Origin of the sequence: Cytobacillus sp. FSL K6-0265 (genome assembly GCF_038003465.1) — a bacterium.
Taxonomy (GTDB): Bacteria; Bacillota; Bacilli; order Bacillales; family Cytobacillaceae; genus Cytobacillus; species Cytobacillus stercorigallinarum.
Window position 1 is genome coordinate 115344 of record NZ_JBBOPE010000001.1, and the last position, 115343, is coordinate 230686.

Here is a 115343-nt window from a genome sequence, read left to right on the forward strand (position 1 = left end):
AGTTTGAACAACTGAAAGCTGAAAGGAGCCACTCATAATGGCGATTCAATTATATAATACGTTAACAAGAAAAAAAGAGCCGTTTATCCCGTTAGAAGAGGGTAAAGTAAAGATGTATGTTTGCGGACCTACTGTTTACAATTATATTCATATAGGAAATGCCCGCCCCGCAATTGTATTCGATACAGTGAGAAGATATTTGGAGTATCGCGGATATGATGTGAATTTTGTGTCAAATTTCACAGATGTCGATGATAAATTAATTCGCACGGCAAAAGAACTAGGTGAAGAGGTGCCAGAAATTGCGGAGAGATTTATCGAAGCGTATTTTGAAGATGTATCGGCATTAGGTTGCAAAAAAGCGGACACTCATCCGAGAGTAACGGAAAATATGGATACGATTATTGAGTTTATCGAAGCGTTGATTGATAAAGGTTTTGCCTATGAATCAGAAGGTGATGTGTACTACCATACACGAAAGTTTGAAGAGTATGGCAAGCTTTCTCATCAATCGATTGATGAGTTAAAGCTAGGCAACCGTATTGCGGTTGGTGAGAAGAAGAAAGACGCACTTGATTTCGTCCTTTGGAAAGCGGCGAAGGAAGGTGAGATTAAATGGGATAGTCCTTGGGGAGCGGGTCGCCCAGGGTGGCATATTGAATGCTCCGCGATGGCTCGTAAGTATCTAGGTGATACGATTGATATTCATGCTGGAGGACAAGATTTATCCTTCCCTCACCATGAGAATGAAATTGCACAGTCAGAGGCAGTGACAGGGAAAACTTTTGCTCGTTACTGGATGCATAATGGCTATATTAATATTGATAACGAGAAAATGTCTAAATCACTCGGCAACTTTGTCTTGGTACACGATATTATTAAGAAGCACAATCCGCAAGTGTTAAGGTTTTTCATGTTAGCAGTGCATTACCGTAATCAAATTAACTATAATGAAGAATTGTTGGAAAATACAAAAGCCGGTTATGAGCGTATTAAAGCTTCGTATGAGAATTTAAAACATCGTAAAGAAGCAAGTAGCGAGTTAACAGATAATAACCAAGAATGGTTAGAGAAAATTGGTGATTTACAAAAGCAATTCATCACAGATATGGATGATGATTTTAACACAGCGAATGCCATCTCTGTTGTATTTGAATTATCAAAACAAGCGAATTATTATTTGATGGAAAAGAATACTTCTACTGCTGTAATCGATGCATTTATGACGCAATTCGAAGATTTCTTCGGTGTGCTTGGGCTATCGTTAGAGGATGAGCCAGAACTGCTAGATGAGGAAGTGGATCAATTGATAGCTGACCGGATCCAAGCAAGAAAAGATCGCAATTTCCAATTAGCTGATCAAATTCGTGATCAATTAAAAGAAATGAATATTATTCTTGAGGATACAGCTCAAGGAACAAGATGGAAAAGAGGATAAGAGTGATGCTTTCATACGGTGAAAATCTTAATCCTAAACAATTAAACAGCCTCGCCCTTGCTTATATGGGCGATGCTGTTTACGAACAATATGTACGCCAGGACCTATTGCAAAAAGGTAACATTAGACCACATCAGTTGCATAAGGCAGCAACGAAGTACGTGTCAGCTAAAGCACAATCAAGAGTGATTCATGCATTTTTGGACGAGGGTGTTTTATCAGAAGAAGAAGAGGCGGTAGTTAGACGGGGTAGAAATGCTAAATCAGGCACCATTCCGAAAAACACCGATGTACAAACTTATCGTTATAGTACTGCATTCGAAGCATTGATAGGCTTTTTATATTTATCTAATAGAGAAGAGCGGTTAGAAGAGTTAGTAGTTAAAGCATTTAAATGGACTGAGGATAGGAAGGAGGAGAGCAAGAAATGAGTCATGATTTCATTATTGGTAAAAATGCTGTGATTGAGGCACTTAAATCAGAGCGTGATATGAATAAAATTATGGTAGCGGAAGGCTCTCAAAAAGGGCAAATGCAGCAAGTGGTTGGATTAGCAAAGGAAATGGGTGTGCTGGTTCAATTTGTACCGAAAAAGAAATTGGATCAAATGGAGTTAGGGAATCATCAAGGTGTGGTTGCTCATGTGGCAGCCTATCAATATGCTGAGTTAGATGACCTATTTAAAAAGGCTGAAGACAGTGGACAAGCTCCCTTCTTTATTCTATTGGATGAGATTGAAGATCCTCATAATCTAGGTTCGATTATGAGAACGGCTGATGCTGTAGGTGCACATGGAATTATTATTCCGAAGAGACGTGCGGTTGGTTTAACAGCAACAGTTGCGAAAGCTTCAACGGGTGCGATTGAACATATTCCTGTTGCCCGTGTAACCAATTTAGCAAGAACGATTGATGAATTAAAAGAACGAGGCGTTTGGATTGCGGGTACAGATGCTAGCGGTAAACAGGATTATCGCCAATTGGATGGAGTGATGCCCATCGGATTAGTCATTGGTAGTGAAGGGAAAGGAATGGGAAGACTGATTAGAGAAAAATGTGATTTTCTTATCAGCTTACCAATGGCTGGGCGAGTGACATCTTTAAATGCTTCAGTTGCTGCTGCTTTATTGATGTATGAAGTCTACCGCAAACGCTCTCCGATTGAGCGATAATGATGAATATCCTTCTTGTTGACGGATACAATATCATCGGTGCCTGGCCCGAGCTTCAACTTCTTAAAAATAAGGATTTAGAAGCAGCCAGGGACCTGCTGGTAGAGAAGATGGCTGAATATCAAGGGTATTCCGGTTACCGAGTCATAGTTGTCTTTGATGCCCATTACGTAAAAGGGACAGAAAGAAAATTTAAGAATTATAATGTTGAAGTTATTTTCACACGTACAAACGAAACCGCAGATGAACGTATTGAAAAGCTAGCGATTGCGTTAAATAATATCAAAACACAAATCTATGTAGCTACTTCAGATTTTACAGAGCAGAGAGTTATCTTTGCTCAAGGTGCGTTAAGGAAGTCAGCCCGAGAATTACACAATGAAATGAATCATATCGAAAAACAAATTGACAAAAAAGTAAAGAAAAGCCAGGAAAATAAGCCAGTGTCTAAAATACCATTAAGTGATGAAATCGTTGAAATTTTCGAAAAATGGCGCAGAGAACGATAAATGATTGGTTGACGCTGGAAAATACCCTACTGTATAATATTTCTAACCATGCTTGTACGGTCGGGGGGATCAAGATGAGTATCGACTTCAGGACAAAAGCTGAAAAGCATTCTTTATATGTTCAACTCGAAGATGAAGAAGTAATTGAATTAGTGCATAAAGGTGAAAGTGAAGCGCTAGATTATTTGATCCATAAGTATCGAAACTTCGTGCGTGCAAAGGCGAGGTCTTATTTCCTCATTGGCGCCGACAAGGAAGATATTGTGCAGGAGGGAATGATTGGTCTTTATAAGGCCATTCGAGATTTTAAGGAGGACAAGTTGTCTTCCTTCAAAGCATTTGCGGAATTATGTATCACAAGACAGATTATCACGGCAATTAAAACAGCAACAAGACAAAAGCATATCCCATTGAATTCTTATGTATCGCTTGATAAGCCTATTTATGATGAGGAGTCAGATCGTACGTTAATGGACGTCATTTCTGGAGCGAAAGTGCTGAACCCAGAAGAGCTAATTATTAATCAGGAAGAGTTTGACCACATCGAAGTAAAAATGTCTGAACTTTTGAGCGATTTGGAAAGAAAGGTGCTTGCCCTTTATTTAGATGGGCAGTCATATCAGGAAATATCTGAAGAATTAAATCGACATGTGAAATCAATTGATAATGCTTTGCAAAGAGTGAAGAGAAAACTAGAAAGATATTTAGAAATAAGAGAATTCTCTTTATAACTACTATATGTTAATATATTATTTATGGGCATATGAGAACCATTTTTAGTAGTTGAAGTTTTCGTGTTTTTGCAGTTATTGACATGGATTATTCGCCATGGTAGAGTTTTAATGGCATAAATGTCGAAGAGGTGTGAAACATGCCGAAAAAAGTGATACTAGCTTGTGCCGATTGTGGGACAAGGAATTACACTACAAATAGTAATAAAGGTAATGAGAGATTGGAATTAAAGAAATTTTGCAGTAAATGCAGTGCACATACAGTTCATCGCGAAACAAAATAATAGAGTAAAGAAGAGACAAAAAAGTAATAGAATGGCATTCAGGGGGATGTATTCTTAATCGACGCTTTTTTGTTAAAGGATATATCTCTTTAAAAGTTGGGGGTTAAGAAATGGGACGCATCGTGCAGTTTTTCCGTGAAGTTGGACGTGAGATGAAAAAGGTTAGCTGGCCTACAAAAAAAGAGCTAACGAAATATACGATCACAGTGATTGTCGTTGTTTTATTCTTTACGTTATTCTTTACTGTTGTTGATTTAGGTATTTCTGAATTGATTCGCTTAATTCTTGAATAACCCCTGAGCTTCCATGGTATAATGGATGATAACACAGGAACATTTGCAGGAGCCCGGTAACGGGTTTTTTCATTTGGTCAAGAAAGGCCTAGTCCATTTGCTTAGGATACGATCGATATCGTCATCCATCAATTTAGACAAACAAGAGATGTCAGTCTTTCAAAAATAAAAAAAGATTGCAGGGAGGGAAGGACGTTAAGTCCCCTTTGATATGGAAAAGAATTGGTATGTAGTACATACGTACTCAGGGTATGAGAATAAAGTAAAAGCAAACCTTGAAAAACGTGTGGAATCGATGGGCATGCAGGATAAAATTTTTAGAGTGGTTGTCCCTGAAGAAGAAGAAACAGATTTTAAAAATGGTAAGAAGAAAGTTGTCAAACGAAAAGTATTCCCAGGTTATGTGTTGGTGGAGATTGTTATGACAGATGACTCTTGGTATGTAGTGCGTAATACACCTGGTGTAACTGGGTTTGTTGGTTCAGCGGGTTCTGGCTCCAAACCTACTCCATTGTTGCCTGAAGAAGTGCAGGTCATTCTTAAACGTATGGGTGTTGAAGAAAAACGAATGGATGTAAACTTCGCAGTTGGGGAAACGGTACAAGTAAACGAAGGTCCATTTGCTAACTTTACTGGATCTATTGAAGAAATTGATAAAGATAAAGCGAAAATCAAAGTGCTTGTAAATATGTTTGGAAGAGATACTCCGGTTGAATTAGATTTTTCGCAAATCGAAAAAATTTAACGGTCTTTCTTTCTTTTATTTAAGTAGGGAAAGTTGATTTTAGTATGATTCCGCTATATCTAGCCATTGTCTTTCGTTTATGAGCTCTCCTATATTTTTGAAAAGAACTTGAAATCATCTTTGAAAAATGATAATATTTCATAGGTCAGTATGTCTCAGAAGACGAGACCGGACATTGGACATTATTCTTTATGTTAATATAAAGAATTAACAGTTGAGTGGGAGGGGGAAAACCCCTATTACCACATCACGGACTTTAAGGAGGTGTGTCTCGTGGCTAAAAAAGTAATCAAACTTGTTAAATTGCAAATTCCTGCAGGTAAAGCAAACCCAGCACCACCAGTTGGTCCTGCACTAGGTCAAGCCGGTGTTAATATCATGGGATTCTGTAAGGAATTTAATGCACGCACAGCTGAACAAGCTGGTCTAATTATTCCTGTTGAAATCACGGTATTTGAGGACCGTTCATTTACATTTATTACGAAAACTCCACCTGCTGCTGTATTGCTTAAGAAAGCGGCTGGTATTGAGTCTGGTTCTGGTGAACCAAACCGTAATAAAGTAGCAACAGTCAAGCGTGACAAGGTACGCGAGATTGCTGAAACAAAAATGCCTGATCTAAACGCTGCTAGTGTAGAAGCTGCTATGCGTATGGTTGAAGGTACTGCACGCAGCATGGGTATTGTCATCGAAGACTAATACTATTTGCTATTGATGTATGATGATTGTTTCTAAAGAGGTTGCGATGCTGAATTAGTTTCACTCGCAACCTTTATAATGTTCGGACCTTGAGGATTCTCGGGGGCCGACGTTTTGAGATGAGAAGCAAACGTGCTTTTCGTCGGTGGGAGGTTATTCCGCTAAAACCACATTCAAGGAGGAAATTAAAATGGCTAAAAAAGGTAAGAAGTATGTAGAAGCTGCTAAACTTGTAGATAGCACAAAAGCTTACCCAGTTGCAGAAGCAATTGCTCTTGCTAAGAAAACAAACTTTGCTAAATTTGACGCAACAGTTGAAGTAGCGTTTCGTTTAGGCGTAGATCCTAAGAAAGCTGACCAACAAATTCGTGGAGCTGTCGTGCTTCCGAACGGTACTGGTAAAACTCAACGCGTGCTTGTATTTGCAAAAGGCGAAAAAGCGAAAGAAGCAGAAGCTGCAGGTGCAGACTATGTTGGAGATGCAGAATTCATCAACAAAATCAACCAAGGTTGGTTTGAGTTTGACGTAATCGTTGCTACTCCAGACATGATGGGTGAAGTTGGTAAACTTGGCCGTGTGCTTGGACCAAAAGGTTTAATGCCAAACCCTAAAACAGGTACAGTTACATTTGATGTAGAAAAAGCTGTTAATGAAATCAAAGCAGGTAAAGTTGAATACCGCGTAGAAAAAGCTGGTAACATTCACGTGCCTATCGGAAAAGTATCATTTGAAGATGACAAGCTTGTTGAAAACTTCAACACAATCTTCGATACAATGATGAAAGCAAAACCTGCTGCAGCAAAAGGTACTTACATGAAAAACGTTTCTGTAACTACTACTATGGGACCTGGTGTGAAAGTAGACCCTTCTACAGCTGCAACAAAATAATTAACCATTAATTGGTTTTTAAATAAAGTTGACATAACAATATCCATTCTGTAGAATGAATCTTGTTATTATCATAACTTAATCATTTATACCGTAGACAGCAGGAGCCGATTGAGGCTTAATAACCTGCCGAGGTAATACGATAGATTTTAATTGCTTGAACGAGCTATTGTATACTTCCTCCATGTCTACCTTTGATATGGAGGTTTTTTAATGAGATGGTGAGACTCACCTATCTGATTGAACGGTATGAATGCATAATTCAATAGGAGGTGTAAAGATGAGCAGCATTATCGAACAAAAGAAACAAATCGTAGAAGAAATTGCAGACAAATTCAAATCAGCTCAAACAGCAGTTGTTGTTGATTACCGCGGATTAACTGTTTCAGAAGTAACAGAACTTCGTAAACAACTACGTGAAGCGAATGTTGAATTCAAAGTTTACAAAAACTCTATGAGTCGTCGTGCAGCAGAAGCTGCTGAACTTGCAGGCTTAAATGAACATCTTACTGGTCCTAATGCAATTGCATTCAGTACAGAGGATGTTGTCGCACCAGCGAAAATTTTAAACGAGTTTGCTAAAAAGCATGAAGCTCTTGAAATTAAAGCAGGTGTAATTGAAGGTAATATCGCTTCACAAGAAGAAGTGAAAGCTCTTGCTGAACTTCCATCTCGCGAAGGTTTACTTTCTATGCTACTCAGCGTACTTCAAGCTCCAATTCGCAATCTTGCTCTTGCAACAAAAGCTGTTGCAGATCAAAAAGAAGAACAAGGCGCTTAATTATCGGTTTTAACCAATATAATCTAACAAAAATTAAGGAGGAAATTATATCATGACTAAAGAACAAATCATTGAAGCAGTTAAAAATATGACTGTTTTAGAACTTAACGATCTAGTAAAAGCAATTGAAGAAGAATTCGGAGTAACTGCTGCAGCTCCTGTAGCTGTTGCTGGTGGCGCTGCTGGTGGAGACGCTGCTGCTGAGAAAACAGAATTCGACGTAATTCTTAATTCTGCTGGCGACCAAAAAATCAAAGTTATCAAAGTTGTTCGTGAAATCACAGGTCTTGGCCTTAAAGAAGCGAAAGAAGTTGTTGATAACACTCCTAAAGCTATTAAAGAAGGCGCTTCTAAAGAAGAAGCTGAAGAAATCAAAGCTAAACTTGAAGAAGTTGGAGCTGGCGTAGAAGTTAAGTAATATAGGTTTTTTTAAAAAGCCCGCTTGTATGAGCGGGCTTTTTTAATATCAGTTATGTGGACTGTTTAGGTAAGTGAATTTAAGGACAACGTACAGCTACAGTCGCGACGTGTACTTATTTTTACCCTCTACCAAAAAATCCTCGCACATGCAGCTCTAATATCTGGAGGTGACCACTATGTCAGACCATTATTATTCTAAAACGCCTAATGTCGAAAGTAATCCACGTATTTGGAGTTACAAACTAAGAGACAAAACATTTCAATTTAAAACCGATCATGGTGTATTTTCAAAAAATGAAGTTGACTTTGGATCGAAGTTATTAATAGAGACGTTTATCCCTCCTGAAATATCTGGTGATATATTAGATGTTGGTTGTGGGTACGGCCCGATTGGTTTATCAATGGCGACGCTTATGCAAGATCGGCAAGTCGTCATGCTCGATGTGAATGAAAGAGCGCTTGAATTGGCTAAAACAAACAGCGAGCTTAATGGTATCAACAATATCACTGTAAAAGAAAGTGATAAGTTGGCAGTTGTTAAAGAACATCAATTTGCAGCTATTTTAACGAATCCGCCAATACGAGCTGGGAAACAAACCGTGCATCGTATTTTTGAAGAGAGTTTTGAATGTTTATTGCCTGGTGGAGAATTATGGGTAGTCATTCAAAAGAAGCAAGGTGCACCATCTGCTATTGAAAAGCTCTCGGAATTATTTGCTGAAGTAGATACAGTTGTAAAGAAAAAAGGCTATTTTATATTAAGAGCAAAAAAAGATTGACTTGACATTTTCGCTATGTTAGTATTGTAAAATGCCAACATAATATACTACCAATAGGGATAAAAATTTATGCGTTATTGTATAAATTTATCCAGATGTGGGAAGTAATGAAAAGAATAGTCTAATGATGGAATTGTGGTTTTTGCTTGAAAACCCTTTTTCTTTTTGTCTGATTGAGTTTATATTTACGGAGGAATCTCATGTTTTGGGGCTTCCGGCGCTCTAATTTTGGCAAAGATAGAGCGAAATGTGACTCGAGTTTAAGATATGTCAAGCTACCTGGATAATATTTCTCATGTAAAGAGTTTATCTTACTTGTGGGCTGGAATCCACAGGTAAAAAGATAGATTCTATTATTTGCATGTGAGATTCACAGGTTGCTTTTCAAATAATAACGCTTGATTTGAGGGGTGAATCAGTTGACAGGTCAACTAGTTCAGTATGGACGACACCGCCAACGTAGAAGTTACGCACGAATCAGTGAAGTTTTAGAATTACCAAATCTAATCGAAATCCAAACCTCTTCTTATCAATGGTTTCTTGATGAGGGTTTAAGAGAGATGTTTCATGACATTTCTCCGATTGAAGACTTTACTGGTAATTTATCGCTTGAATTTATTGATTACAGCCTTGGCGATCCAAAATATTCGGTTGAGGAATCGAAGGAACGAGATGTTACATATTCTGCACCTTTGCGTGTAAAAGTACGTCTTGTGAACAAAGAAACAGGCGAAGTCAAAGATCAGGATGTCTTTATGGGTGACTTCCCGCTTATGACAGAAACAGGAACATTTGTAATTAATGGCGCAGAACGTGTCATTGTTTCGCAATTGGTGCGTTCTCCGAGCGTATACTTTAGCGGAAAACTCGATAAAAACGGGAAAAAAGGCTTTACTGCCACTGTTATCCCGAACCGCGGCGCTTGGCTTGAGTATGAAACTGATGCCAAAGATGTCGTATACGTTAGAATAGATCGTACGAGGAAGCTACCCGTTACGGTTCTTTTGCGTGCATTAGGGTTCGGATCTGATCAAGAAATCATCGAATTAATTGGTGACAATGAATATATCCGTAATACGCTTGAAAAGGATAACACAGAAGGTACGGACAAAGCATTGCTCGAAATCTATGAGCGTCTTCGCCCAGGTGAACCACCGACTGTTGAAAATGCAAAAAGCTTACTTGTATCAAGATTCTTCGATCCAAAACGCTATGATTTAGCAAATGTTGGACGTTACAAGATTAATAAAAAGCTTCATATAAAAAATAGATTATTTGGCCAAAGATTAGCTGAAAATTTGGTTGATCCTGAAACAGGAGAAATCATTGCTGAAAAAGGTGTTGTACTTGATCGTAGAACACTTGATCGAATTCTTCCTTACCTTGAGAAGAATGTTGGCTTTAAGAAAGTGGACCTTGTCGGCGGCGTTATAGATGAAGAAGTCGATGTTCAATCAATTAAAATTTATGCACCGAATGAAGATGGCGAGAAAGTCATTAATGTAATCGGTAATGCGTATGTAGAAGAAGCTGTGAAGAACATTTCACCTGCTGATATTATTGCTTCTATTAGCTATTTCTTTGATTTATTGCATGGTGTCGGCGATACAGATGATATTGACCACCTTGGTAATAGAAGATTACGTTCTGTTGGTGAGCTATTGCAAAACCAATTCCGTATCGGTTTATCAAGAATGGAGCGTGTAGTACGTGAGAGAATGTCTATTCAAGACACGAACACAATTACACCACAACAATTAATCAACATTCGTCCTGTTATTGCATCTATTAAAGAATTCTTTGGTAGCTCTCAATTGTCCCAGTTCATGGACCAAACAAATCCATTAGCTGAGTTAACACATAAGCGACGTCTATCAGCCTTAGGACCTGGTGGTTTAACACGTGAGCGCGCAGGATTTGAAGTGCGTGACGTTCACTACTCCCACTATGGTCGTATGTGTCCAATTGAAACGCCAGAGGGACCGAATATCGGATTAATTAACTCTTTATCATCCTTTGCGAAAGTGAATCGTTTTGGATTTATTGAAACACCTTATCGTCGTATTGATCACGAAACAGGTACAGTATCTTCAAGAATCGATTACTTAACAGCTGATGAGGAAGATAATTATGTTGTAGCCCAAGCGAATGCAAGACTAGGTGAAGATGGTTCATTCGTTGACGAGGAAGTTGTTGCTCGTTTTAGAGGGGAAAATACTGTTGTTAAACGTGACCGTGTTGATTACATGGATGTATCACCTAAGCAGGTTGTATCTGCTGCGACTGCATGTATCCCATTCTTAGAGAATGATGACTCTAACCGTGCCCTAATGGGTGCCAACATGCAACGACAAGCTGTGCCTCTTATGCAACCTGAAGCACCACGCGTTGGAACAGGAATGGAATATGTTTCTGGTAAAGATTCTGGTGCTGCGGTGATTTGTAAGCATGAAGGTATTGTTGAGCATGTTGAAGCGAAAGAAGTTTGGGTAAGACGTGTGAAAGAAGTAGATGGCCAAGAAGTAAAAGGCGATCTTGATAAATATAGAATGCTTAAGTTCATTCGTTCCAACCAAGGTACTTGTTACAACCAAAGACCAATTGTTGCAGTTGGTAACCGTGTAACGAAAGGTGAAATCCTTGCTGATGGACCATCAATGGAACTTGGTGAACTTGCGCTTGGACGTAATGTTCTGGTTGCTTTCATGACATGGGACGGTTATAACTACGAGGATGCGATCATCATGAGTGAGCGCCTTGTAAAAGATGACGTATACACTTCCATTCATATTGAAGAGTATGAGTCAGAGTCTCGTGATACGAAGCTTGGACCTGAAGAAATTACTCGTGACATCCCGAATGTAGGGGAAGATGCCTTACGTAATTTAGATGAGCGCGGTATTATTCGCACAGGTGCTGAAGTGAAAGATGGAGACTTGTTAGTTGGTAAAGTAACGCCTAAAGGTGTAACAGAACTAACTGCAGAGGAAAGACTACTTCATGCTATTTTCGGTGAAAAAGCACGTGAAGTACGTGATACATCCTTGCGTGTACCACATGGTGGAGGCGGTATCGTACTAGATGTCAAAGTCTTCAATCGTGAAGATGGCGATGAACTACCTCCAGGTGTTAACCAACTTGTACGTGTTTATATTGTTCAGAAGCGTAAGATTTCTGAAGGGGACAAAATGGCCGGCCGACATGGTAACAAAGGGGTTATCTCTCGTATTCTACCGGAAGAAGATATGCCGTATTTACCAGATGGCACACCGGTTGATATCATGTTGAACCCATTAGGGGTACCTTCTCGTATGAACATTGGTCAGGTTCTGGAACTACATCTTGGAATGGCAGCAAGACAATTAGGCATTCATGTTGCTTCACCAGTATTTGATGGTGCAAACGAGGAAGACGTTTGGGAAACAATCGAAGAAGCTGGTATGGCTCGTGATGCGAAAACAGTTCTTTATGATGGACGTTCAGGAGAGCCGTTTGATAACCGTGTATCAGTTGGTGTCATGTATATGATCAAACTAGCACACATGGTTGATGATAAACTTCACGCTCGTTCTACTGGACCTTACTCACTTGTTACGCAACAACCGCTTGGTGGTAAAGCACAATTCGGTGGACAGCGTTTTGGTGAGATGGAGGTTTGGGCACTTGAAGCCTATGGTGCTGCTTATACACTTCAAGAGATCTTAACAGTTAAATCGGATGATGTCGTTGGACGTGTGAAAACATATGAATCCATCGTTAAGGGTGAAAATGTACCGGAACCTGGTGTCCCTGAATCATTCAAAGTATTAATTAAAGAACTTCAAAGCTTAGGTATGGATGTAAAAATTCTTTCAGGCGATGAAAAAGAGATAGAAATGCGTGATACGGATGATGAAGAGGATATGCAACAGGCTGAATCCTTAACAATCGCTCCAGATACGCAAGAAACAGAAGAAGCAGAAACAGTAGCAACAAAAGAATAAATTGAACAAGGAGGGCGATTACTGCCCTCCATTCGAGCTAAGTGGAATAGATGACTGGGACCCAAACTTATTGATAAGTGAATGGGAAAAACCTGTAGATCGAAAGGGAGGTAGGCCCCTTGCTAGATGTTAATAATTTCGAGTATATGAAAATAGGTCTCGCTTCACCAGATAAAATCCGCTCATGGTCTCATGGTGAAGTAAAGAAACCTGAAACAATCAATTATCGTACATTAAAACCTGAAAAAGATGGTTTGTTTTGTGAACGTATTTTCGGTCCAACAAAGGACTGGGAGTGTCATTGTGGTAAATACAAACGCGTTCGTTATAAAGGTGTTGTTTGTGATCGTTGTGGTGTTGAAGTTACACGTGCTAAAGTTCGTCGTGAAAGAATGGGGCACATTGAGCTAGCAGCGCCAGTATCACATATTTGGTACTTTAAAGGTATTCCAAGCCGTATGGGTCTTGTGCTTGATATGTCTCCACGTGCGTTGGAAGAAGTAATTTATTTTGCATCTTATGTTGTAACTGAATCTGGGGATACAGCATTAGAGAAAAAACAATTGCTATCTGAAAAAGAGTACCGTGCTTACCGTGAAAAATACGGTAACAAGTTCCAAGCATCTATGGGTGCGGAGTCAATTAGAAAATTACTTTCAGATATTGACCTTGATAAAGAAGTAGATTCGTTAAAGGAAGAATTAAAAACTGCACAAGGGCAACGCCGAACACGTGCAATTAAACGATTAGAAGTGCTTGAAGCATTCCGTGGTTCAGGAAATGAACCAAGCTGGATGATTCTTGATGTGCTACCAGTTATTCCTCCGGAGCTTCGTCCAATGGTTCAACTAGACGGTGGTCGTTTTGCTACATCTGATTTAAATGACCTTTATCGCCGTGTAATTAACCGTAATAACCGTTTGAAACGTTTATTAGACCTTGGTGCTCCAAGCATCATCGTTCAAAATGAAAAGCGTATGCTTCAAGAAGCTGTTGACGCTTTAATTGATAACGGTCGTCGTGGGCGTCCTGTTACAGGTCCTGGTAATAGACCACTTAAATCACTATCTCATATGTTAAAAGGTAAACAAGGACGTTTCCGTCAAAACTTGCTTGGTAAACGTGTTGACTACTCTGGACGTTCTGTTATTGTCGTTGGTCCAAACTTGAAAATGTATCAATGTGGACTACCTAAAGAAATGGCATTGGAGTTATTTAAACCGTTTGTCATGAAAGAGTTAGTTGAGAAGGGTCTAGCGCACAATATTAAATCAGCTAAACGTAAAATTGAAAAAGTTCACCCTGAAGTTTGGGATGTTCTTGAGAGTGTTATTAAGGAGCATCCGGTATTATTAAACCGTGCCCCTACACTTCATAGATTAGGGATTCAAGCATTTGAACCTACGTTAGTTGAAGGACGTGCGATTCGCCTGCATCCACTTGTTTGTACAGCATATAATGCTGACTTTGATGGTGACCAAATGGCAGTTCACGTACCTTTATCAGCAGAGGCGCAAGCTGAAGCTAGATTGCTTATGTTGGCAGCACAAAACATCCTGAATCCTAAGGATGGTAAACCAGTTGTTACACCTTCACAAGATATGGTGTTAGGTAACTATTACTTAACATTAGAAAGAGAAAATGCTGTTGGTGAAGGAATGATCTTTAACGATACAAGTGAGGCGTTACTTGCTTACCAAAACGGATATGTTCACTTACACACAAGAGTAGCTGTCCATGCTGGGTCGTTAAAAAATGAAACATTCACTGAAGAACAAAATAAACAACTATTGATGACAACAGTTGGTAAATTGGTATTCAATGAAATTTTACCGAAAACATTCCCGTATATTAACGAACCAACAAAAGAGAATCTTGAAATTGAAACACCGCAAAAATACTTTATTGATAAAGCTACTGATATTCCTGAAGCGATTCGTGCAATGCCAATTGTCGATCCGTTTAAGAAGAAGATTCTTGGGAACATCATCGCTGAAGTATTTAAACGCTTCAAGATTACTGAAACATCAAAAATGCTAGACCGAATGAAGAATTTAGGTTTCAAATATTCAACTAAAGCTGGTATTACCGTTGGTGTGGCAGACATCGTTGTATTAGGTGAAAAAGAAGAAATTCTTCATGAAGCTCAAAATAAAGTTGATAATGTCTTAAAACAATTTAGACGTGGTCTTATTACTGAAGAAGAACGTTATGACAGAGTTATCTCTATCTGGAGCGCGGCGAAAGATAATATCCAATCGAAACTTATGAAATCATTGGATAAATCCAACCCAATCTTCATGATGAGTGATTCAGGTGCCCGTGGTAACGCATCTAACTTTACACAGTTAGCTGGTATGCGTGGTCTAATGGCCAACCCGGCTGGTCGTATTATTGAATTACCGATCAAATCAAGTTTCCGTGAAGGATTAACCGTATTAGAGTACTTTATCTCTACACACGGTGCGCGTAAAGGTCTTGCTGATACAGCCCTTAAAACAGCTGACTCTGGTTACCTTACTCGTCGTCTTGTTGATGTTGCACAGGACGTAATTGTTCGTGAAGATGATTGCGGTACAGATCGTGGCTTATTGATTTCTTCCTTGAAGGAAGGAACAGAAGTGATTGAAAGCTTAGAGGAACGTTTAATCGGTCGTCATGTAAGAAAAGCGATTAGACATCCGAAAACAAATGAAATCATTGCACGTGAAAATGAATTGATTACTGAAGATTTATCTGCAGAAATCATTGCTGCAGGCGTTGAAGAAGCATGGATTCGCTCTGCGTTCACATGTAATACTCGCCACGGTGTATGTAAGAAATGTTACGGACGTAACTTGGCTACTGGTCAAGAAGTTGAAGTCGGTGAAGCAGTCGGTATTATCGCCGCTCAATCAATCGGTGAACCAGGTACACAGTTAACGATGCGTACATTCCATACAGGTGGGGTTGCAGGAGACGATATTACACAAGGTCTTCCTCGTATCCAAGAGATTTTTGAAGCGCGTAACCCTAAAGGTCAAGCGGTTATTTCGGAAATCAAAGGTACAGTGGTTGGCATTAATGAAGGCCGCGATCGTCAACATGAAATCGTTATTCAAGGTGAAGTTGAATCACGTACTTATACAGCACCTTATACAGCGCGCTTAAAAGTAGCAATTAACGATGAAGTGGAACGCGGTCAAGAGCTAACAGAAGGTTCTATCGATCCGAAAGAATTAATTAAAGTCAGAGATGTTACAGCTGTTCAAGAATACTTGCTACGTGAAGTACAAAAAGTTTACCGTATGCAAGGGGTTGAAATCGGTGATAAACACGTCGAAGTAATGGTACGTCAAATGCTTCGTAAAGTACGTGTCATCGATGCAGCTGAGACAGATGTACTTCCAGGTACATTGCTTGATATCCATCAATTTACTGATGCGAACAGAAAAGCGCTTATGGAAGGTAAAATGCCAGCTACTGGACGTCCGGTATTGCTTGGTATTACAAAAGCATCTCTTGAAACTGATTCCTTCTTATCTGCTGCTTCATTCCAAGAAACAACTAGAGTTCTTACAGATGCAGCGATTAAAGGAAAACGTGATGAGTTACTTGGCTTGAAAGAAAATGTTATCATTGGTAAACTTGTTCCAGCTGGTACAGGTATGCAACGTTATCGTCAAGCAGAGCCTTATACAAAAGAAGAAGTTGAAGATACAATCACTGTAGAATAATGATAGAAGTAGAGGTGTCGTTCTTTTTAAGAATGGCACCGACCTTCTATATTAAAAAAATATGAATGATTGTTGACATCATTTTCAATTGGTGGTAATATAGCAAAGGTGCTCCTATTACTGGATACTTTGGAGGATGAAATTATGTCTTATGAAAAAGTATTGCAGGCGCAAGAAATTATAGTAGGAACTAAACAAACAGTGAAAGCTCTTAAATCTGGAATTGTATCTGAAGTAGTCATCGCTAGCGATACAAATTTTCAAGTCAAATCTATGATAGAAGAAGCTGCTAAAGATCATAACGTTCCAATCACATATGTTGATTCGATGAAAAAGCTTGGTAAAGCATGTGGGATAGATGTAGGTGCTGCAGCTGTTGCATTAACTATTTAAAAACTGTTTTTGTAGATAGAAATCTGCAAGAACTTTGTTTTTGCCTTTAAATGAACCACCTGGATGTGTGGGCTTACATGAAAAGATGAAGGGAGGAAAAATACATGCCTACTATTAATCAATTAGTACGCAAGCCTCGTAAAACAAAGGAAGAGAAATCAACTTCTCCTGCGTTGAACAAAGGTTATAACAGCTTCAAAAAAGTACAAACGAACATATCTTCACCACAAAAACGCGGTGTATGTACTCGTGTTGGTACAATGACTCCTAAAAAACCAAACTCAGCGTTGCGTAAATATGCACGTGTGCGTTTAACTAACGGAATCGAAGTAAATGCTTATATTCCTGGTATTGGTCATAACCTACAAGAGCACAGTGTGGTACTTATCCGTGGCGGTCGTGTAAAAGACTTACCGGGTGTACGTTACCATATCGTTCGTGGTGCACTTGATACTGCTGGTGTTAACAACCGTATGCAAGGTCGTTCTAAATACGGTGCAAAACGTCCTAAAGCAGCTAAGAAATAATTCACAAATAAAAATAACCCTTTCTTGAAAGGAGGAAAAATTACATGCCACGTAAAGGTCCTGTAGCAAAAAGAGACGTATTGCCTGATCCGATTTACAACTCAAAGCTTGTTAGCCGTCTAATCAATAAAATGATGGTAGATGGTAAGAGAGGTAAATCTCAAGCAATTCTATATAATGCATTTGATATCATTAGTGAGCGTACTGGCAAAGAGCCAATGGAAGTATTCGATCAAGCGCTTAAAAACATCATGCCTGTACTTGAAGTAAGAGCACGCCGTGTAGGTGGAGCTAACTACCAAGTACCAGTTGAGGTGCGCCCTGATCGCCGTACAACTCTTGGTCTTCGTTGGTTAGTAAACTACGCTCGCCTTCGCGGTGAGAAAACAATGGAAGAGCGTCTTGCAAACGAAATTCTTGATGCAGCTAACAACACTGGTGCATCAGTGAAGAAACGTGAAGACACTCATAAGATGGCTGAAGCAAACAAAGCATTTGCTCACTATCGTTGGTAAGATTCATTTATATATTATAAAAACAATTCCCATACTAGGAAGGAGAAAGACACAATGGCAAGAGAGTTCTCCTTAGATAATACGCGTAATATTGGTATCATGGCTCATATTGATGCTGGTAAAACAACAACAACTGAGCGTGTTCTTTATTACACTGGTCGTATCCATAAAATTGGTGAAACACATGAAGGTGCTTCACAAATGGACTGGATGGAGCAAGAGCAAGAACGTGGTATTACAATCACTTCTGCCGCTACTACAGCTCAATGGAAAGGCCACCGTGTTAATATCATTGACACGCCAGGACACGTAGACTTCACAGTTGAAGTTGAACGTTCATTGCGTGTACTTGACGGAGCAGTTGCTGTACTAGATGCTCAATCTGGTGTTGAACCACAGACTGAGACTGTATGGCGTCAAGCGACAACTTACGGCGTACCACGTGTGGTATTCGTAAACAAAATGGATAAAATCGGTGCAGACTTCTTGTACTCTCTAGGTACAATTCATGATCGTCTTCAAGCAAACGCAGCAGCTATCCAATTACCAATTGGTGCTGAAGATGAATTCGAAGGTATCATTGACCTTATCGAAATGAAAGCTACTTTCTACGGTAACGACCTTGGTACTGACATCGAAACACGTGAAATTCCTGAAGAATACATGGATCAAGCTCAAGAGTATCGTGAAAAATTAATCGAAGCTCTTGCAGAACTTGATGAAGAATTAATGGAGAAATATCTTGGTGGAGAAGAAATCTCTAATGAAGAGATTAAAGCTGCAATCCGTCAAGGTACAGTAAACGTTGAATTCTATCCAGTTATTTGTGGATCTGCATTCAAAAACAAAGGTGTTCAAAAAATGCTTGATGCAGTAATCGACTATCTTCCATCTCCATTGGATGTACATGCCATTAAAGGTATTAATCCAGAGACAGAAGAAGAAGTTACTCGTCCATCAAGTGATGATGAGCCTTTCTCAGCATTAGCATTTAAAGTTATGACTGACCCTTATGTTGGTAAATTAACTTTCTTCCGCGTTTACTCTGGTACGTTAGATTCAGGTTCTTATGTTAAGAACTCTACGAAAGATAAACGTGAACGTGTAGGTCGTATCCTACAAATGCATGCAAACTCTCGTGAAGAGATCTCTACAGTTTATGCAGGGGATATTGCTGCTGCTGTTGGTTTGAAAGATACTTCTACTGGAGATACACTATGTGATGAAAAGAGTCTTGTCATTCTTGAATCTATGGAGTTCCCAGAGCCAGTTATCTCTCTTTCTATCGAACCTAAGTCTAAAGCAGACCAAGATAAGATGACAACAGCACTTCAAAAACTTCAAGAAGAAGATCCAACATTCCGTGCGCATACTGACCAAGAAACAGGTCAAGTAATCATTGCTGGTATGGGTGAGCTTCACCTTGATATCCTTGTAGACCGTATGAAACGTGAATTTAAAGTAGAAGCAAATGTTGGTGCACCACAAGTTGCTTATCGTGAAACTTTCCGTGCATCTGCAAACATCGAAGGTAAATTCGCGCGTCAATCCGGTGGTCGTGGTCAATTTGGTCACGTTTGGATTGAGTTCTCTCCAAATGAAGAAGGTGCAGGATTTGAATTCGTAAACGGCATCGTTGGTGGTGTTGTTCCACGTGAATATATCCCTGCAGTACAATCTGGTCTTGAAGATGCTATGGAGCGTGGTGTATTAGCCGGCTATCCAATGGTTGATATTAAAGCTAGATTATTTGATGGATCTTATCATGACGTTGACTCATCTGAAATGGCGTTTAAAATTGCCGCTTCTATGGCATTGAAAAACGCTGCTTCAAAATGTAACCCAGTTATCCTTGAACCGGTAATGAAAGTTGAAGTAGTTATTCCGGAAGAGTATATGGGAGACATTATGGGTGATGTTACATCTCGTCGTGGACGTGTAGAAGGTATGGAAGCACGCGGTAACGCACAAGTTGTTCGTGCAATGGTACCACTTTCTGAAATGTTTGGTTATGCTACTTCATTGCGTTCTAATACGCAAGGTCGCGGTACATTCTCAATGCACTTTGATCATTATGAAGAAGTTCCAAAATCAATTTCTGAAGAAATCATCAAAAAAAATAAAGGTGAATAATTGATTTTACCTTTTTAATCAAGTATAACTATCATTGTAAGTACCCTGACATTGGAAGGTAGCCACCGACCAATGTCAATCAAATACTTAATTTATTTAAATTTAAAGGAGGATTTTCCTAATGGCTAAAGAAAAATTTGACCGTTCAAAACCCCATGTTAACATCGGAACTATCGGACACGTTGACCATGGTAAAACTACATTAACAGCAGCAATCACAACTGTACTTGCGAAAGCAGGCGGCGGTGAAGCTCGTGGATATGACCAAATCGATGCTGCTCCAGAAGAAAGAGAACGTGGTATCACAATCTCTACTGCACACGTTGAGTACGAAACTGAAAACCGTCACTATGCACACGTTGACTGCCCAGGTCACGCTGACTATGTTAAAAACATGATCACTGGTGCTGCACAAATGGACGGCGGTATCCTAGTAGTATCTGCTGCTGATGGCCCAATGCCACAAACTCGTGAGCACATCCTTCTTTCTCGTCAAGTAGGTGTACCTTACCTTGTTGTATTCATGAACAAATGTGACATGGTAGACGACGAAGAATTACTTGAATTAGTAGAAATGGAAGTTCGTGACCTTCTTTCTGAATATGAATTCCCTGGTGACGATATTCCTGTAATTAAAGGTTCTGCGCTTAAAGCTCTTGAAGGAGATGCTGCGTGGGAAGAAAAAATCATTGAATTAATGGCTGCAGTTGATGAGTATATCCCAACTCCAACTCGTGACACTGAAAAACCATTCATGATGCCAGTTGAGGATGTATTCTCAATCACTGGTCGTGGTACTGTTGCTACAGGTCGTGTTGAGCGTGGACAAGTTAAAGTCGGTGATACTATCGAAATCATCGGTCTTGCTGAAGAACCAAAATCAACTACTGTAACAGGTGTTGAAATGTTCCGTAAGCTTCTTGATTATGCTGAAGCAGGAGATAACATTGGTGCTCTTCTTCGTGGTGTTGCACGTGAAGATATCCAACGTGGTCAAGTATTAGCTAAACCAGCTTCAATCACTCCACACGTAAAGTTCAAAGCTGAAGTTTACGTTTTATCTAAAGAAGAAGGTGGACGTCACACTCCATTCTTCACAAACTACCGTCCTCAGTTCTACTTCCGTACAACTGATGTAACTGGTATTTGTAACCTTCCTGAAGGTGTAGAAATGGTTATGCCTGGAGATAACATCGAAATGAACGTTGAACTTATCTCTCCAATCGCTATCGAAGAAGGTACTAAATTCTCTATCCGTGAGGGTGGACGTACTGTAGGCGCTGGCGTAGTTGCTACAATCGTTGAGTAATAACTTTTGATTTAATATATTTGAAGGGGACGCCTTTCATAGAAAAAGCAGTCGGGACGCCGGCTGCTTTTTCTTTATGCCTTTTTTTACAAAAATCATGAAGAGGCGTGGACATTAAAGTATCTTGCTTCGGGATGTGAAAACACCATTGCTGTAACAGAAGCTTCAGGTTCCATCATAAAACCCTCTGTTAATTCGATATCAATATCCTCTGGTTTTATAAGACGAAATAACTTTGCTTGATCTTCTAAATTTGGGCAAGCTGGATAACCGAATGAAAAGCGTTGTCCTTGATATTTCGCTGCAAAACGGTCCTCCATCGTCATTGTTGGATGATCTGGGAAGCCCCATTTATCTCTAATCTGTCGATGAATATACTCAGCGAGTCCCTCAGCTGTTTCTAAAGCAAGTGCTTGCAATGCATGACTTTCTAGAAACCTGCCTTCCTCTTTTAAATGTGTAGCTGCTTGTCGTATTCCCTTTCCAGCTGTTACAGCAAAAAAACATACATAGTCTGTTTGCTTTTCTCTTAGATAATCAGCAAGACAAAGATTTTTTCCTTTTTCTTGTCGAGGGAATGCAAATCTTTCAATAGCACGTTCGTCTTTATCCATTATTATGACATCATTTCCATTAGCCCTTGCTTTGAAGAATTGGTAGGTAGCCTTTGCTTGTATCCAGTTATTTTTAATGATTTCATGAATCAGTGAGTCTAGCATGAAATTCACCTTTTCCAGTTTTTCATTCATGAGCTCCCTTTTTTGATTTCTAACCCCAAGATGATATAGCAGCATTTTACGGTTAATATATGGTTCAATATGGTGGAAAGAGAGATCTGTTATTAGATGTCTTTTTAAGTCTGTTGGTTGGAAAATGGCTGCTTCTTGAACGGTTTTCACTGCAACGGTTGGTTGTGGATATTTTTTGATCAATGGACCTTCTTCCATGGTAGTTTGTGCTGCTCTCGAGATTTGTGCTTGAAATAATTCATGATAGCGACTTGGTTCTTGGATATCATTAGCTAAACTCAGACCGGTCATTGCATCTTTTGCATATAAGACGAGGCCTTTATAGTTAGGTGCGATTTTATTATTCGTAAATTTGCGAGATAAGGCCGCTCCACCGACCATAATGGGGGTTTGAATATGGGCATCCTGTAAGTCCTTTGCCGTTAAAGCCATTTGTTGTGCGGATTTTACGAGTAAGCCAGAGAGCCCAATTATGTCGGGGTTTTCCTTCCGAATGGCTGCGATAAGATCAGCAGAAGAGACTTTTATTCCAAGATCAATGGTTTCAAATCCATTGTTAGAGAGAATAATATCTACGAGATTCTTGCCAATATCATGGACATCCCCTTTGACGGTAGCAAGTAAAACTTTCCCCTTACTTGTAGATGTTTGTTGATCATTTTCCATATAAGGTTCTAAAAAGGCGACTGATGCTTTCATCACTTCTGCACTTTGTAAGACCTCTGCAACAATTAATTGATTATCATTAAATAATCTACCTACTTCTGCCATGCCATTCATTAATGGTCCGTTGATGATATCTAATGGACTTGGGTATTTCACTAACGCTTTTTCTAAATCTGGGAGGAGGCCTTCTTTTGTTCCTTCTATAATATAGTGTGATAAACGTTCTTCTAATGATAGTAAATGGGTTTCGATCCTTTTTTCTTTCTTCTTATCACGATAAAAGTCAGTAAAGTCAGCTAAAATGTTATCGTTTGTTTGAAAGAGAAGCTTTTCTGCTAATTCAACTTCATCTTTAGGGATGCTGGGGAAGCGCTCTAGCTTTTCTGTATTGACGATTGCATAGTCTAGTCCGGCTTTCGTGCAATGAAAAAGGAAGACTGAATTTAAAATTTCTCTCCCCACATTTGGCAGACCAAAGGACACATTACTAATGCCTAGAATCGTTTTCGCCTCTGGCAGAGCTTCTTTAATAAGTTTAATACCAAGTACTGTTTCTTTAGCTGAACCAATATATTGTTCATCTCCAGTGCCGACAGGAAAAACGAGAGGGTCGAAGATAATATCCTCTGGAGGTACTTGATACTGCTCAACGAGGATGCGATAGGCCCGATTAGCTATAGCTAGCTTATTTTCAGCTGTGATGGCCATGCCTTCCTCATCAATGGTACCGACAACAATGGCGGCTCCGTACTGATGAATAAGCTTGGCAGCAAAGGCAAATCGCTCTTCCCCATCTTCTAAGTTAATCGAATTGATTATAGCTTTGCCTTGAGAGTAAGTGAGTGCTTTAGCGATAACTTCATCGTCAGTTGAATCAATGACTAAAGGAACTTTGATCTTTTTCGTTACTTCCGCTAAAAAATAGTCCATATCTTCTATCTCATTACGATCAGGGTCAGCGAGACATATATCAATGACGCTTGCTCCGTTTTTAACTTGAGCTCTAGCTATTTCTGATGCTTCTTCATACTTTCCTTCATTAATCAAGCGTTTGAATTTTTTCGAGCCAATGACATTTGTACGCTCCCCAACCATAATCGGCCTAATAGACTCATCATAGGTAAGGGGCTCGATACCAGATAGTTTATGCTGTCTCTTTTTTGTAATGGGACGGGGTGGCACATGGGCTAATGCTTGACTGATTGCTCTGATATGCGCTGGTGTGGTACCACAACAACCACCGACGATATTCACCCACCCCTGTTTGGCAAAATCCAAAAGTTTTGTAGACAGAGATTCTGCTGTTTCGTGATAACAACCGTCTTCATCTGGTAAACCTGCATTAGGATAACAGCTCACGCCAGTTGAAGAGAGTTGGGCAAGAGAGCGAATATGCTCTTGCATAAATTCCGGTCCAGTTGCGCAGTTGAGCCCAACAGCTATTGGTTTCATATGCTCTACGGAAATGTAAAAAGCTTCGATGTTTTGCCCTGCCAAAGTCGTGCCCATCGGCTCAATTGTCCCTGAAATCATAATAGGGAGTTCTTTCTTTGTATCCTGAAAGGCTTTGTTAATTCCAAGAAAAGCTGCTTTTACATTGATGAGATCTTGACTTGTTTCTATCAATAATAAATCTACACCACCATCAATAAGGCCTTTCGCTTGTGTACGATAATCAATGACTAATTGCTCAAAAGTTGTTCCGCCGGTGACGCTTAATGTCTTAGTGGTTGGCCCCATTGATCCAGCTACATAACGGGGATGATTAGGCTGGTCGTATTTATGGGCTGCTTTTATAGCGATTTCAGCAGCTCTACGGTTTAACCATTCACTTAAATGGCCAATATTGTATTCTTCTAAAACGATACGCGTCGCTCCGAATGTATTTGTTTCAATGATATCTGCCCCTGCTGAAAGATAAGCTTCATGAATGGATTTAATCAATTCAGGCCGCGTAAGTGTGAGGTGTTCATTGCATCCTTCTAAATCCTCACCACCAAAATCATCTGCTGTTAGATGGGCTTCTTGTAGCATGGTACCCATTGCTCCATCCATGATTAAAATCTTTTTTTTCATTTGTTTAGTGATGGCTACTTTTGACATAATGATGCTCCTTCTGTCGATCTTTTCTTTTAATATAATTGGTCAGTTCAGTTGTAAGTTGATATCTAAGGAAAGGGGTAACAAGATAGATGCCTTGAAAGAGTTCTAAGCTTGCATCGATTAACTCCTTTGTAATTAATAAGCCTTCTTTCTCAGCTTGAATCGGGTTAACCGCTTTTGCCATTCTGTCGCGGGTCATTTGTGTAATTTTGATACCAGGCACTTCGTTATGAAGATACTCTGCATTTTTACTGCTAATCAGTGGCATCATTCCGATGAAAATAGGTGTGGAAAGATGCTTAGTTGCTTCATGGATCTCCAATAGTTGTGTTACCGAAAAAACAGGCTGTGACACGAAATAATCAGCGCCTGCTTTTATTTTCCTTTCAAGTCGGACTACTGCTTTGTCCAATGCTTTTACATGGGGGTTAAACGCTGCCCCGACAGAAAAGACGGCATTTTCACCAAGTTCAGAGCCTGAAGGGGAGATTCCTTCATTAAATTGTTTAATCATTTCTATTAATTCAAAGGAAGATAAATCAAATACAGATGAAGCGCCTGGGAAATTACCAACCCTTGCCGGATCTCCTGTAATGGCTAAAATATCATGCAACCCTAATGTATGGAGGCCCATGAGATGTGATTGTAAGCCGATTAAGTTTCGGTCTCTACAGGAGAGATGAACAAGTGGCCGGACGTTTGTTTCTTTTTGGATGATATGTGCTAGCGCTTCATTAGCAATTCGCGGTGTGGCAAGTGAGTTATCTGCGAGTGTGATTGCATCAACCCCAGCATCTTTTAAGGCACTGGCCCCTTCAAAAAATTTAGCAGTTGATAGCTTCTTAGGTGGGTCTAGTTCGACGATGATGGTGCGTTTTTCTTGTACAAGTGTCTCTAATGGTGTATTGGTACGTTTGATCGTCATTCTCTCTATTTTAGGTTTCTTTCTATTAGTTACTTGTTTTTCAAGAATAGGTACAGCATGTTTAACTTCATCGGCAAATGCTTTAATATGGCCAGGTGTTGTTCCGCAGCAGCCGCCAAGCAGTCGAACACCTTGTTTAAGGAAGGACTGCGCTGATTTTCTAAAATAGTCTTCGCCCTCCTTATATTGAATCGTCCCATCGATATAGGCAGGTAGACTTGCATTTGGATATGCAGATAGAAACGCGTGTTGAGGTAATTCAACGGAGGAGAGTGTTTCTAACATATGATGTGGCCCTAAACGGCAGTTTACTCCGACAACATCTGCTCTGTTAGCTTCTAATCTTTTTATAGCATCATTAATTAACATCCCATTTTGTAAAATACCGATTTCTTGTAAAGACACTTGTGCAATAATTGGTATATCCGTTTCTTTTCGGGCAATAGAGAGAACTGTTTCGAGTTCTTCTAAATCATAAAATGTTTCAAGAAGGAGCCCATCTACGCCTTCTAACAATAAGCAGTATAGCTGTTCGCGAAAGTTACGTTTAATTTCATCTAGAGGGATAGAGAGGGGGTTTAATCCTCTTACACCTCCAATTGTGCCAAGCACATATGCCTGATGTTCTTGAATACTAGACCGTGCCAGTTTAACAGCCGCACTATTAATTTCTTTGACTGAATCCTCTAGGCCGTACCGTTTCAATTTTAAATAATTCGCAGCATAGGAATTTGTTTGAATTAAATCAACACCTGCATGGAGATAAGCTTGATGAATGCCCTGAATTTGTTCCGGTGCTGAGAGGTTCAACTCTTCAAAACATGTATCCGTACCATAAGAGTAAAGAAGTGTACCGATCGCACCGTCACCAATTAATACTTGGTTCTTCATTTTTTCAAGAAAGTTCAAAGGTCTCACTCCTTCAATTCATATTTTTTGAATTCAATGGATGAGAAGCCAAAAAGAAAATAAAAAAGGCCTTCAAGAAGAAGGCCTATTATTATAGTCATCTTCTCATCTTTCAAGCACATAGCTTGTAGGAATTAGCACCTTTTCAATAGCGATTCACTATTGATGGTTGCTGAGGTGTCATCGGGCCTTTCCCTCAACCTCTCGTGATAAGAAATAAAAATATTTTATTGAGTAAAATTTACATGAAAGGGCCTATATTTGTCAAATGAAAATTTAGAAAATTTTAAAATAATGACTTGAATAAGTGTTAATTTAGAAAATGCTGTAAAGAGGAAGATATACTTGAAAACACTATTCACAGCAGTTATAATGTTAAAAGTGTGCAGAACAGAGAGAAACGCAATCAATGGTTGCATTTGTTATGTCTTTTCTGTATAATAGACAATGTTGGTCTTTGACTGCGATGAAGTGAAAGGTTGCTGACACACCCGGCCGCTTTGCCATGGCGAGTGTGTGGGAAATTTTCACGGAGAATGTCTATATGAAAATAGGCGAAAAGGAGGGAAAATAATGGCAAAACAAAAAATTCGTATTCGTTTAAAAGCTTATGATCACAGAATTCTTGATCAATCTGCTGAAAAAATCGTTGAAACTGCAAAACGCTCTGGTGCGGCTGTATCTGGTCCAATTCCATTGCCAACTGAAAAGTCAGTTTACACAATTCTTCGTGCGGTGCATAAATATAAAGATTCTCGTGAGCAATTCGAAATGCGTACACACAAACGTTTAATCGACATCATTAATCCAACACCACAAACAGTCGATTCATTAATGCGTTTAGACTTACCATCTGGTGTTGATATTGAAATTAAACTTTAATTAATACATTAAAACAATCTAGGAGGTGTGGCTGAAATGACCAAAGGAATCTTAGGAAGAAAGATTGGTATGACTCAAGTATTTGCTGAAAACGGTGATCTTATCCCGGTAACAGTGGTTGAAGCTACTCCAAACGTTGTTCTTCAAAAGAAATCAGTTGATACTGATGGATACGAAGCAATCCAAATCGGTTTTGAAGATAAACGCGAAAAGCTTTCAAACAAACCGGAAAAAGGACACGCTGCTAAAGCTGATACTACTCCTAAGCGCTTCGTTCGCGAATTACGCGGAGCTGACTTAGCTGAGTATGAAGTTGGTCAGGAAGTCAAAGTTGATATTTTCGCTGAAGGTGAAAAAATTGATGTAACAGGAATTTCAAAAGGTAAAGGTTTCCAAGGTGCAATTAAACGCCACGGACAATCTCGCGGACCAATGGCACACGGTTCACGTTACCACCGTCGCCCAGGTTCAATGGGTCCTGTTGCTCCAAACCGCGTATTCAAAGGTAAATTATTACCTGGTCGCATGGGCGGAGAACAAATCACTGTACAAAACCTTGAAATCGTAAAAGTAGATGCAGAACGCAATCTTCTATTAGTAAAAGGTAATGTACCTGGCTCTAAAAAAGCGCTTCTAAAACTAGTAAGTGCGGTTAAAGCAAAGTAATAACCCGGAAAGGAGGAAGTAAGAATGCCTAAAGTTGCATTATTAAACCAAAGTGGTTCACAAGTTGGCGATATTGAGCTGAACGACTCAATCTTTGGTATCGAGCCAAACAACCACGTGATGTTTGAAGCTGTTATTATGCAAAGAGCTTCTCTACGTCAAGGAACTCATAAAACTAAAATTCGTTCTGAAGTAGCTGGCGGAGGACGTAAACCATGGCGTCAAAAAGGCACAGGTCGTGCTCGTCAAGGTTCAATTCGTTCACCACAATGGCGCGGAGGCGGTACTGTATTTGGTCCTGTACCACGCAGCTATAGCTACAAATTACCTAAAAAAGTTCGTCGCTTAGCTATCAAATCAGCGTTATCTACTAAAGTTGCGGAAGAGAACATTCTAGTATTAGAAACTCTATCTTTCGAAGCTCCAAAAACAAAAGACTTTAAAGGTCTACTTAAAGGTCTTTCTGTAGATTCTAAAGCGTTAATCGTAACTGCAGACATCGATGAAAACGTAGCATTATCTGCTCGTAACATCCCTGGAGTAACAGTTGTTACTGCTAACGGAATCAGCGTATTAGACGTTTTAAATCATGATAAATTGATCATGACGAAGCAAGCGGTCGAAAAAGTAGAGGAGGTGCTTGCATAATGGATGCACGCGATATCATTAAGCGCCCCGTTATCACTGAACGTTCTACTGACATCATGGCTGACAAAAAATATACATTTGAAGTTGATGTAAGAGCTAATAAAACTCAAGTTAAAGATGCTGTTCAAGAAATCTTTGATGTAAAAGTTGAAAAAGTGAACATCATGAACTACAAAGGTAAATTCAAGCGCATGGGTAAATTCGGTGGTTATACAAACAAACGCCGTAAAGCGATTGTTAAACTAACTGCTGACAGCAAAGAAATCGAAATCTTTGAAGCTTAATTTCTAACAAGAAGAGGAGGGAAATCAAATGGCGATTAAAAAATACAAACCTACCTCTAATGGTCGTCGCGGCATGACGGTATCTGATTTCGCAGAAATCACTACAGACAAACCAGAAAAATCTTTGCTTGCTCCAGTAAAGCGCAAAGGTGGCCGTAACAACCAAGGTAAGTTGACAGTTCGTCATCAAGGCGGCGGTCATAAACGTCAATATCGTATCATCGACTTCAAACGTGACAAAGATGGAATACCAGGTCGCGTTGCTACAGTCGAGTATGATCCAAACCGCTCAGCTAACATTGCACTAATTAACTATGTAGATGGAGAAAAGCGTTACATCCTAGCTCCTAAGACTCTTAAAGTAGGCGCAGAAGTAATGTCTGGTCCTGAAGCAGATATCAAAGTAGGTAATGCATTACCACTTACAAACATTCCTGTGGGTACTGTAATCCACAACATCGAACTTAAACCTGGTAAAGGTGGACAGTTAGTACGTTCTGCTGGAACAAGTGCACAAGTACTTGGTAAAGAAGGCAAATACGTATTAGTACGCTTAAACTCTGGTGAAGTTCGTATGATTCTTGCTACTTGCCGCGCTACTGTAGGTCAAGTTGGTAACGAACAACACGAATTGATTAACATCGGTAAAGCCGGTCGTTCTCGTTGGTTAGGTAAACGCCCAACTGTACGTGGATCTGTTATGAACCCTAACGATCACCCACACGGTGGTGGTGAAGGTAAAGCGCCTATCGGTCGTAAATCACCTATGTCTCCTTGGGGTAAACCAACTCTTGGATACAAAACACGTAAGAAAAACAATCAATCTGATAAATTTATCGTACGTCGTCGTAAAAAATAACGGGATTGAACTACGGTTCCAAAGAAGGGCCGTAGAACAATCACGAAGGGAGGTTCAATCATGGGTCGCAGCTTAAAAAAAGGACCTTTTGTTGACGAACATTTAATGACAAAGATCGAAAAGTTAAATGAAACTGATGGCAAGCAAGTAGTGAAGACTTGGTCTCGCCGTTCTACGATCTTCCCACAATTCATCGGACACACTATCGCAGTGTATGATGGTCGCAAACATGTGCCTGTTTATGTTACTGAAGATATGGTAGGCCACAAGCTTGGAGAATTTGCTCCAACACGTGCATACAAAGGCCATGGTAATGATGATAAGAAAACAAGACGTTAATGAGAGGAGGGCATTATAATGCAAGCTAAAGCTGTTGCAAGAACAGTTCGTATTGCTCCTCGTAAAGCTCGTTTAGTCGTAGATTTAATTCGAGGTAAGCAAGTAGGTGAAGCGGTAGCGATTTTAAATCTAACTCCAAAAGCTGCTTCTCCAATCGTAGAAAAAGTATTAAAATCTGCACTAGCTAACGCAGAGCACAACTACGAAATGGACGTTAATAATCTAGTAGTTGAGCAAGCATTTGTTGACGAAGGACCAACTTTAAAACGTTTCCGTCCACGTGCACAAGGTCGTGCTAGCGCAATCAACAAACGCACAAGTCACATCACAATCGTTGTATCAGAAAAGAAGGAGGGATAATCTGTGGGTCAAAAAGTAAATCCAGTCGGTTTGCGTATCGGTGTCATCCGTGATTGGGAGTCAAAATGGTACGCAGGTAAAGACTACGCTGATCTTTTACACGAAGACCTGAAAGTTCGTGAGTACATCACAAAACGCTTAAGCGATGCATCTGTTTCTAAAGTAGAAATCGAACGTGCAGCTAATCGCTTAAATATCACAGTCCATACTGCAAAACCAGGAATGGTTATCGGTAAAGGTGGTACTGAGGTAGAGGCGTTGCGTAAAGCACTTAACGCACTTACTGGCAAACGTGTTCACATCAATATTCTTGAAATCAAAAAAGCTGACATCGACGCGAAATTAGTAGCGGAAAACATTGCTCGTCAATTGGAAAACCGCGTATCATTCCGTCGTGCTCAAAAACAAACTATTCAACGTGCTATGCGCGCAGGAGCGAAAGGTATCAAAACAATGGTATCTGGACGTCTTGGCGGTGCTGATATCGCTCGTTCTGAATCTTATAGCGAAGGAACTGTACCACTTCATACTCTTCGTGCTGACATTGATTATGCTACAGCAGAAGCAGATACGACTTACGGTAAGTTAGGCGTAAAAGTATGGATCTATCGTGGAGAGGTGCTTCCTACAAAGAAGAATAATGGGGAAGGAGGCAAATAATATGCTATTGCCAAAACGCGTAAAATATCGTCGTGTACACCGTGGAAAAATGCGCGGTCAAGCAAAAGGTGGTACTGAAGTAACATTCGGTGAATATGGTCTACAAGCTCAAGATGCTTCTTGGATCACTAACCGTCAAATCGAATCTGCCCGTATTGCAATGACTCGTTACATGAAACGTGGCGGTAAAGTTTGGATTAAAATATTCCCGCATAAGCCATACACTGCTAAGCCTCTTGAAGTCCGAATGGGTTCTGGTAAGGGTGCTCCTGAAGGATGGGTTGCAGTTGTTAAGCCTGGTAAAGTAATGTTTGAAATTGCAGGTGTATCTGAAGAGATCGCTCGTGAAGCGCTACGTCTTGCAGCACACAAACTTCCAGTTAAATGTAAGTTTGTAAAACGAGAAGAAATTGGTGGTGAATCAAATGAAAGCTAATGAAATTCGTGACCTTACCACTGCCGAAATAGAACAAAAAGTGAAATCATTAAAAGAAGAGCTTTTTAATCTACGCTTTCAATTGGCGACTGGACAACTGGAAAACACAGCTCGCATCCGTGAAGTGCGTAAAGCAATTGCTCGTATGAAAACTGTTATCCGTGAAAGAGAAATTGGTTTTAGCAAGTGATATTGAGAGGAGGTTCGCACAATGAGTGAACGTAACCAACGCAAAGTATACTCTGGACGCGTTGTTTCAGACAAAATGGATAAAACTGTTACTGTTTTAGTCGAAACATACAAAAAGCATCCATTATACGGCAAACGCGTAAAGTACTCTAAAAAGTTTAAAGCTCATGATGAGCAAAATGAAGCAAAAATCGGCGATATCGTTCGTATCATGGAAACTCGCCCATTATCTGCGACTAAACGCTTCCGTCTAGTTGAAGTTGTTGAGAAAGCAGTTATTATCTAATTGTTCGGAAATATGTTTGATCCCGAAGGGAGGTTACACAGATGATTCAACAAGAATCACGTTTAAAAGTTGCTGATAACTCTGGTGCTCGTGAAGTACTTACAATTAAAGTTTTAGGTGGATCAGGCCGTAAAACTGCTAACATCGGTGATGTAATTGTTTGCACAGTGAAACAAGCAACACCAGGTGGCGTTGTTAAAAAAGGTGATGTTGTTAAAGCTGTTGTCGTTCGTACAAAGAGTGGCGTTCGTCGTAAAGATGGCACATACATCCGTTTTGATGAAAACGCATGTGTAATTATTCGTGACGATAAAGGTCCTCGTGGTACACGTATCTTTGGACCAGTTGCTCGTGAACTACGCGAGAACAACTTCATGAAAATCGTATCATTAGCTCCAGAAGTACTATAAAAATTAAACAAAATGCCTTTAAGGAGGTGCACACAGATGCATGTAAAAAAAGGTGATAAAGTAATGGTCATCTCTGGTAAGGATAAAGGCAAATCAGGCGTTATTCTTGCTGCTTACCCAAAACAAGAACGCGTTCTTGTAGAAGGTGTTAATATCGTAAAGAAACACGCTAAACCATCTAACTTGAATCCTCAAGGTGGAATCCTTAGCCAAGAAGCACCTATTCATGTATCAAACGTTATGCCGGTTGACCCTAAATCTGGTGAACCAACTCGCGTAGGCTATCAAACGGTTGATGGGAAAAAAGTGCGTGTAGCAAAAAAATCAGGTGAATCTTTAGATAAATAGATCAATGAAGAAGGGAGGTACAATCGATGAACCGCCTAAAAGAAAAACATGTAAAAGAAATTACTCCTGCTCTTGTGAGCAAGTTTAACTATAAATCAGTAATGCAAGTACCAAAACTTGAAAAAATCGTTATCAACATGGGTGTGGGTGATGCAGTGCAAAACTCTAAAGCATTAGATAATGCTGTTGAGGAATTAACACTACTTGCAGGTCAAAAACCTGTTATCACTCGCGCGAAAAAATCAATCGCTGGCTTCCGCTTACGTGAAGGTATGCCAATCGGAGCGAAAGTTACTTTACGTGGAGAACGCATGTACGAATTCTTCGATAAATTAGTATCTGTTTCTCTTCCACGTGTACGTGACTTCCGTGGTATTTCTAAAAAGTCTTTCGACGGACGCGGAAATTACACACTTGGTATTAAAGAGCAATTGATCTTCCCTGAGATCGATTACGATAAAGTAAGCAAAGTTCGTGGTATGGATATCGTTATCGTAACAACTGCCAATACTGATGAAGAAGCTCGTGAACTTTTAACACAATTTGGAATGCCATTCCAAAAGTAATCGTTAATTAGAGGGAGGCGAAAACGTGGCTAAAAAGTCAATGATTGCGAAACAAAAACGCACGCCTAAATACAAGGTACAAGAATATACACGTTGCGAACGTTGTGGACGTCCACATTCTGTATACCGTAAATTTAAGCTTTGCCGTATTTGTTTCCGTGAATTAGCATATAAAGGACAAATTCCTGGCGTTAAAAAAGCTAGCTGGTAAACCCAAAGTTAGGGAAGGAGGTAAAAACAATGGTCATGACAGATCCAATTGCAGATTTGCTAACTCGCATCCGTAATGCGAACATGGTTCGTCACGAAAAATTAGAAGTTCCTGCTTCTAATATTAAAAAAGAAGTTGCTGAAATCCTTAAGCGTGAAGGCTTCGTACGTGATGTAGAGTTTATCGAAGATAACAAGCAAGGCATTATCCGCATTTTCTTAAAATACGGTGCTAAAAATGAGCGTGTAATCACAGGATTAAAACGTATCAGTAAACCTGGTCTTCGTGTTTATGCTAAAGCTGATGAGGTACCACGCGTACTTAACGGTCTTGGTATCGCACTCGTTTCTACTTCTCAAGGCGTTCTTACAGACAAAGAAGCTCGCGCGAAACAAGTAGGCGGAGAAGTACTAGCGTACGTTTGGTAATATAGTTTCAGAAAGAATGGAGGTGCAATAAATGTCCCGTATAGGTAAAAAACCAATTGAAATCCCTAGTGGAGTAACTGTAACTGTTGATGAAAATCATCACGTTATTGTAAAGGGTCCTAAAGGTGAGCTTTCTCACACTTTTAATAAAGATATCGCAATTAACATCGAAGAGAACGTAATCAACATCGTGCGTCCTTCTGATCAAAAAGAACACCGTGCGCTTCATGGTACAACTCGTGCTTTGATCGCAAACATGGTTGAAGGTGTATCTAAAGGCTTCGAAAAAGGCTTAGAACTTATCGGTGTCGGTTACCGTGCCCAAAAACAAGGTAAAAAGCTTGTATTGAACGTTGGATACTCTCACCCAGTTGAAATCGAACCTGAAGAAGGTATCGAAATCGAAGTACCAGCTAATACGAAAGTAGTAGTAAAAGGTGCAAGTAAAGAACGTGTAGGCGCTTTAGCGGCTAACATTCGTGACGTTCGTCCTCCAGAACCTTACAAAGGAAAAGGTATTAGGTATGAAGGAGAATATGTTCGTCGTAAAGAAGGTAAAACAGGTAAGTAATGCTGCATAGCTAAACGAAAGGAGTGACCGAAATGATTACGAAGGCTGATAAAAATGCAGTGCGTAAGAAAAGACACGCTCGCGTAAGATCTAAACTTTCTGGCACTGCGGCTCGTCCTCGTCTAAATGTGTATCGCTCAAACAAGCACATTTATGCACAATTAATTGACGATGTGAACGGAGTAACTCTTGCTAGCGCGTCTACACAAGACAAAGAAGCTGGTATTGAAGCTACAGGCAACGTTGATGCGGCTGTTAAAGTCGGCGAATTAATCGCTAAACGTGCGGAAGCAAAAGGATTGAAATCAATCGTATTTGACCGTGGAGGATACTTATATCATGGTCGTGTTAAAGCGTTAGCAGATGCTGCTCGCGAAAACGGGTTAGAATTTTAATAGACAAAGGAGGGACATATAGAATGCGTCGTATTGATCCAAACAAACTTGAACTTGAAGAGCGCGTAGTTACTGTAAACCGTGTAGCTAAGGTTGTTAAAGGTGGACGTCGTTTCAGATTCTCTGCTCTTGTAGTAGTTGGAGATAAAAACGGTAACGTTGGCTTTGGTACAGGTAAAGCTCAAGAGGTACCAGAAGCTATTCGCAAAGCAATTGAAGATGCGAAGAAAAACTTAATTGAAGTTCCTATGGTTGGAACAACAATTCCTCACGAAGTAATCGGTCACTTCGGAGCTGGCGAAATTCTTCTAAAACCTGCATATGAAGGTACAGGAGTTATCGCTGGTGGACCTGTTCGTGCGGTACTAGAGTTAGCGGGTGTAGGCGATATCCTTTCTAAATCATTGGGTACAAACACACCAATTAACATGGTTCGCGCAACACTAGATGGTCTACAACAATTAAAACGTGCTGAAGACGTAGCTAAGTTACGTGGTTTATCAGTAGAAGAACTGTTAGGATAAGGAGGGAAATCAAATGGCGAATAAACTAGAAGTTACCCTCACTCGCAGTGTGATTGGTCGCCCTGAGGACCAACGCCAAACAGTCAAAGCTCTTGGATTACGCAAAATGCACCAAACAGTTGAGCACCAAGACAATCCTGCCATCCGTGGTATGATTAATAAAGTTGCTCATCTTGTAACGGTAACTGAAAAATAATTTTCGATCTTCTACAAAATAAGGAGGTGCCAACATGAAACTTCATGAATTAAAACCTGCAGAAGGTTCACGTCAAGAACGTAAACGCAAAGGTCGCGGTATTGGTTCAGGTAACGGTAAAACTGCTGGTAAGGGACATAAAGGTCAAAATGCTCGTTCTGGCGGCGGCGTACGTCCTGGATTCGAAGGTGGTCAAACACCTTTATTCAGACGCTTACCAAAACGCGGATTCACTAACATTAACCGTAAAGAATATGCGGTAGTTAATCTTGACGCACTTAATCGTTTTGAAGATGGAGCGGAAATTACTCCAGAGCTTCTTATTGAAACGGGTGTTGTAAGTAACGAAAAAGCAGGAATCAAAGTTCTTGCTAAAGGCAACGTAGAGAAAAAGCTTACAGTGAAAGCTCATAAATTCTCTGCTGCGGCTAAAGAAGCAATCGAAGCTGCCGGCGGTAAAGCCGAGGTGATCTAATGCTTCAGACAATCTCCAATTTTATGCGCGTGGGTGACATAAGAAGAAAGATTATTTTCACCCTATTAATGTTAATTGTATTTCGCATCGGCACATTTATCCCCGTTCCAGGGGTGAATGCACAAATTTTACAGTCACAGGATCAAATGAGTGTATTTGGTGTCTTGAATGTATTTGGTGGCGGTGCGTTATTAAACTTCTCAATTCTTGCGATGGGAATCATGCCGTATATTACAGCATCAATCATTGTTCAGTTACTACAAATGGACGTTGTGCCGAAATTTACGGAATGGGCTAAGCAAGGTGAGGCAGGTCGTCGTAAACTAGCTCAGTTTACACGATACTTTACTATCGTGCTTGGTTTTATCCAAGCTCTTGGTATGTCTTACGGGTTTAATAATCTTGCTGGTGGCATGTTAATTGAAAATCAGGGTATTGGCTCTTATTTATTAATTGCTACAGTATTAACTGCAGGAACTGCTTTTTTAATGTGGTTAGGGGAGCAAATTACGGAAAAAGGTGTTGGTAATGGTATCTCTATTATTATCTTCGCTGGAATTGTTGCCGGTATTCCTTCCATCGCTAACCAAATTTATGCGCAGCAAATTGAAGGTGCTGGAGATCAATTATTCCTACGTATCGTAACCCTCGTACTTATCGTGCTTGCGGTTATTGCTATTGTAGTTGGAACAATCTTTATCCAACAGGCATTAAGAAAAATTCCAGTACAATATGCAAAACGTGCATCAGCAGGTAAGACGCCAGTAGGTGTTCAAAACACTCATTTACCTTTAAAAGTAAATGCTGCAGGTGTTATCCCTGTTATCTTTGCGATTTCATTTATCATTACACCACGAACGATTGCAGGCTTTTTTGAATCGAACAGTGTAACGACTTGGATCCAGAAGATATTTGATTATACTGAGCCAATCGGTATGGTCATCTATGCTGCATTAATTATTGCTTTCACATATTTCTATGCATTCATTCAAGTAAACCCAGAGAAAGTCTCTGATAACTTGAAGAATCAAGGTGGTTATGTACCAGGTATCCGTCCTGGTAAAAACACACAGGAATATTTAACGAAAGTTTTATATCGTTTAACTTTTGTTGGTGCTCTTTTCTTAACAGCAATTGCAATCATTCCAATGTTCTTCATTAATGTTGCAGGGCTACCAGAAACTGCTCAAATCGGTGGAACAAGCTTACTAATCGTGATTGGTGTAGCTCTTGACACTTACAAGCAGTTAGAGTCTCAGCTAGTTAAACGTCATTATAAAGGTTTTATCAAATAGAAAGGTTTAAGGGGACAATTGTTCCCTCAAACCCTAATAGAATAGGGGGGAATTCACTTGAATCTTGTATTAATGGGGCTCCCTGGTGCCGGTAAAGGTACACAAGCAGAAAGAATTGTTGAAAAGTACGGTATTCCGCATATCTCTACTGGAGACATGTTCCGTGCCGCGATTAAAGAAGAAACTGCTCTAGGTTTAGAGGCAAAATCTTTTATGGATAAAGGTGAACTTGTACCAGACGAAGTAACAATTGGTATTGTTAGAGAACGTCTTGGTAAACCCGATTGCGAAAAAGGTTTTCTTTTAGATGGTTTCCCTAGAACCGTTGCTCAAGCGGATGCTTTAGAAAATATTCTTTCTGATCTATCAAGAAAAATTGATTACGTTATTAATATTGATGTTGATCAAGAGATTTTGATGGAAAGGCTAACTGGCCGCAGAATTTGTAAATCTTGTGGGGCAACATATCATCTTGTATTTAATCCTCCAGCTAAAGAGGGCGAATGTGACCGCTGTGGTGGAGAATTATATCAACGCGAAGATGATAATGAAGCAACTGTTAAAAATAGACTTGACGTAAACATTAAGCAAACAAAACCTTTGCTTGATTTCTATGAAAATAAAGGCTATTTACGTAACATTAACGGTCAACAAGAAATTGGTAAAGTATTTACTGATCTAGATAGTCTTTTAAGAGGCTTACAATCATGATCATAAGCAAAACTCAGCGTGAAATCGATATTATGCGAGAAGCTGGTAGAATTGTCGCTTTAACACATGAGGAATTAAAAAAGCATATCACTCCGGGAATAACGACAAGAGAATTAGATCGTCTTGCTGAGGATTTTATTCTCAAATGTGGTGCCGTCTCATCTTTTAAAGGATATAACGGATTTCCAGGTAGTATATGTACATCTGTGAACGAAAAGCTAGTTCACGGGATTCCTGATGATAATAGCTTAAACGATGGTGATATCATCAGTATTGATATAGGTGCAAAATATAACGGTTATCACGGTGATTCTGCCTGGACCTACGCAGTAGGGGCAATTGATGAACAATCAAAAGCGTTGCTTGAAGTTACTGAGCAGTCATTATATGAAGGCTTAAAACAAGCAAAGCCAGGTGTACGCTTATCGAACATCTCTCATGCAATCCAAACATATGCGGAAGGCAAAGGCTTTTCCATTGTACGAGAATATGTCGGACATGGGGTAGGGCAAGACTTACATGAGGAACCACAGATTCCACATTTTGGTCCCCCGAATAAAGGGCCTCTATTAAAACCAGGTATGGTATTAGCGATTGAACCGATGGTAAATATTGGTAGTAGATATGTATCAACGCTATCTGATCAATGGACAGTCGTAACAGTCGATGGTAAGCGTTGTGCCCATTTCGAACATACAATAGCGATTACTGAAACTGGTTATGAAATACTTACTGTAAAATAACAGTAAAACTTTTCTAAAATACTCCGTTTCTAACTCATTTTTCTTTTTACTATAAGGAGACGTCAAACTCTTTTTATGTTATAATCAGAAGGTTGTTGTGTATATGTTTAAAATCATTTGTTTTGAGTAAGATGATTATTAGCTCATAAAGCTTGCATTGATTACGCGACCTATGAGATTATGTATCGGAATGTCCGAATGTGTTATTCTGCGAACCTTTTAGCAAAGAATCTACATGCTTGGGAAAGCATTTGATGTATTTCGTATATGATTTTATGGAAGGGAGACTTGTTTAGTGGCGAAAGATGATGTAATTGAAGTAGAAGGCACAGTCATAGACACTTTGCCAAATGCAATGTTTAAGGTAGAATTAGAAAACGGTCATACAGTTTTAGCTCATGTTTCCGGTAAAATTCGCATGCACTTCATTCGTATTTTACCAGGGGATAAAGTAACAGTTGAGCTTTCTCCTTATGACTTAACTCGCGGAAGAATCACTTATCGTTTTAAATAATCATTGCACTCCGTACTACTAAGGAGGTTAGGATAATGAAAGTAAGACCATCAGTTAAACCGATCTGCGAAAAGTGCAAAGTCATCCGCAGAAAAGGTAAAGTAATGGTTATCTGTGAAAACCCTAAACATAAACAAAAACAAGGCTAATTTGAAGGAGGTGCGCATATAGTGGCACGTATTGCAGGTGTAGATGTACCACGTGAAAAACGTGTAGTAATCTCATTAACTTATATCTATGGTATTGGTAAAACAACTGCTCAAAAAGTTCTAGCAGAAGCTGGTGTAAACGAGAATACTCGTGTACGCGATCTTACTGAAGATGAATTAAACAAAATTCGTGAGCAAATCGATTCATTAAAAGTTGAAGGTGACCTTCGTCGTGAAGTATCACTTAACATCAAACGTCTAATGGAAATCGGATCCTACCGCGGTCTTCGTCACCGTCGTGGCTTACCTGTTCGCGGACAAAATACTAAAAACAATGCTCGTACACGTAAAGGTCCTCGTAAGACTGTAGCGAACAAAAAGAAATAATCGGTAAAGGAGGGTTCTTAAAATGGCTCGTAAAACTAATACACGTAAACGTCGTGTCAAAAAGAATATTGAAAGCGGAATTGCACATATTCGTTCAACATTCAATAATACAATCGTAACTATCACTGATTCTCATGGTAATGCTCTTTCTTGGTCAAGTGCTGGTGCGCTAGGATTCAGAGGTTCTCGTAAATCGACTCCTTTCGCTGCGCAAATGGCTGCTGAAACAGCTGCGAAAGCATCTATGGAACATGGTATGAAAACTTTAGAAGTAACAGTTAAAGGACCTGGTGCAGGTCGTGAAGCTGCTATTCGTGCATTACAAGCTGCTGGTCTAGAAGTTACTGCTATCAGAGACGTTACTCCAGTACCACATAACGGATGTCGTCCACCAAAACGCCGCCGTGTATAATTAATCTGTATAAACTTTTGAATCCCTGTCTATAATGGGATATGATACAAAGTAAATGAATTATACAGTATTTATTATTCCAGTTGTTGTGCACAAAACGGGAACGTATACATGGGGGAATTTCGGTTAACAAGCCGGGGTTTCGACGTTTTGAAGGAGGGTGTATTTTGATGATCGAAATAGAAAAACCAAAAATCGAAACGGTTGAGATCAGCGATGATGCTAAGTATGGTAAGTTCGTCGTAGAACCACTTGAGCGTGGATATGGAACAACTTTGGGTAACTCCTTACGTCGTATCCTATTATCCTCACTCCCAGGTGCCGCTGTCACTTCGATCCAAATTGATGGGGTACTTCATGAGTTCTCAACAATTGAAGGCGTCGTAGAAGATGTAACATCTATCATTTTAAACATTAAAAAGCTTGCATTGAAAATCTATTCTGATGAAGAAAAAACATTAGAAATTGATGTTCAAAGCGAAGGTGTAGTTACTGCTGCAGATGTAACACATGATAGTGATGTAGAGATTCTTAATCCGGATCTTCATATTGCTACTCTTGGTTCAAATGGTCATTTGCATATGCGTCTAACTGCTAAACGTGGTCGTGGTTATACACCAGCTGTTCAAAACAAAAAAGAAGATCAACCAATCGGTGTTATTCCTATTGATTCTATTTATACGCCAGTTTCACGCGTACAATATCAAGTTGAGAATACTCGTGTTGGTCAATTGAGTAATTTTGATAAATTGACTTTTGATGTTTGGACTGACGGAAGTACTGGCCCTCAAGATGCAGTTGCACTTGGAGCGAAGATCTTAACTGAGCATTTGAATATCTTTGTTGGTTTAACTGATGAAGCTCAAAATGCTGAAATTATGGTTGAAAAAGAAGAAGACCAAAAAGAAAAAGTCCTTGAAATGACAATTGAAGAACTAGATTTATCTGTTCGTTCATACAACTGCTTAAAACGTGCAGGCATCAATACTGTTCAGGAGTTAGCTAATAAAACTGAAGAAGATATGATGAAAGTACGTAACTTAGGTAGGAAGTCTCTAGAGGAAGTAAAACATAAACTAGAAGAGCTTGGATTAGGTTTGCGTAAAGACGACTGATTGTCTTTTAAATCTAGCCTTTAATGACTTCAACAAAGGAGGGAAACTTTCATGGGATACAGAAAGTTAGGACGTACTAGCGCTCAACGTAAAGCGATGTTACGTGACTTAGCAACAGATTTAATCATCAATGAGCGTATTGAAACAACTGAAGCTCGTGCTAAAGAACTTCGTTCAGTAGTTGAAAAAATGATCACACTTGGTAAACGTGGAGACCTTCACGCTCGTCGCCAAGCAGCTGCATTTGTTCGTCATGAAGTAGCTGATGCTGAGAAAAACCAAGATGCTGTTCAAAAATTGTTCAGTGATATTGCTCCTCGTTATGAAGAGCGTCAAGGTGGTTACACTCGTATTATGAAAATCGGTCCTCGTCGTGGCGACGCAGCACCAATGGTAATCATCGAATTAGTATAATAAACGTATCTTCTAAGATTAGGATAACCTAACCTTTGAGATTCATGTGCAGATTGAGGGCGCCTGAATGGTTTCATTGGAACTTATTCAATGCCCTCTTTCTTTAAATAGGGATACCCCTAAAGCCAATGAGCAAAACCATTTTGAGTGTTACGATGGACACCCGTAAGATTGAGGTGTGACGTCTAGCTCTTTGCATCTTCATCCATGTGCTTTACTCGTCCATACAGGAATGCCTGTATTACTTGGATGAGGATGCAGGCTTTTTTAAAAACTACCATTGCAAGGCAATTGTTAACGAGCCTTTGTTATGGAGATAATGCAGATAAGATAAAACTCCATACACATAGTAGCTCGCCATCAATAGTGGCGGCTTTTTTATTATATCTAATTAATTATGTTTGGTAGGATTTGTGTATAAGGATAAGAGACTAAAGTGTTTGAGTTAATGGGAAAATAAAGGATAAATTGCCAGAGCCAGATTGAAAGTTCTTGTGTCTTATAAGTTCAACAAAATGCGAGATTTTGAGGAAATGAGCCAAGCCTAAATAGGGTCACAAGCGGATGGAAACACAAATATGATTATGTTGGCAAATTGGGGTTACGAACACGAGTGTGTGGAATAAGCGTAAGATATGTGGGTAAATCGGAAATACGCACACAAGTGTAAGAAACAAGGATAAGAAGAGTGGGCAAACCGGAAAAGCGCACACAAGAGTAAGAAACAAGGTTGAGAAGTGTGGGTAAACCGGAAAAGCGCACACAAGTGTAAGAAGCAAGGAGAAGAAGAGTGGGTAAACCGAAAATGCGCACACAAGTATGAGAAACAAGTCTGAGAAGTGTGGGTAAACCGAAAATGCGCACACAAGAGTAAGAAACAAGGATAAGAAGTGTGGGCAAATGGGAAAAGCGCACACAAGAGTAAGAAACAAGGTTGAGAAGTGTGGGTAAATTGGAAAAGCGCACACAAGTGTGAGAAACAAGGATAAGAAGAGTGGGCAAATGGGAAAAGCGCACACAAGAGTAAGAAACAAGGATAACAAGAGTGGGTAAATGGGAAAAGCGCACACAAGAAGGAAAAAAAGTTTCAGCTAGGTTAGAAAAATACAATGGCATTAGAAATAGTAAAAAAAGCAGTAGAATCCAGTTGTAGCTTTACAGGCTTGCCAATCATATCGTCCAGTTTTCAATCACTTCAGAGCACTTATGTTTTGACAAGCAAAGAAGAATAGCTCTGAGGCAGGTTCCAAAGAAAGAACGAAGTATAAGAGCAACTAGACCTCTGTCATTGCCTTCACAGGCTTGCCAATCGGTCAGTTTTCTAATAAAATTTAGACGTTAGATTTTTAGGTTTGTTTTTAGTAGAGTTGAGAGTAGCAGAGGTTGGAGAGGAGTAGATGAGTATGAAGAATTCCCTCGTGCAGATAAGGAATCTTTCTTTTAAATATGATGAGCATGCGGATTATGCGTTGAAAGATGTGACGTTTGATATATATGAAGGGGAATGGTTGGCGATTGTTGGCCATAATGGTTCAGGGAAGTCAACGATGGCTAAGCTTTTAAATGGCTTGAATTTCCCGAAAGAAGGCAGTATTACGGTAGATAATTTGCTGCTATCAGAAGAAACGGTTTGGGACATACGAGATAAAATTGGGATGGTTTTTCAAAATCCCGATAATCAGTTTGTTGGTACGACTGTACAGGATGATGTGGCTTTTGGTTTAGAAAATCACGGCATCGAGAGAGAAGAAATGATTAAACGTGTCCATGACGCGCTGGAGAGTGTGAAAATGGAAGAGTTTCTTGATCAAGAGCCGCACCATTTATCAGGTGGTCAAAAGCAGCGTGTGGCCATTGCAGGGGTTCTAGCGCTTAGGCCGAATATCATTGTCTTGGATGAAGCGACTTCTATGTTAGATCCGCGTGGACGTGAAGAGGTGTTAGAGACAATTAGACAGTTAAAAGCATCACAAGAAATGACTGTTATTTCCATCACACATGATTTAGAGGAAGCAGCAAAGGCTGACCGCATGATTGTGATGAATAAGGGACAGCTTTATCGAGAAGGTAGTCCGGAAGATATTTTTCAATTAGATGAAGAGTTGATTTCGTTAGGACTCGATATTCCGTTCCCTGTGAAAATGAGCAAAATGTTAAAAGCTTTAAATATCCCAGTATCTAAGCATCATTTATCCGAAGAAGAATTGGTGGAAGAATTATGGACATCTCACTTAAAAATGTAGAATATCGCTACCAAGTCAATACGCCATTTGAAAGATTAGCGATTCAAGATGTGTCTATAGATATTCCATCTGGCACATTTCTCGCTTTAATAGGACATACTGGTTCTGGGAAATCGACCGTCCTACAACATTTAAATGCATTACTGAAACCTACAGCGGGCGAAGTTGTGATTGGTGAGAGAACGATTACTTCTGAAAAGAAACAGAAAGACTTAAAAGCGGTACGCCAAAAAGTAGCGATTGTCTTTCAATTTCCTGAGCATCAATTATTTGAAGAAACTGTAGAGAAAGATATTTGTTTTGGTCCGATGAATTTCGGTGTAAATGAAGAAGAAGCAAAAAGACGTGCGCATGAAGCCATTAAACAAGTAGGCTTAGATGAGTCGATTTTACAAAAATCACCGTTCGATCTTTCGGGTGGGCAAATGCGCCGAGTAGCCATTGCGGGTGTATTAGCGATGCAACCTAATGTTATTGTGCTTGATGAACCAACAGCAGGCTTAGATCCCCGTGGTCGCAAAGAAATTATGGATATGTTTTATCAGCTTCATAAAGAGCGGAATTTATCTACAATACTTGTAACCCATAGTATGGAGGATGCCTCACGCTATGCAGATAAGATTGCTATTATGCATAAAGGTCAAGTTTATAAGGTGGGAACTCCACTCGAGATTTTCTCTGACCCAGAGCAACTGATAAAAATGGGCTTAGACGTACCAGAGGTAGTGAAATTCCAGCAAAAGCTAGAAAAAACATTCGGCCATAAGTTTGCTAAAACTTGTTTAACAATTGAGGAAATCAGTCAAGAAATGCCTCGCTTTTTAAAGAGAGGTGAAGCATAATGATGGAAAAAATGATTTTTGGACGCTATGTTCCAGCTGACTCAGTGATTCACCGCATGGACCCGCGTTCCAAGCTCCTTATCGTTCTTTTATTCGTATGTGTTGTTTTCCTCGCTAATAATGCGATTACGTATGGTGCACTTGTTGTCTATACCTTATTAATGCTAGCGATGTCGAAAGTGCCGATGCGTTTTGTATTTGGTGGCTTAAAACTCGTCTTCATTTTGATTATTTTTACGTTCTTGATGCATATCTTTTTAACAAGAGAAGGTCCGGTTATTTTTGAATTAGGATGGTTTAAAGTCTATGAAGAAGGCTTGAGACAAGGGATTTTCATCTCTTTACGCTTTTTCCTATTAATCTTAATCACATCCATCTTAACGTTAACAACCGCTCCTATTGCGATTACAGACGGTTTAGAGAGCTTGTTAGGCCCACTTAAGAAGCTGAAGTTTCCAGTCCATGAGCTCGCTCTAATGATGTCTATCGCTTTAAGATTTATTCCGACGCTTATGGAGGAAACAGATAAGATTATGAAGGCACAGTCAGCAAGAGGGGTGGAGTTCTCCTCAGGCCCTGTAAAAGACCGTGTAATGGCAATTATTCCACTATTGATCCCGTTGTTTGTGAGTTCATTTAAACGGGCAGAGGAGCTTGCTACGGCAATGGAAGCACGTGGTTATCGCGGTGGCGATGGCCGGACAAGGTATCGTAAGCTTGTGTGGAGCGGTATCGATACATTGATGTTGTTATTGCTTTTAGCTTTAACGATACTGTTAATTATATTTAGAACATAAAGAGGGCCGATTATGAGAATCAAATGTATTATCGCCTACGATGGCACAGGCTTTGCAGGCTATCAAGTACAACCCAATAAACGGACTGTCCAGAGTGAACTAGAATCAGCACTTACGAAGCTGCATAAGGGCAGCGAGGTTAAAGTAGTTGCTTCTGGCCGCACGGACGCTGGTGTCCATGCGGTGGGTCAAGTGATCCATTTTGATAGTCCTTTGCAACTGCCTGCAGAGCGGTGGCCGGTTGCTTTGAATTCTATTCTGCCGAATGATGTGGTAGTAGAAGAAGCGGCATATGTAGCAGAGGACTTCCATGCACGATATCATGCCATAGGTAAGGAGTATCGCTACCGATTAATACGCACGAAGAAAAGCAATCCTTTTTTGCGGCATTATGCTTATCAATATTCTTTTCCGATTGATGTCGAGCGTATGCGTGAAGCAATTCCGTATTTATTAGGAGAGCATGACTTTACGAGCTTCTGTTCAGCAAGGTCTGAGGTGGAAGATCGCGTGCGTACCATCCACGGTATTTATATTGAGGAAGATGGGCATGAGCTACTGTTCCGCTTTGTTGGTAATGGATTTCTTTATAATATGATTCGCATTTTAATGGGAACGTTACTTGAAGTCGGTAAGGGTGAGCGTGAGCCCTATGAAATAGAAGAGATATTAGCGAAGAAAAACCGTATTTATGCCGGGAAAACGGCACCTGGTCATGGCCTGTATTTATGGCAAGTCTATTATGAAGAAAATATTGCTAATGATAGGTAGAACGCGTCCTTTGCAGGATTTATGAGAAAAAAATCTTAAAACAACTAATCCTGGTGTAACATCGACTTGACAATCAGCTGGTAAAGTTATATTATAGCATATGGTATTATAATTAAAACCACGATAAGCCCCGGAATCTTATTGTGTAAGAATATATGAAACCAAAAATGATTATGATGGATTTAATTTAGGAGGGAAAACCGATGCGTACAACGTTTATGGCGAATGCAAACAATATCGAACGTAAATGGTACGTAGTTGATGCTGAAGGCAAAACTCTTGGACGTCTTGCTAGTGAAGTAGCATCAATTCTACGTGGTAAACATAAACCAACTTTTACACCACATGTGGATACTGGTGATCATGTAATTATCTTGAACGCTTCTAAGATCGAGTTAACTGGTAAGAAGCTTACTGATAAAATTTACTACCGCCACAGCATGCACCCTGGTGGTTTAAAAACTAGAACTGCTAATGAAATGCGTACAAACTACCCTGAGAGCATGTTAGAGCTTGCTATTAAAGGCATGCTTCCAAAGAACTCTCTTGGTCGTCAAATGTTTAAAAAATTACATGTTTACGCTGGTAGCGAACATACGCACCAAGCACAACAACCAGAAGTTTACGAACTTCGTGGATAATTAATTAGGGGAGGTTATTAACTTGGCACAGGTTCAATATACTGGTACTGGTCGCCGTAAGAGCTCAGTAGCTCGCGTACGTTTAGTCCCTGGCGACGGTAAAATCGTTATCAATGGTCGTGACATCAATGAATATATCCCATTTGCAGCTTTACGTGAAGTTGTTAAACAACCACTAGTAGCTACTGAAACAGTAGGAAGCTACGACATTCTTGTAAATGTTAAAGGTGGTGGATACACTGGTCAAGCTGGCGCAATCCGCCACGGTATCGCTCGTGCGTTACTTCTTGCTGATCCAGAATACCGTCCAACACTAAAACGCGCTGGACTATTAACACGTGACGCTCGTATGAAAGAACGTAAAAAATACGGTCTTAAAGGCGCTCGTCGTGCACCTCAGTTCTCAAAACGTTAATAAACCAACGTTTCAAGACCCTCGAACAGTTTTGTTCAAGGGTCTTTTTTGATGAGAAAAATAGCTTTTAACCTAATTTTGACCTAATTTATTCTAATTCCATAAATTTAAGGAAGTTTTCAGCAGTTTTTTGAGACATTGTTTTTGAGACATGAGTATATACATTCATTGTTGTTTGAATGTCTTTATGGCCCAACCTAGCTTGTACTTCTTTAATGCTTGCGCCAGCTTCAAATAACATTGAGGCATGTGTATGTCTCAGTCCATGAATAGTAATACTATGTAGGTCATAGATCGTTATGAAGTTATTTAATAGTTCATTCGGATACGCTAACCTTATAGGTCGTAAATCGCCTCTTAAGAGAATATGTGAAGGCTTCTTGTTGATTCCGTCCGCAAGCAACAATTCTTTCTGCTTAACCTTCCAGCCAGAGAAGAATTAAAATTTTGTCCGTTTACGAAGATTACTTTCGTGCATATTGTTTTACCAAGCGACAGCAGCGCACTTTCAAGGTAAGTAATGTCTTATCGATTGGTCCAGTCAGGAAAGTAAGGTGAGGAGCTTAATCATGGGAGTGAAAATGCCAAAAAAGTCAAAACCACAAAGACCTTCAAGGGATGAATTTGAATTAGAAGAGTTGGGAAATGCAGTAGTTGAGGCACATAGGGAGAAAACTGAAGTCTTAATATTGTTGTGGCAAAGTGAGCCTATCCAAGGGAAAATCGTTAATCTTGATGGCCAGACTCAATTAATACATATTGAAAGTGGTTATGAAACGATAAAGGTAAAAATTATTGATATTCTTTCAATTCAAAGCGCTCCTCAATAAGAGGGCGCTTTTATTTTTCATCTATATAACTTTCTATATAGGTATCTATTGACCTATAAACTAGTAAATATTTTTATTTTTATCCAATATATGTTTTTATTTGGATAATTGTAGTGGTATAGAGTTGTATTATTCTTCATAAAGATGTAAACCATCAAAAATTTTGGAAGTTGTTTCAATCTCGTTCTTATCGTTGATACTTTTTACTTTAGCGTTAATACCGAGCTTTGTAGAGTTGGCACCTGCATACATAAGTATCTTTTCGTATTTTTTACCATTTATTTCATAGGACATCGCTAAATTATAATCATCTTTGGGGCGATACTTGGTATTGAAACTAATAGTATCCTTGGGTTTTAATTCTGGAAACTCTGTTAAATGGACCTTTTCTTCATCACCATTAATTAAATATATTTCTGATTTTGGGACTACTTCTGTAGATGTGTTCTGAATTCTTATATTTACTCCATCTGGTAAAGATGAAAATTCACCTTGAGAGAGTTTATTTAAAAGATAGGGGGTACTTAAAGCCAGAATTAGAAGAAGAAGAATAATACTTATCACTATGGTTGTCTTTTTTTTTTTTGTCATTTATATCACCTTTTCCCTGAAATTGGTTTTCATCTAATTACTATAATATAGAATAGGAGAATTTGGAATGAAAAAGGTATTTTTAGCTTTTATATTTCTATTAGCTTTTGGAGTATCGAGTGCATATGCATCAGAAAAACCAGAGATGCAAAAATCAAATATAGAGAATCAATTGGATGTGACTCCTGAATTATCAGAGGAAGTTTTAGAAGTTTTAACTGAAGAAGATTTTGCAGCGGCTTATGAGATCCTAACTGAAACTACATCTATAGAAGATTTTGAAAAACAAGAGAAAGAATTAGATCAATTAATTATCCCGATTTTAATAGATATTGCTAAAACAAAAGAAAATTCAATTAAGCCATATAGCATTTTACCCGATGCCTATAATAGATTGAATGATACTGAAAGAAAGCTGGCAAAGAAGCATCCAACTCAAGCTGCAATTGTTTACAATTGTTCAGCTGCTGCGACAGGACTTGCAGGAAAATTATATAAAAATGGGAATGCTGATAATCATAATGGCAATGCTTTTAAACATGCATTTTGGAATGCAGCAATGACAAGAGACATGAATGCTACAAAAGCAAAAACATGGGCAGATGCTCATGAGGTAGGGGCTAAAGGTGTTTCAAAAGATATGGATTTGAAAAATAATAAGATTGGTAGAGATACTTATGTCGCTTTAGCAGATGCAAGTTTTCTTAAACCAGATTATACTAAGATTCAAAAAGAATTGATGAAAAAAATTGATCAGGGTAAATTATACCGTGTGGTCAATGGTAAGTTAGTAAAAACAAATAGCAGTGGTAAGAAATAAGAATATTTTCTTTTTCACTTATCTGTGATTTTCTCGATTTATGATGTGGTGTGCCAACCAAATACTATATTCACATATAAGGAAATGTAAAATAAATCATTTAATAAAAGTTTTTCCGAGGGTGTAAATAAACATCTCTCGAAAAACTTTTATTTTTTTACCTAATTATAATAAGTCTAGTGTATTGCTACTGAATACTTAAGCAGGTGTGTAGTGCCATATAAATTGACCTACTTTTGACCATTTTTTAAATACAATTATGGATAGCTCAGTATATAAATATCCCGAGTTTCTTCTATATATAATGGTTTTATATATAATGAAATAATTAAGTATAGCTATGACATGAAAGAACGTAAAAAATACGGTCTTAAAGGCGCTCGTCGTGCACCTCAGTTCTCAAAACGTTAATAAACATATACCAAGGTTTTGCCCTCTATGCTCTTATGAGCAGGGAGGGCTTTTTCATGTCCAAATTTGGAATTGAATACCCTTTGAATACCCCAAGCTAAAATCTCATGTACATCTGGAACATCTCGGCTGTTTTCTCCTTCGCTTCATCGGTCACATGGGTGTATATCCATCGTGGTTTGAATATTTGTATGTCCGAGCTGAGTTTGTACATCTTTGATGGAAGCACCAGCAGCAAACAACAAACTGGCATGTGTGTGCCGGAAAGCTTGAATATTTATTTGTGGCAGCTCCGGGTTCTTAGGATAAATCCTCTCTAGCTTTTCATTTAAGTAAGCCAATCGACAATAATCCATTTCATGTTTCAACTGATTATAGACTGTAAAGATGGGTTGCTTATCATCGGATTGAAAAGATGCGGCAACTTCTAACTTCAAATAGCGCTGTATTTGCTTGCCGCGCCATTTTTTTAGATTGCCAGCGTTTGTCAACGCTGACGACACGCCGAGATGACTTTGTTTTCGATGTCTGAAGCTGCTTTTTACCACTCGTGTGAATCAAAGTCATTTTTCAAGCTGATCGTCTTATGGTGGAAGTCCACGTCAGACCAATGCAAGGCATAAAGCTCCCCCTTTCGCTCTACTGTGAAGGCGAGTAACCACCGAAACATGGGATATGGCCATGTCATCCTCTTGAATCGAATCCAGGAAGGTTCTGAGCTCTTCTCGTGTGTAGTACTTTTTCCCTTCCAGTTCCGCATTATATTCCATTTCATGTTTTAATTTCGGCAATTTGACATAATCCATTGGATTTCGCTTAATAATATCCATTTTCATGGCATATCGGAAAACCAGGTTTGCTTGTATCTTATTATCATTGAAGGTTTTAAGCTCCTGGGCCCAAGCGTTAACCGTTTTTTGACAATACGAGCAGGATATGTCTTTCATTTTGTAAGGACTAAAGACTGGGAGAATTCTACGACTGAATTTACTTTCCATTGCATACACCGTAGATGGCTCTACTTCTCTGCGATGCTGCTTGAACCATTCTTCAAAAACTTCACGGAAGGTCATCTGATCATTTTGGCAGAGACCAAATTCATTCACTTCCACCAATAGTTTAAATAGCGTAACATTTGCTTCTTTTTTTGTCTTGAAGCCCCGCCGAGTGGTCCGTTTCTTCTTTCTAGTGAGCGGGTTCTTTCCAAGATATGCATTAAACATATAAGCGGAGGTACCGTCTTTCTTTGTATACCTTTTAATGTTTGTCATAATAGCTTTTCTTCTAGACCTAACTATACACAGAAGGCATATCCGAAAATGAAATCGCACAAACGACTTGATAAAAGTGTTTGAACAACAATTTGTTCCAAGAAATTTAATTGACATGTCAGAGTTTGATTTAGACGAAATTATCTATTATTCAAATGCCTATCTAAAGTTTGATGGCTATGAAACCTTCAAACTCAAGGAGATTTATAAATTAAGAATAGAATGGTTCCATGGTGGAATTGGATGAGGTATTTGCAGGTGAAAAAGAGTTCAGTTAACATTTCATAGAAGAACAGATTAAAAAATGAAATCAAAAGATAAGTGAGGAAGATTGCACAGGATCGATCACCAATACCCGTTCTTTAGTTGAAGCGGCATTAAAAGTAGTTATAAAGTGCCTTGATTCCCATATTCTTTACAAAAATTGATAACGCTAATTTCTCGAGGATTGAGCATATTACAGAGGATAAAATGGTTGAGAAACAAAAGTCTGTCTTAAAGAGGGCCGCGTTGGGTGGCGTTTTACTTGGGCCCGCTGCTGCTATCGTCACTGGAATATCAGGTGTCGGAACAAAGCAGTCAAAAGATATAATACTTACCTTTACCGGCCAATGATTAAGTAATTGAGTCATTAATAGACCCATCTTCAAATCATTTTTTAAAATTTAATCTGTATTAAATAGGATTTTTTTCTTAATTCTTACATTTTTAAAATTTTAGTATATAATAAATTATAAGATACATTTTTAAGGAGCATATTTATGATTAACAAAAAATCTTTATTATATATTGTTCTATTTGTAGTATTTTACGTTACTCTGATGTTCTCTTGGTATGAGGGTAGTGAAGTTAGGGCTAATATATTTGAGTGGGGGTATTCAACCCCATTTACCAATGCAATGAATAATAGTGTTAATTATAGTAATTACCCCTCCGAAATATCTAATCTAGATCATTTTGTATATGCTGCTAAATTTAAACCGCTTTTTCCCTTAATTATGTTTATTTCAATCTTCTTAATAATATCAATATATTTATGGAATCAGGTAAATATTTATAAGCTTGCAGCTATCATGGGATTTGGAGTGATTTTACTTTTACTTTCTGTATTTAATTTTTCACCGTCGACAATTGGCGGGAAGTATTTTAGTTATACATTTGTTATTTTAGGGCTTATAAATATTGCATATCCAATATTTATTTTAGTAAGGAAAAAAAATATTGAATCTTAGAATATTTCATTTGAAAGAAATTCTTTGAATATTGGCAGTTGGCCACAGCTATTTATATCCGACTCAATGGAGCAATAGAGGTGGCGCTACCTTTAAAGTATTAATCAGGAAGTCACAATTAGACACGAGAGAATCACCTTTCATCCAAAAGAGTATAGCAATTAACAAAGAGCTTTAAAAACTACGCTTTCCGTCACTGGTCTCATTATGAAGTTTTTTACCCCGTTAGTGAACTAAAAAGGGGATAAGTATGGGTATGTTCATTTTGAGAAAAGTCAGTACTCCAAATACCCAAAATTGTTAGTCTTGAAGTAGTAAGGAGGGAGATTTTGTGAAAAAGGAATATTATAAGTTTGCTCTTTCACTGATATTTTTATTTGGAGTCATAGCGATAGGTATTTTATTGCAGGTGTATGATGTTCCTATGAAAGGAATACCAGCCTTATTTGAATAAATCTAACTATTGAATTTTTAAAGTCACGATTATCCACAACACTTGAAACAGCCACTCTCCTTCCTGGGGGTAGTGATCCAACCTTAAGTCTTAAGGCATTAGGGAAAGTCTTATTGATGAAGCAGTTGATATATATATATATATATCACCAGATGTAGTACTAGAACGAGGGGGAATTAGAGATATTAAAAAATATGCTATGGGTATTAGCCTCATTTCTCCTTGTACAGAAATTCTTAGGAGAGGTATAAATATAAGTAGCATATCATCATTGAAACAACTGATTTATTCTCGAAACCTGGTGGGCTGTATTTATGCCATGAAGATGAAAAACAGCTCTATACTGATTATGAAATGGTAAGGGAATGGGAGAAGCAGGAATTCTCGGATGCAATAAAAATATTGGAGTGATTAGATGAACTATTCTTTAAATATACCAAGATTTTCTCAGAAATTTGAGGAAAGAGATTGGCCTTCTCAAAAACTTGTAGAGGGTAATGGTGCTGAATATTGGGGGGACAGATCTTGTGGACTGGCATGTTTAAGGATGGTTTTAAGTTATTATAAATTGCCAATACCATCACAATATGAGCTATTATTAAATGGATTATCTAAAAATGCCTACTGCTCTAAAGGATGGATTCATAGTGGACTTGCGAAGATGGGTTTAGAATTTGGTTTAAAGGGTTCTGCTATTAGTATTAAAAATGGAGACGAACTAGAGAGATTTTTAATAGAGACAGGACCTTTAATAGCTTCGGTAAGCCATGAGCTACCTCAAGATGGAAGAAAAGGTGGGCATTTAATTGTTGTTAGTGGGCGACAAAAAGGAAATGATACTAATATTATATTCCGTGATCCTTCAAGGTGGGGTATTACTAATAGTATTGTTTCAGAAGATAGATTTTTTAGTAGTTTTACTCAACGTGGCATTTAGTAGTTTTACTCAACGTGGCATAATATATACTTTAAAATAAATTCATGCTTGAAGATAATAATCTAATTACCATAATAATATTTATCGGCAATTGCAAAAAGCCAGAACCCTTGTGGGAACTGGCTTTTCATTTGCCCTTTGATGGGAAAACGTTTATGCATACAAACATTTATAGATAAAGCACATTTTGTTCTTTTTAGAGAATGAATGAAAACATGCATAAAATGCTGTATCTTTATAAAAAAAGTTTGAACAAAACACATAATTTCTATTAAATCCCCACTCGTTTTTCAAAAGAAAGTTCACTCATTTTAGGCTCTAAATTTCTCTCGTGCTATTCCCTTAGTAGCTACCTAAAATAATATTTTGTCTAAATTTTGAGCTCACTACAATTGATCTACCTTAAGAAATAATCTCTGCGTGGTAAGAATTTATAGTAAACCAAGAGATTAATTACACATTATTCTAAACTATTTACCACTAATACAATTTATCCTCCAATATGATTAGTGGGATTAAATAATACTTATCATTATACTATCCAGTTTTCTACTAACTCTACTGTTTTATTAGCTGCGTCAAGTCTTACTTTCCTTCCAATTGGCATCGGAATCATTGGGTGAGTATGACAACTATCAAACTCAGCTAATAGAGGAATAGAGGGATTATCTATTATCTCCGTTAAAATTTCATATGGTTTTTTCCCTGTACCCATATCATCAAAACGTTCATATTTGCCTACTACAATTCCCGAAACTAAATTAAATACACCATGATTTTTTAACATTGCAAAATTTTTCTCAACTGTTTCTGCGTTTTTTATACTATCTTCAATTAATAAAATATCTCCTTTTTTAAATTTAGGCATAAACGGAGAACCAATGCTACCATATATTGCATTTAGATTTCCTCCAATTAAGCGCCCCTCCGCAATTCCAGAATTGACTGTAATCCATTCATTATTTTTCAACTTCTTTTCATAAGTTTTCTCTAACCAATTAACAGAATCTTCCGTCCATAGAGGCGGGATTTCAATAGAGTACGGAAGTTTTTGTTCTCTTATAAAAAACTGTTCAAAATAACGATATGTTTCGTGTACAAGTGGTTCAAATTCACCAAAGCTCGGTATGAATGCAGGACCATAATATGTTGGAATACCAGTTTTCGCATAAAGAGCAAGTAGAATCACTGTAACATCGGAATATCCAACAATAAGCTTTGGATTTAGTTGAAATGCCTCATAATCAATATAAGGTAACATGCTGTTTGAGTTTGTTCCTCCAATTGTAGACATAATCATTTTAATATCTGGATTACGTATTAATTGGTTTAACTCTTCTGCTCTTTCCTTTGGTGACCCTGAACGATACCCATCTTGTTTTCCTGTTAATTGTCCTTCGATAATTTGAAACCCTTTTTCCGTTAAAAATTTCTTTGCTCTATTAAAACGAGGTGCTGCGGTTACAGTTGCAGGAGACGACGGTGAAAAAATACCAATGTGATCGCCGATTCGAAAACGTTGCATTCAAATCCACACCTCCTATTTCTATGTATTGAATCAAATCAATTGAGCTCATTTATTACCCCTTCTTTAAATTGATTCTATCCGATGATAATAATTATCCCGTATTCTTCCATTTATTACACCCCTTGCATAATTTTTATTATAGTATATAATAATTTACATTTCCAATTAAAAAACATATAAAAGAGAGTGATAAAGTATGAATTATGGTCAAAACTTTAAAAATATCCGTATAAGTAAAGGATATTCTCTTAAAGAAGTTGCCGAAGGTATTATTAGTAGTTCTTTTTTATCTAAATTTGAAAGAGGTGAATCTGATATCTCTTTATCAAATTTTATCCTTTTACTGAATAAACTTAATATCTCTATTGAAGAGTACATCCTTATTTCAAGAGACTATCAACCAAGTGAGTTTGAAATCTTTTTACATAAAATAAGACATGCATACGAACAAAATAACATTCCTTTTTTAATCAGCATATATAAGGAAGAAGAAAAAAAGTGGAAAAGTCACTTATCTAGTAGTTATAAATGTAATTACATTATGACTAAAGCACTTATACTAGATTTAAATAGAAATTTTGAGATTACTGATTCTGAAAGAAATTTTATTAGTGACTATTTATTAAAGAATGATCATTGGGGATATTATGAAATCATTCTTTTCGGTAATACAATGAGTATTCTAAAATATCAAACTGTTATTATTTTAGCCAAAGAAATAATTTCTAAATCTAAACTTAATATCCAAATCCCCAAAATTAAAACAGAATTCATTCGTATCCTGTTAAATGTTGTTATTTATACTATTGAAACTGGTCATTTAAATGATGCAAAGTGGTTCCTTAGTTATATTGATGAAATCCCCAATAATACCCATTTTTATTTCGAGAAAACAAAACATTTATTCTTAAAAGGGATTTATCAAATCGAGAAAAACCAGCTAAACAAGGGAATAAAAAATGCAGAAAAAGCTATTGAAATTATAGGTATTTTAGAAAATGCAAATATACAAAATAATCATAAGCTGTTTCTCAAGAAATTCATCTAGTTTAGTCATTATAAGCTTACTACTATATCTTTCTCAATAAAAAGTTTTCAATGACTAGGTAATCCAGCTCACTTTTATTGAAGCATGCAATAGCATCATAAGGCGTTTCAACAATTGGCATTCCATCCAAATTAAAAGATGTATTGATGACTAAATAGACACCTGTTAATTTTCCGAATTGTTCAATTAATCTATAATACATATGATTATCTTGCTTATTAACAGTTTGTAACCTAGCAGTCCCATCAACATGAACCACTCCACTGATGTTTTTAATTTGCTCTTTTTTTACATTTGCAGTAAACATCATTGATGGGCTCTCTATTGAAAAGTTTTCAAAGTAATCTTGTGTTTTTTCAATTAGTACACTGGGTGCAAAGGGACGAAACGCTTCCCGTTTTTTTATTTCCAAATTCAACCGATTAACTACAAGTTTATCGCGAGGATCTCCCAGAATACTTCGATTACCTAAAGCTCTTGGACCAAATTCACTTGCTCCTTGGAACCAAGCTATTACATTTCCCTCTGCAATGAGTTTAGCTGCGATATTACAAGGATCTTCAACCTCACTAAAATGAAGATTGGAAAACTCCTTCAGTATTGTTTGAATTTCATTAGCTGTCACAGTATATTTCTTCCCTGAATATAAAGGCACTTCAAATTTTATTTGATTAAAGTTTGCTTTCTCTCTTGGAGAATTCACTATCGCATATATTGCATTCCCAATACACAAGCCCTGATCTTGGGGTGCATTCGGAATATATACATTTTTTACTCTTTCAATATTTAATAAAGCTGAATTGGTTGGGCAATTTAAGGCAACTCCCCCACCTACACATACATGCTCCAGATTATATTGTTCTGTTAGTTTTTCTACTTTTACAGTAGTCCACTTTTCAAGTTGTTTTTGAACATATTGCGCTAAATCTGCATGCATTTGTCTTAAAGGATCCGTTTTTTTTCTAGGTTCTGGAATCGTTACACCTAATTTTTTAAATAAAGTCTTCATATCTTTTTCAGTGTTACCTGTATCGGGAATAGTACAATGAATATTCCCATCATAATCTTTTATATAAGCATCCCCTAAGCTTAATAAGTTATCGCTACCAAATGATGCTAAACCCATTGTTTTTCCAGCATTATGGTAATTACCCATTCCTAGATATCGCGTGAATTTATTGTATAGTTTTCCAAACCCTAATCCCTGTGGATACTCAAAGTCTCGATCAATTAATTCAATTTCTCCATTTCTAGCTAAATAATACGAATTTCTTTCACATGAATTTTCAAACATATGAGGTGACTTCTTTTCACCAATAATTTGCCCTTCATTATCATTAACTACAATCAAAGCTTCTTTAAAACCACTAGAATAAAAAGCAGCATAAGCATGAGACAAATGATGACTTGGGACAATAATTAATTTTTGATGAGATTGAATAGATAGTTCATTCTGTATATATTCGATAAGAAACTTAGGAACATTTAATGATACTCCGTAGAAACTAACCGCGAATTGATCAACATCTTGCAAGCTCTTTCCACTAGCCTCTAATACATATTCTAAAGATTTTTTAAATCCTCCATCATATTTTTTATATGTTAAGCGTTCTTCTGTAATCGCGAATAATAATTTATCATCCTCAAAAAGGCAAACTCCTCCACCATCAACAGATCTTATTTCGTTGTTTTCATCAACAATACATGCATTTAACCCAACAGTAATCATTAAAACTCCACCTTAAACTTAAATTAATTTTTTTCCAAAAACACTTCTTCTAAATTTATACTTTTAGAATTTAATTTACTAAATTTAAATAACATGGTTGCTGCTATGCAAATACCAACCAGAGTCACAAAAATAGATTTATGAATGCCCGAAGATGCCATTCCCACAATAATTGTAATGCTAATAGGTGTCGCAATTTGTTCTATAAATTGGAAAATGGAGTTCACACGAGCTAGATACTCCTGTGGACAGTATGATTGAATAATTGAATTTCTACTAATTGAATAAATGATTGACCCTAAACTAATCATGAAAAGAGAAATTGGAATGAACCACCAACCAGGAAGAAGTAGTAAAGTCAAGCCTGCTAACATACATAAAAATCCTATATAAATTAAATTTCCTAAATTTTTCTTTTTCATTTTACTAATAACTAATGTTCCGAGAAAGAGTCCTATACCAGAAGTTGCTACTATAAATCCTATATTAGAATCCTGAAATAAATAGAATTCTTTCAAATAAAAAATAACTAAGGTAGAGACAGGGGCTACAGAAAAAATCAATAAAAAGGAAGATACCAAAAAGATTCTTAAAGTTCTAGTGGCCATAGCGATCTTTAAACCTTCCACCAAATCTTTAGTAAAAGTTTTATTTTGACCAATTACTTTTTCCTTATCTGGAATTCGAACTAAATATAAAAAGAAAATCATCATAATAAAAGATAAGGCATTTAATATAATCAAACTCATTGGGGAAAATATAGTCAACAACCCGCCTCCAATTATTGGCCCTGTAATCATCGAAGAAGTCCATACAGTAGCGAAACCAGCATTTGCCTCTAATTTTTGTGTGGGATATAGTAAGGGGATAATTGAAAATTGGGCAGATCTTGCAAACAAGTTTGCAGTATTTACTAGAAATCCAATTACCAGTACCAACATAGCACTTAGTAATGTTAAATATTCCAAAATAGGAATTAAACTAACTAATATAAACTGTATTGCATAAGAAGTAAATAAAATCGTTCGAGGGTTTAATCGATCTACCCAAGTGCCGATTAAAGGACCCATTATTATTTTAGGAAGTTGTGTAAAAATAACAGAGGCTCCCATCAGGGATAAAGAATTCGTTCTATGATAAATAAACAATGGTAACGCTAAATCAAAAAAAGCGTTTCCCAATGAATTAAATAAGGTTCCGGATGCATATGTTGTAAATTTAGAATTTTTCCAAATTGACTTACTATTGTCCATATTTTTACTCCTATACATAATCTAGTAATAGTAATAAAGGGAGGGATGCCCTCCCTTTATGTAAGATATTAGAAAATCAAAATAAATTCCTAATTGTCTACCCAATCAATGGGTTATCTTTATTAGTTACAAAATACACAAGAGCGACCTTCGATATTAGTAACTTTACGGATTTTCAACATACTATCACCTCCTTTCAATGAGATTTTGTAGTTTCATAACTTAATAGCAATAATAACTCCAAAATTTAAATACTTACTGATTGTTGATACTTTTGAAAAACCGACTTTTCTTAACAAGTTTTTATTCTCTATCTCAGTAAATGGTATTAAAACATTCTCTAATTCTTCTCTCTTTCTTGAAATCTCCAACTTGGAATAGTTTTTTTGTTGTTTATAATCGTAATATAAATCTATATAATTTCGTGTGAATAAAGAATCCTCTTCTAGTAATTTTTCATAGAGAATAACGAATCCATTTTGCGGCAAACTATTGTATAATTTTTTTAACAAATCTTCTCTTTCCATAGGTCGTATAAACTGTAATGTAAGGTTTAAAATAAAACATCCTGGATCTATAAAAGAGTTAATAGTTGTTAAATCTTTCTGTATAAAATGAATTGTTTGAGGACTTTTAGCCATTTCTTTAACTTTTTCATTCGCCTTAAATAACATCGATTCAGAATTATCTATTCCATAAAACTTTGTATTAGTTTTATTTAGCAGGTTGTTCAATAGAATTAACGTTGTTCCCGTGGCACAACCTAAATCATAAATATTTGTATTTTTCACCAAATGTTTAACAATATATTGAACAATTAAATTTTGAAATTCCTTATATAAAGGCACACTACGATTAACCATATCATCAAAAACTAAACTAACACTTTCATTAAACGAAAAATCTTCTACCTTAGTTTTTTTAAAATAAATCGTATCTAAATCCATAGCATTTACTCCTTTTTTAATACAAATGTTTGAAAATAAGGAATATGACTGCATTTTGCAAATAAAATCGGATGTGTTTCAGCAACAATATTTGGGGGTTGGGGTTCAAATAATCCTACTACTTTAAATCCAGCTTGGACAAATGTTTGGAAATATGTTTCTGTAGTTCGATGATAACTTTCTATAGATGAAATTACCGTCTCGCCATCTTTGTTTTCTCTTGATTTTGTAATTACCCCTTCTGTAAAATAATTCTGCAATGAAAAATCTTCATAATTCCATCGTCCATTATAATACTCCTTCTTCCAAACACCTCCGTCTTTAATAGGATGCGGGATTGTAACTATTAAAGTTCCATTTTCAGTTAATAATCCTTTGAATTTTGAAAGCCTTGGTCCTATGTCTTCGATATAGTCTAAAACGTTATTACAAATAACATAATTGAACTTATCCTCAATGTTTAAATTGACAATATCCCCATGTAATATTTCAATCTCTTTTAACTCTAATGTTTTGACTTTATTATTTACTATTTCAAGCATCTCTTCAGAAATATCATTGGCTACTATAGTTGCTCCTTTTTGTGCAAAATGAATAGCTTGTTCTCCAGTTGCACAGCCAATATCCAATATTTTTGTATTAGGTAATACTTTAATCAATTTATCCATCATCGAATCAAGTAATATGCTGTTAAATGAATCATTTTCTCTTTCGTTTACATAAACATCTGTCAACGAACTTTCTTGAAAACTAGAGTCCGAATTTTCTGTATGATGAGCGAAATGCCCACACCTTTTACAATTTTCATTTTTAGTAAATACTTCTTCATAAATTTTATAGTTCTGTGAATTGATAAGAAGGCGAGTACCTTCCGTCTTTCTTTCGACTCCAATCAAATATCTAATTACTTCATTTGCTTGTACCGCAGCAACCATTGAGTTTAAAGGTCCATAACTTGGCGCTTGAAAACTTTTATTTAAATTACTTGGCAATTCTTGACCATTATCCAAAAATTTATATAGATCTCCATCATTCTTATAACATTCATAGCAGGCAGTTTTTCCCGGAATGACCATAGGTCCAATAGCTCCATATGAATCAATATATCCTGCATTACTATATGCAAACCCATGCTTCATCGCAGCTGAATTAATCCATTCGTGAATTTCTGCTGGAGAATCAGCAGACAGAATAATAATGTCACACTCATTAAAATATTTATCAAATATTTCCACATCGGAAATAGACTCTAATATTGGAACAAGTTCAATTTCTGAATTAATTAGTGCTAATTGCTTAGCAGCTTGTTCAACTTTGAAATTATTAACATGCTCTTCATGATATAAAAACTGTCGAGTTAAATTACTTATTTCAATAGTATCTCCATCCGAGAATATCAGTTTACCAATGCCGGCTCCTGCCAAATTCATTGCTATATTTGTCCCGATACCTCCCATTCCAACTAACCCTACAGTTTTATTCGCCAAGATTTCCTGTGCATTAATAGGAGCATCAATTAAATCAAAATAAAGAGAATGTCTAGAATAACGATTATCCAAATCAAACTTTTTACTTGAAATAATTTTATTTTCAATTAATTCTTCCACTAAATTACGAGCTTCTATTTCGGATAAACTAGAGTTACTTGTAATGAATTTAAAGCTGTCTTCTAATGTTCTTGGATTAGAAAAGTACTTCAAAATATTCCCGAGGTAATAGGGAGCTTCTTCAATTACTTGCGCTTTTGGAGGCATAGTACCAATTAATATTCTGTCTTTCACTTGATATATAGTATCATGCTTTTGGACGTTGTAGTGAGTTGTCATGATTAATCTCCTTACTCCATGTATTTCATATTCACTTGAATTTATACAAATTATATTAAATATTTATACATTTTATATAAAAGTTTCATATAATTTCTGAATTTAAATTTTTTTAGAATAAAATGGAATATATTACTTTTTTTATGGTTTTAAAGTAAGCGTAATAATCCCCACCTTAACCAAATAGGGTAGTGACAGCTTCGCTGGTACTACCCCATATAGTATATAGAAAGCTAGAAAACTATTTAAATTTTTCAGTGTCCAGAAATTGATGAGTTTTTGAACGAATATCAACAGGGGCATTGTCAGAATGGAAATAATTGGTTGAATTAAATCTATTTGGTATAATTAATTAAACAAACAAATCATTAAGGAGAGAATGAATTAACATGAAACGAATTAATTACTCGATACAGTTAGTAAATCTGATGGAGTCTGTATCGAGTTTAACCTAAGTATCTATCAGTTAACTGTATCGTCCACATCTAAAATATGAAATAATGGAGGAATAGTTATTATGAATACAAATTTAAAATTATTAAAAAAAGAATGGCTAAGATATGAAAAAATAAAATTTGAAGGTTGGGATTTTTCTTATATAGATGACAGTTGGGAAAATGAAACTCTCCCGTGGAATTATGCAGAAATCGTAAACAAATATTTGTCCTCAGATTTGGAATTACTCGATATGGGCACTGGGGGAGGCGAATTTCTTCTTTCCTTAAATCATCCTTATGAAAAAACTTCGGTAACAGAAGGCTGGCAACCTAATATTGAACTTTTAAAAAGAAAATTGGTTCCTTTAGGAATAAAACTAGCTTCGATTGGCGTCGATGATATAATTGATTATGTTGACAATAGTTTTGATATTATTATCAATAGACATGAATCATTCAATGTTAAAGAGATAAAAAGAGTCCTAAAACCCAATGGTGTATTCATTACTCAACAGGTAGGGGTAGTACCAGCGAAGCTGACACCACCCCTTATGGCTGTTTTTTTTATGTTTTTTTAAAATTTTTCACTACTTTTCTGCACAGAAATTGCTGTTTTTTATTAAAAATCAGCGATTTTTTTGATTTTCACGGCCATAAATCTCTATTTTCTACTTTTGTTATAACGTAATTTAGTTGAAATATTTCAAGCAACCCATAAAGAAAAGGAGAGATTTTATATGCAAGAAACGATTTATGAGGTAGTAAAGATCAAGCAAGAGATTGTCAACTCGGACCGTCCAGTTATCAAGGTTACAGGGGTGGAAGATGTGGTTGATTTCATTGTCAGTGAAATTGGTTTCGAAGATAGAAAAGTGTGTTTAGCATTAATGCTAAATACAAAATTAGAGGTGATTGCTACGCATCGTTATAGTGTAGGTTCATTGGACTCCAGTATTGTTCATCCGAGAGAAGCACTGAAGACAGCCATTTTAAATAATGCATGTGGCGTGATATTGTGCCATCAGAATACATCAGGTGCGATGGATGTCAGTAAGGATGACTACCTGGTGTATGAACGAATGAAAGAGGCTTGTTACATCGTAGGAATTGATCTACTTGATTACCTTATTGTCACGCACAAAAGCGAATATCGGAGTCTGAGAGAAATAGGAGACTTAGAACGTAGAACGATATTGAATAAATGAGGCTCAGTTAGGGGTACTGTCAGGAAAATGCAGGCAGGTTAGTGGAAGAAGGCCAAACATAATAAATGTTCTTCGTCCCTTTTTATCTGAAAGCCAGAAAAATAAAGGAGCCGAAAAAGCATATGTAACCGCAAAAACAGTTACCATCCATCCTGTCGTCTCTGGACTAACTATACATGCTTAGCATATAATATCCGCGTTTAGTCGGCAGGACCCCATCAAGAGATTCTCAGGTTTATTTGCTCTCAGTTAATGCCTAATCCTCTCTAGAAACTCTATATTAGTTGTAATTTGTTATGTTTTTTGACCTTCGTTATTAAGCTTGTTTGAAAAAATATTTTGCCAGCTTCTATGAGCATCCATGTGTGTATTAACAAGTGTTTTAAAGTCTTCAATTGCCTCTCTATTGCTATATAGTGGAGCCTTATTAGTAATCATATAAATAGACCTATGGGGGGGATCATCAATAAACGGAATAATATAAATATCATCAAATTTTCCGGTTAGTGAGTATGCAGCACTTATCGGAACAATTAGCCATGAATCCTGATCAAGTATATCAAAAGACAATAAAGTGGAGTCAGTAATTAATTTAGGGTTTAAGCCTTGTGAGAAATATTTATTATGCCATTTTAAGTATTGATCCCCCCAATTTAAAAAGATCTGCTTCTCTGGATTTAATTCTTTTGGATCAACCGACTTTAAATTGAACAATTTATTGCATTTGGATACTAAAACCATATTCTCATCCAAAATTGGTCTACATTCGATTTGATTCATAGGGATATGATGCAAAACAAAGCCAACATCAATTGTTCTAGCCGCTATCTGCTCATAAATTTCATCTGTATGCTGGGTTTTTATCGTTAATTGAACATTGGGGCTTTTAAAAATTTCCTTATAAATATCTCTAAACAAGTAATTGTTTACACTGTCTACCACTCCAATGGATACTGTTTTTCTTAAGGAAGAGGAACTAAAGTTATTAATTTTATCATTTATGTTTTCCCAGTCAAGTGCAATGGACATAAAGGCTTTCCCATGAGCGGTTAATTTAATATGTTTAAACCCTCTATCCCTTTCAACCAGCATAACACCCAGTTCATCTTCTAGTGCCTTCAAACGGTAGCTAACAGCAGACTGAGACAAATAAAGCTTTTCTGCAGTTTTAGTTACATTCAATGTCTTTGCCAAGACGGCAAAAGTTTCAATTAATTTATAGTTCACAAAAATCAACCCTCTTAAAGTAATTACAAATCAATTTAATTATACCATGTACTTTAATCGAATTTTTTGATAATTAACATAGAAAACATTCGTTTTTAATTATTGTAAGCGGTTGCTAAAATTTAAATAGATTTTCGATTGAAAAAAAGATGAAAGATCGGAAATTAATTAAGTATTAAGGGAGATATTAGAATGAATAATTTTCAGAGATGTTATGAGAGACCCAACAAGATTTGGATTAATAAGTTTTCTCATATCCCCACCCCTGTGATTGGAGATGTAATGGGAAGACAGAATATTATGGATGCCAGAATTAGGCCGACATGGACTGGGGCGAGATTGGTTGGTCCAGCGTTAACCATCATGACTTATCCATCAGATAATCTTATGATTCATGTTGGGGTCAGCCTCGCTCAAGAAGGTGATATACTGATCGTTGATGCTGGGAATTATCAAAACGCTGGCTTATGGGGGGAAATCTTAACTATTAATGCTATTCACCGTAAAGTGAAAGGCCTTGTAATAGATGGAGCAGTAAGAGATGTAAAAGAAATTGAGGAATTGCAGTTCCCGATGTTTGCATCAGGCATCAACGCTAGGGGGGGCTACAAGAGCAATCCGGGTAAGGTGAACGTTCCTGTATCCTGTGGAGGAGTCGCGGTTTGCTCAGGAGATTTAATTGTTGCGGATGAAAACGGAGTAGCGGTTATTCCAAGAGATGATATTGAAAACATTTACGAGGAATGTATAAAGAAAATGCGTTCTGAAAAAAAAATCATTGAACAGTTAAAGGAAGGAAAAGATACGTTTGAAATTATGAATATGCAAGAAACTTTAGAAAAACTTGGTATCAAAATTTATGAATAGTGAGGTGATATAATTGTCAATCTCTTTAGATCTCGCTCAATCTCTAGCATTAGCGGTCTTTGTTTTACTTGTTGGCAGTGTGTTAAAGAAGAGGATTGGTTTTTTAAAGAAATATTTCATTCCCACTCCTGTTATAGGAGGGCTACTTTTTGCCATCATCATGTTAGTCGGTCATCAAACGCAATCTTTTAGTGTGGTGCTTGATCAATCATTAAGCGGATTACTTCTGATTGCATTCTTTACAGCAACTGGTTTTTCATTCAGTGTGAAAGATTTAAAGAAAACAGGAATCATCGGGTTGAAATTAGCACTGTTAGTTATAGTTTTAGTAATATTACAAAATGCACTAGTTCCTCTAATTTCTCCCCTTGCCGGAATAGAACCTTTATTAGGACTAACGATGGCATCAATGTCGATGGCAGGTGGCCCTGGAACAGCAGCGGCGTTTGGTCCGACATTGGAGGGTATGGGTATTGAGAACGCTACGTTGGTGGGACTTTCTGCTGCCACTTTCGGTTTAGTAATGGGCAGTATTATAGGTGGACCAGTTGCAAAATATTTAATTAAAAAAAATAAATTATCTTCAAAAGATGTTAATGAGACAATCGAACTTGACCCTTCCAGCAAATTGAATGATTTAAATGATAAGTCATTAATGAATGGCTCATTTGTTATCCTTATTTCAATGGGGCTTGGAACATTGTTGGTAATGTTGTTAAACCTTACTGGATTTACTTGGCCGGACTACGTTGGAGGGCTATTTGTAGCTGCAATTTTACGAAATATTTTTGATTCAATGAATATATCAATAAGTTTAAAATCAGTAAATATTATTGGGGCTATTGCATTGAACTTATTCCTCGCCCTCACGATAATGGATTTAGAAGTATGGAATCTTTTAAATCTTGCCGTACCGATGATTATTGTATTAGCTATTCAAACCATTTTCATGATGATATTTGCTATTTTTGTCATATATAAGGTTATGGGGAAAAATTATGGTGCTGCCGTTATGGCCTCCGGGATGAGCGGTGTGGGTTTAGGTTCTACTCCCAATGCGGTCGCAAACATGGAGGCGGTTATTGAAGAAAATGGTCCGTCACCTAACTCAATGATTATTCTACCTGTCGTGGTAGCCGTCTTTTTGAGTGCGCTTAACCCTATTCTCATTACTATATTTATTAATATTCTATAAAGCGGTTTCTAAGGGCTAATATAAAGGTAGTTATTATGGCTGCTTAACAAATAAAGTATAGAAAGGCAGTTGAAAATGAAAATCTTTTTAAATGAATATATACATCCAACAGCCGTTGATAAATTAAAGAAGCATGCCGAAATTGTATCCGACTTTAAAAATGCAGAGGAAATCGACGCCATTATTTTAAGAACAACGAATGTCTCACGAGAGATTATTGAAAAAGCAAGCAATTTAAAAGTCATCGGAAAACATGGTGTAGGCTATGACACTATTGATATCAACGCAGCAAAAGATTATGGGGTGAAAGTTGTATATACTCCTAAAGCAAATGTTCAATCTGTAGCAGAATTGATCGTGGCATTAATGACAAATGTAGCTAGAAACACTTCCATTGCTTTTGAAAAAGTAAGGAAAAGTGAGGTGAAAACAATTGCACCTAAAGAATTGATAGGTGTGGAGTTACAAGGAAAAACATTAGGGTTAGTAGGTATAGGAAATATTGCTTTAGGTGCTGCAGATATTTTAAAAAATGGTTATAAAATGAAAGTTATTGGTTATGATCCATATGTATCAGAAGAAAAATGCCAGGATTTAGGTATTAACAAGTGCGAGAACCTGGAGGCCATGCTTGGAGAAGCAGATTTTATAAATATCAGTGTACCTTTAACTGACAGTACGAGGAAAATGATAGATTTAGAAAAGTTAAAATGTTGTAAGCCTAACGCAATTATAGTTAACACTGCTAGAGGTGGAGTAATTGATGAGGAGGCTCTATATTATGCCTTGAAAACGGGAATAATTAGAGCAGCTGCAAGTGACGTTTTTATTCAAGAGCCACCAACTGCTGAGAATCCCCTGACACAACTTGATAACTTTGTACCCACACCACATCTTGGTGCATGTACGGAAGAGGCGATGATTCGAATGGGGATGACAGTAGTAGATGAAGTCTTAGCAGTTTTAAAAGGGGAAGAGCCTCGATACCCAGTAGTTTAAAGGGAGAGTTGCTATATTAAAACGAAATGCACTCATAAATGCTTTAGTTGAATAAGAATAACTAAAAAAGTCGATTCCTTGAGATGGAAATCGGCTTTTTTAATGGGTGACTTTTCCTTAGCGTTGTAAATCCGCATTTGCCTAACAGCACCCCTTAATGGACTATTTCGGGATTGTTCATCCATTCAATTAGTTTCGATCACTTTGTGGTGGCAAAACTTCACTATTAAACTCCAGATCAAGATTTAGTAGAATTTTATCGGCCTTATGAAGTTTGTTAAGGTCTTGCTCCGAAATAGCATCCTGTATTAGCTGATTGGATAGGTTTAGTCTATCCTTAATAGACTGTGATGCATTTCGTTTCTCGGCGAGTTCGATTACTCCGTTCATATACGTTTCTATATTTTCAATTCTTCCTTTTACGTCTGAAAAACTTGAAGTGTTTTCAAGAGAAGCATTTAGGATCATAGTAGGGGAAAAGCTTCGCAAAACTTTCTTTAAAATATACACTAAATTTTTATATAAACACTATTTTGCAAGTGTTTTGTAAATATTCTAACCCAACATATTTAATTACCGATTTACTCTTTTTTAATTCTTAATCTAAAATTAGCAATCTATATCAAAATTCAAATCAAGGTTTTATATATAATTGAATTAGTTAAAAAAATCTAAGAAGGGGTTGGTGGATATTGTTGCATAATCATAAAATAAAAGGGTGGATTCTCACAGGTAGTAACCCAGAATTATATAATTTAAGTATAGATTCTAATACTATATTTTCTAGTAAACCATCAGCCTTAATTTCTTCATTAGAAATAAGGGAAAATAATCACTTTGCCACTATGATGCAAAGCTTTAAATCAGATAAGTATAAAGGTAAAAGGGTTGAGTTTTCTTTTTATTTTAAAACTGAAAATGTGGACAGTTGTAGTGCCTTTTTTTGCATAAATGATAATATGGAAAATATTGTAAAATGGGGCGACTTAAATAAAAACGAGATAAAAGGATCGAATGATTGGGGGAAATATTCTATTGTATTAGATGTACCAATAAACAGTATTTCAATAGATATTGGATTTATTCTCTATGGTGAAGGGAAGTTATGGATTAATACGGCTCAATTAAGTGAAGTAACTAACAAATATTCTTCTACCCATACCAATGGTAGACCCAACCTATCAACTAAACCTATTAATTTGAACTTTTGTGAATAGTATTTTTATGAAATGAAGCATTTTACACTTATCATTTTCCTCAGATTTAATAAAGTTAGATTTATAATTTTTTACATGATACAGACAGAAGAACTGTCTGTATCATACATTAATACAATTTAGAAATATCATTCCATGTTACTAATATCATAAGTGTTATCAACAGTAGAAAACCTACTACCTGAAAAACACCCTCTAATTTTGGGTCTACTTTTTTACCTCTGATGAATTCTAATGATAAAAAGGTAATTTTCCCACCATCTAAGGCTGGGATTGGGAGTAGATTGAAAACTCCAAGATTAAGGCTTAAAAATGCAGTGAAATTTATTATATTATATAATCCAGAATCAGCTACTTCTTCGGTAACTTTGTAGATTCCTACAGGACCACTTAAGCTATCCAAGGAAAAACCTCCAAAAAGGATTTCTTTTATCGCAATCAATAACTGTGTAACAAGGCTTATAGTTTGTTCAAATCCATATTCTATTGAACCAAATAATGATTTATCTAATTGAGATATAATTCCAATATAGCCACTTTTAATAACTTCCTCCCCCACTTTGTTAGAAGTTTCCCCTATAGTTAGCAAGATATTTTTTTCTTGTTTATTGCGATTTATGGTAATTGTAACAGACTCACCAGGGTGAGTAGCTATAAAGCTTTGAATATCACTCCATTTAGTCATTTGCACCCCATCAATACTAAGAATTATATCTCCCTTTTGTATTAATGCTTCTTCAGCAGGTGAACCGTCCTCTACTTCTCTGACTTCATTAGAAGGGATGCCATATATTAAACTACTTATACAAAATAATGCCAAAGTAAGAACAAAATTCATTAAAGGGCCAGCTAGGATAGTTAAAAACCTATTTTTTAAAGGTTTATTAGAAAATCTTTTGTTTGCTGGAGCAATTAGTAATTTTTCGTTGTTTGAATTGATAATTGTATTCGTAGTACAATGAAATATTTCTTCCATATTTGTATTCTCATCAATAGCTGTTATCATTAGATCTTTCTCTAAATCAATTTCTTTAATATGTACCATTTTTAGGTTTTGTGAATTAGAGAAATTATCTACGACAATTTCCTTAACCCTACCACTAGGGTCTAAATCCAGCCCTATTCTTTGTCCAGTTTTGAAGTCTTCTTCTGAAATATCATGTTCTCCTGCCATTGCTACATATCCACCAAGAGGTAGCAGTCTGAAGGTATAGAGTGTTTCTCCTTTCCTCATAACAAATAATTTAGGACCAAAACCGATAGCGAATTCTCTACACATTATTCCAGATTTTTTAGCAACAACAAAATGACCTAATTCATGAACAAAAACTACTAACGAAAAAATTAGTAAAAAATATAAAATAGTTGTCATTTATGCACCTCGCAAATTGTAATTAGCATCAGTTATTTTAGATATTCTGAATAAATTCCAATTCCCTTAAAGAGGTTCGATGTAATTTTACTAAAACCTCTTTAAAATAGATAATTTATAATTCCAAATTGTACCACACGATTGAAAGTATTAATGTATAAATATTGAAAATAGTATAAAAGGTAGGGAGGGGGTGAAATCTGGGATTTTCTTACTATTGTAAAAAATTGAATAATAAGAATATAATGTAAATAGAACCTGCTATGGAACTAATAATTATATTAATGGAGGTTATAATATTGAGTGAACAATTTGATCTAGATATTAAAGTACAAGACATTACACCAAGTGGAGCCGAAGAGCATACATTCACAAGTATTGTTTGTAAATTAATTACTACTGGTTCAGGGTGTTGCCCAGAGAACACGATTGTAGCACCAAGTTGCGATATTTGTTAACATAACATCTCAGTAATTATACTTAACTAACTTTTTCCATAGTAGGTTTGCAAATGAAAAGATGGTGGTGAAATAAATAATGGTATCTCCTATATTAGAAAAAAAGATTCAAACTAACCATGTCGATAATAGTAGATTGTACCAAGCTATGGACTTTTTTATGCTAAGAACCCCACTTCTACCCAGTTATAACTATAATCAATTAAATACTAATGATTTATATAGAGTTTTATGTAGCTATACAGATAATTTAGTAATAAAAGAAGCTCTTCTTTTAGCAAGCCCCTCTTTATACGACTCTTTAGAGTATCTATATAGAAATCCAGAAGAAAAAAAAACAAAACAGTTAATGTCATCACTGTATAGATATATTAACCGTATGTCGACAAGACCTACTCCATTTGGGTTGTTTTCAGGGGTAACTACAGGGGAGTTTTCTCAATATACTCAAATAAATATCGGTGATGTTAAAAAACATAAAAAAAGAAGTAGACCAGATATGGAATGGTTATTAAAATTAATTTTTACAATCGAATTAGATAAATTATTAATAGATGAAATAAAAGTTTCTAAGAATAACTTAGTTACTAAGGTGGGAGCAAGACTTAAGATTCCTTATGCAGTTCGTAACAAAAATAATCAAGAGATTAGTATAAATCTGACTGAACCAGTTGAGTTTATTTTAAATAATTCGGCAGATTGGATACTATTTAAGGACCTGATTGAAAAATTACAAATTAAATATAGAACAATGCCTAAGGAAATGTTAAAAGACTTCGTTTTAGAGTTAATAAATCAGGAAGTCTTACTTACTGAATTACGACCACCGTTACAAACACCATCGCCTTTTGACTATCTTCTTGAACAGTTAAAAAAAATAGATATGGGTCAAAACTACATAAAGGATTTATTGGAAATAAAGAAAATTATTAATGCATATGATAAGCAACCGATAGGTGAAGGTATTCATCATTATAAAAAATTAAAGGACAAAATGCAGTCTTTAATAAAAACAGATAAAGTTTTACAAGTGGATACTTTACTACATACTTCCAATAATCGCTTGAATAAATTCGTAGGTGAAGAATTTGCTATAGCAGCAGAGTGTTTATGGAGTTTGTCTTCTCTTCCTACAAGGCCCTATACCCACCTTCAGGACTATCAAAAAATTTTTGTTGAAAATTACGGTACATATACAGAAGTTCCAATCTTAGAGTTACTATCTGAAGAACTGGGCCTGGGTATTCCGGATGGTTATAAAGATAATAACGTAACACCTAGTAGCATACTTTCAACCCCTATTCAACAAAAGTTATTAGATGTCATACTTCTTGGTATTAAGAATAATGATAAAACCATCTATTTAGAAGATGATTTGGTTAAGGAAGCAAAAAGATTAAAAAAAATAGAAAGTGCTCCAGATTCTTATGAGCTCTATGGGGAGATAATTGCTGAAAGTGCTGATGCCATAGATGCTGGTAACTTCGAAATTATTTTAAGCCCATTGGTTGGGTCGAGAGAAGCAGGGCAAACTTTTGGTAGATTCTTTGATATTATTGATCCCAATGTATTACAAGAGTTTAAAAACACCCATAGTAAATTACAGGATATGATTGGGTATAATTCTGTTTTTGTCGAAGCTTCTTATTTGTCTGCTTCATTACGAACTAATAACTTAACACTAGGTGAAAAGTATAGAGACTACGAGCTTACAATAGGTACAAATAATCTGAATAAAAATAAGAAAATTGATATAAATGATATTTGTGTTGTATCAAGTAGTACACAATTATTTTTCATCTCAAAAAAACTACAAAAAGAAGTTATATTTGTTGGTGGTAATATGTTGAACTATCAGAGCTCACCAGCTATTTATAAATTCATGAGAGAAGTATCAGAATCTAGAATTACTCACTGGAATCCATTAGATAAAAATTTTTTAGTTAACCTACCATATGTTCCAAGAATTAAATACAAAAAAACTATTTTGTCACCAGCAAAATGGAGATTTTCTAAGCAAATATTGGAAAGTGAATCCTTTTTAAATGATTCAGATGAGAAATGGATAAACTCTTTCCAACATTGGAGAAAAAAATGGAAAATACCACGTTATGTTTTTATGACCTATGCTGATAATAGAATATTGCTGGATTTGCAAAACTCATATTCCATATTAGAAATTAAGAATCAAATCAAGAAAACACCTAATATTTCTTTGATCGAAAATATAGTCCTGAATCGTAAAGGGCTTAAAAATGAGTTCGGATGGGTCAAAGATGAAAATAATAAATCATTTACTATGGAATGCGTTGTTCCTCTAGTAAAGAACAACAACAGTATCCCAAAAGCTTCATTAGATGTAGCCAAAATACAACGGTCAGCATCAACAATAAACAAAAAAGAAATTAATAAGTTACCTGGAGAAAATTACTTCTATACAAAATTATATATCCCAAATGAATTACAAGATAAATTTATTATTAATGAACTACAACCTTTTGCATTGGAAATGATTGAAAAAAAAATTATAGAAAATTATTTTTTTATGAGGTATAAGGATACAAAAGATCATTTAAGAATTAGATTTAAAGGAAGTTCAAAATTATTAAATCATACACTTTTTAATGAATTTATCACTTTAGCTAAGCAGTGGTTTAATAATGGAATAATAAAGAAATATTCTATTGATACTTATGAACGAGAAATAAACCGATATGGGGGACCGCAACTTATTGATATTGCGGAAAATTTTTTTTACTACGATAGTTTAGTAACACTAAAAAAAGTTTCCTTGATTAACTCAAAAAAAGTGAAGTTACCTAAAGAAGCAGTAGCAGTAATTAGTATAATTGATTTTTTACATCAGACTGGACTTTCTTATGATGAACAAATCAGTTTTTTAGAAAGATTTGTTTCCAAGGACGACTTTATGGACGAATACAGAAATTACAGAAAGCATCTTGTTAAAATTAGTGATCCATATAATGCATGGGAAGGATTACAAAATGACGATTCAATTAATTCACTGCATGATTGCCTCTTAACTAGGGGAACGGTTCTTAGAAAATACTTTGTGGAAATTGATAGGTTGGAACAATTGGGTGATTCGTGGAATTCGAAATATTCTATATTGAATTCACTCATACACATGCATTGTAACCGATTGATGGGGATAAATAGAAAATTAGAAACTAAAACTTATGCTTTTGCTAGACATACATTATATAGTCAAAGGTATTGGAGAAATAAAAAAAATGGAAAACACTAAATTTTCTATCAAGAGTGTTATTAAATCTTTCATCAATTGGAAAGAAATTTGGATAATATTATTTAAAGCAAATAGAAAATATTTCTTTACAATCTTAACCTTAACAATTTTGTCAGGATTATTTCCGGCAGCAATAATTTTAGCAACAGAACAACTTATTAACTTTATACAATATTCTATCCAGATTGGTGAGTTTGAAACAAGTATATTATTCTCTATTTTTGGTGTATTTGCTTTTTTAACTTTTATTTCAGGAATTTCAAATCTAGTACTTAATGTTTTTCAATCGAATTATCAAAATTTATTAGTAAAGGAAATAAATTTGAAGATAATTGAAAAATCAGTAACACTGCCTTATCAATATTTCGAGGACTCTGAAATATACGATATGATTCAAAGAGCACGAGTAGGTGCTGCAAGTAAACCTTATCAAATTTTTGACAGTATGATTAACGGAAGTAGAAGTTTAATAAGTTTATTATCAGTCATCGGAATTCTTATTTCATGGAAATGGTGGACAATTTTTTTACTTTTATTAATTCCATTACTTTCAACTACATCACTGCTAAAGGTCGGTAATTTATTTTTTCAAGTTAATTATAGAAGGGTGAAAGAGCAACGGAAGCAGAATTATTATCAAAACATACTAACAATGGATAGATATGTTAAGGAGGTTAAATTATTCAACCTTAGTAACTTTATAACAGAACGGTTTAAACTTCTTCAAGATAAGTTCTATGAGCAAGATAAGAAATTATTTTTCAAACGTTTTCGAACAGAGCTTTTATTTACTGCTCTTTCATTATTTATTGTTGTTTATCTACACTATTTAATTATAAATGAAACTTTTAATGGATTGATCGCCATAGGAAGCTTAGTTGCGTATTTTCAAGCAGTTAATAGAGCACAATCTTCTTCCCAAGAATTAGTTGGAACCTTATTTAATATATATCAGAACAATTTGTATGTTAACCAGCTTTTCAAATTCCTACAATTAAATATAGAAAACAATGAACAAGAAAAAATAAAAACACTGGGAAATTATAAGGAGGGCAAAAACCTAGTAGAGAATTGTTCTAACTCCACTTTAGAATTTAAAAACGTCTTTTTTAAATACCCTGGAAATACAGATTATACACTAAAGGATTTAAATTTTATTATTGAAAAAGGTGAATCTATTGCTTTAGTGGGTGAGAACGGATGTGGAAAGTCCACAATTATAAAATTAATAACGCGCCTATATACACCTACTAAAGGAGATATACTATATAATGGAATTTCTATTTCTGAAATCCCTATTAAATCATGGAGTGATATGCTAGGCGCAGTATTTCAAGATTATATTCCTTATGAGTTTCCTGTTTGGGAAAATATAGGGTTTGGCGACTTGAGCAAAATAAATAATATAAAACTAATAGAAAATGCTGCAAATAATTCAGGAGCACACTCCTTTATAGAGAAGTTACCAAAAGGCTATGAGACACAATTAGGAAAATGGTTTGATGATGGTATTCAACTATCTGGCGGACAATGGCAGAGAATAGCAATTGCTAGAGCTTATATGAAAGAGGCTCAAATTTTTCTTCTTGATGAACCTGCTGCAGCGTTAGATCCACTTTCAGAAATGGATGTCTTTAATAAATTGAGGGAACTTTCAAAAGGTAAGATTAGTATTTTTATAACTCATCGATATAGTACAGTGAGACATGCAAATAAAATTATATTTATTGATGGTGGAGAAATTAAGGAATGTGGCACACATGCTGAATTAATTGAATTACAAGGAAGCTATTCAAAATTATACAATACTCAAATTCAAAATTACTTTTCTAAACAGCCATTATAAAGACGAAGGGAGGTATTTTGTGCAACGGACTACAGATATTAATATTTTTATTAACAGTAAGTTACAACAAAACATTCAAGAAATAGTATTTATTATTGCTGAACGTTTGAAAGACCCATATGAAATTGCTAAATTAGGCAAAAGAAAAGATGGAAATCACACCTTTTTTCCAATTACTTTTTCTCATGGATACCCAGGCACAATTGTCTTTTTTACAGAATTGGATAGACAATACCCGAATAATAAATGGGATATTGTAGCTCATGAGCATTTTCTAGCTTTAGAAAAAAATTTAAGAGATACTCCAATTTCTAACATATCTTTATTTACAGGATTGACTGGTATAGCTTTTGCAACCTTTCTAGCTTCTAGAAGAAGAACACGTTATAACAGATTTCTAAACCATTTAGAAGAGTTACTACATAAAAACATTGAAATATTTATTGACCAAGCAACTGAAAGCTGGTTAAAGAATAAGAGTGCAAAAGCTTCCATGTTTGATGTAATTGGTGGACTAACAGGTGTAGGTAGATATCTATTAATGTCAAATCAAAACAATAGACATATAAATCATATAATTAAAATAAGCGAATTCTTAATAAAGTTAACTAATAATATTACGGTCGAGAATAATATAATACCTGGATGGTATGTATCATGCAAAAATCTTGGTTCAACTGATTTAGAGAAAAGATATCCAAAGGGCAACTTAAATTATGGATTGGCACATGGTATTGCTGGCCCACTCTCTTTTTTATCGATTTGTAAGAACGAAGGTATAAATATAAACGGACAAAAAGAAGCTATAGAGTTTATACTAAATTGGTTACAAAGTATTAAAAAACAAGATTTTTTTGGCAATTATTGGAGCGGCAGAATTTCATTAGAAGAGTATACTAATAATACTTTATCGGTAGAAAAAGATTACTCTAGGGAATCGTGGTGTTATGGTAATCCTGGTATATTAAGAGCAATGAATTTAGCAGGAATAGCAACAAACAACAAAAATATCATTGAACAGACAATTAATGATTTCGAAATCATATACAAAAGACCCTATAAAAATTGGGGACTGGAAAGTCCTATAATTTGTCATGGAAAATCAGGCCTTCTCCAAATAACATTAAATATGCTGGAAGATAATCCAAAATGTAAACTTGCTAGTCATTTGCCTAAGTTAACTGAAATGCTAATTAATCAATTTAATAAGGAATCAATCTTTGGTTATCAAGATATTGAACCAACGGCTGAACAACAAGAATATGTAGATAAAGCAGGAATATTAGAAGGTGTTGCAGGAATCGCTTTAACTCTCTTATCATTAATCAAAACAAAGGATACAATCTGGGAATCTTCTTTTTTACTTAAATAATTTATTGGATCTAGATAACGATATATTTTTGTTATCTAGTTTTTTCATATTTATAAAATAAATTTTAAAATTTTATTCGAGGTGTAAAATAAAAATGAAAAAAATTTTGCTTAGTTTTATAATATTTGCATTTACTTTGTTAATTTTGCCAGATGGTAGCGTAGCTAAGGCTGAATTTTTATCAAAATTCACAGTTTTACTTAAAGATGGTCACCAAAAACAATTTATAGAGGAAGTAGAAAAACATTCTCTTGCAGTAAGTTACGAAATAAAAGAACTTGATCTATATCAAATAGAAGGAAAGGAGAAAGATATTATAAATTATTTGAAATCAACAGATGTTATAGATTCATATAATAAGTCCACTTTCTATACTCCAGAGAAATCTTATTTAGATGTAAAAGATACTGTTATTAAAAATAGAATATTAAATAATGACTCACCAAGTACATTATGGCCCCATCAATGGGATATAAATAAAACAACAAATAACGGAAGGAGTTTTGAAATTTCTGAAGGCAGTAAAAATGTAGTTGTTGGAATTGTTGATTCAGGAATTGATGTTGATCATCCTGACATAAAGAATAATATTGTAGAGGGTTCAATTAACTTAGTACCACAAGATGGCTTTAATGGGGATGAACCAAATGAAACAGGTGATATAAATGAAGTGAATGATAAGACAGGACATGGCACATTTGTGGCTGGGCAAATTGCTGCTAATGGAAAACTTAAAGGAGTAGCACCTCAGGTAGGAATTAAGTCATACCGAGTTATAGGAAGCAATAAAAGTGAGTCAATTTGGATAATTAAGGGGATAATTGAGGCTGCAAAAGATCAAGTTGACGTACTAAACATTAGCCTAGGAGAATATTTAGTACAAGGAACAATTAAACATAAAGATGGCTCTATTACTAGCAACAAAGCAGAAATAAAAGCCTATAAAAAAGCAATTAACTTTGCAAAGAAAAACGGAACTATTGTAGTGGCATCATCAGGTAACGATTCACTAAATTTAGACAACAAGAAAGAAGTTCAAGATTATTGGTATAAAAATTTATCAGAAGGGGCAGTAGGATTTACAGGAAAGCTTTTAGCTCTTCCAGCAGCCTTGCCAGGAGTGGTCACAGTTTCTTCAGTTGGTCCCTCAGGAGAATTATCCCTATATTCAAATTACGGTATGTCTACAATTAATATTAGCGCATATGGTGGTGATTTCAGGCTTCTAGAAAAATATGGACCTGATTCCTGGATTAGTGAAAATTGGTTTCGAAATGAAGTTATTCTAGGATTAGCACCAAATGGGGGATATACTTACTCTCTAGGGACTTCATTAGCCGCTCCAAAGGTGTCTGCAGCATTAGCTCTAGTAATAGATTATAAAGAATTTAAAAATCCTAATCAGACTATTAATTACCTGTATAAAAATGGTACAATACAGGGAGATAGAAAACAGGTAGGGCAAGGTATATTAAATGTCTACAATTTATTAAGAAATTAGTTTAAAGTTAAGAAATTTGACAGTGAAAATAGAGAACTTATTGGAGGATTTTCTATGACCCCTGTATTAGTAATTGTTATTATATTAATAACACTCTTAGTTGACTATTTTTATCTTGATTTAAACAGACAAAGGTGGGGATGGTTTAAAGATAGTTCCAAAAAAACAAAAATAACTGTTTTTTCTGTTCTTCTACTAATATTATTTGTTGTATATTTAAGTGGAAATACAAAATATTTTTAATAGTATTTATTTTTATAATTCAGACTTCTAATATCGTTTAGAGGTCTTTTTCCTTGTATGATTTTTTAATAATCAAGGCTACAACTGTTGATATAAAAGGGGTGTTCCAATAACGCATCTACCTACTTACATATTCAATATTTCACTACGTTCTACATCACCTATTTCTCTTAAACTTTTATATTCTTTGTAATGCATCATAAAACTTATGCTATTTAAAATAATTAAAGCGAGTTCGATCTTGTATCAAGAGAACACGCTTTTTTAATTGGGACCTAAGCTCATATTATTTTAGGTCTTCTCCATCGTTATCAATTTTCTTCCTCATATAAACTATCGAGTCGATTACCAACTTCCTGCAAGTTTGGCGTTGTATAAATCATCGTCGTCTTCGGATCATCATGTCCGGCCAGCTGCGTGAGTGTCGTTAGTGGTACATGCTCGGCCGTTTGGTAAAGAAATGTATGTCTGAGCACATGCGGATGAAGCGTTCCTTTTTTAAAACCGCAGCGATCATTTAATCTTGTTAAAATGTCCTGCACATTATGCACACTAATACGATCACCTCGATTAGAGATAAAAACTGCGGGGTGGTTGTCTTCACGTTCACTCAGGTATTCTGTTAATTTTCTTCTGAGCTCTTTCGGTGCGGGTACGGTGCGTGCTTTGTTTCCTTTTCCCGACACTTGAATCGTGCCGGTTCTTTCACGTATATCTATGTGACTTTTGTTCAAGTTCACAAGTTCTGACACACGAAGCCCTGTATAGATAAGTGTGTAAATAAGAGCAACACGCATTTTTCCTCCTTTTTTCCATTCTCCATTAAGTTTACGATTCATCTTTTCAATTTCTCTTTTGATTTTAGCAATATCGACACTATCGACTGATTTTCTTTCCATACTCACGATTTTTTCTTCTGGGTACTCAATCCCGTTCATTCGATCCTGCAAATTGTGATATTTAAGAAAACTTGAAATAATTGAATATTCCTTCTGTCTCGTTGCGATTTTTTTATCTTCCCTTTTCTGGAAATAATAACGGATGTCATATTCTGTTAATCGATTTATGTCTCCGCCACCATCTTCCACAATATTTAGAAAGTTGTGAAGTGTATATTGAAATGTACGAAATGTCGCTCGACTGTCAAATTTTTTATTTTCCATAAATTGTATAATAATAGGATTCACATTTTTTACCACCTTATGTAAAATTCAGAGATTAGATACCACGCAGTTATTTTTCTTCGTTACGAAACAGTCGAATGCGACCTCGTAAAATCGGCAAAATCGATTAACTACGTGGAATCTACAATTCTACGCAGTTTTTATTTTGAGTTTAAATGCAGGGATTTAGATTCGAATTTTGTTTTTCTCTTCATCTTTTGATTTTTGAATAAAAACTCTCGTTGAGGTTGCAAATTTAAAAAATGAAATACTCTCCATCAGTATAAAACAAATCATCATGTGATTAGGTTGCCTCTATTGATATAATTCACTGCTCTTCGGAAGCTCCGGAAGTTCCGAATGGAATGGGATTCGAAACCTCCGAACCAATGATCTGGGCTCAATTGGTCAAAAATATAAAATAATAAGAGTTCTTAAATCTGTTTTCGTAATAAAAGTATGAGTCACATTTAGAAGTCTGTTTCTAAGTTTGAACTATTTATCCAATAATTTCTTGATTCTAGGATACGAGAAAATTTAAATTGTGATTGAGGTAGGACAAAACATATAAGTGACTACTAATTTAGATTGGAAATATGGACTTAGGAGAGCACTTAGTCTAATAGATTCTTATGCTTCAACTAATCTAGGCGTTAGTGTGGATTTAAAATAAAATCGCAATGTTTGTAAAAAAGATGCGATGTTTAAAACAAAGTCGCGATATATATAAGATGCGAAGATTTACCCCTTTGAATACGAATTGTCTAAAGTGGAACTTTATGGTGAAAACAACATAACGATATTCAACAATCGGGCCAGATGGTCGAATAATTCTATAAAATAATACTCAAATTTATGTTAGAGTTAAAATTGAGCATTTTGGAATAATTATCATATTTTTATTTGAAAGGAAAAATATATATGTTAGGTAATGAATTTATAGAAGATTTGTTTACATTATTTAGAATTAAAGAGAGTGAGGATGCATTAAAATATATAAAGTTGTACAAAGCACAAAGAATAGAAGTAATAGGAATTGATAGGGTTTTACAGTTATTTAATGAAATTGAAAACATAACAGAAAATAAATTTACAATTTATTATAAAAACACCGAAGGTAAGGAAGTAGCAGAAGTAGCAGTGTCAAATGATTACTATCAACATCGTAGATTTGTTGATGATGAAGGAATTTATAGAAAGATTGAAGATATTGATAATCAAATTAAATATGAGATGAGTGAAGAAGTCACAGACTACTATATAGTTTGGCTCTATAAAAAAATGTTTGAGAAGTATCCTATTAGGCTAAGAACAGAAATGACACAAAGGATGCATGCGCTTTTAAGCAACAGAAGTAATATGAGATACATAAGATATGAGAGTGATGAAGGTAAGGAAATCACATTATTAAATATTATGCGTAAAGCAGTAAATTGTACTTCTTTAAAAGTAACTAAGCAGCAGGGGTCAAAAATTAATTTAGACGAGGCAATAGACTCATTTAGTTATACGTATATGTGTAATATGGATAGTCCAATAAAAATGTATAGTCTCGAAGAGATCATAGGTATTCCAAATAGGCGGCAAAAGGCACGAAATAATGATTTTGAAGCTCCGAAAAGAAAGTACAATTCTAATTTAATTGACTATTATAACTTAGCAGTTTCTTCTGAAGATCCTTTTATTTCATTTATCTCCTATTACCATATAATTGAATACTATTTTGATGAAGTATATAGAGAACAACAGATAAATACTTTAAGAAACAGTATTACATCTCCAAGATTTAGTTATAAAGATGATAAACAATTATTTAATATAATTGATAAAATAATAAAAGATAATAAATTAGTTAGGGAAAATGGAAGTGGAAACGAACAACAATCACTAAATTACGTATTAAATAAATATATCTATGACTGCGATGAATTCAAACAAAGACTAACTCATGAAGAACTTATTTTTTATCAAAATAATAATGTTTCATTTTCAACAGGTGATGTAATTATTTGGGATAAGGATAAAGATAAAATTTTGAAAGCTATTTCAAATAGAATATATAAAACAAGGAACGCGTTAATTCATAGTAAAAGCTCCAAAAAGGATGTTACATATCACCCTTATTTACACAAAACTGAATTAGAAAAAGAAATCAGTTTAATTAAAACAGTAGCAGAATACATTATAGAAAATGACTCTGTACATTTGGGGTAAATCTTTAGTTGAGTATATTTAACAAACGGGCGCGATTATTGAGCATTATAGGTAGAAGATGATCAAACTTATTTATAAAAACCAAAATTAAATCTGCTAAAGAAGAATCCTTTTTGATCAATCTTTTCTTCAAATGGATTCTTCTTATTTATCGTAAAATAAGGATTTGCGAGGTATTTTGCTAAGACTTTATATCAAAGCTACAGTTAGTCGAAAAAAGTTCTAAAAAGCCTGTATTAATGTTTACTTGGTGATCTGCCATAGAGGCTTTATCTATACGCAATTGATTAATATGCTATTTCAGAATTTTTAACTCATACATTAATTCTAGATACATCATCTTAATTGAAAAATGAAGGGGGCGATTGGGCATGTAGAATTACATATAAAAGAAATAGGAAAGAAGAGGTTATTTCAAACTTTTATCCTTCATCAATTGTTGGAGCAATTTTTAGCCCATCCACCATCTTTTGAAAACAAATATCACATAAATCGAACGAATATGTATTACCATCTCTTTTGTTACCGTATCCGAAGGTGATTGAGAAGGAGGCAAATTCTTCTTCCTGTTCATTTCGATCAAATTCAGTTCCAGTATGATTAATAGTGTCTCCGCATTTATTGCAAATTGTTTTTTCCACTACTTCTTTTTCTATCGTTTCTTTTATTATCTTAAATTTTTTCATGTTTTTATTCTCCCTTCTTTTGTTTTTCACCTTACATTCTACTTTGTATATTAACATAGGCAGTGGTGAAGTATGCTAGAAGCATGGTTATGAATCATAGAAGATAAGTAATTACTGTCCGTCCTTCCAGACAGGAGTACGTACAGATTTTCTTTTCATGTATGTTCGACAAAGCCGTTAGTGTTTGGCTGGAATGCATAGCGGGCGAAGCCCATTGGTCTTCCTGAAATGAAGCAGCAATCCGAACGGATTTCTGCTGGAATGAAGGAGCGATCTTCGAGTAACTAGGAATCTTCGGAGGAAGATGACGATTGAGCACCCACAGGACAAGGAGATCGATGCGAAAGCATCGGTCGACGAAGTAAGGGGGACGGTCAGCTATGCTGACTGACAAATGAGCGTAGCGAGGCTTGTCATACGTCCCCCTTATGCTCTTTCCCCTACTCCGCACCGTAATCCCGCCGCGTATCTCATAGAGCACTCAATCCTTTGCGGCGACTGGCGTTGCGACCTCCCGGGGCGACATCCGACCCGAGTTCCCGAGGAACCCGGCCCGCGATAAACCGCGCCACTATAGCGTTCGCCGATGACCCTCGGCCATCTAACCGACAATACGGCGTATGACGAGTTCCAGGGCGGTTTCCGGCGCGGTTTCTGCCCCGATAGCGACAGCCGAGGGACAGAATTCGGGCCGTGCTACGGGGAGGGATTTCAGCTCACAAGCGCCCAGGGAGCTGTCACGAAATGGGGTAGGGGAAGCTGCCAAACAAATAAGGTCTTGATGATAGAAACGCGTACCGAACGGGGAGCGGATCGTCAGGAAAAGATCCTCGGGAGATTGATCCGGCGTCCGACAGCGTGGACGACGCGAGGCGGTTGTATGTCATAAAATCGTTCTCTGTACGCACAAAGTGCGCGCCAAAGAAGGCAGGAAATACCACCGAGTGGAGGAAGGCTCCGCGCTCGTCGGACGTAGGTTCTTTTAGGGCTTTTCGAGTGGGAAGGAGGGAGCGGTTATACGAGCGGTAGCGAGAGAAGGCAAGAAGGACCACCGACCGACGCGGGACCCGCTCGGAAAGCCCTTGCTGCCCTTGATTAGACTTACTTTTGCGTGAATTCTCAGCGGGAAGCCCGGAGCGGTTATATGAGCGGCAGCGAGAGAGTCCACAAACACCACCGACGGGCGCGGGAACCCGCGCAGAATTCATGCGCTGATCTTTCAGAATAGCTGCCAGAAAGCGGTTTGAGAGGCGCTCTGGTATTTCGATAACTCTACGATCTGTTTAAAAAAAGAGAAAGGATTGTCATGCTCACCGCATATCGTATGGTATACGCATAAGGTTGATGTTCACGAGATGCACACGGCATGTCACATGGCATACGCATAAGATAGATGCACATGAGATACGTATGAAATGGGCACCACATACGACATGGTGTACACACAAAAAAATAGGACTACAATAGATCGCACCATATTTCACTTCGTATATGGTATATCATAAGCGCAATGTTATATGTTTACAGCATGTCACATGGTATGTAACTTCCTATGCTACTTTCCGTATCACATTCTGTTATTAAAAAACTAACGAAACATATAAAATGGCTATCAGTTTAATAAGTCACGTTATCGTTTGTAAGTGCTTGTTGACGTCTTCGAAGCTCTCGCATTTAATTATTCCCTCTCTTGTTTAATTGAAAGAAGTAGGTTGTATTTCTATAAAACTATCAAAATTACCGTAAAAAATAGTATAAGTATACCTTGCGTTATCGTGAGGTATACTCTAATTTTCGTTTAATAATGTGCTCTCTTGGCTCTATTGTCAATATTCAATCGATATTTCTCACTGAGGATTTTTATGTATATATGGAAATTTTTGTAGAGAATAAGAGAGTGTTATGAGAAAATAAAAGAAAAGTTTGAGAAATTGTAGGTGAAAGAAGAACAATGGCTGATTCAATAAAAGCACGCAATTTGGGTGATGATTATCAAATACTTTTCTTTTGGTTAAAAGCATGTGAAATGTTAAGCGACTACTCTAATATAGGTGAGATATCTTATGAGGATTCGGAAATAAAGTCACTGGATGATGTTGTAGTTAGTTATAAAGAACCGATAAAGGATACTAGTGGAAACCTAATATATAAAGAGTATTATCAGGTTAAATATCATGTTGACTATAGAGGGCATATAACAGCTGATAACCTGATGAACCCAAAATTTATTAATGCTACTAAGCATTCTTTTTTAGAAAAGGTTAAAGAGGCATTACCTATTTTAAACAAAGCCAATCAAACAGGCACTGCAATTTTAGTTACCCCCTGGTCAATTCATCCTGATGATGAATTAGCTAAACTTAAAATCATAGATACTAAAGCGGGTCGCTTTAAAGAAGAAACCTTATTTGACGGGAAAACCAAATCGTATGTATCCGACTTGAGGAATAAGTTAAAAGCTCATTTAGGAGTTACCGAAGATAAGGAATTAGGAGATGTTCTAAAACCAATACAAATATGGGGCGGTTTTCATCAATATGAAATATTAGTGAATATGTTAAATGCACAACTTACATCGGTAGGGCTAAAGCCTTATAATCACACACAACGTATTCATCCGTATATCAGTTTGTTGAAAAGACTATTTCAAGAAGGGACAACAACCTTTAATAAGGAAGAATTAATAAAAATTTGTAAGGAAGAGTGCTTGTGGTCAGGTAAGAAAATTATGCTAGCAGAAGAGAGTCCTGTAGGAATAAGGAGTTTCAAATGGAGAGCAGAAAATATGGAAAATGACACTTCTGCAATGATATGTTTACTAGATTATTTTAATGGCCGTTTTCTTAAAGATAAATATAGTTGGAATGAAGATATTAGATTATTAGTAGAAAGTTTTATAGAGAGGCATTTAATTGAAGGCCGTTCTTATTGTATATATCTAGATACACATTCAAGTGTTGCTTATACAGCTGGTTTTTATCTTGATCCAAAGTCGGGTGTAAATGTTGTTCCTATACAGAAGGGGTTAAATGGGAGGGAAATATGGAGAGCAGATTCTAGTGTTCCAAAAGAGCAATACGCTTTTTGGGAAGTCGAGCATGAAATCATTGATGACAATGGAAGTGATATAGTCATAGTAATAGAAATGACCCATTCAGCTATTGATGATGTACAAGAGTATATAAGAAGCAATAATTTATCAATTAAATCGATCGTAAGATTCTATTTTGAAGATGGTCCAAGCTTTAATACAATTCAAGATGGAATACATGCTAGATACCTTGCTAATGCTATTTCTTTAACATTGAATAAACTCCCAAAAGAAGACAGGAAACGCTGCTATCATATTTTTGGTTCAGGACCAAATGGGTTTTGGTTCTTCTTAGGGCAACAATCAAGAAACTTCGGTCGAGTAACATTATACGAATATGACTTTGAATTATCAAAAGAGTATAATAAGACAATTAATTTACCTTAAAAACGAAGGAGCCGACTATTAATGGAAGTTAAAACTTATTTTAATGATTTTTTATCGAATATTAGATTAACAAAAAATCAAGAGAGTAATTTAAAGAGCGGACATAGCACTTTAAGGCAAAGGCTATTAGAAGATGAAGAGATATCTTCCATTATTGTGAGCACTTTCTTACAGGGAAGTTATAGGAGAGCGACAGCTGTTCGACCTAAGAATGGAAATAGGTCTGATGTGGACGTTATAGTCGTTACAAACTTAGATGCTGATGAGTATACTCCTCAAGAAGCGTTAGACCTATTTATCCCTTTTTTAGATAAATATTATGAAGGAAAATACAAAATGCAAGGTAGATCTATTGGAATTGAACTAAGCCATGTTGAGTTAGATTTAGTAATAACTTCTGCTCCCTCAGAGTCCCAAAAGGAGCTATTAACAACAGAAAGTGTGTTGAACTCATTTTCAATAGATGAACTAGAGAACTGGTCTCTTTCTAAATCATGGCGATTTAATAATCAACTAGCTGCTGATGAACCAGCATGGAAAACAGAACCTTTATTAATACCTGATCGAGAAGCTGGTAAGTGGGAAAAAACAGACCCATTAGCTCAGATAAAATGGACCTGGAATAAGAATGCTGATTGTAATAAACATTATGTAAATGTTGTAAAAGCCTTAAAGTGGTGGAAAAAGTTAAACCCTGATCCAAAATACCCAAAGGGTTATCCATTAGAACATTTAGTAGGCACATGTTGCCCAGATGGTATAGATTCAGTTGCCGAAGGTGTAACATTTACTTTAGAAAACATTGTCTCAGAGTATCCGGAAAAGCCGGCTTTAAAAGATCATGGTGTACCAGAGCATGATGTATTTAAACGAATTACTGAAGAAGAATATGAAGAATTCTATGATTTAGTTATGGAAGCTGCTTCACTTGCAAGACAAGCATTGGATAGTACAGATAAAGTAGAAAGTATTGAATTATGGAGAGAGTTATTTGGATCTAAGTTTCCAGAGCCGCCATCAAGTGCGAAAAAATCACAGAACGGATTTACGCCACGAACTGAACAAACTTCATCAGTGTCAGGTGGTAGATTCGGGTGAGTTCAAAGAGAGTTCCAAGTGATTCATTACTAAAGGGCCGTAGAGCGATTGAATTTATAAATGGTATAGAACTAATTAATGATTTAGATTGGCGAGAACCCATCAGTAAATGGGTTCTTCATTGCTGTTTGTACTCAGACGAAATAGAGGCATCAGTTATACCCAGAAGCACGGAATGGTATGTGCTAATCGATGATAATTACCCTATGGGGAGTATTAGTATTTACCCTTCTAAAAAAAATAGTATAAATGTAACTTTCCCACATCAAATGTATAATGGAGAAGGTTACAGTGACCACCCTTGGAGAAGTGGTTTATTATGTCTTGATACAAATGTCAGAACATTAGGGAATCTCGCTCCTAGTGAAGAACCATTTCAAGATGAGATGCGTTTAGCTTGGTATATATCAAGAGCAATAGAATGGTTAATAGCAGCTTCAAGAAATAAACTTACTTTGAAAGATGAACCTTTTGAGATGGTTGACTTTCCAGAATGGTCATCACTAAAGGTAGGGTTTTCTGAGACTACACAATCATTTAGGTTCTGGAATTCAAAAAATATTAAATTTGGGCTCGCCACCTTTTCAATATTGAATTGTGGAATTTTTTTAGTAAGGGGATTCAAACAATTTAATGGTGTATGCTTAAGAAATGTAAATTGGGGATACTATCCAACCGATTTTAAAAGTAATGATCGTATCTTGGGTTCTTGGATACTTTTAAACGAAATGCCTCACTTTAAACCTTGGCAAGCTCCATCGACTTGGGGAGAACTCACCAAAATTTGTAGAGAACAAGGAATTGACCTAGGGAATATAATGAAACAGGTCAAAAAAAAGCAAAGTTATAAAAATAAATTAGTCCACATTCTCTTAATAGGCTTTCCTATTAAAAGAAAAATAAATGAAGAGTTCACAGAAATATTTTGGAAAGGGATTGAAATCCCCCTTTTAAAAGATAATAGTCTCATTCCAAAGATAAATATAAACGGTAATAAAAAAAATAATCACAAAATAAATGTTAATGGTCGAGAAAGAATAAGGTGGATGCGCTCATACAATTGGGCAAAAAAAGCTGTTATGAGTCGTGGAATGTTACCAGAGTCTATCAGTGAATCAAAAATATTAATAATTGGTGCAGGTGCGTTGGGTTCCTCTATTGGGGAGTTACTAACAAGAGCGGGTGTGGAAAAATTGGGGATTATTGATTACGACATTTTAGAAATGGGTAACCTCACTCGACACAATTTGCTAGTAACTGATCTGGGAAGAAGTAAAGTAGAATCATTGGCTAACCGTCTTAATAAAACTTCAGTTCATTCTAAGGTTGCATACTATTCTGGAACTTTAAAAGATGTTATTGAAAATAATATGGGTGAGTTAAAAAAGTATAGAGTGATATTAGATTGCACGGGAGAAGATGAGGTCTTAGAGTACTTACAACAATATCAATGGCCAACGACAAAACAATTTATTTCTATTTCATTAGGATATGGTGGAAAAAGGCTATATACCTTTAGTAATTGCGGTTCAAGCTTCCGATATGACTTATTTAGAAAGGTGATAGATCCTTGGTTACAGGAGGAAAAAAGCTGGTATGAGGAAACAGAGTTACCAAGAGAAGGTCTAGGATGTTGGCATCCACTTTTCCCTGCTAGGATCGATGATGTTTGGATAATGGCTGCAACGGCAGTAAAGAGACTTGAAATAATTTATAGACAAAGACAAAAGCCGTTATTTAGTGTATATGAGCAGAATGACGATAATGGGACGTTTAGTGGATTAGATTTAATTAATAATGAGGTATGTGATGAATAATCTAATTTTTACTGAAAGTAATCAAAGGTTTAAAATAAGTATCCCTAATGAAATATTGATTGAAGTCCAAAAGCTATGTGAATTATCATTTCCAAATGAAACAGGAGGTATTTTAGTTGGCAGCTATTCAGAAGAGTTTAAATGCGCAGATGTTTCTGGAATCATAGTCGCTCCACCAGATTCAAAAAGTGGCCCAACATGGTTTTCACGAGGAACAAATGGAGTAAAAGGGGAATTAGATAGATTGTGGTTCAAAAAAAAGTTTTATATTGGTGAATGGCATTATCACCCGGGTAGTAGTTCAAACCTAAGTTCTCAAGATATTAAACAAATGATAAATATCTCAAATAATGAGAATTATAAGTGTCCTGAACCGATATTATTAATAGTCGGAGGGAAATCTGATTTATGGGAGTATAGCGGTTATGTGTTCCCTAAGGGGAAGCCATTCGTGTATTTAATTAGTGAATAATTATAAATGTGTTGCTTGAAGGAACAGCAACAATGTACTAAACATAAGTAAATATATAATCCAATTATTATAATAAATTAAAAATAAACCTAAAAAATGAGGAATCGTATAAATGTTCCCTATATATAGCCTGCCAGCGTATATATTTTAAATCCCTTTTTTGAATACCCTTTGAATACCCTTTGCCTAAAATAGGTTAAAATCAGACGGAACTCAAAAGAGGAAAAATGCTGATATAATGCGGGTTTTTAAATTCCATAAAATGTAAATTTATCCCACTTCTGAAAGAACGTAAAAAATACGGTCTTAAAGGCGCTCGTCGTGCACCTCAGTTCTCAAAACGTTAATTTTATTATCGTTTCAAGGCTCTCAACCATGGTTGAGGGTCTTTTTTTATGCTACGTGCCCAGCAAGCTGTCAATGGCATATTAGTGACAGTCAACTGGTTGAGAAATTCAACTTAGCATTATTTCAAAGGTTTTTTATTTTTATCAAAGACTTCTCGAGTGAATGTATTTGCCTAAAATCAGTTCTTTCCCCTACTTTTTAAACCGATCCCCAAATCGAGAATACACTAAGCTAAAGATAATAATACCTGTAAATAAAATCAAACCAATGATGAGTAGTAAATTGTTTTGTAGTATATCGCTTACTAACCAGAGTATCATGCTTACTGACAAAGCTAACAACGTTTTTCCATAGAATTTACTCAATGCCTGTTGATCGTATTTTGCTTTCTCCTTTTTGGGTAGTGTGTTAAATCCTGCAATGAGAAACGTTCCTTTTCCATAAAATAAAAACACACCTAAAACAGTAAAACAAAAAATACCAATGCTTAACAATAACATGTGAACACCTCCGGAAAGTGAAGTATTTAATAATACCTACGTTAAAAAAGGCAGATGACATAAATGCACAACATTGCTTTTTAAGATCGATAATGGTTTAAATCATTAGTAAATAAGGGAATGAATATTAAATCGCTCATAAGTATGTACGTTTTTGCTTCTATTTTAGTTTCATTGCAATAAATTGAGGTTTGTCCTAACTACATATCCGTGTAAAAACGAAGTAGTTCAATATCAACAATCACTTAAGGTTGTTTTTTCATGGTTGTTGGTTAAAAAATTTAGAAATTCAATTATTCATTTATTTATTTTTCATTTTTTTATTAATTTTCGTACAAGAAATAAAAAACTTGAACATAAAAATGATAAGAATTTAGTTTTTAAAACATAAAAAGCCATTGTGAATAAGGATTTTTTTGAAAATATATATTAATGTAAGCAATAATATTAGAAAAATAGTTCAATAAGGTAAGTCATCCCTCATATGTTCAATATATAAGAAAATACGGTCATTTATTGATAAGACTATAATGGATTTATTATGCTAACATTTTTTGTGTAAACAAAAAATGAGGAGGGATTATTTGATGAAGTTTAAATTTTTGGGTATAGCTGGTGTTTTATTAGGGGGTATGTTCGTTTCTCAGACAGCTTTTGCAGCTGAGGTCCAGGAACCATTTGAATCTCCTGCTACTGTAGAGTTTGAAATGAATACTACTATCCCTAATGAACCTGGGGGAGAAAAAGATGATGATGGAAATAACAACGATATTATCCCAACTACTCAAGTAGGTCCATTAACTGTTGATGTTGTTCCTAAAGCTGAGTTTGGTATGCACACAGTACCTACACAACAAGAAACTTATGAAGCAAACAATCAACTACCCTACCTACAAGTTACAGAGCAAAGAGGTGCGGATTCAGATGGTTGGAATGTTGCTGTAAAGATGACACAAGGTTTCACGGATGGAACAAATTCTTTTGAGGGATTATTAACTTTCCAAAATGCTACTGTCAAATCTGTTGGTAAAAATAGTTCTAATGCACCTGTTGCAAGTGATATAACTATTACAGATGCTGCTCAAAACATCCTTTCAACTCAAGATGCGGGAGATGGACTAGGCACATGGTTATCTACTTACTACACAGAAAATGAAACGAATGAAAACATTTCATTAACGGTACCGGCTGGTGTAAGTGCTGGGTCTTATGAAGCTGAACTTGAATGGACAATTTCCAGTGGACCAACTGAATAATTTACTGTAATGAAAATACACCATTATATTAGGAGGGTATGAATGTACTCTCTTATTTTTATAGGAGACTATATTTATGCAAAAACTATTAAAAACTTTTTCAAGCCTTTTTCCAATTCTTTTTATAATTGGTATTCCAACAATCATGGTTCAAGCGAATAGTGAAGGGACAACTCAGATCAAAGCAATTATTCCAGATAATCAAATTCAAGATAATATTGGTTATTTTGATCTCATGATGGTTCCTGGGCAAAAACAAACGATTGAAGTTGAATTAGATAATAGTAGTTCTGAAGAGAAGAACTATTTCATTCATATCACTCCTGCAACGACTAGTGATGGAGGCACGATCGATTATTCTAATTTAGAACCTACATTGGACGAGTCCGTTCCGTTTGATTTTCGTGAAATTGCAACTTTAGAAAAAGAGAAATATGTGGTTCCTCCAAACTCTAAGATTCGCGTACCTATCCAATTAAGTATGCCTGAGGAGGCATTTGAAGGTCGATTATTGGGCGGCATTTATAGTTATGTTGAAAGTGATGATGAAGAATCAATGGATGAAGCGTTACAGGTGAAAAATAAAGTATCTAATAGTATTGCTATTGTATTAAGAGTTGGTGATTCCCCGGTTACTCCAAATCTTGTCTTGAAACAGATTTTTGCTGATTCTAGAAATACTTTTCCTATAATTGAAGTAAATCTTCAAAATCCAACTCCTACAATAATAGGTGGCCTTTCAATAGATTCAACAGTTTACTATGAAGATAATCTATATATTGAAAATCATTCAGAAAATATGATCATGGCACCAAATTCCAATTTTGATTATGGCCTTCCCCTTGATGGTCAAGAAATTCAACCAGGAAATTATCGATTAGAAATGACTGCTAGTTCAGGAGAACATACTTGGGAGTTTTCTGAAGAGTTTGCTATTGATAGTCAGACGGCAAATCACCTAAACGAGAATATTGTCTTTGAGGTAGAAAAGGATAATCATTATCTCTACTATATTATTTTTGGGTTAATCATTTTAATAGTGATGATTTTGTTGGTTTTTTTTATAAAAAAATACAAAAAAAGTGAATCAGAGAAACAATGATCGTGCCATCCTTTTTAGAGTATAAAAATCTAATCTGAAATGGAGGGGATATTCACGTGAGAAAACAACGTTTAACTCCAAAGAGGAAAAGAAAGAGATCGTTAATTCATTACTCTAAAATTGGTATTGTTGCCATTGTTATTGTCCTTTTGTTGCAACAAATGAATGCATTAGGTTATTTTAATGTTCATTTCACCTCTGCGGAAGAAACAATTAATCTTCAAATCACAAAAAGTGAATTGCATGTTAATGAACAAACAACTTTAAAAGTAGAAACGACTGGACATGAAGTAGAAACGATCAAGATACCTGAAGGAATGGAGTATGTCGAAACGGAAAAAAATATTAATGATGAAAATATTATAAGTTATAACCAAGAAAAACGAGAAGTAGTCATGAGTACAATGGAGGCTGATGATAAGAAAGTCGAAATTCATTTAATAGGTCTAGAAAAAGGCGAATATCGAATTTTTGCCGAAGCCAATACTGGTACTTTATCAAATACGGTGGAAATTACAGTTAAAGACAAGGAAACGATCCAAGAAAAGAAAGAGGAAGGTTCAAAGGAAGCTGAGGATAAGCCAGAGGATGATCAGACAAACCAAGTAATTGAAGAAAAACCATTAGATGAATCAGATGAAGGAATGGATGAAGAAACTGAGGATTTAGGAAGTCAAATGATTGATAAAGATAAAGATAATGATACCGATGAAGATAAAGAAAGTGAAACGATTGATAAAGATAATGATAGCGACGAAGATAAAGAAAGTGAAAAGAATAAAAATGAGCATACTGATCAAATAACTAGTGAGTCGGTTCATATAAATAAGGATAATGAAAACGAATCAAAGGATACCTTAATAGATTCTGATTCGACAAATGAAGAGAATAATAATGAACCAGATATAAATAATGAACCAACATTGAAAGAGGATAATGAAGGAAAGGCTGACAACTCAGTCGATCAAGGTGTAGAAGAGCCTTTATTATTCAATCAGCAGTCTATTTCGACCTTGAATATTAGTCCAATGAATATATGGGAAACAGATCCAAGAAATTATAGATTAAATCTAAATGATGATGTTTCTGGAGCTAGGGTCTTATTTAACCCATTAAAACATAGCTCTAGTATAGATATCACGTATAGTCCAGAAGATGACTCAGTTGACCCCTGGGCAAATGGGGAGTTAGAGTTCTATTGGAATGGAAGCGTCGGGTTGGATATTAATTTACTTGAAGTCATTAATATCTTTCAACTAATAACAATCATGAACGGTGGATTAGGTTTTGCAGTATATCTTAATTTGCCAGATTATTTTTCTGCAGATTCAATGTTGGAGGCTATAAATTACACCAGCTCGGAATTAATTATTGGAAACTCTAGTGCATTTTCAATAACAAGAAATAACTTTCGTAAAGTAGATGATTCCACATTAGAATTAACTATTCGCCCTAGTAATAGTAGCGAGAACTTCTTTAGCTTAATTGCTCATGCTGTCTGGGATATTATCACTACCGCAGGAATGGATCTGAAGAATTTTCCAGTATCATTTAGAATTCAAGTGGATGTAGAGACCCTTACTGCAAACGGTCATCCAACAGATGAATCAGAAGGAAATGTTTTAACAAAAGGAAAATTACCACCTAGCCCCAATAATTTAATTGAAGGAATTTCTGTTGACTTCTATCCTTCAGAACAAGTAGCAAACTTACAACAACGAAAAACCCTTTTGGGAATTCCATATTGGGAAAATGTTTCTGGTGCGCCGGTATATGTAAAACCTGATCAAGTTGGTAACCCCAAAATTTCTGTAACTGATAGTGTCCCTACTTGGAGTCATTATATTTCTCCATGGGATAATGAAGAAGAGTATAATGTAACAACCATAGATGGGTTTGAAGAGGTAACGGGAGTAACGACTTCATTGCCAGGTTCAATCGGAAGTCGTGAACTAACTTTAGATTTATATAAACATAGGTTTAATGAATTAGATAAATCCCGTTTCTATCGTGTGGTTAACTTCTTTGATCGAACCAATGAAACAGATGGAGCTAGTCTGGATCATACACCTACCTCACTACAATTAAATACTCCATCAACTGTAAGTATTTCAGGAAAAGATAATAATGGAATCGCCCTTAGCCCGGTTAATGTTAAAGTACTTGATGAGGCGAAAAGTCCGGAGTTAAAGTTAAAGAACATGAAAACTACGGAGATTGCTAAAGGGAAAAGTTTTGATATTCCTTTAGAATGGAAAGGTGAGACAAGTAAAAGTATAAGTATTTCCTACTCACTTGATGAGGGGGCATTCCAAGAAGTAGTTGAAAGCAAAGAAAATAATAATAACGAGATATATCACGATGAAACCATTACCATACCAGCTATAAAAAATGAAGGTTATCATAAAGTACTCATTAAAATCGGAGATAATTATAATAGGGAAGCCATACAAAGCTTGAATATCACAGTTTTGGATATGCCAGTAATCAATGGAAAACAAGAACTTTCAAATTTAAGGACGGAAGAATCTGGTTCTAAAATTACTGCTATCACAAATGAGGTCATTAGACATACTATTCAATTTGAAAATGAAAGTGATTCAAATGTATTGTATGATCCCACACTCAATCTGACCTTACCCACTGATATTGCTGCTGAGTATGTTGCTGATTCTCTAACAGTTTATGTCAATGGAGAAGAAAAATCTTTAGATAAGGATATAATTTTTGAGAATGGTAAAGGAAAGTTAAATTTAGGGGCATTGTTAGAGTCTAATGAATTGCAACCAAATGATGAGATAATGGTTGTGCTTAATTATCGATTCAAGAATATATTTGACACCAAGATAACCATTCCTGGGGCATCAATTACGGGTACCTATATGGTTGAAGGTGAGTCAAAAGCTTTCCCTTTAATGAATTTACCTCAACTGGAAATCGAATTTCAAAATGAAGAATTAACTTTGAATAAAGTACCTGAAAGTATACAATTTGGTGTCAATGACATTCCAACATCCACATCCACATATAATAGAATAAACGAATCATTTGCTTTCCAAGTGATTGATACCTTACAAGAAGCGGAAGCAAAGAAATGGCAAATTAACGCAACATTAATATCAGATTTTCAGACTTCATCAGGTGACCCATTATTTTCAGATTTGATTTTCACGAATAAAAAGGGTGTAGAGTATATATTACAAAAAGATACTTCAGTGCCTGCTTACGTTAATGATGAGCTTACGACTTATGGCGTACGTAACATAGAGTATGAGTTTAATGAAGGTTTAAATTTAAGAGTAATAGGCGGAGCACCGATTAAAAAAAGTGAAACCTATACAGCAGTAATTGAATGGAACCTTTCGGAAGGACCAAAAGAATAACCTGATTTATGTTAGAAGCGTGTGTGAAAAAGAAAATGGTAAGAACAGGACTTGGGTTTACTGTGGAATCTAAGTACTTTATAGGGTTATATCTTAAAACCGAATTGAAAAAACAAACACAAAATACCAAATAGACGAATTATTTTTCCTACTGGTTCTATATGGAAACATCCGAAATGCCAATTTACAACACTTTGAGAATGAACTATTCAAAGTGTTGTATTTGGTTTTTTATACTCGTTTTGCTACAGCTAAATATATTGAGGAAGCAATACTTTGAATAAAGAATATAATCATTACGTAATAAATAAAATACTCTCTATGAATCATATCTAATATGGCTACTAATGCAACGCCAAGAAGGATTCCTCCTGTTAATATTGAATACGAAAAAGATTTAGTTTTAAAAATTAATAACTCTCCTCTTTCATCCATTGATTCCTTTTTTCTTTCAAAATTGGCTTTGTATATTTCTGAAATAATAACAAGTAATGCTAACCCTATAATCAGGGTTGTGGTTAACGTAATCATACAACATCCTCCTTATATTTAAATACTTCTGTAATCTCTTTTCCTAATGAATTAGAAATCTTAAATGCCAATTTCAATGAAGGGTTATATTTGTTTTTTTCTAAGGCTGCAATTGTTTGACGACTAACACCCACGGCATCGGCTAAGTGTTGTTGGGTCCATTTCTTCTCAGCTCTTCCCACAGATATATAGTTTTCTAACATATGGTACCTCTTTTCTTTATGGTGTTTGAATACGTTGATTGTAATTTATTTTTTACATAATGTAAAGTATATACGACAATAAAATTTCTTATATTAGATGATTCCCTTTAAAGATTTTAATTACAAGCACTTCAATAAAATGAATGGAATATAAAATAATCCAATATAAGTATAAATAATTATCATAATATTAAATCCTCTCTTGAATCTCACGTAGCGTGAGCTGGTAATATTAATTCACAACCTGCAAAGGAGGATGATAGGATGGAAATAGGCTTTTGGATTATTTTAATTACCTTATTACTTTATGATCCGATGATTGGATACTTAGACTTTCAAAAATTTATAAAGGATGTACGGATAAAAGAGCATGCAAGATTAAAGTACTACTACAAAATAATATATGGATCATGGCTGCCGATCATTTTTATTCTTGGCTTGGTGTTACTGACAGAACTGTCTTTAGGGCAAATAGGCTTCACATCACTTAAACTTAATACATCTGTTTTAGGTACTGTTTTTAGTTACATCATTTTAACTTTAGGCGTATTATATCTTTGTTTAGTTTTGTACTATATATTTGGATATTATTTAAGTTCTAAAATTAGGCGTGAACTATCCATAAAAAAAGCGAGGGAAATGGAGAATTATGAGTTTACTCCGATATTGCCAGTTAATGATAAAGAGAAAAAAGTGTGGAATTTTGTATCATTGAGTGCAGGGATAACGGAAGAAGTTCTTTATAGGGGTTTCTTGATTTTTGCACTATCCTATTTGTTTCCTAATTTATCAATTTGGGGCGTAATAATTGTTGCAGCCTTTATATTTGGATTAGCACATACTTATCAAGGGTTTTGGATAGGGGTTATAAGAACTTCTATTGTAGGTTTCTTATTTTCAAGTCTCTATATTGTTTTAGGATCAATTATTCCGTTAATTGTTTTACACTTCTTAATTGATTATCTTGCCAAATTAGGAGATCATCAAAGTTAAGCTTACGAAATAAATGAAGAGTAGTATTTTTTCAATACGAAACAAAGAGGCAGTTTGTGTCGCCTCTTTGTTTTTTTAGATGGAAAAATGCTTGGCTTTATCAGTTAATCATAAAAACAACAGTATCAGCTACATCTTTAGGGAGGACAGGCTTATTAATGAGTTGCTGTTTAGATACTTCTCTTTTCTCCAATCAGGAAAAAGCGAGTGGGCAATTTAATGCACAGCTTAAATTAAACCATCTGCCTCTGTTCTCTTCAGGTGCATTGTCATAGTAAATGCTGTCTTTACGAGTTGTATACCTTTTTTTAGTTGCTATTTTGTTGTATCATCAGGCTTCTCATCCAATATCGTACGTAGTTCTTTGATGTCTTTGTCTGATAGTTTTTCGTCTTGGATGAAGTGGACGAGCATGGATTTGAGTGTGCCTCCATAGATGCGTTGGATGAATGATTGTGTTTCTGCCTTTTGGCACTCTTCTTGGGAATAGAGTGGGGAAAAGGTGTACACTTTCTGGCTTTTGTCGACAGCTACGACGGACTTTTGCACGAGACGGTCGAGCAGTGTCCGTATGGTCTTTGGTTTCCAATCTGTGTGTTTTTGTAACGATTGGATGATATCGTTAGCGGTTTGTGGTGAGTGATTCCAAAGGACATTCATGATGGCCCATTCGGATTCCGAGATATTCGGTAATGCTTTCCCCATTTATTGTGCCTCCTTGCTTTCGTAAATGCTTAATTCTTTCAAAATATCTTTCGTGATTTGTATTGCCTTTTGCCCGTCTGGTTCTCCGTCGTCTTGAATATTTGTGGCAAAGAAGTAGGTAGATTGCTTTGTTTCGACGTAACCTATAAACCAACCGTTTTTGTTTATGCCATTAATGGTACCTGTGCCTGTTTTTCCATATAAGCGGTTACCTGTATGGCTCTCCATTAAAAGTGCATCTTGCACCTTTGTTGTATGCGCCTTTTTAAATCCTAATTGATGATGATAAAAAGATTGCAGGAGTTCGACTTGTTCAACTGGGGAAATCTTTAAAGACGATTCATTCCAAAAGTCTTTTACGCCTCCTGAAGTATCGGTATTGCCATAATGTATACGTTGAAGATTGGCTTGTAACGCTTCCTCACCAGCCATTGTATCCAAGCGTTGGAAATACCAGTTAACAGAGCTTTGTAGGGCAGATGCTAAGTTGTGATCTTGATTCCAAGCTGCAAATGGTTGATTTTCACCGTCCCATGAAAGGGTGGATGCTTGCTCCGTAATGTACCCTGCATCTAGTGCGAATAAAGCACTAAAGATTTTATAGGTCGAATCAGGTGAGATCCGCTGCATACTTTTCTCACGATTATGAACGATGTATTGGTTTTTCGCTTCATCATAAAGGACGAAGCTTCCTGCAAATCCTTGAAAGAACGGAGAGAGGTTCCGCTCGATGATGCCCTCGTTTTGAAAGTCATACTTTTCTTCTTTTCCTAGCTCAAGTGCCGATACAACTGGCAGTTGCATCGTTAAAATAAAGATGGTTAGTACATAGAAAAATACAGTCTTGCGCAAAGAGTATCCTTTTTGTGTACGAAAGCCAGCAATACGCTCGATTCGTTCTTTCATTTGTCGTTTGCCACTTGTGAATTCTGCGGTTATTGGTAGCTTCTTTTGCATAGTAGCTGCGAAATTAATCATGGTATGTCCATAACCAACGACAGCTTCATGGTGATGGAGTAGCTGTAAAACCGCCTCATCACACGCTATTTCTCTATCACCCTTCATTTTTTTTGAGGCAATCCAGATAAGCGGGTTGAACCAGTAGATGACTTGGAAGAAAATCATCGCATAGTTTATAAGTAAATCTTTATTTTTATAATGACTTAACTCATGTAGAAAGACATTCTCATAGTCCTTTTTGGTTAACCAGCTCTGCGCATTTTTGGGGATGACGACAACAGAATGAAAAAGGCCAAAAATGAGTGGTGAGTGAGTCTCGGTTGAATAGCGGACATCGATATTCCTTTTGATTCCTAGTCTTTTTTTACATGATAGAAAAAGAGCTTCAATATTTGCGTCTTCAACTGGTTGTGTTTGTGACTTTAACCTGTTAAGTGCGAAAAAGCTACTCAAAAGTAAAGATAGTAATACAATCACGCCGAGTAGCCATAGAATCATAAGCGGCACATTTAAGATCGAGAAATCAATCTTTTGTACAGAAACAGAGAAATCTCTGATGATTTCGTTTGTCATTACACTTTGGTTTTCCTCAGCTGGGATGGTTGTACCTTCCTTTTGTAATTCTGGTATTTGCGGTTGTTCGGAAAACATAGAAGGTAATGGTATAGGGCATAAAGGAATGAGCAGTGTTAGGAAAAGCAATATCCACAAGTGGTTAAGTGATTGTGCTTTTATTTGGTTTTTCATCCATTTACGAATAAGTAGGATGGTAAGGATTGAAAAAGTGGAAATGATCAACCCGTTGAGAAAGAAGCTTATAAAGATCACGCCCACCTCCTTTTTAAATAAAAAAAGTTTGACAATTACGATTACATATGTAATATTGTACTACAGATGTAATCAGACTACAAACGTAATCTGTTATTAATTTTAGGGAGGGGTTTTCAGATGAAAAAAATGGTTGTTGGTTTATTTGTTGCTATGTTATTACTCGTCGGTTGTTCTAAAGAAAATGAAGTGAATGGTGGGGAAGTGAAGGCAGAGGATGTGTCGTCTGGCAAGTTTGCTCAGTTAGAAGAAAAGTATGGTGCTAAATTAGGTGTATACGCTATTGATACAGGTAATGAAGAAACGGTTGCCTATCAAGAAGACGAACGGTTTGCGTATGCATCGACATTTAAGGCGTTAGCGGGGGCGGTTTTATTAAAGGAAAACCCGATATCAATCTTAGATGAAAAAAGAATGTACACAAAAGAAGACCTTGTTACTTATTCACCGATTACAGAAAAATATGTCGATGAGGGCATGACAGTAAGGGAGATTGCGAAAGCAGCTATGCAATATAGCGATAATACAGCGGGGAATTTATTGTTTGCAGAATTAGGTGGACCAGCTCAGCTTGAAAAAGCCCTAAGAGCAATCGGAGATGATGTGACAGAGATGGACCGATTGGAGACAGAATTAAATGAAGCAACTCCTGGAGATACAAGAGATACGAGTACCCCTAAAGCATTGGCGACAAATTTAAGAATGCTTGGATTAACGGATGAATTATCGGAAGAAAAAAGAGAAATTTTTCAGGAGTGGTTCAAAGGAAATACAACTGGTGATACCTTAATTAAATCAGGAGTACCGACAGATTGGATTGTTGGTGATAAAAGTGGTGCCGCATCATATGGCACAAGGAATGATATCGCGATTGTATGGCCACCTAATGATGAACCAATTGTGATTGCCATATTGTCGAATAAGCAGGAAAAAGAAGCCGAATATGATGATCAATTGATTGGCGAAGCAACGAAGATTGTAATTGAAACATTGACTCAAGGCAATTGAGATAAGAAAGTGTGATTAAGATTTTTGATTGTCCGTAGCTGTTTACAGCAGGACATAAAAAAACCCATTCTGACCATAAGTCAAAATGGGTTCCTTACTCTATTTATAATTATTGTGCTGTATATCCACCATCAATAATTAGGCTATTACCAGTCATGAAAGAAGAATCATCGCTAGCCATAAATAATACTGCTTTTGCCATTTCTTCTGGTTTACCTAAACGGTTCATTGGTGTAGCCGCAGTTAAACCTTGTCTATCTGTTTCTCCAAGAATTGGTGTATCGATAAACCCTGGGCAAAGTGCATTTACACGGATATTACGTGCTGCATACTCTAATCCAAGTGAACGAGTTAAGTTCACGACACCTGCTTTGGCAGCGTTATATGCCGCACTTCCAGGTGAGCCAACCCAACCATACATAGAAGCTGTATTGACAATCACACCGCTTCCTGTTTTTAAGAATTCTTTAATAGCAGCTTGTGCAACTAAGAATACTCCATCTAAGTCTACTTCTACTATTTTTCTCCACTCTGCATATTTTAGCTCTTCAGTTGGTTTTACAGAGCCAATTCCGGCGTTATTAAATAAAATATCAACTTTACCGAAAGTATCTAATGCTGTAGTAAAGATATTTTTAACTTCTTCTTCACTTGTAACATCAGCTTTAAGGAAAACTGCTTCTGCCCCTTGTGATTTTAATTCAGCTGCAAAATTAGCACCTTTTTCTTCGTTCATATCAACAAGGACTAATTTTGCCCCTTCTGAAGCAAATAATTTTGCAGTTGCAGCACCGATACCAGATACTCCACCAGTAATAACGGCTACTTTATCTTGTAGTTTGCTCATGTTTCTTCCCCCTATTATAATAAATGTGTCAATACACCTAAATTGAAAGTGTTTACAAATATAAATTATAATACGATGATGGATAGGTTCAATCAGCAATAAAATTGCAAGTGTGTATTCATTAGACATATTAGGTATAATTGTCTATAAACCAGCAAAATTTTGTTGCATAAGGAGAAGGAGCGAATGCAAAACAATTGGTCTACCCCAAGAAGAGATCGGACGAAGATGCACCTTCAACAGGCTCTGGTTGCCTTAACGAAAGAAAAGGGCTTCCATTCTGTTTCTGTCAAAGATATCGTGCAGTATGCAAAATATAATCGAAGTACGTTCTATGTTCACTATAAAGATAAATTTGAATTAGCCGATGACCTCTTGTTTACCAATCTATCGGCATTAGAAGAATCCTTTGAGAAACCTTTTAAAAATAAGAGAGAGGTTAGTACAAATTTATTGGATAATAACTATTTTCATATCATCTCATCCATTTATAACAATCGGGAATTTTATGATTTAATCAACTATGTTGACACCATTCCCGAACTGCATACTAGGTTTCCACAAACCATACTTACGATATATCAGGAGAGGTTTGAATTTAAAACAATTAATGATCTCCCGGTAAATATGGATTACTTTAAGCGTTACACAGCCTATGGATTTTACGGGTTATTAGCTAATTGGATTAATACAGGCTTCCAAATATCAAAAGAAGAATTGATAAAAGAAATTATCATACTATCTCAGGCACATATGGCTTCGGTCAAATATATAAATAAGCATTAGAAGTGGCAAGAAAAGTAGGTTCTTCTATTACACGCTTGTTCGGACTATATTCCTTTGGAACCACTTTTCAGGTTAATCATGTTCAATGTTTCACAATCGATTTATATTTTTATTATAACTGCTTGTGCATATTTTCACAAACTATTTTATTGTACTTTATTTTGGAAATAATCTATGAAGATTAGTCATCCATTCGCCCATCTAATTATGTTAAAATGAAAAGTACGATTTAGTTGATTGATCCATGGTTTGGATAATGAATTAAGGGAGAATCCATTTTTGAATAAAAAAGATATAGCTGACTTTAAAAAACAATTTAAGATGAATAATGATCTATTAAAGATTAAAGATATTTTTAATGTTTATATAATGAAAGAATCTAGTGAAGTATATCACCATCAAAGCACGCCATTTGAGATGCTTGAACAAGAACAGCAGGAACTTTTCTTAACGAATTTTAAAAAAGTACTGACAGGCCAGTTGGATCAGAAGTTGTTTGAATTGAAATTCCAGCGAAATGCTGAGAATAGTAGCCAACTAATCCTTCATCAAGGGATACTAACCAATGATACGGATGAATGGAAAGGGCAGATGTTGCAACTTGTAGAAAAGATGTTGAAGGATAAGCAGTACGAAATGGATATTGTCGTTACGTTTATACATGGTGAATATTTTAAGCCTACGAAGCGGAGTAACGCAGAGACCGAAGAAAGCAGCCGAGATACAGTCTATGCCAACCCCTTTATCTTATGCAGTATCAATAAGACGATGGATCCAAAAAAAGAGCTACTGTTTGACTATGTGGAGAAGGAATTCAAGTATCACTTTGTCGTAGATCCTGTTATCAATTTGAAAGTACCAGTTGGCGGGTTTCTATTTCCTAGCTTTACGGATCATGCTGCAGATGTGAATCATGTACTCTATTCAGCAGAAAAACCATATGAGCTGGATTATCATTTCATTGAAGAAGTATTAAATGCTGAAGAAGCTATGACAGCACAAGACGATAAGATTGTGTTTGAGGAAATTGTAAAGGATGTTGCAGGCAACCAGATTAATACATCGATACTCGCCAATGTATTCGATGAAATCCAACGGGTTGTGGAAGAGAATGAAGAACCTGATGCCCCGAAACTGGACTATCGCGATGTGGAAAAGGTGCTAACGACTAGCGGTGTGCAGGATGTCGATCGACAAAAGGTAGAATCAGCTTTCAAAAAGGTAATTGATGATGAAAATTATGAGCTGAAAGCAACCAGTATTGTGCCGAAGTATACTTCTAAGTCTATTAAAATCAAAACAAAAGTAGCCGATATTTCTGTTTGTCCGCAGGATTTGCGCTATGTCCGTCAAATGCATGTGGATGGCAAGCTTTGTCTAATGATCGAAGTGGAAGAAAACACAGTGATTGAAGGCTTTGAAATGATTCCAGAAGCAATATTTAACAAAGTAAAAGATGAAGAATAAAATATCCCATTAAATTAACCGCCTTAGCCCCAAATATAAGGCGGTTAAACATGATTTACAGGTGAATCGCCATAGGTTATGACATGTTCTACCCTCCCCATTTCTAAAATAAATCCCTCAAAATACATGAATTATATTAGCGCACTCTTAGGAAGTTAATCTGGCGTATATTTTACTCCTGGAGAATGATACATCGGAAAATATCTACGAGTATAAAAACCATATAAAATAATCCAAACTAATAGAAGGTAAAGAATCTAATCATACGGATTCATTTTTGGTAGCAATCATTATGTCCCAATCACATTGAAGTTAAATTCAACACTATACAAATTATTGCACCTTTTGAAGCGACAATTATTCGACCAGCAACCATTCAGTTTTATTATGCAATTTCCAGTGACTTTTAAATGGAAACTTCTAAAAGGATGTTGTATTCTTATAGGTATTGAATTGGGGTTTTTCTGTTTTAAGAAGGCCCATCATGAATAAGGAAGGTGGAAGATTGAAGGAGATTTTCAGCATTGTCAGGCAGGATTTTAGGAATTTACGCAGGGTACCGCTAGTTGCGTTGCTACTAATCGGTTTAGCCTTTTTGCCGTCATTGTATGCATGGTTTAATATTGCTGCATCGTGGGATCCATATAGCGAGACGAGTCAAATTAAGGTAGCAATTGTCAATGAAGATGGTGGCACAAAGCTTGAAGGGAAAGAACTCAATGTAGGGCAAGAGCTCGTTGATCAATTAAAAGATAATGATCAAATGGGTTGGACCTTTGTGAATAGGCAGGCAGCTGAAGAAGGAGTTAGAGATGGAGATTATTATGCTGCGGTCTATATTGACGAGGATTTTTCGCAACAATTAACAAGTGTGGTGGATGGTGAACCAGAAGCACCAGAAGTTAGGTATGAGGTAAATGAAAAATTAAATGCGATTGCACCGAAGATGACATCTGCAGGCGCTTCCGCATTAGTAGAACAAATCAGTGAGAATTTCTTAGCCGAAGCATCAAAAGCCCTATTCACGGAATTTAACGATATCGGCATTAAGTTAGAGGAAGAACTACCGACCATTCTTAAAGTGGAGAATAATATTTTTGCCTTAGAAGAGCGGTTTCCGGAGTTAAATGAAGTAGGGGAAAAGATTGTCACGTTAAATGAAGACTGGCCAGAAATGAAGGAAACGATTACTAAAGTAATTGCCTTAGAAGAGAAATTTCCTGAATTAAATCAAGGCGCACAGCAAATACTCACATTAGAAGAAAAGCTTCCGCTCATCAATCAATTAGGTGATCAAGTATTGACATTAGAAGAGCGGTTACCAGAAATTGAAGAGGCAGCAGAGCGATTAACTGAAGCAAGTCAGCAGTTTGGAGAAGTATCAGATCAGTTAAATCGAGCGTTAACAGGTGTTCAAACAGCGCAAGAGGTGATTGACCGTGTCCAGGCAGCTTTACCAAAAGCCAATCAAATGGCGGCTGATGCTGAAGAATATGTGACTAGTTTAAATAGATTTTTATCAGCAAATGATGGGGCAATGGAGCCTATATTAGATGTTATTACTCAAAATGCAGTTATCATTGAAAATACGGCTAATTCCATTGATCAAGTACTTCAACAACGCGAAAATGACCAAATGAACAATTCGGTCAATCAATCGATTGAAGATTTGCAACAACAATTGCAGACAAATATTACAGCAGTGAATCATGCGATTGATATGTTTACGGCGTTCAATCAAAACGGTCAATTTACAACTGTGATTGATTCATTAACACAATTATCACAGCAGTTAACAGCACTGAATGATTCCCTAGCGCAAGCGGGTTCAGGTGAATTATCAAAAGAGCAAATCCAAGCGCTAAGAAAACAGGCTCAAGATACTGCCTCTCAAGCGAGTAGTCTTGTTGGTTTTATGAACAATGGTGGAAAGCAAGAAATCTTAAATGGGATGCAGCAATTGAATGAGACAGCGCAAAAAGCTGCGGGCGATTTAGAGAACATTCAACAAGAAATGCCGAATATAGAAGAAGTGCTAACGAATGCAGAAGGAATCGCTGAAACAGGTGAAGCTCAGCTTAATCAAATCATCGCTGACCTGCCTGCCATTGAGGTGAGAATAGGTGAGATAGTAGCCAAGATTGAGACGGATTTACCGAAAGCAGTTGATGCCGTTCATAAGGCAAGCGACTTTATTCGAAATGACCTTCCAGTGGTGGAAGATAAAATTCATCAAGCAAGTAACTTTGTCCGTAATGACCTCCCTAAAATTGAGTCAGAATTCTCGCGAATAGCGGGCTTAGTGAATGAAAACCTTCCTGAGGTTGAAAAAGGACTTTCTGAAGTATCGGCGTTCATTCAAGGGAATCTTCCTGCGCTTGAAGATTCAGTCCATAAGGCAGCTGATGATATTCGAGATTTTAAGGCAAATAATGATTTGGGAGAAATCATTGCGTTATTAAAAAATGATATTCAAAAAGAAAGTGAATTCTTTAAAGAACCGGTAAAACTTGTTGAGGATCAATTATATCCAATTCCGAATTACGGTTCAGCGAATACACCATTTTATACCGTGTTATGTTTATGGGTAGGTGCATTGTTATTAGCGAACTTATTAAAAACAGATGTCCACCCCGAAGATATGAAAGAGGAGTATTCTATTCGCCATGTTTACCTTGGCAGGCTTGTACTATTTTTAATCGTAGGCTTCCTACAAGGGTTAATTGTTAGTGTTGGTGATCTCTTGATTCTTGGGACTTACGCAGCAAACCCAGTTTGGTTTGTGATATTTACTGTCATTATTGCGATGATGTTTATGACAATGGTTTATACGATTGTCTCCATCTTTGGTAATATTGGTAAGGCGTTAGCAATTATCCTCATGGTATTGCAATTATCAGGTGCAGGTGGTACTTTCCCAATTCAAGTTGCCCCAGCATTTTTCCAAGCGATTAATCCATTTTTACCATTTACACATGCGATTAATATTCTGAGAGAAGCAGTCGGAGGTATTGTCCCACACGTCGTCTGGATGAGTTTTCTATACTTATTTATCTTTTTCGTAGCCTCTTTGATCTTAGGGCTTGTACTAAAAAAACCATTAACACCTTGGTTAAAGAAGACAGCGGAGAAATCTCGTTCTAGCCGATTAGTTGATTAATAAAGAGCTTTTTGTCACTTCTTGTGGCGAAAAGCTTTTTTTTGATTTGTCATCATACAGAACAGGGCTTGTTGGTGGCGATAATTTTATAGGGAGTGGAGACAGTAGCTCTTTTTGTAATTGTTTTTAAAGCAGTTGCATCGATTATGTGGCATATATCTATCAACGTAATCACATCATAAATGTTCTTCCCAATCCCTTATGATTCAAGAAAAAAGAATGAAACTACGATTGAAGTATTTTTCCTTCTTTAAAACAAAGATGAAAACACGATATTCAAGATTGAGCCTGCATACAGACGGTTGAGCAAGGTTAGAGGACATCAGGATTTGAATGGTACCGCTTTCTTTCACTATCTCGCTCATATCCTTATGACTTAATCGTTACCCCTTGATTCTCAATAGTGACATGTTAAGATAGATAACGTTGAAAAAAGTACGGAAACGAAGACACAACTTTTAAGGAGTGTTCGTGTAAATGTTAGAGAATAAGACAGTGGCTTTCTTTGGTGCAGGTTCAATGGCAGAGTCAATGATTTCAGGAATGGTTCATGCGGAGAAGGTACCAGCACAGCAAATTTATGTAACGAATAAATTCAATGGGGATCGGTTGACAGAAATAAAGGAAAGATACGGAGTTCATACGATGTTACAAAAAGATTTACCGTATGAAGAAGTTGATTATTTTATTATGGCAATGAAACCATATGGTGCAGAAGAAGCCCTTGCCTTTTTAAAAGATAAAATTAGACCTGATCAAGTGGTTGTTTCTGTATTAGCGGGTATTTCTACTTCCTATATGGAAGAGAAGCTAAACGATGAGCAACAAGTCATTCGTGTGATGCCAAATACCTCTAGCATGATTCAAGAATCAGCTACAGCGATGTCTCTCGGTTCTTATACTCAGAAGCGACATGAGAGAGATGTGAAAGATTTACTTGCTTGCATGGGTGAAGTATTTGTCATCGAAGAAGAGCAGATGGATGTTTTCACAGGTCTTGCCGGGAGTGGCCCTGCCTACTTCTACTATCTAATGGAAGAGATGGAGAAGGTGGGTGTAGAACAAGGGTTAGAAGCAAAAAAAGCAAGGAAAATCATTGCTCAAACGATCTATGGAGCAGCAAAAATGGTTCTGGAAAAAGGCGAATCACCGATTGTTTTACGTGAGAGAGTGACGTCACCTAATGGTACAACGCATTCGGGTGTCGAAGCACTAAAAGCACATCATGGCGGGGAAGCGATTTCCGAAGCTGTTCAACATGCTGCCGCCCGTTCGAAGGAAATTAGAGAAGAGTTAGAAAAAGTCCCACATTAATATGGTGGAAAAATTGGCAGCGGAAATCTCCGCTGCTTTTTGTATGCCTCTATACAGGAAGTTAAAGAATAGAGATAGAGGTGAAAACAAGTGACACTTATTACAACATTTGAAGATAAACGGCGAGAGAAGCAGTTAAAATATGAAAAGTCAGTGCTTAAGGAAATCTCAGTAAAGGATTTAAAAGAACAAGTGAAGCGTTTATTCGGATCATCTCGTTTGTTAACAAGTTTAATGAACCATGCGGGAATCGAGGAAGCTTGTTATGATATGGCAATCGAAGCGTATCTTTTAGGCGCACATTATAGTCATTTTGGTACGAGTGGTGAGACGGCTACCGCCGTACAACATAGATGTAAAGAAGAACTTACACATTTTACGAATACCCTATATCATTTTTTCTTATATTGGGCGCAAAATGAAGAAGGGATTTATAGTGAATCCCTATTCTACAGTTGCGAACAGTACATTTACAGTTGGTGGATGGAAGGGTTTCAAAATGGCCGAAAAAGGCATAAATTAAGACTGCATTAAATCGTTCTAATCACTCTCCTTGTCCCATATATATATTTGTGAGGACGAGCGGGGAGTGGTAAATCTGTGAGGAAGAAATTAAAAGTAATTGGTTTTATAACTGGACTGGCTATTTTATTCTTTATTTTGCAATATGACTTTTCTGAAGATGATTCTTGGAATGCTTGGAATCTTCCTTTATCGGGAAAGGTTATCCTTCTTGACCCTGGTCACGGCGGTCCGGATGGTGGAGCAGATAATGGAAATGTTTTGGAGAAAGATATTTCTCTAGAAGTTTCTTTGAAGCTACGTGATTACCTTCAAGAACAAGGGGCCGTAGTGATGATGACACGCGAAGATGATAGAGACTTAGCCGCAGAAGATACTAAAGGGTATAGTAGGCGAAAAGTAGAGGATTTGAAAAAACGCTTAAATATGATTAATCATAGTGATGCTGATTTTTACGTAAGTGTCCATTTGAATTCAATCCCTTCTCCAAAATGGAGAGGAGCCCAAACCTTTTTTGCTTCTCATATAGATGGGAATGCACGAGCGGCTAAATTTATCCAAGATGAACTCATCGCCAACTTAGAGAATACGACAAGGCGGGCAAAGGAATTAAAAAATGTCTATATTCTTGATCATTCGAAAAAACCTGGTGTCCTTGTAGAAGTTGGTTTCCTCTCTAATCAAAACGAGCGGACCTTACTTCAAAGTGACGATTATCAAAATAAAATAGCAGCCTCCATTTACAATGGCATAATGCGCCATTACTCTAATGAGAAAGAAATTGTGATAGAAGATTAAACGCGGACAAAAATTTGTTCGTGTTTTTATTTGATGGAAATTTTAAACATTTATACAAATAGATCTTTAAGATATTTTAGGCATTGTATAAGACTGATATTCTAATATGTGTTAGAATGACAATTAGAGTTATTCTAATGAAGAAACGATTTTAAAGGGGTGTAGGATAGATGATTACAGAACAAAAAGTAAGAGAAGCCATTGAAGGCTTACAAGAACCTTTTTTACATAAAACACTCGGGGAACTTCAAGCGATTGAAGAGATTAAAGTAAAAGAGGAGAAGGCTCACGTCAGTGTAAAAATATTGATCGCTAAGACTGCGACAGCTGAACAATTGCAATTGCAAACGGAGATTGTGAATCGAATTAAAGCAGCAGGAGCAGAATCCGTGGGTATCCGTTTTAATGAACTTCCGGCTGAAACACTAGAAAAACATAGACAAGCAATGCCTGAAGAAGATAAAGGTCTATTATCACCGAATAGTAAAACGAAATTTATTGCTATTGCTAGTGGTAAAGGTGGCGTTGGGAAATCAACGGTATCTGTCAATATGGCGGTCGCTCTTGCTAGGCAAGGAAAGAAAGTCGGTCTAGTAGATGCAGATATTTATGGGTTTAGTGTTCCTGATATGATGGGTATTATGAAGCGCCCTGTAGTGAGAGGGGAGCGCATTATTCCTGTTGAACGTTTTGGTGTGAAGGTTATTTCTATGGGCTTCTTTGTAGAGGACAATGCACCAATTATTTGGAGAGGTCCAATGCTTGGTAAAATGCTCAATAGCTTCTTTAATGAAGTAGAGTGGGGAGATCTTGATTATCTTCTATTAGATTTACCACCAGGAACAGGTGATGTGGCGTTAGATGTTCATACAATGCTTCCTTCATGTAAGGAAATCATCGTGACTACGCCTCACCCTACAGCTGCTTTTGTTGCCGCTCGTGCTGGTGCGATGGCTATTCGTACTGAACATGAAATCTTAGGTGTAATTGAAAATATGGCTTTCTTTGAAAGTAAAGTTACGGGTGAAAAAGAATATGTCTTCGGTCATGGTGGCGGAGAAAAACTTGCAGAAGAACTAAGAACAGAGGTAATTGGTCAATTACCACTGCAACAGCCTGATTGGAGCGAAGAAGATTTCGCCCCATCTATTTATGACGCAGATCATCGTTTAGGAAAAATCTATACAGAAATTGCACAACAAGTAATTGAAAAAGCATAATAAGAAAAGCATTTGGATGTTAAATCCAAATGCTTTCTTTATAGTACTCTCCAGAACCTTATTCACCGCCACCTTCTTGGCCGCCTTCTCCCTCACCGCCTTGTTCACCGCCACTACCTTCGCCACCACCTTCGCTACCGCCGCCGCCTTCTTTACCTGATTTACCTGATTGTGATTCTTCGGCTGCTTTCATAAGAACATCTTGTAATTTTGCCTTAAACAGCGGGCTTTCAAAGGTTTCAGTAATGACTGTTTGCAAATGCTCCCTAAATGCTTGGCTTTTCATCACTTCTGTTAATTCCTTCTCCATTTCGGGATCCTTTAGAATGTCCATCATCATTTTTTGATAATCTGGATCCTTCATTAAGTCCTTGAGTAACTCTTCATTCTCTGATTTCATGCTTTTAGCCATTGTTTCAGCAAATGCTGGGTCTTCAAAGGACTTTTTCCAAAACTCTGTGCCTTTATCTGATGTCAGCGTACTCTCGATTGTCTCTGTCACCATATTCTGGTCCATTACTAGTTGCTGTTTTATTTTTTCATCTGCCATTAAGTCTTGTAATGCTTGTTTTCCGTCATCCGTTTTTAGTATATCTACAATCATTTTCTTCGTTTGATCATAGTCCATATGCTCACTACCTGATTGCGAACATGCTGTTAAGGTTAGAATGAGGAGCAATGGAATAATAAAAAGGCTTTTTTTCATGTTAAACTGCCTCCTAAAATAAATATCCCGTACTAATAGAATGAAGAAAATCTGTCAATATTATGCGTAAATTGCGGATTGCCTAGATTTTTCAAGTAAAGGTTTGGTACAATCATTAAGTGATAATAACGTTATGGGGGAAAAGGAATTGACTAGCCGAGCTTGGATCAAATTTTTTATAACCACATTACTTGTCGGTGGCGTTGCAACAGGGGTTATTGGTTTTGTCGTGCGTTGGGATGAATTTTCTCATTTATTTACCAATTTTGATGGGTTGGAAATACTATCTGTTCTTTTTTGGTTATTCGGTGTCGGTTTAATTTTTAGTATTATTAGTCAAATGGGATTTTTCGCATATTTAACAGTGCATCGTTTTGGATTGGGTATATTTAAGTCTCATCAACTATGGAATGCTGTGCAAATTGTGTTGATTTTATTTGTACTATTTGATTTAGTGTACTTCCGTTATAAAGCTTTTGCGGATACAGGAGATAGTATTCTCCCTTATTTGGGTCTTGCAAGTGTTGTTTTAATAGCTGGTCTAGTTATTGCAGCTTTAAAAGTATCCACTACGAATAAACATGCTTTTGTACCAGCATTGTTCTTTATGGTGGTCGTGACAACGATTGAATGGGTGCCGGTATTAAGGGTAAACGAAGAAAGCTGGTTATGGTTAATGGTTCTCCCTTTAATCATTTGTAATGCTTATCAATTACTGGTGTTACCAAAATATAATGCAGAATCAGCCCGTCAAAGAGAAAGATTACAAGCAAAAAAGTCGTCTGTTTAAGCAGGCGACTTTTTTGTTATTTAATTAATTTCTTCTGTCGTTGCATTGGCATTGGCCATCATTTCTGAAATCGTTACTAGCTCAAGCTGTTCCTTTTTGAACCCATTTAGGATTGAAGGCAATGCTTTGGATGTTTGTTTCACGGAATCAGATGCATGCATCAGCACGATTTCTCCATTTTCAGCTTCGAGTACTTTTTGAATAATTTTATCTGTACCCGGATTTGTCCAGTCTTTAGAATCTAAACTCCAATGAACGACTGTATAGCCTAATTGTTTGGCGGCTGCTAAGGTTTTTTTATCAAAGTGACCAGTAGGTGGCCTAACATATTTAATATCCTTAATATTTAACTTAGCAAACGCGGTTTGTGCTCTAGCTAAATCTTGTCTGATTTTATCCTCTTCTAGCTCTGTATAGTCTTCGTAATTATAGCCTAGTATACCGATTTCATATCCAGATTTAGCAATACGTTCGACAATATCAGGGTGGCTCTCAGCCCATGAGCCTGATAAGAAAAATGTCGCAGAAGTCACGTTTTCTTTTTTTAATAAGTCTAAAATAGGCTCAGCCTTTTCATCGCCCCAACCAATATTAAAAGTGAGAGCCACTCCTTTCTCCCCTTTATATAATGCCTTCGGGGCGTCTTTTGTAGAAAAAACAGGTAAATGAATCGTTGTTTCCATAAACATAAACATGGCTGTGAAAAATGCTGCCACCAAAATTAAAATCATTTGTTTTAATCTCTTTGCATGAAATACATAAAAGAACTTCATTCTTTTTCACCTCGTCCTAATACATCCTTGTCCTATATCTATGCAAAAAAAATTAAAAACATGATGAATTTATCATTATAAAAAGAGTGGGGATGGGTAATATATTGATAGCTTGTCAAAGAGAGGGTGGAACAATCGTTGATCGGGTTATTACTAAATGGAAAAGAACAACAAGAAATTGAATACTTATTAAAGAGAGAGATGGATGAAATTTTGTTCGATTTAGAAGATGAGCGAATTGCAGATGTCGTTAAAGTTGCAATGAAGGAGAAATATGAGATT

Annotated in this window: 118 protein-coding genes, 2 pseudogenes, 1 riboswitch and 1 other annotated feature (2 of these 122 cut by a window edge); of the genes and pseudogenes, 96 read left to right on the forward strand and 24 right to left on the reverse strand. The window is 36.4% G+C overall.

Annotated features, from left to right (window positions below):
• The 21 genes from cysE to tuf all read left to right on the forward strand — a co-directional run.
• Window positions 1-38, forward strand: the 3' portion of a protein-coding gene (gene cysE, locus MHH73_RS00590; RefSeq protein WP_191816908.1) for a serine O-acetyltransferase. It extends 613 nt beyond the left edge of the window; only the last 38 of its 651 coding nucleotides appear in the window; its start codon lies off the left edge, out of view; the stop codon is at window positions 36-38.
• Window positions 38-1438, forward strand: coding sequence for a cysteine--tRNA ligase (gene cysS, locus MHH73_RS00595; protein ID WP_341064009.1), 1401 nt, complete (start codon window positions 38-40; stop codon window positions 1436-1438). The genes cysE and cysS overlap by 1 nt, the downstream gene beginning before the upstream one ends.
• 5 nt (window positions 1439-1443) lie before the next feature.
• Window positions 1444-1869 (forward strand): Mini-ribonuclease 3, encoded by a 426-nt coding sequence (locus MHH73_RS00600; RefSeq protein WP_341064010.1) that lies wholly within the window; start codon window positions 1444-1446, stop codon window positions 1867-1869.
• Window positions 1866-2609, forward strand: a complete 744-nt coding sequence (rlmB, locus tag MHH73_RS00605; protein ID WP_341064011.1) for a 23S rRNA (guanosine(2251)-2'-O)-methyltransferase RlmB — start codon at window positions 1866-1868, stop codon at window positions 2607-2609. The genes MHH73_RS00600 and rlmB overlap by 4 nt, the downstream gene beginning before the upstream one ends.
• Window positions 2610-2611: 2 nt before the next feature.
• Window positions 2612-3118, forward strand: coding sequence for an NYN domain-containing protein (locus MHH73_RS00610; protein WP_191816904.1), 507 nt, complete (start codon window positions 2612-2614; stop codon window positions 3116-3118).
• Between the two features lie 74 nt (window positions 3119-3192).
• The gene (gene sigH, locus MHH73_RS00615; protein ID WP_404826118.1) at window positions 3193-3849 is read left to right on the forward strand and encodes an RNA polymerase sporulation sigma factor SigH; all 657 of its coding nucleotides are present in this window, start codon (window positions 3193-3195) and stop codon (window positions 3847-3849) included.
• A gap of 140 nt (window positions 3850-3989) precedes the next feature.
• A complete protein-coding gene (gene rpmG / locus MHH73_RS00620; protein ID WP_191816903.1) occupies window positions 3990-4133 on the forward strand; it encodes a 50S ribosomal protein L33 in 144 nt (47 codons plus the stop codon).
• A gap of 110 nt (window positions 4134-4243) precedes the next feature.
• Complete coding sequence (gene secE, locus MHH73_RS00625; protein WP_191816902.1) at window positions 4244-4426, forward strand: preprotein translocase subunit SecE; 183 nt, start codon at window positions 4244-4246, stop codon at window positions 4424-4426.
• Window positions 4427-4637: 211 nt separating this feature from the next.
• Window positions 4638-5171, forward strand: coding sequence for a transcription termination/antitermination protein NusG (gene nusG / locus MHH73_RS00630; protein ID WP_191816901.1), 534 nt, complete (start codon window positions 4638-4640; stop codon window positions 5169-5171).
• A 273-nt stretch (window positions 5172-5444) separates the two neighbouring features.
• Window positions 5445-5870, forward strand: a complete 426-nt coding sequence (gene rplK, locus MHH73_RS00635; RefSeq protein ID WP_009336545.1) for a 50S ribosomal protein L11 — start codon at window positions 5445-5447, stop codon at window positions 5868-5870.
• Window positions 5871-6060: 190 nt separating this feature from the next.
• On the forward strand, window positions 6061-6759 hold the full coding sequence (gene rplA, locus MHH73_RS00640; RefSeq protein WP_191816900.1) for a 50S ribosomal protein L1: 699 nt from the start codon (window positions 6061-6063) through the stop codon (window positions 6757-6759).
• Window positions 6760-6832: 73 nt separating this feature from the next.
• Window positions 6833-6980: a sequence feature (ribosomal protein L10 leader region), on the forward strand.
• 59 nt (window positions 6981-7039) lie between these two features.
• Window positions 7040-7540 carry a 50S ribosomal protein L10 gene (gene rplJ, locus MHH73_RS00645; protein WP_191816899.1) on the forward strand — a complete coding sequence of 167 codons (501 nt, stop codon included), beginning with the start codon at window positions 7040-7042 and terminating at the stop codon, window positions 7538-7540.
• A gap of 52 nt (window positions 7541-7592) precedes the next feature.
• Window positions 7593-7958, forward strand: coding sequence for a 50S ribosomal protein L7/L12 (rplL, locus tag MHH73_RS00650; protein WP_191816898.1), 366 nt, complete (start codon window positions 7593-7595; stop codon window positions 7956-7958).
• A 178-nt stretch (window positions 7959-8136) separates the two neighbouring features.
• Window positions 8137-8739, forward strand: coding sequence for a class I SAM-dependent methyltransferase (locus tag MHH73_RS00655; protein ID WP_341064014.1), 603 nt, complete (start codon window positions 8137-8139; stop codon window positions 8737-8739).
• 419 nt (window positions 8740-9158) lie between these two features.
• A complete protein-coding gene (gene rpoB, locus MHH73_RS00660; protein WP_191816896.1) occupies window positions 9159-12722 on the forward strand; it encodes a DNA-directed RNA polymerase subunit beta in 3564 nt (1187 codons plus the stop codon).
• A 119-nt stretch (window positions 12723-12841) separates the two neighbouring features.
• On the forward strand, window positions 12842-16438 hold the full coding sequence (gene rpoC / locus MHH73_RS00665) for a DNA-directed RNA polymerase subunit beta' (protein WP_191816895.1): 3597 nt from the start codon (window positions 12842-12844) through the stop codon (window positions 16436-16438).
• A 144-nt stretch (window positions 16439-16582) separates the two neighbouring features.
• Window positions 16583-16831 carry a 50S ribosomal protein L7ae-like protein gene (locus MHH73_RS00670; protein WP_191816921.1) on the forward strand — a complete coding sequence of 83 codons (249 nt, stop codon included), beginning with the start codon at window positions 16583-16585 and terminating at the stop codon, window positions 16829-16831.
• A 104-nt stretch (window positions 16832-16935) separates the two neighbouring features.
• Window positions 16936-17358, forward strand: coding sequence for a 30S ribosomal protein S12 (gene rpsL, locus MHH73_RS00675; protein WP_095371229.1), 423 nt, complete (start codon window positions 16936-16938; stop codon window positions 17356-17358).
• A 44-nt stretch (window positions 17359-17402) separates the two neighbouring features.
• Window positions 17403-17873: a 30S ribosomal protein S7 gene (gene rpsG, locus MHH73_RS00680; protein ID WP_095371228.1), complete on the forward strand. Its 471-nt coding sequence runs from the start codon at window positions 17403-17405 to the stop codon at window positions 17871-17873.
• Between the two features lie 54 nt (window positions 17874-17927).
• Window positions 17928-20006: an elongation factor G gene (fusA, locus tag MHH73_RS00685; RefSeq protein WP_191816894.1), complete on the forward strand. Its 2079-nt coding sequence runs from the start codon at window positions 17928-17930 to the stop codon at window positions 20004-20006.
• Window positions 20007-20127: 121 nt separating this feature from the next.
• Window positions 20128-21315 carry an elongation factor Tu gene (gene tuf / locus MHH73_RS00690; protein WP_095371226.1) on the forward strand — a complete coding sequence of 396 codons (1188 nt, stop codon included), beginning with the start codon at window positions 20128-20130 and terminating at the stop codon, window positions 21313-21315.
• A 95-nt stretch (window positions 21316-21410) separates the two neighbouring features.
• Here tuf and metH read toward each other — a convergent pair whose 3' ends face one another.
• Entirely contained in the window at window positions 21411-24833 is a 3423-nt protein-coding gene (gene metH / locus MHH73_RS00695) for a methionine synthase (RefSeq protein WP_341064015.1), read from the reverse strand.
• Window positions 24811-26667: a bifunctional homocysteine S-methyltransferase/methylenetetrahydrofolate reductase gene (locus MHH73_RS00700; RefSeq protein ID WP_341064016.1), complete on the reverse strand. Its 1857-nt coding sequence runs from the start codon at window positions 26665-26667 to the stop codon at window positions 24811-24813. The genes metH and MHH73_RS00700 overlap by 23 nt, the downstream gene beginning before the upstream one ends.
• Window positions 26668-26769: 102 nt before the next feature.
• Window positions 26770-26883: riboswitch (SAM riboswitch) on the reverse strand.
• A gap of 357 nt (window positions 26884-27240) precedes the next feature.
• Here MHH73_RS00700 and rpsJ point away from each other — a divergent pair.
• The 36 genes from rpsJ to rpsI (MHH73_RS00880) all read left to right on the forward strand — a co-directional run bounded on the left by rpsJ (window position 27241) and on the right by rpsI (MHH73_RS00880) (window position 47849).
• Entirely contained in the window at window positions 27241-27549 is a 309-nt protein-coding gene (gene rpsJ / locus MHH73_RS00705; protein WP_003348621.1) for a 30S ribosomal protein S10, read from the forward strand.
• Between the two features lie 36 nt (window positions 27550-27585).
• Window positions 27586-28215, forward strand: coding sequence for a 50S ribosomal protein L3 (gene rplC / locus MHH73_RS00710; RefSeq protein ID WP_095371223.1), 630 nt, complete (start codon window positions 27586-27588; stop codon window positions 28213-28215).
• 24 nt (window positions 28216-28239) lie between these two features.
• A complete protein-coding gene (gene rplD, locus MHH73_RS00715; RefSeq protein ID WP_095371222.1) occupies window positions 28240-28863 on the forward strand; it encodes a 50S ribosomal protein L4 in 624 nt (207 codons plus the stop codon).
• Window positions 28863-29147 (forward strand): 50S ribosomal protein L23, encoded by a 285-nt coding sequence (rplW, locus tag MHH73_RS00720; protein ID WP_095371221.1) that lies wholly within the window; start codon window positions 28863-28865, stop codon window positions 29145-29147. The genes rplD and rplW overlap by 1 nt, the downstream gene beginning before the upstream one ends.
• Before the next feature lie 28 nt (window positions 29148-29175).
• Window positions 29176-30006, forward strand: coding sequence for a 50S ribosomal protein L2 (gene rplB, locus MHH73_RS00725; RefSeq protein ID WP_095371220.1), 831 nt, complete (start codon window positions 29176-29178; stop codon window positions 30004-30006).
• Between the two features lie 60 nt (window positions 30007-30066).
• The gene (rpsS, locus tag MHH73_RS00730; protein WP_095371219.1) at window positions 30067-30345 is read left to right on the forward strand and encodes a 30S ribosomal protein S19; all 279 of its coding nucleotides are present in this window, start codon (window positions 30067-30069) and stop codon (window positions 30343-30345) included.
• Between the two features lie 18 nt (window positions 30346-30363).
• Entirely contained in the window at window positions 30364-30705 is a 342-nt protein-coding gene (rplV, locus tag MHH73_RS00735; RefSeq protein ID WP_095371218.1) for a 50S ribosomal protein L22, read from the forward strand.
• A 3-nt stretch (window positions 30706-30708) separates the two neighbouring features.
• Window positions 30709-31365 (forward strand): 30S ribosomal protein S3, encoded by a 657-nt coding sequence (rpsC, locus tag MHH73_RS00740; protein WP_095371217.1) that lies wholly within the window; start codon window positions 30709-30711, stop codon window positions 31363-31365.
• Between the two features lies 1 nt (window position 31366).
• Window positions 31367-31801, forward strand: coding sequence for a 50S ribosomal protein L16 (gene rplP, locus MHH73_RS00745; protein WP_095371216.1), 435 nt, complete (start codon window positions 31367-31369; stop codon window positions 31799-31801).
• Window positions 31791-31991 carry a 50S ribosomal protein L29 gene (rpmC, locus tag MHH73_RS00750; RefSeq protein WP_009336588.1) on the forward strand — a complete coding sequence of 67 codons (201 nt, stop codon included), beginning with the start codon at window positions 31791-31793 and terminating at the stop codon, window positions 31989-31991. The genes rplP and rpmC overlap by 11 nt, the downstream gene beginning before the upstream one ends.
• 21 nt (window positions 31992-32012) lie before the next feature.
• The gene (rpsQ, locus tag MHH73_RS00755) at window positions 32013-32276 is read left to right on the forward strand and encodes a 30S ribosomal protein S17 (protein WP_095371215.1); all 264 of its coding nucleotides are present in this window, start codon (window positions 32013-32015) and stop codon (window positions 32274-32276) included.
• 41 nt (window positions 32277-32317) lie between these two features.
• Window positions 32318-32686, forward strand: coding sequence for a 50S ribosomal protein L14 (rplN, locus tag MHH73_RS00760; protein WP_095371214.1), 369 nt, complete (start codon window positions 32318-32320; stop codon window positions 32684-32686).
• A 36-nt stretch (window positions 32687-32722) separates the two neighbouring features.
• On the forward strand, window positions 32723-33034 hold the full coding sequence (gene rplX / locus MHH73_RS00765) for a 50S ribosomal protein L24 (RefSeq protein WP_095371213.1): 312 nt from the start codon (window positions 32723-32725) through the stop codon (window positions 33032-33034).
• Between the two features lie 26 nt (window positions 33035-33060).
• A complete protein-coding gene (gene rplE / locus MHH73_RS00770) occupies window positions 33061-33600 on the forward strand; it encodes a 50S ribosomal protein L5 (RefSeq protein WP_191816890.1) in 540 nt (179 codons plus the stop codon).
• 25 nt (window positions 33601-33625) lie between these two features.
• On the forward strand, window positions 33626-33811 hold the full coding sequence (gene rpsN / locus MHH73_RS00775; protein ID WP_009499044.1) for a 30S ribosomal protein S14: 186 nt from the start codon (window positions 33626-33628) through the stop codon (window positions 33809-33811).
• Between the two features lie 29 nt (window positions 33812-33840).
• On the forward strand, window positions 33841-34239 hold the full coding sequence (gene rpsH / locus MHH73_RS00780) for a 30S ribosomal protein S8 (RefSeq protein ID WP_095371211.1): 399 nt from the start codon (window positions 33841-33843) through the stop codon (window positions 34237-34239).
• A 31-nt stretch (window positions 34240-34270) separates the two neighbouring features.
• Window positions 34271-34810, forward strand: coding sequence for a 50S ribosomal protein L6 (rplF, locus tag MHH73_RS00785; RefSeq protein WP_191816889.1), 540 nt, complete (start codon window positions 34271-34273; stop codon window positions 34808-34810).
• 32 nt (window positions 34811-34842) lie between these two features.
• Window positions 34843-35205 carry a 50S ribosomal protein L18 gene (gene rplR / locus MHH73_RS00790; RefSeq protein ID WP_191816888.1) on the forward strand — a complete coding sequence of 121 codons (363 nt, stop codon included), beginning with the start codon at window positions 34843-34845 and terminating at the stop codon, window positions 35203-35205.
• Window positions 35206-35228: 23 nt separating this feature from the next.
• On the forward strand, window positions 35229-35729 hold the full coding sequence (gene rpsE / locus MHH73_RS00795; protein ID WP_095371208.1) for a 30S ribosomal protein S5: 501 nt from the start codon (window positions 35229-35231) through the stop codon (window positions 35727-35729).
• A 13-nt stretch (window positions 35730-35742) separates the two neighbouring features.
• Window positions 35743-35925 carry a 50S ribosomal protein L30 gene (gene rpmD / locus MHH73_RS00800; protein ID WP_191816887.1) on the forward strand — a complete coding sequence of 61 codons (183 nt, stop codon included), beginning with the start codon at window positions 35743-35745 and terminating at the stop codon, window positions 35923-35925.
• A 34-nt stretch (window positions 35926-35959) separates the two neighbouring features.
• Entirely contained in the window at window positions 35960-36400 is a 441-nt protein-coding gene (gene rplO, locus MHH73_RS00805) for a 50S ribosomal protein L15 (protein WP_191816886.1), read from the forward strand.
• Window positions 36400-37695, forward strand: a complete 1296-nt coding sequence (gene secY / locus MHH73_RS00810) for a preprotein translocase subunit SecY (RefSeq protein WP_191816885.1) — start codon at window positions 36400-36402, stop codon at window positions 37693-37695. The genes rplO and secY overlap by 1 nt, the downstream gene beginning before the upstream one ends.
• Before the next feature lie 57 nt (window positions 37696-37752).
• Window positions 37753-38406, forward strand: coding sequence for an adenylate kinase (locus MHH73_RS00815; RefSeq protein WP_191816884.1), 654 nt, complete (start codon window positions 37753-37755; stop codon window positions 38404-38406).
• Complete coding sequence (gene map, locus MHH73_RS00820; protein ID WP_191816883.1) at window positions 38403-39149, forward strand: type I methionyl aminopeptidase; 747 nt, start codon at window positions 38403-38405, stop codon at window positions 39147-39149. The genes MHH73_RS00815 and map overlap by 4 nt, the downstream gene beginning before the upstream one ends.
• Before the next feature lie 295 nt (window positions 39150-39444).
• Window positions 39445-39663 (forward strand): translation initiation factor IF-1, encoded by a 219-nt coding sequence (infA, locus tag MHH73_RS00825; RefSeq protein WP_095371202.1) that lies wholly within the window; start codon window positions 39445-39447, stop codon window positions 39661-39663.
• Between the two features lie 35 nt (window positions 39664-39698).
• Window positions 39699-39812: a 50S ribosomal protein L36 gene (rpmJ, locus tag MHH73_RS00830; protein WP_003156543.1), complete on the forward strand. Its 114-nt coding sequence runs from the start codon at window positions 39699-39701 to the stop codon at window positions 39810-39812.
• 21 nt (window positions 39813-39833) lie between these two features.
• Window positions 39834-40199, forward strand: a complete 366-nt coding sequence (gene rpsM / locus MHH73_RS00835; protein WP_095371201.1) for a 30S ribosomal protein S13 — start codon at window positions 39834-39836, stop codon at window positions 40197-40199.
• 22 nt (window positions 40200-40221) lie between these two features.
• Entirely contained in the window at window positions 40222-40611 is a 390-nt protein-coding gene (rpsK, locus tag MHH73_RS00840; protein WP_095371200.1) for a 30S ribosomal protein S11, read from the forward strand.
• Between the two features lie 170 nt (window positions 40612-40781).
• Window positions 40782-41726 (forward strand): DNA-directed RNA polymerase subunit alpha, encoded by a 945-nt coding sequence (locus tag MHH73_RS00845; protein WP_095371199.1) that lies wholly within the window; start codon window positions 40782-40784, stop codon window positions 41724-41726.
• Between the two features lie 51 nt (window positions 41727-41777).
• Window positions 41778-42140 carry a 50S ribosomal protein L17 gene (rplQ, locus tag MHH73_RS00850; RefSeq protein ID WP_191816882.1) on the forward strand — a complete coding sequence of 121 codons (363 nt, stop codon included), beginning with the start codon at window positions 41778-41780 and terminating at the stop codon, window positions 42138-42140.
• Between the two features lie 1403 nt (window positions 42141-43543).
• Window positions 43544-44383: an energy-coupling factor ABC transporter ATP-binding protein gene (locus tag MHH73_RS00855; protein WP_341069596.1), complete on the forward strand. Its 840-nt coding sequence runs from the start codon at window positions 43544-43546 to the stop codon at window positions 44381-44383.
• On the forward strand, window positions 44359-45225 hold the full coding sequence (locus MHH73_RS00860) for an energy-coupling factor ABC transporter ATP-binding protein (RefSeq protein ID WP_341064024.1): 867 nt from the start codon (window positions 44359-44361) through the stop codon (window positions 45223-45225). The genes MHH73_RS00855 and MHH73_RS00860 overlap by 25 nt, the downstream gene beginning before the upstream one ends.
• Complete coding sequence (locus MHH73_RS00865; protein WP_191816879.1) at window positions 45225-46022, forward strand: energy-coupling factor transporter transmembrane component T family protein; 798 nt, start codon at window positions 45225-45227, stop codon at window positions 46020-46022. The genes MHH73_RS00860 and MHH73_RS00865 overlap by 1 nt, the downstream gene beginning before the upstream one ends.
• Window positions 46023-46031: 9 nt before the next feature.
• A complete protein-coding gene (truA, locus tag MHH73_RS00870) occupies window positions 46032-46793 on the forward strand; it encodes a tRNA pseudouridine(38-40) synthase TruA (protein ID WP_341069598.1) in 762 nt (253 codons plus the stop codon).
• A 203-nt stretch (window positions 46794-46996) separates the two neighbouring features.
• Window positions 46997-47434 carry a 50S ribosomal protein L13 gene (rplM, locus tag MHH73_RS00875; protein ID WP_341064026.1) on the forward strand — a complete coding sequence of 146 codons (438 nt, stop codon included), beginning with the start codon at window positions 46997-46999 and terminating at the stop codon, window positions 47432-47434.
• Between the two features lie 22 nt (window positions 47435-47456).
• Window positions 47457-47849: a 30S ribosomal protein S9 gene (gene rpsI, locus MHH73_RS00880; RefSeq protein WP_191816877.1), complete on the forward strand. Its 393-nt coding sequence runs from the start codon at window positions 47457-47459 to the stop codon at window positions 47847-47849.
• Between the two features lie 88 nt (window positions 47850-47937).
• On the opposite strand, the gene MHH73_RS00885 is transcribed toward rpsI (MHH73_RS00880), so the two are convergent.
• Window positions 47938-48252: a tyrosine-type recombinase/integrase gene (locus tag MHH73_RS00885; RefSeq protein WP_341064028.1), complete on the reverse strand. Its 315-nt coding sequence runs from the start codon at window positions 48250-48252 to the stop codon at window positions 47938-47940.
• Window positions 48253-48418: 166 nt separating this feature from the next.
• On the opposite strand from MHH73_RS00885, the gene MHH73_RS00890 reads away from it, so the two are divergent.
• Window positions 48419-48679: a YolD-like family protein gene (locus MHH73_RS00890; protein WP_341064029.1), complete on the forward strand. Its 261-nt coding sequence runs from the start codon at window positions 48419-48421 to the stop codon at window positions 48677-48679.
• 129 nt (window positions 48680-48808) lie between these two features.
• Here the strand turns inward: MHH73_RS00890 and MHH73_RS00895 are convergent, their stop codons facing one another.
• A complete protein-coding gene (locus tag MHH73_RS00895) occupies window positions 48809-49270 on the reverse strand; it encodes a hypothetical protein (RefSeq protein ID WP_341064030.1) in 462 nt (153 codons plus the stop codon).
• A 67-nt stretch (window positions 49271-49337) separates the two neighbouring features.
• On the opposite strand from MHH73_RS00895, the gene MHH73_RS00900 reads away from it, so the two are divergent.
• Both MHH73_RS00900 and rpsI (MHH73_RS00905) read left to right on the forward strand, forming a co-directional pair.
• Complete coding sequence (locus tag MHH73_RS00900) at window positions 49338-50090, forward strand: DUF6973 domain-containing protein (protein WP_341064031.1); 753 nt, start codon at window positions 49338-49340, stop codon at window positions 50088-50090.
• 345 nt (window positions 50091-50435) lie between these two features.
• Window positions 50436-50501 (forward strand): annotated as a pseudogene (gene rpsI, locus MHH73_RS00905) (30S ribosomal protein S9); the annotation flags it as partial.
• Window positions 50502-50647: 146 nt separating this feature from the next.
• Here the strand turns inward: rpsI (MHH73_RS00905) and MHH73_RS00910 are convergent.
• Both MHH73_RS00910 and MHH73_RS00915 read right to left on the reverse strand, forming a co-directional pair.
• On the reverse strand, window positions 50648-50992 hold the full coding sequence (locus tag MHH73_RS00910) for a tyrosine-type recombinase/integrase (protein WP_341064033.1): 345 nt from the start codon (window positions 50990-50992) through the stop codon (window positions 50648-50650).
• Window positions 50993-51103: 111 nt separating this feature from the next.
• Window positions 51104-51772, reverse strand: coding sequence for an N-terminal phage integrase SAM-like domain-containing protein (locus tag MHH73_RS00915; RefSeq protein ID WP_341064036.1), 669 nt, complete (start codon window positions 51770-51772; stop codon window positions 51104-51106).
• Between the two features lie 471 nt (window positions 51773-52243).
• On the opposite strand from MHH73_RS00915, the gene MHH73_RS00920 reads away from it, so the two are divergent.
• The 4 genes from MHH73_RS00920 (at window position 52244) to MHH73_RS00935 (ending at window position 54395) form a co-directional block, all read left to right on the forward strand.
• Window positions 52244-52387, forward strand: a complete 144-nt coding sequence (locus tag MHH73_RS00920) for a hypothetical protein (RefSeq protein WP_341064038.1) — start codon at window positions 52244-52246, stop codon at window positions 52385-52387.
• Window positions 52388-52533: 146 nt separating this feature from the next.
• Window positions 52534-53004, forward strand: coding sequence for a DUF4306 domain-containing protein (locus tag MHH73_RS00925; protein WP_341064039.1), 471 nt, complete (start codon window positions 52534-52536; stop codon window positions 53002-53004).
• A gap of 331 nt (window positions 53005-53335) precedes the next feature.
• On the forward strand, window positions 53336-53458 hold the full coding sequence (locus MHH73_RS00930) for a hypothetical protein (RefSeq protein ID WP_341064040.1): 123 nt from the start codon (window positions 53336-53338) through the stop codon (window positions 53456-53458).
• 415 nt (window positions 53459-53873) lie between these two features.
• The gene (locus MHH73_RS00935) at window positions 53874-54395 is read left to right on the forward strand and encodes a C39 family peptidase (protein WP_341064042.1); all 522 of its coding nucleotides are present in this window, start codon (window positions 53874-53876) and stop codon (window positions 54393-54395) included.
• A gap of 532 nt (window positions 54396-54927) precedes the next feature.
• Here the strand turns inward: MHH73_RS00935 and MHH73_RS00940 are convergent.
• Window positions 54928-55920 (reverse strand): S66 family peptidase, encoded by a 993-nt coding sequence (locus MHH73_RS00940; protein WP_341064044.1) that lies wholly within the window; start codon window positions 55918-55920, stop codon window positions 54928-54930.
• Between the two features lie 199 nt (window positions 55921-56119).
• On the opposite strand from MHH73_RS00940, the gene MHH73_RS00945 reads away from it, so the two are divergent.
• A complete protein-coding gene (locus MHH73_RS00945) occupies window positions 56120-56971 on the forward strand; it encodes a helix-turn-helix domain-containing protein (protein ID WP_341064046.1) in 852 nt (283 codons plus the stop codon).
• A gap of 22 nt (window positions 56972-56993) precedes the next feature.
• On the opposite strand, the gene MHH73_RS00950 is transcribed toward MHH73_RS00945, so the two are convergent.
• The 4 genes from MHH73_RS00950 to MHH73_RS00965 all read right to left on the reverse strand — a co-directional run bounded on the left by MHH73_RS00950 (window position 56994) and on the right by MHH73_RS00965 (window position 62726).
• The gene (locus MHH73_RS00950; protein WP_341064048.1) at window positions 56994-58700 is read right to left on the reverse strand and encodes a carbamoyltransferase family protein; all 1707 of its coding nucleotides are present in this window, start codon (window positions 58698-58700) and stop codon (window positions 56994-56996) included.
• A 23-nt stretch (window positions 58701-58723) separates the two neighbouring features.
• Window positions 58724-59953 carry an MFS transporter gene (locus MHH73_RS00955; protein WP_341064050.1) on the reverse strand — a complete coding sequence of 410 codons (1230 nt, stop codon included), beginning with the start codon at window positions 59951-59953 and terminating at the stop codon, window positions 58724-58726.
• Window positions 59954-60168: 215 nt separating this feature from the next.
• Window positions 60169-60900 (reverse strand): carboxy-S-adenosyl-L-methionine synthase CmoA, encoded by a 732-nt coding sequence (cmoA, locus tag MHH73_RS00960; RefSeq protein ID WP_341064052.1) that lies wholly within the window; start codon window positions 60898-60900, stop codon window positions 60169-60171.
• Window positions 60901-60905: 5 nt separating this feature from the next.
• Complete coding sequence (locus tag MHH73_RS00965; protein ID WP_341064054.1) at window positions 60906-62726, reverse strand: ThiF family adenylyltransferase; 1821 nt, start codon at window positions 62724-62726, stop codon at window positions 60906-60908.
• A 517-nt stretch (window positions 62727-63243) separates the two neighbouring features.
• Between MHH73_RS00965 and MHH73_RS00970 the strand changes: the two genes are divergently transcribed.
• Both MHH73_RS00970 and MHH73_RS00975 read left to right on the forward strand, forming a co-directional pair.
• On the forward strand, window positions 63244-63741 hold the full coding sequence (locus MHH73_RS00970; RefSeq protein ID WP_341064057.1) for a class I SAM-dependent methyltransferase: 498 nt from the start codon (window positions 63244-63246) through the stop codon (window positions 63739-63741).
• A 159-nt stretch (window positions 63742-63900) separates the two neighbouring features.
• Window positions 63901-64368 carry a JAB domain-containing protein gene (locus MHH73_RS00975; RefSeq protein WP_341064058.1) on the forward strand — a complete coding sequence of 156 codons (468 nt, stop codon included), beginning with the start codon at window positions 63901-63903 and terminating at the stop codon, window positions 64366-64368.
• Window positions 64369-64371: 3 nt separating this feature from the next.
• On the opposite strand, the gene MHH73_RS00980 is transcribed toward MHH73_RS00975, so the two are convergent.
• Window positions 64372-64515 carry a hypothetical protein gene (locus tag MHH73_RS00980; RefSeq protein WP_341064059.1) on the reverse strand — a complete coding sequence of 48 codons (144 nt, stop codon included), beginning with the start codon at window positions 64513-64515 and terminating at the stop codon, window positions 64372-64374.
• Window positions 64516-64662: 147 nt separating this feature from the next.
• Window positions 64663-65595, reverse strand: a complete 933-nt coding sequence (locus tag MHH73_RS00985) for a LysR family transcriptional regulator (RefSeq protein ID WP_341064060.1) — start codon at window positions 65593-65595, stop codon at window positions 64663-64665.
• Between the two features lie 192 nt (window positions 65596-65787).
• Between MHH73_RS00985 and MHH73_RS00990 the strand changes: the two genes are divergently transcribed.
• The 4 genes from MHH73_RS00990 (at window position 65788) to MHH73_RS01005 (ending at window position 69873) form a co-directional block, all read left to right on the forward strand.
• Window positions 65788-66462 (forward strand): 4-carboxy-4-hydroxy-2-oxoadipate aldolase/oxaloacetate decarboxylase, encoded by a 675-nt coding sequence (locus tag MHH73_RS00990; protein ID WP_341064061.1) that lies wholly within the window; start codon window positions 65788-65790, stop codon window positions 66460-66462.
• A gap of 13 nt (window positions 66463-66475) precedes the next feature.
• Window positions 66476-67657, forward strand: a complete 1182-nt coding sequence (gene gltS / locus MHH73_RS00995) for a sodium/glutamate symporter (RefSeq protein WP_341064063.1) — start codon at window positions 66476-66478, stop codon at window positions 67655-67657.
• A 75-nt stretch (window positions 67658-67732) separates the two neighbouring features.
• Window positions 67733-68656, forward strand: coding sequence for a hydroxyacid dehydrogenase (locus MHH73_RS01000; RefSeq protein WP_341064065.1), 924 nt, complete (start codon window positions 67733-67735; stop codon window positions 68654-68656).
• A gap of 695 nt (window positions 68657-69351) precedes the next feature.
• Window positions 69352-69873, forward strand: coding sequence for a hypothetical protein (locus MHH73_RS01005; RefSeq protein WP_341064066.1), 522 nt, complete (start codon window positions 69352-69354; stop codon window positions 69871-69873).
• A 109-nt stretch (window positions 69874-69982) separates the two neighbouring features.
• Here the strand turns inward: MHH73_RS01005 and rseP are convergent, their stop codons facing one another.
• Window positions 69983-71245 (reverse strand): RIP metalloprotease RseP, encoded by a 1263-nt coding sequence (gene rseP / locus MHH73_RS01010; RefSeq protein ID WP_341064067.1) that lies wholly within the window; start codon window positions 71243-71245, stop codon window positions 69983-69985.
• Window positions 71246-71544: 299 nt separating this feature from the next.
• Here rseP and MHH73_RS01015 point away from each other — a divergent pair, with 299 nt between their 5' ends.
• The 5 genes from MHH73_RS01015 (at window position 71545) to MHH73_RS01035 (ending at window position 79690) form a co-directional block, all read left to right on the forward strand.
• A complete protein-coding gene (locus MHH73_RS01015) occupies window positions 71545-71703 on the forward strand; it encodes an FDLD family class I lanthipeptide (protein WP_341064069.1) in 159 nt (52 codons plus the stop codon).
• A 79-nt stretch (window positions 71704-71782) separates the two neighbouring features.
• Window positions 71783-74971, forward strand: coding sequence for a lantibiotic dehydratase (locus tag MHH73_RS01020; protein ID WP_341064070.1), 3189 nt, complete (start codon window positions 71783-71785; stop codon window positions 74969-74971).
• Window positions 74958-76817, forward strand: a complete 1860-nt coding sequence (locus MHH73_RS01025) for an ABC transporter ATP-binding protein (protein WP_341064071.1) — start codon at window positions 74958-74960, stop codon at window positions 76815-76817. The genes MHH73_RS01020 and MHH73_RS01025 overlap by 14 nt, the downstream gene beginning before the upstream one ends.
• A gap of 19 nt (window positions 76818-76836) precedes the next feature.
• A complete protein-coding gene (locus tag MHH73_RS01030; RefSeq protein ID WP_341064072.1) occupies window positions 76837-78189 on the forward strand; it encodes a lanthionine synthetase C family protein in 1353 nt (450 codons plus the stop codon).
• Window positions 78190-78283: 94 nt separating this feature from the next.
• The gene (locus MHH73_RS01035; protein ID WP_341064073.1) at window positions 78284-79690 is read left to right on the forward strand and encodes a S8 family peptidase; all 1407 of its coding nucleotides are present in this window, start codon (window positions 78284-78286) and stop codon (window positions 79688-79690) included.
• A gap of 554 nt (window positions 79691-80244) precedes the next feature.
• On the opposite strand, the gene MHH73_RS01040 is transcribed toward MHH73_RS01035, so the two are convergent.
• Window positions 80245-81120, reverse strand: coding sequence for a tyrosine-type recombinase/integrase (locus MHH73_RS01040; RefSeq protein ID WP_341064074.1), 876 nt, complete (start codon window positions 81118-81120; stop codon window positions 80245-80247).
• 897 nt (window positions 81121-82017) lie between these two features.
• On the opposite strand from MHH73_RS01040, the gene MHH73_RS01045 reads away from it, so the two are divergent.
• Window positions 82018-83310, forward strand: coding sequence for a methylamine utilization protein MauJ (locus MHH73_RS01045; RefSeq protein WP_341064076.1), 1293 nt, complete (start codon window positions 82018-82020; stop codon window positions 83308-83310).
• A gap of 422 nt (window positions 83311-83732) precedes the next feature.
• On the opposite strand, the gene MHH73_RS01050 is transcribed toward MHH73_RS01045, so the two are convergent.
• The gene (locus MHH73_RS01050; RefSeq protein ID WP_095371107.1) at window positions 83733-83996 is read right to left on the reverse strand and encodes a hypothetical protein; all 264 of its coding nucleotides are present in this window, start codon (window positions 83994-83996) and stop codon (window positions 83733-83735) included.
• 1951 nt (window positions 83997-85947) lie between these two features.
• Between MHH73_RS01050 and MHH73_RS01055 the strand changes: the two genes are divergently transcribed.
• The 5 genes and pseudogenes from MHH73_RS01055 to rpsI (MHH73_RS01075) form a co-directional block, all read left to right on the forward strand.
• Window positions 85948-87474, forward strand: a complete 1527-nt coding sequence (locus MHH73_RS01055; RefSeq protein WP_341064078.1) for an SAVED domain-containing protein — start codon at window positions 85948-85950, stop codon at window positions 87472-87474.
• A gap of 21 nt (window positions 87475-87495) precedes the next feature.
• A complete protein-coding gene (locus MHH73_RS01060) occupies window positions 87496-88572 on the forward strand; it encodes an SMODS domain-containing nucleotidyltransferase (protein WP_341064080.1) in 1077 nt (358 codons plus the stop codon).
• Window positions 88569-90389 (forward strand): HesA/MoeB/ThiF family protein, encoded by a 1821-nt coding sequence (locus MHH73_RS01065; protein WP_341064081.1) that lies wholly within the window; start codon window positions 88569-88571, stop codon window positions 90387-90389. Before MHH73_RS01060 ends, MHH73_RS01065 begins: the two co-directional genes overlap by 4 nt.
• Window positions 90382-90861 carry a Mov34/MPN/PAD-1 family protein gene (locus MHH73_RS01070; protein ID WP_341064082.1) on the forward strand — a complete coding sequence of 160 codons (480 nt, stop codon included), beginning with the start codon at window positions 90382-90384 and terminating at the stop codon, window positions 90859-90861. Before MHH73_RS01065 ends, MHH73_RS01070 begins: the two co-directional genes overlap by 8 nt.
• 281 nt (window positions 90862-91142) lie before the next feature.
• Window positions 91143-91208, forward strand: a pseudogene (gene rpsI, locus MHH73_RS01075) (30S ribosomal protein S9); the annotation flags it as partial.
• Between the two features lie 192 nt (window positions 91209-91400).
• Here the strand turns inward: rpsI (MHH73_RS01075) and MHH73_RS01080 are convergent.
• Entirely contained in the window at window positions 91401-91709 is a 309-nt protein-coding gene (locus tag MHH73_RS01080; RefSeq protein WP_341064083.1) for a DUF3784 domain-containing protein, read from the reverse strand.
• Between the two features lie 587 nt (window positions 91710-92296).
• Here MHH73_RS01080 and MHH73_RS01085 point away from each other — a divergent pair.
• The 3 genes from MHH73_RS01085 (at window position 92297) to MHH73_RS01095 (ending at window position 97450) form a co-directional block, all read left to right on the forward strand.
• Window positions 92297-92965, forward strand: a complete 669-nt coding sequence (locus MHH73_RS01085; protein WP_341064084.1) for a WxL domain-containing protein — start codon at window positions 92297-92299, stop codon at window positions 92963-92965.
• A gap of 76 nt (window positions 92966-93041) precedes the next feature.
• Window positions 93042-94067, forward strand: a complete 1026-nt coding sequence (locus MHH73_RS01090; protein ID WP_341064085.1) for a DUF916 and DUF3324 domain-containing protein — start codon at window positions 93042-93044, stop codon at window positions 94065-94067.
• 56 nt (window positions 94068-94123) lie between these two features.
• Window positions 94124-97450, forward strand: a complete 3327-nt coding sequence (locus MHH73_RS01095; protein ID WP_341064087.1) for a hypothetical protein — start codon at window positions 94124-94126, stop codon at window positions 97448-97450.
• Between the two features lie 231 nt (window positions 97451-97681).
• On the opposite strand, the gene MHH73_RS01100 is transcribed toward MHH73_RS01095, so the two are convergent.
• Both MHH73_RS01100 and MHH73_RS01105 read right to left on the reverse strand, forming a co-directional pair.
• Window positions 97682-97981, reverse strand: coding sequence for a hypothetical protein (locus tag MHH73_RS01100; RefSeq protein ID WP_191816871.1), 300 nt, complete (start codon window positions 97979-97981; stop codon window positions 97682-97684).
• Entirely contained in the window at window positions 97978-98184 is a 207-nt protein-coding gene (locus MHH73_RS01105; RefSeq protein WP_341064089.1) for a helix-turn-helix transcriptional regulator, read from the reverse strand. Before MHH73_RS01105 ends, MHH73_RS01100 begins: the two co-directional genes overlap by 4 nt.
• Window positions 98185-98448: 264 nt before the next feature.
• Here MHH73_RS01105 and MHH73_RS01110 point away from each other — a divergent pair, with 264 nt between their 5' ends.
• Complete coding sequence (locus MHH73_RS01110; protein WP_341064090.1) at window positions 98449-99177, forward strand: CPBP family intramembrane glutamic endopeptidase; 729 nt, start codon at window positions 98449-98451, stop codon at window positions 99175-99177.
• A gap of 315 nt (window positions 99178-99492) precedes the next feature.
• Here the strand turns inward: MHH73_RS01110 and blaI are convergent, their stop codons facing one another.
• Window positions 99493-99882 (reverse strand): penicillinase repressor BlaI, encoded by a 390-nt coding sequence (blaI, locus tag MHH73_RS01115; RefSeq protein WP_191816868.1) that lies wholly within the window; start codon window positions 99880-99882, stop codon window positions 99493-99495.
• Complete coding sequence (locus MHH73_RS01120) at window positions 99883-101670, reverse strand: BlaR1 family beta-lactam sensor/signal transducer (protein WP_341064092.1); 1788 nt, start codon at window positions 101668-101670, stop codon at window positions 99883-99885. It lies immediately after the preceding gene.
• 153 nt (window positions 101671-101823) lie between these two features.
• On the opposite strand from MHH73_RS01120, the gene bla reads away from it, so the two are divergent.
• Entirely contained in the window at window positions 101824-102678 is an 855-nt protein-coding gene (bla, locus tag MHH73_RS01125; RefSeq protein WP_341069601.1) for a class A beta-lactamase, read from the forward strand.
• A gap of 109 nt (window positions 102679-102787) precedes the next feature.
• Here bla and MHH73_RS01130 read toward each other — a convergent pair whose 3' ends face one another.
• Window positions 102788-103525, reverse strand: a complete 738-nt coding sequence (locus MHH73_RS01130; protein ID WP_191816865.1) for an SDR family NAD(P)-dependent oxidoreductase — start codon at window positions 103523-103525, stop codon at window positions 102788-102790.
• Between the two features lie 186 nt (window positions 103526-103711).
• Here MHH73_RS01130 and MHH73_RS01135 point away from each other — a divergent pair, with 186 nt between their 5' ends.
• The 7 genes from MHH73_RS01135 to MHH73_RS01165 all read left to right on the forward strand — a co-directional run bounded on the left by MHH73_RS01135 (window position 103712) and on the right by MHH73_RS01165 (window position 112792).
• Window positions 103712-104311, forward strand: coding sequence for a TetR/AcrR family transcriptional regulator (locus tag MHH73_RS01135; protein ID WP_191816864.1), 600 nt, complete (start codon window positions 103712-103714; stop codon window positions 104309-104311).
• Window positions 104312-104590: 279 nt separating this feature from the next.
• Entirely contained in the window at window positions 104591-105778 is a 1188-nt protein-coding gene (locus tag MHH73_RS01140; RefSeq protein ID WP_341064094.1) for a DUF4317 domain-containing protein, read from the forward strand.
• Between the two features lie 484 nt (window positions 105779-106262).
• Window positions 106263-108938: a YhgE/Pip domain-containing protein gene (locus MHH73_RS01145; RefSeq protein ID WP_341064096.1), complete on the forward strand. Its 2676-nt coding sequence runs from the start codon at window positions 106263-106265 to the stop codon at window positions 108936-108938.
• A gap of 477 nt (window positions 108939-109415) precedes the next feature.
• Window positions 109416-110252: a pyrroline-5-carboxylate reductase gene (gene proC, locus MHH73_RS01150; RefSeq protein ID WP_341064098.1), complete on the forward strand. Its 837-nt coding sequence runs from the start codon at window positions 109416-109418 to the stop codon at window positions 110250-110252.
• 90 nt (window positions 110253-110342) lie between these two features.
• Complete coding sequence (locus tag MHH73_RS01155) at window positions 110343-110786, forward strand: DUF2521 family protein (RefSeq protein ID WP_191816860.1); 444 nt, start codon at window positions 110343-110345, stop codon at window positions 110784-110786.
• 66 nt (window positions 110787-110852) lie between these two features.
• Window positions 110853-111572, forward strand: a complete 720-nt coding sequence (gene cwlD, locus MHH73_RS01160) for an N-acetylmuramoyl-L-alanine amidase CwlD (RefSeq protein WP_191816859.1) — start codon at window positions 110853-110855, stop codon at window positions 111570-111572.
• Window positions 111573-111742: 170 nt separating this feature from the next.
• A complete protein-coding gene (locus tag MHH73_RS01165; protein WP_191816858.1) occupies window positions 111743-112792 on the forward strand; it encodes an Mrp/NBP35 family ATP-binding protein in 1050 nt (349 codons plus the stop codon).
• 58 nt (window positions 112793-112850) lie between these two features.
• Here the strand turns inward: MHH73_RS01165 and gerD are convergent, their stop codons facing one another.
• Window positions 112851-113498 carry a spore germination lipoprotein GerD gene (gene gerD, locus MHH73_RS01170; protein WP_341064100.1) on the reverse strand — a complete coding sequence of 216 codons (648 nt, stop codon included), beginning with the start codon at window positions 113496-113498 and terminating at the stop codon, window positions 112851-112853.
• Between the two features lie 148 nt (window positions 113499-113646).
• Here gerD and MHH73_RS01175 point away from each other — a divergent pair, with 148 nt between their 5' ends.
• Window positions 113647-114288: a KinB-signaling pathway activation protein gene (locus MHH73_RS01175; protein ID WP_341064101.1), complete on the forward strand. Its 642-nt coding sequence runs from the start codon at window positions 113647-113649 to the stop codon at window positions 114286-114288.
• A 20-nt stretch (window positions 114289-114308) separates the two neighbouring features.
• On the opposite strand, the gene pdaB is transcribed toward MHH73_RS01175, so the two are convergent.
• On the reverse strand, window positions 114309-115061 hold the full coding sequence (gene pdaB, locus MHH73_RS01180) for a polysaccharide deacetylase family sporulation protein PdaB (RefSeq protein ID WP_341064103.1): 753 nt from the start codon (window positions 115059-115061) through the stop codon (window positions 114309-114311).
• A gap of 138 nt (window positions 115062-115199) precedes the next feature.
• Here pdaB and MHH73_RS01185 point away from each other — a divergent pair, with 138 nt between their 5' ends.
• Window positions 115200-115343, forward strand: the 5' portion of a protein-coding gene (locus MHH73_RS01185) for a hypothetical protein (RefSeq protein WP_191816854.1). Its footprint extends 96 nt past the window's final position; only the first 144 of its 240 coding nucleotides appear in the window; it begins with the start codon at window positions 115200-115202; the stop codon falls past the right edge of the window.

Coding starts and splice junctions, on each gene's coding strand:
- MHH73_RS00600 (WP_341064010.1), top strand. CDS start 1,444: ATGCTTTCATACGGTGAAAATCTTAATCCTAAACAATTAAACAGCCTC.
- MHH73_RS00860 (WP_341064024.1), top strand. CDS start 44,359: ATGGACATCTCACTTAAAAATGTAGAATATCGCTACCAAGTCAATACG.
- MHH73_RS00950 (WP_341064048.1), bottom strand. CDS start 58,700: ATGATTACTGTTGGGTTAAATGCATGTATTGTTGATGAAAACAACGAA.
- secE (WP_191816902.1), top strand. CDS start 4,244: ATGGGACGCATCGTGCAGTTTTTCCGTGAAGTTGGACGTGAGATGAAA.
- MHH73_RS01130 (WP_191816865.1), bottom strand. CDS start 103,525: ATGAGCAAACTACAAGATAAAGTAGCCGTTATTACTGGTGGAGTATCT.
- rplD (WP_095371222.1), top strand. CDS start 28,240: ATGCCTAAAGTTGCATTATTAAACCAAAGTGGTTCACAAGTTGGCGAT.
- MHH73_RS01045 (WP_341064076.1), top strand. CDS start 82,018: ATGTTAGGTAATGAATTTATAGAAGATTTGTTTACATTATTTAGAATT.
- rplX (WP_095371213.1), top strand. CDS start 32,723: ATGCATGTAAAAAAAGGTGATAAAGTAATGGTCATCTCTGGTAAGGAT.
- MHH73_RS00865 (WP_191816879.1), top strand. CDS start 45,225: ATGATGGAAAAAATGATTTTTGGACGCTATGTTCCAGCTGACTCAGTG.
- rplN (WP_095371214.1), top strand. CDS start 32,318: ATGATTCAACAAGAATCACGTTTAAAAGTTGCTGATAACTCTGGTGCT.
- MHH73_RS01055 (WP_341064078.1), top strand. CDS start 85,948: ATGGCTGATTCAATAAAAGCACGCAATTTGGGTGATGATTATCAAATA.
- MHH73_RS00975 (WP_341064058.1), top strand. CDS start 63,901: ATGCAAGAAACGATTTATGAGGTAGTAAAGATCAAGCAAGAGATTGTC.
- rplP (WP_095371216.1), top strand. CDS start 31,367: ATGCTATTGCCAAAACGCGTAAAATATCGTCGTGTACACCGTGGAAAA.
- MHH73_RS00845 (WP_095371199.1), top strand. CDS start 40,782: ATGATCGAAATAGAAAAACCAAAAATCGAAACGGTTGAGATCAGCGAT.
- rpmC (WP_009336588.1), top strand. CDS start 31,791: ATGAAAGCTAATGAAATTCGTGACCTTACCACTGCCGAAATAGAACAA.
- cmoA (WP_341064052.1), bottom strand. CDS start 60,900: ATGGATTTAGATACGATTTATTTTAAAAAAACTAAGGTAGAAGATTTT.
- MHH73_RS01080 (WP_341064083.1), bottom strand. CDS start 91,709: ATGTTATTGTTAAGCATTGGTATTTTTTGTTTTACTGTTTTAGGTGTG.
- MHH73_RS01135 (WP_191816864.1), top strand. CDS start 103,712: ATGCAAAACAATTGGTCTACCCCAAGAAGAGATCGGACGAAGATGCAC.
- sigH (WP_404826118.1), top strand. CDS start 3,193: ATGAGTATCGACTTCAGGACAAAAGCTGAAAAGCATTCTTTATATGTT.
- proC (WP_341064098.1), top strand. CDS start 109,416: ATGTTAGAGAATAAGACAGTGGCTTTCTTTGGTGCAGGTTCAATGGCA.
- MHH73_RS01070 (WP_341064082.1), top strand. CDS start 90,382: ATGAATAATCTAATTTTTACTGAAAGTAATCAAAGGTTTAAAATAAGT.
- rpsQ (WP_095371215.1), top strand. CDS start 32,013: ATGAGTGAACGTAACCAACGCAAAGTATACTCTGGACGCGTTGTTTCA.
- rplJ (WP_191816899.1), top strand. CDS start 7,040: ATGAGCAGCATTATCGAACAAAAGAAACAAATCGTAGAAGAAATTGCA.
- rpmD (WP_191816887.1), top strand. CDS start 35,743: ATGGCGAATAAACTAGAAGTTACCCTCACTCGCAGTGTGATTGGTCGC.
- rpsJ (WP_003348621.1), top strand. CDS start 27,241: ATGGCAAAACAAAAAATTCGTATTCGTTTAAAAGCTTATGATCACAGA.
- MHH73_RS00940 (WP_341064044.1), bottom strand. CDS start 55,920: ATGCAACGTTTTCGAATCGGCGATCACATTGGTATTTTTTCACCGTCG.
- rpmG (WP_191816903.1), top strand. CDS start 3,990: ATGCCGAAAAAAGTGATACTAGCTTGTGCCGATTGTGGGACAAGGAAT.
- MHH73_RS00945 (WP_341064046.1), top strand. CDS start 56,120: ATGAATTATGGTCAAAACTTTAAAAATATCCGTATAAGTAAAGGATAT.
- MHH73_RS00935 (WP_341064042.1), top strand. CDS start 53,874: ATGAACTATTCTTTAAATATACCAAGATTTTCTCAGAAATTTGAGGAA.
- MHH73_RS00920 (WP_341064038.1), top strand. CDS start 52,244: ATGGTTGAGAAACAAAAGTCTGTCTTAAAGAGGGCCGCGTTGGGTGGC.
- rplC (WP_095371223.1), top strand. CDS start 27,586: ATGACCAAAGGAATCTTAGGAAGAAAGATTGGTATGACTCAAGTATTT.
- gerD (WP_341064100.1), bottom strand. CDS start 113,498: ATGAAAAAAAGCCTTTTTATTATTCCATTGCTCCTCATTCTAACCTTA.
- MHH73_RS00655 (WP_341064014.1), top strand. CDS start 8,137: ATGTCAGACCATTATTATTCTAAAACGCCTAATGTCGAAAGTAATCCA.
- MHH73_RS00980 (WP_341064059.1), bottom strand. CDS start 64,515: ATGGTAACTGTTTTTGCGGTTACATATGCTTTTTCGGCTCCTTTATTT.
- MHH73_RS01090 (WP_341064085.1), top strand. CDS start 93,042: ATGCAAAAACTATTAAAAACTTTTTCAAGCCTTTTTCCAATTCTTTTT.
- rpmJ (WP_003156543.1), top strand. CDS start 39,699: ATGAAAGTAAGACCATCAGTTAAACCGATCTGCGAAAAGTGCAAAGTC.
- MHH73_RS01020 (WP_341064070.1), top strand. CDS start 71,783: ATGGTATCTCCTATATTAGAAAAAAAGATTCAAACTAACCATGTCGAT.
- rpsE (WP_095371208.1), top strand. CDS start 35,229: ATGCGTCGTATTGATCCAAACAAACTTGAACTTGAAGAGCGCGTAGTT.
- secY (WP_191816885.1), top strand. CDS start 36,400: ATGCTTCAGACAATCTCCAATTTTATGCGCGTGGGTGACATAAGAAGA.
- MHH73_RS00925 (WP_341064039.1), top strand. CDS start 52,534: ATGATTAACAAAAAATCTTTATTATATATTGTTCTATTTGTAGTATTT.
- MHH73_RS00965 (WP_341064054.1), bottom strand. CDS start 62,726: ATGACAACTCACTACAACGTCCAAAAGCATGATACTATATATCAAGTG.
- MHH73_RS01145 (WP_341064096.1), top strand. CDS start 106,263: ATGAATAAGGAAGGTGGAAGATTGAAGGAGATTTTCAGCATTGTCAGG.
- rseP (WP_341064067.1), bottom strand. CDS start 71,245: ATGACAACTATTTTATATTTTTTACTAATTTTTTCGTTAGTAGTTTTT.
- MHH73_RS00970 (WP_341064057.1), top strand. CDS start 63,244: ATGAATACAAATTTAAAATTATTAAAAAAAGAATGGCTAAGATATGAA.
- tuf (WP_095371226.1), top strand. CDS start 20,128: ATGGCTAAAGAAAAATTTGACCGTTCAAAACCCCATGTTAACATCGGA.
- rpsH (WP_095371211.1), top strand. CDS start 33,841: ATGGTCATGACAGATCCAATTGCAGATTTGCTAACTCGCATCCGTAAT.
- MHH73_RS00895 (WP_341064030.1), bottom strand. CDS start 49,270: ATGACAAAAAAAAAAAAGACAACCATAGTGATAAGTATTATTCTTCTT.
- MHH73_RS00915 (WP_341064036.1), bottom strand. CDS start 51,772: ATGACAAACATTAAAAGGTATACAAAGAAAGACGGTACCTCCGCTTAT.
- rpsK (WP_095371200.1), top strand. CDS start 40,222: ATGGCTCGTAAAACTAATACACGTAAACGTCGTGTCAAAAAGAATATT.
- MHH73_RS00990 (WP_341064061.1), top strand. CDS start 65,788: ATGAATAATTTTCAGAGATGTTATGAGAGACCCAACAAGATTTGGATT.
- pdaB (WP_341064103.1), bottom strand. CDS start 115,061: ATGAAGTTCTTTTATGTATTTCATGCAAAGAGATTAAAACAAATGATT.
- rplQ (WP_191816882.1), top strand. CDS start 41,778: ATGGGATACAGAAAGTTAGGACGTACTAGCGCTCAACGTAAAGCGATG.
- rplF (WP_191816889.1), top strand. CDS start 34,271: ATGTCCCGTATAGGTAAAAAACCAATTGAAATCCCTAGTGGAGTAACT.
- metH (WP_341064015.1), bottom strand. CDS start 24,833: ATGTCAAAAGTAGCCATCACTAAACAAATGAAAAAAAAGATTTTAATC.
- rplL (WP_191816898.1), top strand. CDS start 7,593: ATGACTAAAGAACAAATCATTGAAGCAGTTAAAAATATGACTGTTTTA.
- MHH73_RS00855 (WP_341069596.1), top strand. CDS start 43,544: ATGAAGAATTCCCTCGTGCAGATAAGGAATCTTTCTTTTAAATATGAT.
- rplB (WP_095371220.1), top strand. CDS start 29,176: ATGGCGATTAAAAAATACAAACCTACCTCTAATGGTCGTCGCGGCATG.
- blaI (WP_191816868.1), bottom strand. CDS start 99,882: ATGGGGAAAGCATTACCGAATATCTCGGAATCCGAATGGGCCATCATG.
- rplR (WP_191816888.1), top strand. CDS start 34,843: ATGATTACGAAGGCTGATAAAAATGCAGTGCGTAAGAAAAGACACGCT.
- MHH73_RS01050 (WP_095371107.1), bottom strand. CDS start 83,996: ATGAAAAAATTTAAGATAATAAAAGAAACGATAGAAAAAGAAGTAGTG.
- rplV (WP_095371218.1), top strand. CDS start 30,364: ATGCAAGCTAAAGCTGTTGCAAGAACAGTTCGTATTGCTCCTCGTAAA.
- MHH73_RS00670 (WP_191816921.1), top strand. CDS start 16,583: ATGTCTTATGAAAAAGTATTGCAGGCGCAAGAAATTATAGTAGGAACT.
- rpsG (WP_095371228.1), top strand. CDS start 17,403: ATGCCACGTAAAGGTCCTGTAGCAAAAAGAGACGTATTGCCTGATCCG.
- MHH73_RS00610 (WP_191816904.1), top strand. CDS start 2,612: ATGAATATCCTTCTTGTTGACGGATACAATATCATCGGTGCCTGGCCC.
- bla (WP_341069601.1), top strand. CDS start 101,824: ATGTTATTACTCGTCGGTTGTTCTAAAGAAAATGAAGTGAATGGTGGG.
- fusA (WP_191816894.1), top strand. CDS start 17,928: ATGGCAAGAGAGTTCTCCTTAGATAATACGCGTAATATTGGTATCATG.
- MHH73_RS01035 (WP_341064073.1), top strand. CDS start 78,284: ATGAAAAAAATTTTGCTTAGTTTTATAATATTTGCATTTACTTTGTTA.
- rplE (WP_191816890.1), top strand. CDS start 33,061: ATGAACCGCCTAAAAGAAAAACATGTAAAAGAAATTACTCCTGCTCTT.
- MHH73_RS01165 (WP_191816858.1), top strand. CDS start 111,743: ATGATTACAGAACAAAAAGTAAGAGAAGCCATTGAAGGCTTACAAGAA.
- rplW (WP_095371221.1), top strand. CDS start 28,863: ATGGATGCACGCGATATCATTAAGCGCCCCGTTATCACTGAACGTTCT.
- cysS (WP_341064009.1), top strand. CDS start 38: ATGGCGATTCAATTATATAATACGTTAACAAGAAAAAAAGAGCCGTTT.
- MHH73_RS01110 (WP_341064090.1), top strand. CDS start 98,449: ATGGAAATAGGCTTTTGGATTATTTTAATTACCTTATTACTTTATGAT.
- MHH73_RS00955 (WP_341064050.1), bottom strand. CDS start 59,953: ATGGACAATAGTAAGTCAATTTGGAAAAATTCTAAATTTACAACATAT.
- MHH73_RS01060 (WP_341064080.1), top strand. CDS start 87,496: ATGGAAGTTAAAACTTATTTTAATGATTTTTTATCGAATATTAGATTA.
- MHH73_RS01025 (WP_341064071.1), top strand. CDS start 74,958: ATGGAAAACACTAAATTTTCTATCAAGAGTGTTATTAAATCTTTCATC.
- rplA (WP_191816900.1), top strand. CDS start 6,061: ATGGCTAAAAAAGGTAAGAAGTATGTAGAAGCTGCTAAACTTGTAGAT.
- MHH73_RS01105 (WP_341064089.1), bottom strand. CDS start 98,184: ATGTTAGAAAACTATATATCTGTGGGAAGAGCTGAGAAGAAATGGACC.
- MHH73_RS00900 (WP_341064031.1), top strand. CDS start 49,338: ATGAAAAAGGTATTTTTAGCTTTTATATTTCTATTAGCTTTTGGAGTA.
- rplO (WP_191816886.1), top strand. CDS start 35,960: ATGAAACTTCATGAATTAAAACCTGCAGAAGGTTCACGTCAAGAACGT.
- map (WP_191816883.1), top strand. CDS start 38,403: ATGATCATAAGCAAAACTCAGCGTGAAATCGATATTATGCGAGAAGCT.
- MHH73_RS01085 (WP_341064084.1), top strand. CDS start 92,297: ATGAAGTTTAAATTTTTGGGTATAGCTGGTGTTTTATTAGGGGGTATG.
- rplM (WP_341064026.1), top strand. CDS start 46,997: ATGCGTACAACGTTTATGGCGAATGCAAACAATATCGAACGTAAATGG.
- rpsL (WP_095371229.1), top strand. CDS start 16,936: ATGCCTACTATTAATCAATTAGTACGCAAGCCTCGTAAAACAAAGGAA.
- nusG (WP_191816901.1), top strand. CDS start 4,638: ATGGAAAAGAATTGGTATGTAGTACATACGTACTCAGGGTATGAGAAT.
- rlmB (WP_341064011.1), top strand. CDS start 1,866: ATGAGTCATGATTTCATTATTGGTAAAAATGCTGTGATTGAGGCACTT.
- MHH73_RS01100 (WP_191816871.1), bottom strand. CDS start 97,981: ATGATTACGTTAACCACAACCCTGATTATAGGGTTAGCATTACTTGTT.
- MHH73_RS01000 (WP_341064065.1), top strand. CDS start 67,733: ATGAAAATCTTTTTAAATGAATATATACATCCAACAGCCGTTGATAAA.
- rpsS (WP_095371219.1), top strand. CDS start 30,067: ATGGGTCGCAGCTTAAAAAAAGGACCTTTTGTTGACGAACATTTAATG.
- MHH73_RS00890 (WP_341064029.1), top strand. CDS start 48,419: ATGGGAGTGAAAATGCCAAAAAAGTCAAAACCACAAAGACCTTCAAGG.